Source organism: Stenotrophomonas geniculata (assembly GCF_034508895.1).
GTDB classification, from domain to species: Bacteria; Pseudomonadota; Gammaproteobacteria; order Xanthomonadales; family Xanthomonadaceae; genus Stenotrophomonas; species Stenotrophomonas geniculata.
In genome coordinates this window covers 1413987-1527256 of the sequence record NZ_CP140571.1, presented here as the reverse complement: position 1 = coordinate 1527256, position 113270 = coordinate 1413987, and the positions used below count along the sequence as shown (strand labels likewise).

Sequence of the window (113270 nt, the reverse complement as noted above, 5' to 3'; positions counted from 1 at the left end):
TGGCGGCCTCGTACTGGTTGACCGAGTCCTTGCGCTGCTTGACCATCTTGTCGAGCACGGCGATCACGGCGGTGTCATCCAGTTCAATGCGCTCGTCCACTTCGCGCTGCTTGATGGCGGCATTGATCAGGCGGATCACGCCCAGCTTGTGCTTCTCGCCCGCCTTCATGGCGGCCTTCATGTCTTCGGTGAGCTGCTGCTTCATGCTCATGAGGAACCTCGTGGTGGTAAGTGGGGCGGGGCGGATGCCCGAACCCGGAAACGCAAAAAGCCGGCGACGCTCGCGCGTGCCGGCTTCGGCTCCATCGCGACAGGCAAGCCCGCCGCAATGAAGATGCGTCCGATCAGTACAGGCGCTGACGCTTGGTGACGTCGCGCGACGAGCGGCGCAGCTGACGCTTCACAGCAGCGGCAGCCTTGCGCTTGCGCTCCTGGGTCGGCTTTTCGTAGAACTCGCGCTTGCGGGTTTCGGCCAGCACACCGGCCTTTTCGCAAGTGCGCTTGAAGCGGCGAAGAGCAAACTCGAAGGGCTCGTTCTCGCGGACTTTGACGCTGGGCATGGAATCTCCGGGACACAGTAGAACCGGGTCACGCCCGGCGAGCCGCACATTATAGCGGCGAATAGACAAACTGCAAGCGGCCAACCCTGAATACGGGCCGGAAGTTCGAAAGCAGTGAGATCTGCACATCCCCCGAGGGGGCGGCAGGGGCGTCATAATAGCAGGCATGCGAGTCCTTGGCATCGAATCTTCCTGTGATGAGACCGGCGTGGCGGTGTATGACACCGACCTGGCCGGCAGCGCGGCCCTGCGCGCCCACGCGGTCTACAGCCAGATCGCCCTGCATGCCGAGTACGGCGGTGTAGTGCCCGAGCTGGCCAGCCGCGACCACGTCCGCAAGCTGCTGCCGCTGGTGCGCCAGACCCTGGCCGACGCCGGTCTGGGCGTAGACGACATCGACGGGGTGGCCTATACGGCGGGTCCGGGCCTGGTCGGCGCGCTGCTGGTGGGCGCCGGCGTGGCCCGCTCGCTGGCCTGGGCGCTGGAGGTGCCGGCGGTAGGCGTACACCATATGGAAGGCCACCTGCTGGCCCCGCTGATGGAAGACGATCCGCCGGAAGCGCCGTTCGTGGCGCTGCTGGTGTCCGGCGGCCATACCCAGCTGGTGGCGGTGGACGCCATCGGCCAGTACCGCCTGCTGGGCGAGACCCTGGACGATGCGGCCGGCGAGGCCTTCGACAAGACCGCCAAGCTGATGGGCCTGCCGTACCCGGGTGGCCCGCAGCTGGCCAGGCTGGCCGAGCAGGGCACGCCGGGTGCGTACCGCTTCGCGCGGCCGATGACCGACCGCCCCGGGCTGGATTTCAGTTTCTCCGGCCTGAAGACCCAGGTGCTGATGGCCTGGCGCGACAGCGACCAGAGCGAACAGACCCGCGCCGACATCGCCCGTGGCTTTGAAGACGCGGTGGTCGAGACCCTGTCGATCAAGTGCGAGCGCGCGCTGGAAGCGGCCGGGACCAACGTGATCGTGGTGGCTGGCGGCGTGGGCGCCAACAAGCGCCTGCGCGCGCGCCTGCAGCAGATGGCCGAGCGCCTGGGCGGCCGCGCCTGTTTCCCGCGCCCCGCGCTGTGCACCGACAACGGCGCGATGATCGCCTTCGCTGGCGCGCTGCGCCTGCAGGCCGGCCAGCACAGCCCGCCGAAGGTGGACGTGACCCCGCGCTGGGACATGGCGACCCTGCCGGCGGTCTGATCCGGCAGCGCCGGGCCACGCCGGGCGGACGTATTACCGACGCCCTGCCAACGGCGACGCCGCCAGCACGGTCGTCGCCCGCTCATGGCGCTGCAGCCAGCCCAGGGTGTGCGGGCAGCGGGCGTGGATCAGCCGCCCGATCGCGGCCAGGTCGGCACCGAGGTCGCGTTCCAGGATGGGTTCGTGGTGCGCGATCCGGTTGCGCAGGTGGCGGATGCGTCCAATGTCTGCGTGGATGGCTTTCCTGATGACACTGGGATGTGCCGAAGGCGCATGACGTAGAGCCCCACCAAGTGCGGGTATCCACAGGGTGGAGTCGAAGCGACATGTAAAGAGCTGCTGCCAGAACACCATTGGCAGGTTGGCGACGATCTCAGGTGTATCGGTTACGCGGGTGGCAAGTTGTTCCAGTGCCGTGCGTGGAGAAGTACTGGATGAAGTTGGCAGTCTGCGTCGGAAGGCATCATTCCACGGCCAACGCGGGCCGTGCTGTCGGGTAAGCACAGCTGCAGCGGCGTTGCGAATGACCACCTCGCACAGATGGACCGGCATCATCAGCGCACCGCACATCCGCATGTTCCAGAGATACAGGGAATCGGCAGTGACGTCAGGGCTGCAGGTCGATGCGATTCTCTCGTAAGTCGACAGGCGCTCCGCTGACAACGCGCGCCGCAGTACATCGTATGGAGCCATCGTCATGTGCGGTGGTGAAGGAGGGCTCAATGTTCGCGAGAGTGGGCGGCGACCACCATCAGGGAACGTAGTTGTCCGCGCGGCTGATTTCCTGCGTTTCGCCTCGGGCGAATACCTGACCTGCCCTGTCGGAATTGGCCTTGACCGACGATCTGGTCCTTGCCTAATCTGCGTGCCTGCGCCACCGGGACTCGCGGCTGGATTCCAGCTCCCCCTGGGGACAAACGGTAGTACCAAAGGGCCCTGCTAGCGGGGCCCTTTGTCTTTTCCGGGCCCGCCCCGTGCCGGCCACCCATCGCCCGTTCCGGGCAGCGTCACCGCCGTGCCGTTACCATGGCCCCCTGTATTCGGGCGGGTAAGCGCAATGGACAAGGTTTTCATCGAGGGGCTGACGATCGACGCCCTGATCGGTATCTACGATTGGGAGCGACGGATCCGCCAGGACCTGGTGTTCGACCTGGAAATGGGCTTCGACAACCGTCGCCCTGCGGCTACCGATGACATTGCCCACACCCTGAACTACAAGGCGGTGAGCAAGCGCCTGGAGCAGTTCGTGCGCGAATCGGAATTCGGTCTGGTCGAGACCCTGGCCGAGCGTTGCGCGCAGATCGTACTGGAGGAATTCGACGTGAAGTGGCTGCGCCTGAAGCTGAGCAAGCCCGGTGCGGTGCGCGGCGCGCGCGCGGTGGGCGTGATCATCGAGCGCACGCGGGACTGACCCGGTAGTGCCGGCCGCTGGCCGGCAACCTCAACATCAATGAAGGAAGAAGGAGACAACTGATGGTGGACGCGGTGGTGGCGGTACAGTGGCTGGAAAAGCTGCAGAACACACTGGAACCCTATCCCGGCGCCTACCTGGCGTTGATGATCTCGGCGCTGCTGATCGCCGCCGGCCTGGCCAACTGGGTGACCAAGCGCATCCTGGTGCGTGGCCTGCGGCGCCTGCTGCAGCGCCTGCCGGGTGCCGAGTCCGGGCGTGGCAGCCATTTGATGCGGGTCATTTCGCGCCTGTCCAACGTGGTGCCCAGCCAGGTGATCGCCTCGGGCATCACTCTGATCCCCGATCTGCCGCCCGGCCTGGTCAACGTCATCATCAAGCTGTGCATCGTGTGGGCGGTACTGACCGTGTCGATGGCGTTCTCGCATGCGCTGGACGCGGCCAACAGCCTGTACGAGCGCAAGCCCGACGCGCGGAACAAGCCGATCAAGGGCTACCTGCAGGTAGTCAAGATCGTGGTGTTCGTGGCCGCCGGCCTGTCCATCATCGCCACCCTGCTGGGGGTGAAGCTGGGGCCGCTGGTCACCGGCCTGGGCGCGGCCACGGCGGTGCTGATGCTGATCTTCCAGGACACCATCCTGTCGCTGGTGGCCAGCGTGCAGATCAGCGGCGATGGCCGCGTGCGCATCGGCGACTGGATCGAGATGCCCAGCCAGAACGCCGATGGTGATGTGATCGACATCGCCCTGCACACCATCACCGTGCAGAACTTCGACAAGACCATCACCACCATCCCGACCAAGAAGCTGGTGACCGAGTCGTTCAAGAACTGGCGCGGCATGCAGGAGGCCGGTGGCCGCCGCATCAAGCGCGCGCTGTACCTGGACCAGCACAGCGTCGGATTCCTGGACGAGGGCGACCTGGCCTTCCTCGGCCAGTTCGCGCTGCTGCGCGACTACCTGCAGGACAAGGAACAGGAGCTGGGGCAGTGGAACGGGCGCCTGCGCGAGCAGGGCGTGGCCGAGGTCAACAGCCGCCGGGTGACCAACCTGGGCACCTTCCGTGCCTATGTGGAGCGCTACCTGCGCAGCCATCCGGGCATCCACACCGACATGACCCTGCTGGTGCGGCAGCTGCAGCCGACCACCGAAGGCCTGCCGCTGGAGCTGTACTGCTTCACCCGCAGCACCGCCTGGGGCGAGTACGAGGCGGTGCAGTCGGACATCTTCGACCACCTGCTGGCGATCCTGCCGGCCTTCGGCCTGCGCGTGTTCCAAGCCTCCAGCGACGCCATGTTGATGGCCGGGCAGCGCCAGTTGGCCGGCTCGGAGTAAGCTGCGGTGCCCCCGGCGGGTCCATACGGTCCCCGCTGGTGGCTGAAACTGAATGAAGAAACCTCTCGCCAAACGGCTCGGGATCGCTAGAATGCCGGGCTTGTAAACGTTTTCATCAAGGACTGCCGGTGGCCTCCGATCGCATCGAATCCCTCATTGCCCAGATGACCGTCGAGGAAAAGGTCGGCCAGCTGGGTGTCTTCGCAGACATGGTCCGCCCGTTCGCCCCGGACGTGAACCCGGAAGCCAACGTGCGCAATGCCGACCAGGTGCTGCAGCAGGTGCGCGAGGGCAAGGTCGGGTCCCTGTTCAATGGTGTCGGCGCCGAACTGGGCCGCCGCATCCAGCAGGTCGCCACCGAGGAGAGCCGCCTGGGCATCCCGGTGATCCTGGCTGCCGACGTCATCCACGGCATGCGCACCGTGTTCCCGATCCCGCTGGGCGAGGCCGCCAGCTTCGAACCGGAGCTGGCCGAGCGCACCGCGCGCGCCACCGCCATCGAAGCCACCGCTGCCGGCCTGCACTGGACCTATGCCCCGGCCGTGGACATCGCCCGCGACCAGCGCTGGGGCCGTGGCGCCGAAGGTGCCGGTGAGGACGTGGTGCTGGGCTGTGCGTTCGCCGCCGCCCGCGTGCGCGGCTTCCAGGGTAGCGACCTGCGCGCCGCCGATTCGCTGCTGGCCACGCCGAAGCACTTCGCCGCCTACGGCGCGGTGATGGCCGGCATGGAATACAACATGGTGGACATCTCGCCGCAGACCCTGCGCGATGTGCACCTGCCGCCGTTCAAGGCCGCCTTCGACGCCGGCGCGATCACCGTGATGTCCTCGTTCAACGACATCAACGGCGTGCCGGCCAGCGCCAATGCCGAACTGCTGACCGACATCCTGCGCGGCGAATGGAAGTTCCCGGGCGTGGTGATCTCTGATTACACCGCCGACATGGAACTGGTCGCGCACGGCTATGCCGCCGATGATCGCGATGCCACCGCCAAGGCATTCACCGCCGGCCTGGACCTGAGCATGCAGAGCGGCTTCTACGCCGAGCACCTGCCGGGCCTGGTCGAGAGCGGCGAGGTGCCAATGGCGGTGCTGGATGAGGGCGTGCGCCGCATCCTGTGGCTGAAGGAAACCATCGGCCTGTTCGACGACCCGTACCGTTCGCTGGACCCGGCGCGCGAAGCGGATACCTCGCACCTCGCCGCACATGACGAACTGTCGCGCGACGCCGCGCGCCGTTCGATCGTGCTGCTGAACAACCGCGACAACGTGCTGCCGTTGCAGAAGACCGGGCAGAAGATCGCGCTTATCGGCCCGTTCGTGCAGGACCGCGAGAACATTGAAGGCTGCTGGACGCTGTTCGGTGACAAGCAGCGCTACGTGGATCTGGAAACCGGCGTCCGTGCCGCCATCGGTGACGAAGCGCTGCTGGAAATCGTGCCGGGCTGCGAACTGGAAACTGCCATTCCGGGCGGCACCGAAGCAGCCGTGGCTGCCGCTCTGCGCGCCGACGTGGTGGTGCTGGCGCTGGGCGAACCGCAGCGCTACAGCGGTGAAGCGCAGTCGCGCGTGGAGATCACCCTGCCGCCGGCCCAGCAGGCGCTGGCCGAGGCCGTGGCGATGACCGGCAAGCCGCTGGTGGTGCTGCTGCGCAATGGCCGCGCGCTGGCGCTGCAGGGCGCGGTGCGCAATGCACAGGCGGTGGCGGTGACCTGGTACCTGGGTACGCAGACCGGCCATGCCGTGGCCGATGTGCTGTTCGGCGACTACAGTCCGTCCGGCCGCCTGCCGGTCAGCTTCCCGCAGGTATCCGGCCAGCAGCCGTACTTCTACAACCACCCGCGCACCGGTCGCCCGGAACTGCCGACCATGTCGGAGTTCAAGGCCCGTTGGCGCGAGATTCCGAACGAACCGCTGTACCCGTTCGGCCATGGCATCGGCTACACCAGCTTCGCCTACGGCGTGCCGCAGCTCAGCGCGGCGCAGTTGGGCTGGGACGACACCCTGACCATCACCACCACGCTGACCAACAGCGGTGATGTGGCCGGCGAGGAAGTGGTGCAGTTGTACATCCATGACCGCGTGGCCAGCCGCGTGCGTCCTGTGCGTGAGTTGAAGGACTTCCGCAAGGTGGCACTGCAGCCGGGCGAGTCGACCGAGGTGGTGTTCACCCTCACCCGCGAGCAGCTGTCGTTCACCGGCCGCGACGGCGTGCTGCGCGCCGAGCCGGGCGTGTTCGACGTGTGGGTATGCGCCTCGTCGGCGGCCGGTGAAGCGGTGCAGTTCGAGCTGCTGAAGGGCTGATTGCGCCCTCATCCACGCATGGCGTGGATCTACGGCAAGCGGTAGCGCCGGGCCACGCCCGGTGTTGCTGTGCTCACATTGCACGAACACGCCGGGCGTGGCCCGGCGCTACCATCGGGTTCCCTGTTTCGATGGAGCGCGCGCATGCGCCGGATGGCCTGTCTGATTCCCGCCCTGATGCTGGCCGCCTGTTCGCAGCCGGCGCCGCCGGCCGAGCCTGCGGCGGATGCTCCGCCGCCGATGGAGGCCAGTGCTGCAGCGACGCCTGCGGCACCCCCCGCTGAGCCCACCGCCGCCGCACCGGCCGCGTCCGAAGCGGAAGCGCCCGCCGAAGACGCACGCGCGCGCATCGAGTCGCTGCTTGGCGATGCGGCGCAGTACGAAAAGGTGTTCAACGCGTTCAAGACCGCGGTGGTCGGCGGTGATCGTGCTGCCGTGGTCGAGGAAGTGCACTTCCCGTTGAACATCAGCGGCGGAAAGAAGATCACCGGCCCCGGTGAGTTCCAGCGCAACTACGAAAAGATCATCACCCCGGCGGTGGTCAAGGCGGTGTCCGAACAGGACTTCGGCAAGGTCTTCGTCAACCAGCAGGGCGTGATGATTGGCGATGGACAGGTGTGGTTGAACGGGCAGTGCCTGGACCAGGCCTGCACGAAGACCGAGGTGAAGGTCATCACCATCCAGTAAACGGAAACGGCCCCGCATGCGGGGCCGTTCCGGGAAAAGGTGCCGATCAGGCCTTCGGCGTCAGCTTCAACAGGCGCGCCTTGCTGCCATCTTCCAGCAGCCACAGCGCGCCATCCGGACCCTGTTCCACTTCGCGGATGCGCTCGCCCATGTTGAAGCGTTCGGCCTCGCGCGCGCTGTCGCCGTCGAACGCCACACGCACCAGCGAGGTCGACGACAGCCCACCGATGAAGCCGCTGCCCTTCCACTGCGGGAACAGGCTGCCGCTGTAGATCACGAAGCCGGCCGGCGAGATCACCGGCGTCCAGGTCACCTTCGGGGCGGCGAATTCCGGACGCGTGTCGTGGTCAGGAATCGGTCGGCCGTCGTAATGGTCGCCGTTGGAGACGATCGGGTAACCGTAGTTGGCGCCGCGCACGATCAGGTTCAGTTCGTCGCCGCCGGCCGGGCCCATCTCGTGTGCCCACAGCTTGCCGTTGGCGTCGAAGGCCATGCCGAGGATGTTGCGGTGGCCCAGCGACCACACCTGCGCAGCCACGCCGCCCTGCGAGGCGAACGGGTTGTCGGCCGGCAGGCTGCCGTCATCGTTGAGGCGGATGATCTTGCCGAGGTTGCCGCCCATGTCCTGCGCCGGATCGAACTTCTGCCGCTCGCTGGAGCTGATCCACAGCTTGCCGTCCGGGCCGAAAGCGAGGCGGTGGCCGTAGTGGCCCTCACCGCTGACCTTGGGGCTCTGCCGCCAGATCACCTTCAGGTCCTTGAGCTGGCCGGCGCCGTTGGCGTCCAGCGCCAGCGTGGCACGGGCCACGGCAGCACCGCGGGTGTCCAGCGTGCCTTCCTCGGCGTAGCTGAGGTACACAACGTGATTACGGGCGAAATCGGGATGCAGGATGATGTCGCCGAAACCGCCCTGGCCACCGTAGGCGACCTTCGGAACGCCGGTGATCTCGTGCTTCTGGCCGCTGGCCAGATCCAGGTGCTGCAGCTTGCCGCGCTTCTCGGTGACCAGCAGGCTGCCATCGGGCAGGAAGGTCATCGCCCACGGCTGGTCAAAACGGCTGACTTCGGTGGCGGTGAACGGGCGCTGGTCGGCGGCGGCGGATGCCGTGGCCGTGGCCTGGGCGCCGTTGGCGGCCGGGTCGGCGGCATTGCAGGCGGAGGTGGCGAGGATCGGCACCAGGCCGAGGGCGAGCAGCAGGGGCATGCGGGTCATGGGTATCTCCAGGGCGGGGATGCGGATGGCCGGGCTGTCCCTTGTATACCACTGGAGGCGTGATCGTCGTGGCCCGAAGGTCCTGCGCCCCCCCCTGTGCGACGGCGGCGGGATCGTCTAGGGTGGGCACGCCCGGGCAACGCGTGCCCGACTGCCTGCCAAGGATCTGCAATGAACACTGCCATGCCCCACAAGCCGTCCACCGCCTTCATCGCCGCCTCGTGGGTGGCCCTGTTGCTGGGCGCGGCGGCCTACCTGATCGGCCTGTTCAACGCCGCCACGATGGCGCTCAACGAGAAGGGCTACTACCTGACCCTGCTGCTGTTCGGCCTGTTCGCGGCGGTGTCGCTGCAGAAGAGTGTGCGTGACCGCGTCGAGGGTATTCCGGTGAGTGGTTTGTACTACGCGTTGTGCTGGTTCGCGCTGCTGTCGGCGCTGATGCTGCTGCTGGTTGGGCTGTGGAATGCCACCCTGGCATCGAGCGAGAAGGGCTTCTATGGCATGGCCTACGCGCTGTCGCTGTTCGGTGCGGTGGCGGTGCAGAAGAACACCCGCGACCTGATCGCCGCCGGTGGCGGTGAGAGCAAGCGCAGCGCAGGCGTGCCGCCGCTGCCGGAACAGGAGTGATCGATCCGGTGTAGAGCCGAGCCATGTTCGGCTCAGTCGAGCATGGCTCGACTCTACAGACGTGGTGCGAGAGCCGAGCGTGGGCTCGGCTCTACAAAAGCATGGCGTTATCGCTTCAACCGCGGATCCGCCAGCTGTGCATCCTCCCAGCCACGACGCACCGCACCGCGCGCCTGCGCCCATTCCAGCCGGCTGCGGCCACGCTCGCTGGCCCAGCGTGATTCCAGTTCGCGCTCCACTTCCTCGTAGGCGCGGATCATGTCCTGTGCGCGAGCCGCATGTCCGATACGGTAGGCAGGCTCGTAGTCCTCGAAGAACAACTGGTCGTCGTAGTACGGCTCGGCCGTGTAGCGTTCGCGCCAGTAGTTGCTGACCGCATCGCGCGGGGTGCTGTCGTCCGGTACGCGGCCGGGGATCTGGTACTCGGTCATGGAAGGCTCCGTTGTGGACGAAGCCTGAACGTGCCTGCGTGGCGGTTAACGGCCCGGTCCGGCAGCGTGATAACCAGATCAATCCGCCGGGCATGCCGCGGCGTTACCGATCACCCGGCGTCGGCATCCTTGCGCGGCAGCTTGTAGATCACCGCGCCGATGGCAAACGCCACCAGTGCTGCGGCGATGTTCTGCCAGCTGGCACTGGCGAACAGCGCCAGGCACAGCAGCAGCGCCAGCACCGGAATAAGCGGGCCACCCGGCAGCTTCAGCGCACCTGGCCGGTCGGCGTAGCGCTTGGCCAGCACCAGTACTGCCGCGGCAGTGCCGATGTAGGCGAACAAGCGCGTGGTCATCGACAGCAGGGCCAGCTGCACGAACGAACCGGACAGGGCAAGGCCGAGCGCGATCAGGCCCTGGCAGAGGATCGAGGCGGCCGGGGTGTGGAAGCGTGGGTGCACCTGCGCCAGGGTCTTCGGCCCATAGCCATCGCGGGCCAGCGCGAACAGGAAGCGCGGGCCCATCATCATCGTGTTGCTGTTGGTGCCGAGGATGGAGATGGTGGCGCCGACCGTCAGGATCAGCGCAAGCGCTTCGCCACCGAAGCCGGCAGCGGCATCGGCCAGCGGCGTGGCCGAGCTGGACAGGCCGGCCAGCGTGCCCTGCGCCACCACCTGCACCGCGCCGTAGATGACGGTGACGGTGATGATCATGGTGATCAGCGCGAACGGAATGTCGCGGCGCGGATTGCGGTACTCGCCGGCCGCGGCCGGGATGTTCTCGAAGCCCGCGTAGGCATACAGCAACAGGAGCGCGGCTTCGCCCATGCGCTGCAGGTCATGCGGGTCCGGGCGCTGGCCGGAGAACGCCAGCTGTGGGTCGATATAGAACGCGCCGATGGCCACGAACAGCAGCAGCGGCAGCATTTTGCCGATCACCAGCACCACGCCGGTACGCGCGGCCGAGCGCACGCCGATGATGTTGACGCCGGTGAGGAAGCCCAGCGACACCACGATCACCGCGATGCGGCCCATGCCGGCGCCGGCCCACGGCCAGAAGCGCGCGACCGCATCGGCCAGTGCATTACTCAGTGCGGCCGCCGAACTGATGCGGGTCAACCAGATCATCCAGCCGATCTCGAACCCGGCGAATCGCCCGAACGCCTCGCGTGCATACAGGTAGCTGCCACCGGGTTCATCGAAGTAGCTGGCGGCCTGCGCGTAGCACAGCACCAGCAGCGCGACCACGATGCCGGCGGCGACCACGCCCCACAGGCTGAAGGGACCGAGCAGGGCGACGGTGGCGGCCGGCAGCAGGTAGATGCCGCTGCCGATCACATCGTTGATCGACAGGCCTACGATCTGCCAGCGGCTAACCGCGCGCTGCAGCTGCGGTTCGTCCTGCGCGCTCAACGGGCGTCTCCACTCAGTGCGGGCAGTTGCCACTGGGCCTGCAGGCGCGTGTACTCGGCACGCGGCAGCAGGACGAAGCGCGGCGCATCCTGCGGCCGTAGCCAGTTCAGCAGGGTCTGCATGCGCACCTGCGGCATGGCGGTGCAGCCGGCTGTGGCCTCGCCGGGCTGGCGCCACAGGTGGGCGAAGATGCAGCTGCCTTTGCCGGGCTGGTTGTCCGGGTTGTGGGCGATCACGAAGCCTTCCTGGTAACGCACGTCGCCCTTGTTGTGCAGGTCCAGCCGCATGGGCTCGGTGGAGCCCTTGACCGCTGCACTGCCGACCTTCTTCTCATCGACGATGCGGTTGTAGAACGGTGAACCGGGTACGTCCATGCAGTAGCTGCTGTCCAGCATCGGCTGGTAGGGCATTGCGGTACCCGGGCGGGTGACGGCATAGCCGAACGCACTGCCGAGCGCGAACACGCCCGCAGGGCTGCGGCCATCGCCTTCCTGTTTCTGCGGGCCGTCGGCCTGCGCCGGGTGCAGGCCCAGGCCCCAGGCACTGCCAGTGCGGCCGAGCGCCACCGGGAACGCCTGTCCATGCGCGTGCCAGCCCTTGCCATCGCGCACATAGGCCTGCAGCTGGCCCTGGGTGCTGTCCCAGCCATCGCTGGTGACCACGATCAGCTGGCGCGCACCATCCAGCGGCGCGGCGTGGACGGACACCGCCGCAGCAAGCAGCAGCGCAGCGGTAGCGAGGCGAACCAGCGATTTCATCAACAGGTGCTCCGGTCAGGAATCCAGCAGGTGGTCGATCCGCTCCAGGTTCACCGCCAGCTGCTGCTGGCGATCCGGATTGGTGTGGCAGAGCAGCACGAACAGGAAATCGAGCAGGGCGTGCATGGCGCTACGGTACAGCAGCTGCGCGACCTGCGGCGTGCGATCGTGCGCACACACCACCAGCGCAGCATCAGCATGCGCGCGCAGCGGGTTGGCGGTGTGGCGGGTGATGGAAATCACCTTGCCACCCATGTCCTGGAACTGCCGTGACAGCTGCGAAAGCTGGGGCAGGTTGCCGAACTCGGAGAACATCAGCAGCGCATCGCCCGGGCGTGCGGCCGACAGATTGGCCAGCATCAGGATCGGGTCGGTATGCGGCACTACCAGCAGGCCGAGCAGTGACAGCCGCATGGCGAACTCGCGGGCGAACAGGCCATCGTCACCCAGGCCATGGACGAACAGCTTCGGTGCGCCGTCGAGCAGCTGCACGATGCGCTCGATTTCCTCGCGTGGGTTGGCCTGGCGGGTTTCCTCTTCGGCCTGCGCCTTGCTGCGGCGCAGGGCGTCGCCCAGACGCAGGTAGTCATCGCCGCTGTCGGGTTCGCTGGGGGCCTGTTGTGGATTGGCACCGGCGCGAGCCACGTCCTGGCCGATCGAGTACTTCAGGTCCGGGTAGCCCTTGAAGCCGAGCTTCTGGCTGAACTTCACGACGCTGGACTGGCTGATGCCGAGCGCACTGGCCAGTTGCTGGGACGAGTAGTCGCGCAGCAGGTGGGCGTTGTCGAGGATGAAGTCGGCGATGCGTCGCTCGATGGCCGACATCTGCCCGCGCTCGGAACGGATCTTCAGCAGGGGCGGCATGCGGGGTGTCCGGGCATGTGTAGGCGCGTTGCGGTTGGCAGCGTAGAGCGTGCCATGGAATGGGTCGGGCGGGTTCCAGCCGCGAAGAGGTTACGGAGTGCAGTTGTTGCCTTTGACGTTGAGTCCGCCTTCAAGCGAGCCGAGCACCGCAGGTCCGGCGAGGGCGAAGAGGCGCGAGTGTCTGAGCGTAGCGAGTTCCCGCGCCGTCCCTCGACGGGCCGAGGAGCGCAGGGAACCGGTGCATAGCACCGGCTCGCAGCCGGCGGAGCGTTTCTTCTGGTTACTTTTCTTTTCGCGGAAAGAAAAGTAACGCCCGACCCAACGTCAGTGGCACGCCAGGCAAGCCGCAAGGCAGAAATCACCCCAGCATCTCCAGCCCACGCACTTCGGTGATGCCCAACCCCGGCACGTCGCTGATGCTGATCTCCGATTCGTTGAAATGCACGCCGCCGCTGACCGGGTCGAACTGGCCCAGCGAGGGGCCGTCGAGGTCGACCTTGGTGATCACATCGCTCTTGGCCACCGCCAGGTGCACGGCGGCGGCGACGCTGATGCTGGATTCAATCATGCAGCCGATCATGCACGGCACGCCGTAGATGCCGGCGATGTCGGCGATGCGGATCGCGTTGGACAGGCCGCCGGTCTTCATCAGCTTGATGTTGATGATGTCGGCCGCGCGCTGCTGGATCAGGTCCATCACCTGGCTGGGGCTGAACACGCTTTCGTCGGCCATCACCGGCGTGTTGACGCGGTCGGTGACGTACTTCAGGCCACTGATGTCCGCTGCCTTCACCGGCTGCTCCAGCAGCTCCAGTACCACGCCGGCCTCTTCCAGCGTGCGCATCGCATGCACCGCCTGCTTGGCGGTCCAGCCCTGGTTGGCGTCCAGGCGCAGCAGGGCGCGGCCTTCCACCGCCGCATGGATCGCCTTGACCCGTTCGATGTCCAGGCCGATGTCCTTGCCGACTTTGATTTTCAGCGACTCGAAGCCGCGCTCGATCGCCGACAGCGAATCGGCCACCATCTTGTCGATGTAGTCCACGCTGATGGTGATGTCGGTAGTAATCACCGGGTCGCCGCCACCGAGCATCTGGTACAGCGGCGCACCGTGCAGCTGCGCCCACAGGTCGTACAGCGCGATTTCCACCGCGGCCTTGGCGCTGGTGTTGCGCTCCATCGCGGTCTGCACCAGCGTGCACAGATGGTTGAGGTTGACCACGTCCTGGCCGATCAGGCGCGGGGCGATGAAGTGGCGGATCGCTTCGATGATCGAGCCGTGCGTATCGCCGGTGATCACCGCAGTGGCCGGGGCTTCACCGTAACCGGTGTGGCCGGTGTCGGTGCGGATCAGAACCACCACGTCTTCCACGGTTTCCACCGTGCGCAGGGCAGTCTTGAACGGCGTCTTCAGCGGCACGCGCAGCATGCCCAGTTCGATGGCAGTGATCTTCATTCAGGAGTCTTGGCCCGCAGGCGCTGGATGTTGGTGATGCGGTCGATGTAGCGGACGGTATCGCTGGCCATCATCGGCTCCAGCGGCGTGACCGAAACACCATTGAGGTGGGCCTGTACGCGCGTGCCGTCGGTACCGAACCAGCTGCCGCCCGCCGTATCGTGGATCACCCAGGTGCGGCCGTCGACATGGCCGATGGCCATCATCACGTGCCCGGGAATGTAGACGAGGTCGCCCACCTGCAGGTCGGTGACGGCGCGGTCGCGTACCGCTTTGCCGTCCTTGCCGGTGAGCGGCAGGCGATCCAGCGCGGGGCTGACCGCCTGTGCACTGGTATTGCGCGGCAGCAGCACGCCGAAGCTGCGGTAGATCTCGGAAACGAACCCGCTGCAGTCGCGGGTGTCGTAGTCGTGGCCCCATCCGTAGCGTTCGCCCAGGAACTTGAAGGCCTGCTGCAGCAGCAGGCGCGGGGTCAGCGGCAGGTAGTCGGCGGCGGTGTCCTGCGAGCGCGGCAGCAGCGCCGGCACCAGTTTCAGGCGGCCATTGGATTCGCGCACCGGCAGCTGCACCACCCACGAGGCATGCGCCTGCTGGCCGTTCACCGGTTCGGCGGCGGGCCAGTCGGCCAGCACCGGCAGGCGTACGCCCATGTCCAGCTGCAGGCGCGAGACGCGCGGTTCCTCCGGGGTGTAGGCGGTCTGCGCGGTGGCGCCGGTGACGATGCGGTACGGGCCCTTCGTGCCATAGCCGAGCACCGTGGCCTTGTCGCCGCTGGCGATGGCATCGGCCTCGATCCATGCGCTGTAGCGCTCGCTGTGCACGAACAGCCAACGGCCATCGGTACTGCGATGGACCACCGCGACCTTGTCGCCGGGGAACAGTGCCGATTCCTGGAAGCGGTCGATGTCGGTGTCACCGGCAGTGCTGAAGACCCGCTCGCGGGTGGGGAAGGTACGCAGTGCCGCGCGCTTCACCACCAGCCCGTAGGCCGGTGTCACCTTCGCGGGAATCGCATCGAGGCCGAGGTTGGCTTCGAGCGCGCTGCGCAGTGCGGTCGCGATCGCCTGGCCCTTGTCGTTGTAGAGGGCGCGGGTGGGCCAGCTCGACAGCGCGGTGATGCTGGCACGCACCGTCGCTGCATCAAGCTGGGCGGGCAGTGCGGCGATGTCTTGGATGTGGCTGTCCTGTGCCCGCATCCGCGCGTTCTGTGCCTCGATCTGCGCGCGGTCCAGAATCGGCGCATCGGCGTTGCCCAGGCGCGCGGCCCAGTATTGCGGGGTGAGGTAGGCCTCGTGCAGGCCGATCACATAGGGCAGCGGTGCGCCGGGATCGGGTGCCACGGCAGGCTGTGCAAAGGCCGGGGCGGCCAGCAGGCACAGGGCCAGGGTCAACCGGCGCGGCCAACGCCGGCGCGGTTCGCGGGAATCCAGGCTCATGCGGTGCACACCCTCCTCGAATGCCTGTTGGAATATTTATTCCTTTCGGCTTCGAAATCAAGAATAAATTATTGACCGGTATCCCGGCCCGTGTTACACAGCCGTTACCACCCGCGCTGGGGAAGTGTCGCTGTGGAGTCTGCCGTTCGCAAACCGTGTCTGCCTGCCGCCGCCGGTCTCTGTGCCGCGCTGCTGCTGTGGGCGTGGTCGGCGGGAGCGGAGCCGCCGCCCTCAGCCATCCAGTTTGCGCGCGTCGTGCAGATGATCGACGCGGGACGGTTCTTTGAAGCTCACAGCGAACTGAACACCTGGTCGGCCGCCGACGCGGCGGAGCCTGGCGTCAGTTTCGACGACATCGCGTTCCAGGAAGAACGCATGCGCCGCATCCGCCTGGATTTTTCCCTCGACGAAACCGCCGCGAAGGCCGCCGTGCGCCGCTGGATTCCCGGCCTCACCGACGAGGAATTCGCGCGCTGGGACCAGCTCGGCCTGATTGAACACCTCGATATCGACGGCACGCGCTGGTACTTCAAGCGCGCACCGTCGAACCTGTTCCTGCTCAGCGATGAGGCACGCGCACGCCGCCGCGCGGATGCACCGGTGCCGGCGCCGGGCCCGAACGAGGTGCTCAATGCACATCACGCGCACGTGCTTGCCGCGGCCCAGCAGAGTGGGCAGGCGTCGGTACTGCCGCAGCGCATTGAATTCACCCAGTCGCTCACGGTGAAGGCCGACGCCGTACCGGCCGGCGAAACCGTGCGCGCCTGGATTCCGTACCCGCGCGAGATTCCGGGCCAGCAGGAGCAGGTGCAGTGGCTGGGCAGCGCGCCCGGTAAGGCACGCGTGGCGCCAGCCAGCACCCTGCAGCGCACCGCTTATCTGGAAGCCAAAGCGGTGGCCGGGCAGCCGACCCGCTTCGAGATCCGCTACGCGGTGACGATCTTCGCGCGGCATACCGCGATCGATCCCGCCAAGGTGCAGGCCACACCGAACGATCCCGCATTGAAGCCCTACCTGGCCGAACAGCTGCCGCATGTGCGCTTCACCCCCGCGCTGAAGCTGTTCTCCGACCAGGTGCTGCAGGGCGAGGCGCGCCCGTATGAAGTAGTGCGCAGGCTGTTCGCGGCGGTCGATCGCATTCCATGGGCGGGCGCGCGCGAATACTCCACGCTCAGCAACATCAGCGATTACGCCCTGCGCGCTGGCCATGCCGACTGCGGCCAGCAGACCCTGCTGCTGATCGCATTGCTACGCATGAACGGCATTCCCGCGCGCTGGCAGTCGGGGATGGTGTTCTCCGACGATGGCAGTGGCTACAACAACCTGCATGATTGGGGGCAGGTCTACCTGGCGCCCTACGGCTGGCTGCCGATGGACGTGACCACCGGCGCGCTCGCCAGCGATGTGCCTGCACTGCGCAATTTCTATCTGGGTGGCCTCGACGGCTACCGCATCGCCTTCAACGACGATTTCGGCCAGCCCTTCGTGCCGGCCAAGCAGCATTACCGCTCGGAAACGGTCGACTCGCAGCGCGGCGAGGCCGAGTGGGCAGGCGGCAACCTGTACTTCGACCAATGGAGCTACGACTTCCAGTGGCGGGTACTGCCAGCCGGGCAACGCTAGCGCGACACATCGCAACTCACACCATTCAATTCTTGCAGGAGAGAGCAGGGGATGAAGGCTTACAGCATCAAGCGGGCGGCGTTGTGCGTCGCCCTCGGGGCGTGTCTGGGCGTAGTGCTGCCCGGCATCGCGATGGCACAGAACGTGAGCGGCGCAGTTGCCGGCCGTGCAACCGCTGGTGACCAGGTGACCGTGGTCAGCAACAGTACGGGTCTGACTCGTACCGTTACCGTCGGCGCCGACGGCAGCTACCGCCTCGGCCAGCTGCCGGTAGGTGACTACCAGCTGCAGCTCAGCCGCGATGGCCAGAAACTGGGCGATCAGGTTGCTGTCAGTGTGGCGGTAGGTGGTACCACCACGGTCAACCTGGCCAGTGGCGGCGGCGTCACCAATCTTGATGCCCTGCAGGTGGTCGGCACCCGAGTGGTCAACCGCGTGGACGTCTACTCCACCGAGACATCCTTCAACATCAACCGTCAGGAAATCTCGCGGTTGCCGGTGGCGCAGGACCTGTCTGCGGTCGCGCTGATGGCGCCGGGCGTGGTCGGCGGCAACTCGTCATTCGGTGGCCTGTCGTTCGCCGGTTCATCGGTGGCCGAGAATGCGGTCTTCATCAACGGCCTGAATGTCACCGACATGTACACCCGTCGTGGCTTCAGCACTGCGCCATTTGCGTTCTTCAAGGAATTCCAGGTCAAGACCGGTGGCTACTCGGTCGAGTTCGGGCGCTCCACCGGCGGCGTGATCAATGCGGTAACCCGTTCGGGCAGCAACGAATTCGAAGGCGGCGTGGAAATCACCGCTGAACCCAGTGCATGGCGCTCCAGCGGCGGCGATCACTTCCATCGTGATGGAACCCCGCATTCTTATGGCAGCCGCGACAACAACTCCTTCCTGAAGACCAACGTGTGGGGCTCCGGCCCGATCATCAAAGACAAGCTGTTCCTGTTCGCGATGTACGAAGACCGCAGCGACAAGGGACACAACACCTCGTCCGATGGCAGCACCTGGTTCAAGAATGATTCCGGCAACGGCTTCTGGGGCACCAAGCTGGACTGGAACATCAACGACAACCACAGCCTGGCGCTACTGGCGTTCTCGGATGAGGGCGATGTCACCAATGCGTCGTACGGCTACAACTGGAACGCCGACCAGCTCGGCGCCTGGGGCGGCGATTCGGTCACCGAGACCGGCGGCCGCAACTGGTCGGCCACCTACACCGGCCACTTCGGCCAGAACTTCACCGCCCGTGCCATGGTCGGCCAGAACAACCAGCGTGCGTTCACCAATTCGTCGTTGGACCAGGCCTGCAGCCCGGTGTTCACCGACAGTACGTATGGCCCGCGACTGGGCAAGCTGCAGGGTCTTCGTGCCGGCTGCCATCCTACCGGTACGGCGGTGGCCGAGCGTGACGATACCCGTGACGTGGCGCGACTGGACTTCGAATGGCAGCTGGGTGATCACCTGCTGCGCTTCGGTGTCGACCGCGAGTTGATGACCACCAAGCAATCCACACGCTACCCCGGTCCGACCGAACTGAGCTATACCGCCTACGTGGCGCGACCGGGCGATGAAGTCTGGGATGGCGCCAACGCCTACGTGCCGGCGGGCGTTACCGAAATGCTGCGTGCGCGAAACCGCAAATCGGGCGGCACGTTCGAGACTGAAGCCAATGCCTTATACGTGGAGGACATCTGGAACATCACGCCGAACCTGATGCTCAACCTCGGCGTGCGCTGGGACCGTTTCGAAAACCGCACCGCCGCCGGCAAGGCGTTCATCAAGATGGACGACCTGATCGCGCCACGTGTCGGCTTCTCGTGGGACATGCGCGGTGACGGCAGCACCAAGCTGTTCGGCAACGCTGGCCGCTACTACCTGCCGGTCACCAACAACATCAACGTGAACTTCGCCGGTGGCCTCACTGACGAATACAGCTACTACGTGCTCAACGGCTGGGAGCGGAAAACCTCGCCGACAGGCTCACCGTACATGGCACCGATCGTCGGCCAGCAGATCGGCCCGACCGACACCCGCATGAACACCGGCGGTGCCGACCTGCGCCAGAGTGTGGATCGCGACCTCAAGGCGGTCTACCAGGACGAGTACATCCTGGGCTTCCAGAACATGATCAACCGGGCCTGGTCGTGGGGCGTCAATGCCACCTACCGGCGCATGACCCGCGCGCTGGATGACATCCGCATCAACTACACCCCGTGCGGCCCGACCCCCAGCACGCTGTGGCCGATCGCCAACCCGGGCGAGAGCCTGACGATCTGGGGCGACAAGAGCATCGGTTGCGCCAACGAAGGCTGGATCACCATCGACACCGCCAACAGCGGCTATCGAAAGGGCGGCAGTGGCGAGGTGATCGGTTACTCCAAGCCCAAGCGCACCTACAAGGCGCTGGAGTTCCAGATCGACCGCGCCTGGGACGAGAAGTGGATGTTCAACGCGTCCTACCTGTGGTCCAAGAGCGAGGGCAACTTCGAAGGCCCGGTAAACTCCGATACCAACTACGGCGACACCGGCATGGTGCAGTTCTGGGACCACCCGGCCACCAATGAACGCTATGGTGTTCTGTTCAACGATTTCCGCCATCAGTTCAAGCTGCGTGCCGCGTATGCGCTGAACAAACAGTGGTTGTTCGGCACCACGCTGCAGGTGCAGTCCGGTGGCCCGATCACCGCCTACGGCGTGATGTGGCCGAACGACTCCATCGCCGGTGGCAGCACGTCCAGTGAAGGCAGTGGTGGTGGCACCGGTTGGCTGTGCGTGGCCAACTGTTCGGGCCCGTACAACCAGCGCCAGTTCGAGTACAGCCCGCGCGGCGCGTTTGGTCGCCTGCCGTGGACCTGGACCATGGGCGCCAACGTAACTTGGCGCCTGCCGGTGGAGGGTATCGACCTCAGCGCCCGGTTGTCGGTGTACAACCTGTTCAACAACCAGAAGACCATCAACGTGCACCAGCGCTACGAGGCGCAGCCCGGCCAGTACCGCGAGGCGACGTTCGCTACCGGTACGCGCTGGCAGGCACCGCGCTACACCCAGCTGGTGGTGACCTGGAACTTCTGAGGCCACGATCCGCGCCGTCCACCGTGACGGCGCGGGCAATGGAAGGGCTGCGCGCATGTACCACCTGCTGATCGTCGCGGCGGCACTGGCCGCACCGTCCGCTTCGGCGACCGACATCGCCTCCCTCGATGCCGACGTCGCCGCCGTGGTCCAGCACGAGCACCTGCCTGGGCTGGCCATGGCGGTGGTCGAGCAGGGGCGTGTGGTGTACCAGCATGCCGGGGGCGCGCGCGGCGACGGCGGCCGCATCGACCAGGACACGCTGTTCAAGATCGCCTCCAACAGCAAGGCGATGACCGCCGCGCTGCTGGCGCGGCTGGTGCAGCAGGGCAAGCTGCGCTGGGAGGATCCGGTGCGGCGGCATCTGCCGGGCTTCCGCATGCACGATGCGTGGGTGGGCCAGCAGATGCAGGTGCGTGACCTGCTGATCCACAACAGCGGCCTGGGCCTGGGGGCCGGCGACCTGATGCTGTGGCCGGAGCCGAACGCATTCACCCGTGCCGACATCATCGCCGGGCTGGCACACCTGAAGCCGGTCAGTAGTTTTCGCAGCCACTACGCCTACGACAACCTGATGTATGTGGTGGCAGGTGAAGTGGCGGCGGCGGCGGGTGGCAAGCCGTATGACCAGCTGATGCGCGAGCAGGTGTTCGAGCCACTGGGCATGACGCGCTGCCAGGTGGGGGCGTGGTCGGTGAAGCGCGTGGGCAACGTGGCGCAGCCGCATGCCCGGCGCGGTGATCGCAATAATGAAGTGGTGAACGCCGATGGAGCGATCAGCCCGGATCTGCCCTCGATGGCGGCCGGGGGCATCCGCTGTTCGTTGCGCGACATGACGCGTTGGATGCAGGTGCTGCTCGATCCCGCCCTGGTACCTGACTGGCTGGACAGCACGCAACGCCGCACGCTGTGGACCCTGCACATGCCGATGCCACTGGGCGAGCGCCAGCGGCGCTGGGACAACGCGCATTTCTACGGTTATGGGTATGGCTGGCGGGTATCGGACATGGACGGGCAGTGGAAGGTAGCGCATACCGGCACGCTGTCAGGCATGTATTCGTCGCTGGCGTTGCTGCCCGACCGCAGGGTGGGCGTGGTGATGCTGATCAACGGCGAGGGCGAGGATGCACGCACGGCGCTGATGCAGGCCATGCTGAAGCGCTTCACCGCACCCGACGATGCACGCCCGGCGATGGAGTACCTGGCCGAACTGAAGGCGGACCAGGCCGCTCGTGCGGCAACCGGGCATCAGCGACCTGTGACTTCATCTGCGCAGCGACTCGCGGCTTCCGATCTGCAGCGCTGGCAGGGCCGCTACGCCGATCCCTGGCTGGGCCCGGCCTCGCTGTGCCCGGGCAAGGACGGCCTGCGCTTCAGCGTCGACAAGTCGCCAGCGCTGCAGGCGGCCGTGCTGAAGTTGCAGGGGCGCTGGCTGCTGCGCTGGGATACGCTGGGTGACGAGGCGCAAGCGTGGCTGCAGCCGGGCGAGGGCCCGGCACCGACACTGGACCTGCGCGCCATCGATCCGGACATCGACTTCAGCTATGACTTCCAGGACCTGCATTTCACTCGTACTGGCGACTGCACTGGCGGCGACCACCAGCGCCGCTGAGCCACCGCGTGTTTCACCGGCCACCGACGCGGCCAGCGCTGGTTTGGTGGAGATCCGCACGTTGTCGCCAGGCATCGACATGGACATCCGCTACGCCGGCGCCAACAACTTCACCGGCGCGCGCGTGCCCGGCTACGAGGCGTCGTCCTGCTACCTGCTGGCGTCGGTGGCGAAAGCGCTGGCGCAGGTGGAACAGGATCTGCGCGCTCAGGGCTTCGGCCTGCGCCTCTACGACTGCTACCGGCCGGTGCGTTCGGTGCAGGCCTTCATGGCCTGGGTGAACGACCCGCGCGAGCTCTCGCGCAAGGCGCAGCAGTATCCGGACCTGGACAAGCCGCGCCTGCTGGCCGATGGCTACATCGCCGAACGCTCCGGCCACAGCCGCGGTGCCACGGTGGATCTGGGCCTGCTGGATTGCCGCAGCGGTGATTGCATGCCGTTGGACATGGGCACCGACTTCGATTTCTTTGGGTCACGCGCGCATACGCAGACGAGCGGGCTGAGTGAGACGCAGCAGGCGAACCGGCGGCAACTGGTGCAGGCAATGGCACGGCGTGGTTTCGTGAACTATCCGCAGGAGTGGTGGCACTACACGTTCCAGCCCGAACCGGATCTCGGTACCGCGTACGACGTCCCAGTGCGGTAGGGGTATCGGCAGGGCTGCGCCCTGCACCCGCTACAAGCCAGAGCAACAGCAACAGCAACAGCGTGCATTCCGTGGGTTGGCGGGGCGGTGCCGGAGTGCGGGGACGCAGTAAATCCTTCCATGGAGGCTTGGCAGCCGCATCCATGCGGCTGACACCCCGCACTCCGGCATCGCCCCGCCTCTGACAGTTTCCCGCGCGGTCCGTTGTAGAGCCGAGCCCGTGCTCGGCTGCTCTTTGTTCAATCGTCGAGATATTCGATTTCGAGAGATTCATCCACGCATGGCGTGGATCTACCGTGGCTGCCGGATTGGGTCCGGGGCAGATCCCTTACACTGGCCGCCATCCCACCGCTGCCCACCCGATGAACCTTCCCCTGCACTTCGGCCTGCTCGGTACCCTGGAAGCGGGCGCCATCGCCCTGCTGGTCGGGCTGCTGGTGTACTTCCTGTGGTCGCAGCTGTGCCGGCTCCTGCACTGGACAGTCGGCCACGCGATCGGCTGGTCCTGCGTCATCGCCGTGATCATCTCCGCCGGCATCGATGCATGGAAGCTGTTCTACATGGGCATCGTGCGGCTGGAATCCCCGCTGTACGCGCGCCTGTTCCTCGCCACCATCCATGATCCGAACGAACTCGGCAGCCGCGTGGTGCTGGAAATCGCCGGCGCGCTCGCCGGTGTTGCCCTCGGCTGGGTGTTGTTCAGTTCGCGGTCATCGGCACAGAACGTCGACTGACGCAGGTTTTTCGTTGGTTGCCGGTTAAATCCGGCAGCGCTGAATGCGCATCTTATGAGCTGCTCACTTGCTGCTAACCACTGCGCTAAAGCATGCGCGGAGGCGAGTGGTTAATCGTGCGTGTTGACGCTGGTCGCGGGGCAAAATCGATTCAGAAACGCGGTGGCAGGGTAGGTGCCGTGCGGAGACAACACGCCGCGCAACACCACCCAATCGGTAGGAGACACCCCTGATGACTATTCGCAACCGCAAGCCCCTGATCGCCCTGATCGTCGCCGCCGGCAGCGTGCTGGCCATTCCGGCGATGGCCCAGTCGGCCAAGCAGCAGGCCGCGCAGGCACAGAATGAAGCCGCGCAGGCGCAGCAGTCGGCGGCACAGGCAGGGCAGGCGGCTGACCAGGCGACCAATGCGGCCGCCGCGGCATCGGCGCAGGCCAATGGCGGTGGCCAGACCTGGGCCAGCATCGATACCGATGGCAACGGCACCATCAGCAAGACCGAGGCACAGGTGAACGCGGGCCTGGCCCAGGTGTTCGACCAGGCCGATACCAACAAGGACGGCGAACTGAGCGCCGATGAGTACAAGGCCTACGTGGCCGCGCAGCAGGCCGGTGCGGGTGCCGGCGCGGCCCAGGGCCGCTGATCCACACCTGATTCGGGAAGACCGGTGCATGGGGACCCGGGCGGCTGCGGCCGCCCGGGTTTTTCTCGTCATCGCCACCCCTGTATCCTTGGCCGATGAACACCTCCACGCCTGCGCCGTCGCGCGCCATCGGCCTGGTCGGTTTTGACGGTGACGATACGCTGTGGAAGAGCGAGGACTACTACCGTAAGGCCGAGCAGGATTACCTTGACCTGCTGTCGCGCTACGTCGACGTGCATGACACCCAGACCGCGCGCCACCTGCTGGAAGTGCAGCAGCGCCACCTGGGCACCTTCGGCTACGGCGTGAAGAGCATGACCCTGTCGATGATCGAAGCGGCCATCGACATCACCGCTCAGCGCATCGAGGCCAAGGACATCCAGCGCATTCTGGACATCGGCCACGACACCCTGCGCCACCCGGTCGAGCTGATCGACGGTGTGCGCGAAGCCGTGGCGGCCATCGCCGAGCACTACCCGGTAGTGCTGATCACCAAGGGCGATCTGTTCCACCAGGAAGCCAAGATCAAGGTCGCCAACCTGGGCGAGCTGTTCCCGCGCATCGAGATCGTCTCGGAGAAGGACCCGGAAACCTACGCCCGCGTGCTGGCCGAATTCGATCTGCCGATGCAGCGCTTCGTGATGGTCGGCAACTCGCTGCGTTCGGACATCGAGCCGGTGGTCACCCTCGGTGGCTGGGGCGTGCATACCCCGTATGCAGTGACCTGGGCACACGAGACCCAGCACGGCGTGGCCGACGATGAACCGCGCATGGTCACCGCCGATACCGCCCACGACTGGCCGGCCGCACTGGCGGCGATCGAAGCCAAGGCCGCTGCGGCCGCCTGACAGGGCCCGGCGGCTGCGGCAGAATCGGGGCATGAATTACCGACTGCGCGGTTTGCTGTTGTCCCTGCTGCTGGTGCCGGCCACCGTGCTGGCCCAGCAGACCGCCGAGCGTTCGGCAGCCTACGAGGTGGCAACCGGCGACAGCTGGGTTGATGCCCAGCTGCAGGACATCAACCATTACGCCGAACGCTACCCGGATGCCTTTCTCGATGAGGTCTCGCGCTATGCCGGCGTGCCGCGCGGCTATATCAGCGCGCTGTTCACCACCCATGGCTGGCAGGCCGGGGACATCTACTTCGCCTGTTTCTGGGCCAAGGCCAGTGGCCAGACCTGCCGCGACAGCGTGCGCGCCTTCAGCCAGGACCCGGGGGGCGGCTGGGAGGCGGTGGTGAAGCGCATGCCCACCACGCCGGACAACCTGCATTACCGCGCCGTGCGCCATGCCATCGTGGCCAGCTACCAGCACTGGGACCGGCCGATCACCCTGGATGCCACCCTCAGGCGCCAGTTGAAGCGGTAGCGCCGGGCCAAGCCCGGCGAGCGTGCAGCGCGGCCTTGGGATCCGCCGGGCATGGCCCGGCGCTACCGATGTTTCATGTTGCTCTGCATATCGCCGCCGCCGCGCGCTCCGGCGACAATACGGGTTCGAGCTGTTCCCCGTTCCCGTAATCGAGTGACTGATGAGCGCCTCTTTCGTTTCGCCTGATGTGATCCGCCGCCTGTTCGCACAGGCCATGTCCCGCATGTACCGCACCGAAGTGCCGTTGTACGGCACGCTGGTGGAACTGGTGGAGCGGATCAACGCGCAGGTGCTGGAGCAGGACCCGGCGCTGGCCGCGCAGCTGCAGCGCAACGACGAGCGCGCACGCCTGGATGAAGAGCGCCATGGCGCGATCCGCGTCGGCACCGTGCAGGAACTGGCGACGCTGCGCCGCCTGTTCGCGGTGATGGGCATGTACCCGGTCGGCTACTACGACCTGTCGGTCGCGGGCGTGCCGGTGCATTCCACCGCGTTCCGCCCGCTTACCGGCGCCGCGCTGGCGCAGAACCCGTTCCGCGTGTTCACCTCGCTGCTGCGCCTGGAGCTGATCGAAGACGAAGCGCTGCGTGCCGAATCGGCGAAGATCCTTGCGCGCCGCCGCATCTTCACCGAGGGCGCGCTGGCACTGATCGACCAGGCCGAGCGTGACGGTGGCCTGGCGCAGGCCGATGCCGAGCGCTTCGTCGAGCAAGCACTGGAAACCTTCCGTTGGCACGGCGATGCCACGGTCGACCTGCCGACCTACCATGCGCTGCACAACGCGCATCGGCTGGTGGCCGACGTCGTCAGTTTCCGCGGCCCGCACATCAATCACCTGACCCCGCGCACGCTGGATATCGACGCTGCGCAGGCGGCGATGATCGAACACGGCATGGCGGCCAAGGCGGTGATTGAAGGCCCGCCGCGCCGCGCCTGCCCGATCCTGCTGCGCCAGACCAGCTTCAAGGCGCTGGAAGAGGCAGTGCATTTCCCGGACGCGGAAGGTGGCGATGCCGGCACGCATACCGCGCGCTTCGGCGAGATCGAACAGCGCGGCCTTGCGCTGACCCCGAAGGGCCGCGCGCTGTACGACCAGCTGCTGTCGCAGGCCCGCGATGCCGGTGGCGAAGGCAGCACCGGCGGCGACTACGGCCAGCGCCTGCAGGCGGTGTTCGCCAGCTTCCCGGATGACCATGACACGTTGCGCCAGGAAGGGCTGGGCTATTACCGCTACCAGCTGACCGACGCCGGCCGTGCCGCGCCCGAGCGCGTGGCGGATCTGCCGGCTGAAGTGCTGGTGGCCGCGGGCCTGGCGACGGCCGATCCGATTGTCTATGAGGATTTCCTGCCGGTCAGCGCCGCAGGCATCTTCCAGTCGAACCTGGGCGGTGAAGAACAGCGCGCCTATGCCGCACACGCCAACCGCGAGGCCTTCGAGCAGGCGCTGGGCGTGGCGGTGAATGACGAGTTCGAGATCTACGAGCGGCTGCAGGCGGAATCGCTGGCGGCGCTGCGCGCCTGATCGGCACCGCTTTGGTGCGCGTGGTGGGTGCGGACCAAGGTCCGCACCCACTGGAAGCTGGTAGCGCCGGGCCATGCCCGGCGAACCGAGAATAATCAGCCCTTCATCGTGCCGGTATCCAGCCAGCGCTGGTGCCACGACAGCGCTTCCGGCAGCAGGTGCGGGGTGTGCTTGCCGTAGCTTTCGCGGCTGGCACGGTCGAAGTAATCCTGCAGCTGCGGGCGGAAATCCGGGTGCGCGCAGTTGTCGATCAGCACCTGCGCGCGCTTGCGCGGGGTCAGGCCACGCAGGTCGGCCAGGCCCTGTTCGGTGACGATCACCGACACGTCGTGCTCGGTGTGGTCGACATGGCTGGCCATCGGCACGATCGCCGAGATGGTGCCGTTCTTTGCAGTGGACGGGCTCAGGAACGCCGACAGGAAACCGTTGCGGGCAAAGTCGCCGGAACCGCCGATGCCGTTCATGATCCGCGTGCCCATCACGTGCGTCGAATTGACGTTGCCATAGATGTCCACTTCGATCATGCCGTTCATGCCGATGCAGCCAAGGCGGCGCACCAGTTCCGGATGGTTGGAGATTTCCTGCGTGCGCATGATGATGCGCTCGCGGTAGAAATCGATGTTGTCCTTGAACGTCTCGTTGGCCTGCGGGCTCAGCGCGAAGCCGGTGCACGAGGCATAGCTCAGCACGCCGTCGCGCAGCAGGTCGAGCATGCCGTCCTGGATCACTTCAGTGAACGCGGCCAGGTCGCGGAAACCGCTCTTGGCCAGGCCGGCCAGCACCGCGTTGGGGATGTTGCCCACGCCCGACTGCAGCGGCAGCAGGTTCGGCGGCAGGCGGCCCTTCTTCACCTCGTGCTTGAGGAACTCGATCAGGTGCGAGGCGATCTGTTCGCTGGTTGCATCGATCGGGCTGAACGGGCTGTTGCGGTCCGGGCCGTTGGTGCGCACCACCGCCACGATCTTGTCCGGGTCGCAGCGCAGCGCGGTGTCGCCGATCCGGTCGTTGGCGTTCACCAGCGGAATCGGCTTGCGGTGCGGCGGCAGCGCGGTGCCGTAGTAGATGTCATGCATGCCGTCGACGCCGGCTGGCTGCCATTCGTTGACCTCGACGATCACCTTCTTCGCCAGGTCCAACCAGGTCTTGTTGTTGCCGACCGAGGTGGAGGGCACCAGCGAGCCATCTTCGCGGATGGCCGAGACTTCGATCACCGCAGTATCGATCTCGCCGTAGAAGCCGAACCACACGTGCTGGGCAACGTGGCTGAGGTGGATGTCGATGTAATCCAGCTTGCCCTCGTTGATGCGGTTGCGCGCATCCGGGTCGCTCTGGAACGGCATGCGCATGGCGATGCCATCAGCCTTGGCCAGCGCGCCATCGAGTTCCGGCGCGGTGGAGGCGCCGGTCATCAGGCTGATCTGGAAGGGCTGGCCCTGGGCATGCACCGATTCGATGCGGCGGGCCAGTTCCACGGGAACGGCCTTGGGATACCCGGAGCCGGTAAAGCCGCTCATGGCCACGGTTTCACCGGGCTGGATCAGCGCGGCTGCGGCCTCTGCGGAGACCACGCGGTCACGGAGACGCGCGTTGGCGATGCGATCAACAGACATGACGACACGTGTTGCTGGGGGGAATTCCGATTATCGGCCATCCTCATCCGTACGGGGGGTTCTACCTTCGTGGAATGGCTTTTCACCGGAGGGCTCACCCATACCCGCCGGTTTTGTTTTGCAGTGCAGCGTGCAAAGTGCTTTCGCAGCCCGCACGATGGCCCTGCATCCCGACGTGGGGGAGGGAGCAGAGCCCGCTGGCAGTTCGCTGCAAGCGGGCTTTTTTATTGCCTGCCGCCCAGTATGAATACGCGGCACGCCTTCAGGGTCGGATCCTTTTGCCAAGGGCAAAAGGCTCTGACCCCACCCGCGGCATCAAGCGGCGGCATCTCGGGGGCAGAGCCCTTCGCCGTTGGCAAAGGGATCCGACCCCGCGAGAATCAGGGCATGACCCTCGCCCCCGCCGAACTGTCCGCCGCCCTCCAGCCCGTTGTCGACCGCGCCCTGGCGCGCCTGGCCCAGGTCCTGCCCGAGCCCGTTCCTGCCGAGCTGCTGCCGCTGCTGACCCGGCTGGCGGTGACCAGTGACTTCGCGCTGGACACCCTCGTGCGGCAACCGGCGCTGCTGGCGCAGCTGGCCGCGCCCGGTTGCCCGCCGATCCCGGCGCCGGTGCTCGATCCGCTACAGCCCAGCGACTGGCCGGCGCAGATACGGCGCTGGCGCACCGCCATGTCCACGCGGCTGATCTGGCGCGACCTGGCCGGCCTCGACGACGTGCCGCAGACCCTCGCCGGCGCCACCGCTTTGGCCGAAGACTGCCTGCGGCTGGCACTGGACGCCCTGCAGCAGGAATTCGCCCAACGCCACGGCGTGGTCCGCGATGGCGAAGGCACCCCACAGCAGCTGGTGGTGTTCGGCCTCGGCAAGCTCGGCGGTGGCGAGCTCAACTTCAGTTCCGATGTGGACCTGGTCTACGCCTACCCGCACGGCGGCGAATCCGACGGCGCGCGCGCGCTGGCCGCCGAAGAGTATTTCGCACGCCTCGGCCAGCGCCTGGCCAAGCTGCTGGACGAAACCACGGTCGATGGCTTCAGCCACCGCGTCGACCTGCGCCTGCGCCCGTTCGGCAGCGCCGGCCGCGTCGCGCTGTCGTTCGCAGCGATGGACCAGTATTTCCAGCGCGAAGGCCGCGACTGGGAACGTTATGCCTGGCTGAAGGCGCGCGCGGTGGCCGGCGATATCGAGGCCGGTGAAGCGTGGCTGCAGACCCTGCGCCCGTTCGTGTACCGCCGCTATCTGGATTTCACCGCGCTCGACGGCCTGCGGGAGATGAAGGCAGCAATCACCGCCGAGGTCGCGCGCCGCGAGCTGCACGAGGACATCAAGCGTGGCGCCGGTGGCATCCGCGAAATCGAGTTCCTGTGCCAGGCGCTGCAGCTGATCCGCGGTGGTCGCGAACCGGCACTGCGCGAACGCCGCCTGCTGGTGGCGCTGGACGCGCTGGTCGCCGCCGGGCAGATCGCCCCCGAAGATGGCAGCGCGCTGCGCGAGGCCTACCTGTTCCTGCGCCGGCTGGAAAACCGCCTGCAGATGCTGCGCGATGCGCAGACCCACGTGCTGCCCAGCGATGCGCTGGACCGCGAGCGCATCGCCGTCGGCCTCGGCTATCCGGACTGGGACGTGCTGTGCGCGGCGCTGGCCGTGCAGCAGGCACGGGTCAGTACCGAGTTCGCCGCGCTGCTGGCGCCGTGCAAGGGCCAGGCCGCGCCCGATGCACTGGCCAACTACTGGCGCAGCTTGCCCGACGGCAGCAACGCACCGCTGCTGGCCGAAGCCGGCTTCCTCGATGCCAACGGCGCCGACCAGTCATTGCGTGATTTCGCCCAGGGCACCGGCGTGAAGTCACTGTCCGACGCAGCGCGCGCACGCCTGGACCGTGTGCTGCCGGCGCTGCTGCATGCCGCCACGCGTTCACCGCAGCCGGATGCCGCGCTCAAGCGCGTGCTTGGCCTGCTGCAGGCGGTGCTGCGCCGGACCAGTTATCTCGCGCTGCTGGACGAACAACCGAGTGCATTGGCGCGCCTGGTCGATGTGCTGGCGCGCAGTGCGCTGCTGGCCGAACGCCTGGCGGCGTATCCGCTGCTGTTGGACGAACTGCTGGACGTGCGCGTGTCCGGGCCGATGCCCGATGCCGCCGGCATGCTGGCCGAGTGCCAGCAGGTGCTGGCGGTGGAGGATCCCGAATCCGCGCTGCGCTGGCTCAACGAGACGCGGCTGGCGCTGAGCTTCCGCATGGCGATGGCCACGCTGGACGGGCGCCAGGGGGCGGTGGACAGCACCCGGCAACTGGCCGAGCTGGCGCAGGCGGTGGTGGTCACCGTGCTGGCAATGGCCGAGGCGGACATGCGCGCCGCACACGGAGAGATTCCCGGTGGCCGCTTCGCGATCATCGGCTACGGCAGCCTGGGTGGCCTGGAACTGGGCTTCGGCTCCGATCTGGACCTGGTGTTCCTGCACGACAATCCGGCCGGCGTGGACGCCAGCGACGGCGCGCGTCCGCTGGAGCCGGGGCGCTGGTATGCGCGCCTGGCGCAGAAGGTGATGGCGCTGCTCGGTGCGGTCACTGCTGCGGGCCGCCTGTACGACATCGACGTGCGCCTGCGCCCGGACGGTGGCAAGGGTTCGCTGGTGTCTTCGTTGGCCAGCTACACCGAATACCAGCGCGAACGCGCATGGACCTGGGAACACCAGGCCTTGGTGCGCGCACGCGGCGTGGCCGGTGATGCCAGCCTGCTGGCCGACTTCGAACAGGTGCGTGCGCAGACGCTGGGACGTGAGCGCGATCCGGCCACGCTGTATGCCGATGTGCTGAAGATGCGTGGACGCATGCGCACCGAGCTGGACCGCAGCGATGCCGCGCGGCTGGACCTGAAGCAGGGTGCCGGTGGCGTAGTGGACCTGGAGTTCCTGCTGCAGACCGGCGTGCTGGCGCGCAGTGCGCAGCATGCGGCGCTGCTGCAACCACGCGATACGCCGTCGTTGATCGATGCGCTGGCGGTTGCTGGTTTCCTGCCGGAAGACACCGCAGAGGCGCTGCATGGCGCACATGCCACGTTGCTGGACGTAGGCCTGGCCTGCACGCTGGATCGACGTCCGCGACTGGCACCGACCACGCCCGCGATTGAAGAGGCGTGTGCAGTGATCAGCGCCGCGTGCATTGCAGCGGCGCTGCCGTTCGGGTGATGCGTGGCCGTGCGGGAATGCGCACTTGGTAGGTGCCAACCTTGGTTGGCACAATCCGTCAGCGGTCATGACCCCGGCAACAGCGTGCCAACCAAGGTTGGCACCCACCAAAGCGATGACCCGCTGTTGGCACCGACCGGCGCCATGACCCGGCGATGATCCGCTGTTGGTAGGTGCCGACCGTTGGTCGGCACAATCTGTCAGCGGTGATGAACTCTGATGGAGCGTGCCAACCAAGGTTGGCACCTACCAAGGCATGTGGGGGTCAGCTGGTGGCGCGCAGCGGCGCCATCTTCCACAACAGCGCGCGGAACGGGGCCAGCAGGCAGACGCCGATGGCCAGCTTCACGGCCAGGTCGCCGGCGGCCCAGCTCACCCACGGCAGGGCGGAGCCGGCAAACGCGATCGACCAGAAAATGGTGGTATCCACCGTCGCACTGCAGGTGGTGGCCACCATCGGCGCGCGCCACCAGCTGCCACGGCGCAGGCGGTCGAACACGGTGATGTCCAGCAGCTGCGCCACGATGAACGCCGAGCACGAGGCAATCGCAATGCGCGGCGTGGCCACCCAGATCGACAGCAGTACCGCCACCGCGAAACCGATCCACGCCACGCGGCGCGCCGGGCCCGGGCCGAAGCGGCGGTTGATCAGGTTGCTGACCAGGAACGCGACCGGATAGCTGAAGGCACCCCAGGTCAGCCAATCGTTGATCGGGTACTGCACCAGTACGTTGGACAGCAGCACCACTGCGCCCATCGCCAGCACCGCCAGCACCAGGGCGCGCGGGGTCAGCGGGGCAAATACAGGGGCAGGACGCACGGACATGGCGAGCCAGGGGGACAAAGGGGATCGCCCATTATCCGCCCGGCCCGCGGCAAAGCCAAAACCGGTCGTTCAGCTTTACAGCACCTCGCTCATCACGTCGCCGGCGGCGTAGGCGGTCGGCACATAGGCCAGCGCCTGGCCCTGCGCGCTCTTCACGGTCCAGCCGGCACCGGCTTCGGTGGGGTCGAAATGCACCTGCTGGCCAACGACGAAGCCGGCGACCGGGTCATCGCCTGCAGCCGCCGGCCATTGCAGCGTTGCGGTCTGGTCGGCCTTGCCGGGTACCTGCAGGTGCACCTGGCGATCACCGGCTGGCGTGGTGGCGACCTGCTTCACCTCCATCGGCGGCAGCGGAACCGCCGGTGTGCGTGCGGCGACCTTGCCGTTGCGCTCGCTGGCCTTGAACGGGGCCTTGGACAGTTCGGCCAATCCCATCGACGTGGCCAACGGAATCGACAGCACGATCAGCGACGTGACCAGCACGCTGGTCTGGCCGCTGTTCAACTGTGGCGCGGCGCCGGCATGGACGGTGGGCACCACCAGCGCCGAAAGCAGCAGGGCAGTGGCGGGAACGCGCAGGCAACGGAACATGGAGACCTCCTGGTCAGGGTGGGGACGGCGGCTCAGCGCCGGGTATCGAAGATGTCGCGCGGGCCGGTGGCCTCGGGCAGGTATTCCAGCGGGCGGCCCTGGTTGTCCTTCAGCTGCCAGCCCTGGTCGTTGCCAGTGGGCTCGAAGTTCACGGTCTGGCCCACGGTGAACTGCACGGCCGGATCACCGATGCCGCGCGGGTACTGCATCGACGCGGTGTTCTGCGGCTCGTTGGCATCACGCAGCAGCACTTCGCGGCGGCCGTCGACGGTGGTGGCGATGGCGCTCACCTGCATCTGCGGCAGCTTGATCTGCTGCGGGCGCGCCAGCGGCTGGCCAGCATCGGCGGCATCCTGGGCTTCCTTCGCCGCCGCCGCACGGGCCGAGTTCACCATCTGCGAGGACATCTCCAGGCTCGGCCCCTGCGGACCCGGGTCATGGATGATCACGATGCGGCGCTCTGCATGAGCGGCTGTGGACCAGGCCAGGCTCGCGACGATCAGCATCGGCATCAGGAAGGCAGGCAGGGTGCGCATCTCGTTCTCCTTGCTGGATTCAGGGCGTGGCGGCGGCAGCACCGGCCACCGGCACATGGGGGATCACCAGTTCCTGCTGCAGTTGGCTGTGCTGGTGCAGGAAGTCGAATACCGATTCCACCGTCACCACCGAATAGTTGCCGGAGATGCGTTCGCCGGCCGGATGGTCGGTGGTGGTGGCGTTGGCCACGAACAGGCGCGCACCCACGCGCTTGCCCAGGCCGATATGCAGCACGCTGGGCTGGTACTTCTGCTGGCGCAGCCACTGCTGGGCCTGTTCGCGCTTGACGATGGCCGGCGCGCCTTCGGCCTGCGCCATTGCCGCGGCCAGCACCTCCAGCACCCACTGGTTGGAGTTCTGGTAGTCGGTGGCGAACGGGTAGGCGACCACGTTGTACCTGGTCTCGTGCAGCGCCTTGGGCTGGATCGAGGGCGACACCAGCATCGCCTTCAACGCGGCACGCAGCGGCGCCGCCGGCACGCCGATGCGCAGGTCGGTATGGCCGCCGCTCTCGCCGACGAAGTTGCCCAGCCCTTCGTGGTACAGCTGCGAGCTGTCGGTCTTGCAGCGGTTGAGCAGGTGCATCGCGCGCCAGCGGCCATCGTCCTCGCGCAGCAGGAAGGCCAGGTGGCTGTGTCGCAGGCCGTAGCGGCTCAGATCCTGGCCACCGCGTGCGGCGACCACCACGTCCACATCGGGCAGCGCATCCAGGCGCTCGGCGGTGGTCCAGGCCACGTCCAGCATCGCCGCCTGCGAGGCGACGCTGGGGTAGCGTTCGCGGCACTCGGTGCTGTTGGCCCATGCCGGTGCGGTCGCCAGCAGGCTGGCGATCAGCAGGGCGGCGCGGGGCAGGCGGGAGAAACGATCCATGTCGATACCTTCAACGGCGGGCAGGCCCGCGCGCCGATCATACGCCGCTCAGCGCAGCGGGCGGTCCACGCCCTTGCGCTTGAGTTCCCTGTCGCAGGCATCGCTGATCGGCGCGATCGGCAGCGGCGGGCGCTCGCCAGTCTTCGGATCGCGCAAGGCCGGTTGTTCGCGATACGCGTCCAGCTGCTGCTGGCACTGGTAGGAAATCGGGTCCAGTTCGGTGGGCGCGGTGGAGCAGGCAGCGAGCAGGGTCAGGGGCAGCAGGAGCAGGGTGCGCATGAAGACGTTCAGCGTGATGGGGGAAGCTGGACTCTAACGGTGCGGGCGGATCGAAATGTTCAGAAATCGCTGCGCACCCGGCACCACCGTGATGCCGGGCGCCCAGGATTGCCGGCCAGCGGCCGGCACTACCCCAATGCCAGGCGCTGCTTCACTTCTGCCGCTACCCGAGCGGTCTCGCGCAGCGGCTCGATGCGGTCGTACTGCCAGTCCAGCCAGTGCGCCTGCAACCGCCCGCGCTCGCGCAGCTGCTGCTGGAAGCGCGCCAGCCGACCCTGCGCGGTATCGGCCAGCGCCACCATCACCGGCATGCGCGTGGCGCAGGCTTCAGACAGCAGGTTCACCGAATCGGGCGACACCACCACGCGGTTGGCCCAGCCGAGCAGGCCGCCATAGGGATTGGTGCCGTCGCCGCCGTCGCCCCAGATCACGTGCGGCAGGTCCGCGAAGGTCGCGCGCAGGATCTCGGCCAAGGCGGGCGGCGTGCGTCGCGAGGTGGTGGCCAGCAGGCTGCCGCCCTCGCTGTGGATCTGGTCGGCCAGCGCGCGGAACACACCGACCATCGACGTTTCATCCCACGGCGCCAGCGGCGTCGGTCCACCCACCAGCAGCGCGGTGCGCGGGCCGGGCAGGGTGCTGAAGCCGGCGAACGCGGCGCGGCCCCAGGCCAGCCAGTCATCGTCCACCGGGTTGAGGCTGCCGAGCAGAGTCAGCACGTTGCTGCCGCGCAGGGCGTCGTGTTCGGGCACCACCACCACATCCCAATGGCGAGCGTTGATGCGCGGGTCGAGGATCTGCACCACCTGGCTGCCACGGGCACGCAGCACGCGCAGGGCACCCGCAGCCTGGCGGCCACAACCGATCGCCAGCGCCGGGGCATCGGCAGCCAGCGTCGCGAAGGCCTCGCCGTAGCCATTCACATCGCCGGGTAGGCGACGCGGCGACAGCCAGCGCCAGGGCGCGCGGGGCTGCAGGACCAGCGGCCGATGGGTGCCCTGGCGCAGCGCCGAGGCCAGCGCAACCGCCTGGCGGACATTGCCTGCGCGGCCGTCCGTGACCGTCCAGGGCGCGCTCGATCGTTTCACCATTGGCATTAATTCGTTTCAGCCCTGCTGGGTGTTGCAACAGTCGCGACACTCTACACTGCGGCTCGTCGATTCGCCCCGCGCCGCCCGCGGGCACTGACTTCCCTTCGCCGCCCTGGAGATCCACCGATGTCCCACGCGCTCGACGCTGCTGCCCTCGATCAGCTGTTCCGTACTGCCCGTACCCAGAACGCCTTCCTCGACAAGCCGGTTCCTGAGAGCCTGTTGAAGGAACTGTACGACCTGGTGAAGTGGGGCCCGACCGCCGCCAACACCACGCCGGCCCGCTTCGTCTTCGTCACCTCGAAGGACGCCAAGGACAAGCTGGCCCCGGCCCTGTCCGAAGGCAACCTGGCCAAGACCATGGCCGCCCCGGTCACCGTCATCATCGGCTTCGACCTGGACTTCCACGAGAAGCTGCCTTACCTGTTCCCGCACACCGATGCCAAGGCCTGGTTCGACGGCCCGCAGGAAGGCCGCCACGAAGCCGCCATCCGCAACGGCAGCCTGCAGGGCGCCTACCTGATCCTGGCCGCACGCGCGCTGGGCCTGGATGCCGGCCCGATGTCGGGCTTCGACCCGGCCAAGGTGGACGAAGCCTTCTTCGCCGGCACCTCCATCAAGTCGAATTTCCTGGTCAACCTGGGTTACGGTGACTCGGCGGGCCTGTTCCCGCGTCTGCCGCGCCTGTCGTTCGACGAAGCGGCGCGCATCGCGTAAGTCGTTGTATCGGTTTCGGGCCCGCCGTCCCGCGGCGGGCTCTTGCTGCACCGTGTACCCACCCTACGATCCGGAGAGTTCCTGAGATGAGCGCCACCCGTAAACTGCTGCTGCCGCTGGCCCTGACCCTGGCCATCGCCGCCTGCTCCAAGCCGGCCGACACCGCTGCCCCGGCCGCCGATGCCGCCGCCCCGGCCACCACCGAGCAGGCCGCCACCCCGGCTGCCGATGCCGCCGCCGCTGCGCCGGCCGCCGAAGCGATCAAGATCGCCTCGGGCACCTACAAGCTGGACCCGACCCACACCGACGTGCTGGCCCAGTGGAGCCACTTCGGCTTCTCCAACCCGAGCGCGCACTTCGGCAACGTCGAAGGCACCCTGGTGTACAACGCCGAAGACGTGACCAAGTCCACCGTGGAAGTGAAGCTGCCGCTGAGCGGCCTGAACAGCTTCACCGCCAAGTTCGACGAGCACCTGAAGAGCGCCGACTTCTTCGACGCCGCCAAGTTCGCCGATGCCACCTTCAAGAGCACCAAGGTGGAAGCGGCCGGCACCAACAAGCTGACCGTCACCGGCGACCTGACCATCAAGGGCATCACCAAGCCGGTCACCCTGGACGTCACCGTCAACGGCGGCGGCGAGCACCCGATGGCCAAGGTTCCGGCGGCCGGCTTCGATGCCACCACCACCCTGAAGCGCAGCGATTTCGGCGTCGGCGCCTACGCCCCGAACGTCAGCGATGAAGTGAAGATCCGCATCACCACCGAAGCCACCGGCGAAAAGCCGGCGGCTTGATGCATCCAACTCACTCGTCGTGAGAAGGCAGAAGGCCCGCTGAAAAGCGGGCCTTCTTTTTGGGGGCTGGGGAACACGCGTTGGTAGATGCCAACCTTGGTTGGCGCACGAACACTCCGCAGGCCAACCAAGGTTGAGCACTACCGGGTATGCGCGCTCAGCGCAGCGCGCCCAACCATGCCACGCACGTTTCGCTCGGGCTCTGCTTGGCCTTCACCGTCATCCCGCTCACGCGCACGAAGGTCTGCGCTGCCTGCGCCACTACCTGGCGTGCGATCAACGCCGCCTGCTTGGTCGCGGCCTGCTGCTTGCGCAGCTGCACGATGTGCACCGACGGCCGGCCCACCGGCGCGTACTTCTGGTCGCGGCGCAGTACATCGGCCACCTGCGCCACTTCGAACTCGGCCTGCAGGTAGCGGTGCTGTGCTTCCACCAGTTCGCGCAGCGGCGTGCGCAGGGCAACGGTGTCGGCGAAGGCGGCCAGCGCCGCATCGCAGGCGGCGTCATCGGTGAAGCGGGTACGCAGCGCATCCACGCTGGCCAGGGTCAGTTTGGCCATGTGGGCCTCGTTGCTGCAGGAAAGGAGCGCGATTGTCGCATTGCTTGGCGGCTGATGCGTTGAACCGGGCGGCGGAATACCTGTAGAGCCGAGCCCACGCTCGGCTCATCGCGCGTAGCGCGAGGGTGGATCGAAAAGCAGCCGAGCGTGGGCTCAGCTCTACATGGTCAAGGGCGTGCGGACCAACGGTCCGCACCCACCAAGCAGGGTCCGCACCCACCGGTTGCCCGGTCAATCGCCGTCGGTTTCGTCCGGGTGCGCCTTCCAGTAGCCGGTCGAGCGGATCCAGTCGCGCGGTACGCCCAGGTGGCCTTCGATGAACTTGCGCATCATCCGCGCGCGACGCGATTCGGTGGCGATCCAGTAGAAGACATCACCTTCCGGCGCCTCGAAGTCGGTCAGCATGTCTTCCAGCAGGGTGCTGGTCGCCGCCGGGAAGCCGTTGCGCTCCAGCCAGTGGATGCGCACGTTCTCGTACTGCGGCAGGTCCTGGCGTTCGGCCTCATCGCTCACTTCGATGAAGGCCTGCACCTCGGCACCGTCCGGCAGCACGTCCAGCCAGCGGGCGATGGCCGGCAGCGCAGTTTCATCGCCGATCAGTACATAGGCGTCGTAGCTGTCGGCCACCACGAACGAGCCGCGTGGGCCGCCGATCACCAGCACGTCGCCGGCCTGCGCCTGCTCGGCCCACGGCCCGGCCACGCCCTGGTCGTGCAGCACGAAGTCGATGGCCAGCTCGCCGGCTTCGTGGTCCCACCAGCGTGGGGTGTAGTCGCGCGACGGCGAAGGCTCCTTGCCGGCCGGGTAGCTGCGGCCTTCGGCGGTCAGCACCGGCAGCACCATCTCGCCCGCAGCGTTGGGGAAGAACAGCTTGATGTGGTCGTCGGCGCCGGGCGAATCGAAGCCGGCCAGCGCGTCGCCACCCAGCACGATGCGGCGCATGTGCGGGGTGACCTCTTCAGTGCGCAGCACGGTCAATTCACGGAAGCGCACATCCAGGCGCAGGCGCGTGTTGTTATGTTCGGTCATGGGGTTACCTGTAAAGGTGTCGCGCGGGGGCGCGCGGCGTAGGGGAGACCTGGCTGGATTCAGTCTGGCTGGGTCGTTGAAAGCGGTGATGCCTCGCTACCGGCGGTACCGTTGAGCAGGGCAGACGCCCGCGTCAGCAGCGCCGCCACTTCGTCCGCCTCGCCCTCGGCCCAGCGGCCGTGGTGGTGCACCAGCGCCCGCTTGAACTCGCGCAGGGCGCAGGCCAGCGGCGGCGGCAGCGAGGCCTTGGTGATCTCGCGGGCACGGTCGAAGGCACGCCGCTGCGCCAGGCGCACCTGGGTGCGCTGCACCTTCAGCTCGAACTCGCCGGCGGCGGTGATGCGGAAGATCCGCTTGCCGTCCACTTCCTCGGCCTCGATCCAGCCGGCCTGCTCGAAGCTGGTCAGCAGCGGGTACATGGTGCCGGCGCTGGGCGTATAGGCCTGCATGAACTGGTTGCTGATCAGCTGCATCAGCTCGTAGCCATGGCGCGGCTGCTCGCCGATCAGGGCCAGCACCAGCAGGCGCAGGTCGCCGCGGCTCAGCACGCGTGGCTGGCCGTTGCGGCGGGGCACCGCCGAATCGATGGAGCGGGCTCTGGGAGAGGGGCTTCGGCTCATTTCGATATATCGGTAAACGAGTATGCAAACGATATATCGATATGTCGAAAGCGACAACACCCGATCCGGCCACAAGCAGGTGCAATTTGGGCCACGGCCAGCCCCACCCACAGCAAAAGGGGCGCCCCTTGCGAGGCGCCCCGGCGATGCTGTGGAAGGGAGCAGGGCCACCGGGCCCATCACTCACGGGCCACCTTGGGCCCACGGCCAGCGGCAATCCAGAGGCAGGTGCGACACGTTGTCGCCGGTTCAGTGGCGAAGCCCGGACGGCGCCCACCGTGGCCCCGGCGCTGCCCTGCAACCGTCATCGGCAGCGGTAACACTGCGTCCTGCACATGGGCGCAGCGGCCCGCAAGCGACAGCCCGCGCAGCTGCCAAGGCCCGCCGCAGGGCCGTCAAGGGCGCTTGCAAGCCCCTTGCGGACACTGGCCGGTTGCATCCATACGCCTGCGTAGCCAAGTGACGAAAGCCCTTGGTGCGCTACACTTTGCGGTCTAGAAATCTATACAACAGTCGCGCGCGTGCGTGCGGTTATGGGAGCGCTAATGAACTGGTTGAACGAGGTGCTGAACAACGACCCGAATCCTGTGGAAACCCAGGAGTGGATCGAGTCGTTGAAGGCCGTTATTGATGTCGAGGGCTCCGAGCGCGCGCATCAGCTGCTGGAAGGCATGGTGGAACTGACCCGTCGTTCGGGCGCCTACCTGCCGTTCTCTCCCACCACCGAGTACGTCAACACCATCGAACCGCAGTTCGAGGCCAAGAGCCCGGGCAACGCCGAGCTGGAATGGCGCATCCGTTCGATCATCCGCTGGAACGCGATGGCCACCGTGGTGCGCGCCAACCGCAAGCCGGGTGACCTGGGCGGCCACATCGCCTCGTTCGCCTCCGGCGCCACCCTGTACGACGTGGGCTTCAACCACTTCTGGCGCGCCCCGAGCGAGAACCACCCGGGCGACCTGCTGTTCATCCAGGGCCACAGCGCCCCGGGCATCTACGCGCGTTCCTTCCTGGAAGGCCGCATCAGCGAAGAGCAGCTGGACAAGTTCCGCATGGAAGTGGACGGCGGTGGCCTGTCCTCGTACCCGCACCCGTGGCTGATGCCGGAATACTGGCAGACCCCGACCGTGTCGATGGGCCTGGGCCCGCTGGCCGCCATCTACCAGGCGCAGTTCATGCGCTACCTGGAAAACCGTGGCCTGATCGAGAAGTCCGACCGCAAGGTGTGGTGCTTCATCGGCGACGGCGAGAGCGACGAGCCGGAAACCCTGGGTGCCATCGCCCTGGCCGGCCGTGAAGGCCTGGACAACCTGATCTTCGTGGTGAACTGCAACCTGCAGCGCCTGGACGGCCCGGTGCGCGGCAACGGCAAGATCATCCAGGAACTGGAAGGCGTGTTCCGTGGCGGCGGCTGGAACGTGATCAAGCTGCTGTGGGGCGGTTACTGGGATGCCCTGCTGGCCAAGGACACCAACGGCGTCCTGAAGAAGCTGATGATGGAAACCGTCGACGGCGAATACCAGAACTGCAAGGCCTTCGGCGGCGCGTATACCCGCGAGCATTTCTTCGGCAAGTACCCGGAAACCGCTGCGATGGTGGCCGGCCTGAGCGACGACGACATCTGGCGCCTGAACCGTGGTGGCCACGACCCGCACAAGGTGTACGCCGCCTACCACCAGGCCGTGAACACCAAGGGCATGCCGACCGTCATCCTGGCCAAGACCGTGAAGGGTTACGGCATGGGCAGCGCCGGTGAGGCACTGAACCCGACCCACCAGACCAAGAAGCTGGACGACGAAGCGGTGCGCCACTTCCGCGACCGCTTCAACATTCCGGTGACCGACGCGCAGCTGGCCGACGGCCAGGTGCCGTTCTACCACCCGGGCCCGGATTCGCCGGAAGTGCAGTACCTGCAGGAACGCCGTGCCGCACTGGGCGGTTACCTGCCGCAGCGCCGCCGCAAGGCCGACAAGACCTTTGTGGCGCCGAAGCTGGAAGCGTACGAACGCCTGCTGAAGAGCAGCGGCGAGCGCAGCTACTCCACCACCATGGCCTTCGTGCAGAGCCTGAACATCACCCTGCGTGACAAGGAACTGGGCCCGCACATCGTGCCGATCGTGGCCGACGAAGCCCGCACCTTCGGTATGGAAGGCCTGTTCCGCCAGATCGGCATCTACGCGCCGTTCGGCCAGAAGTACAAGCCGGTCGACGCCGACCAGCTGATGTTCTACCGCGAAGACCAGAGCGGCCAGGTGCTGCAGCAGGGCATCAGCGAGCCGGGTGCGATCAGCTCGTGGATGGCCGCCGGTACCAGCTACTCGGTCAGCAACGTGCCGATGCTGCCGTTCTACATCTACTACTCGATGTTCGGCTTCCAGCGCGTGGGCGACATCGCCTGGCAGGCCGCCGACATGCGTACCCGCGGCTTCCTGCTGGGTGGTACCGCCGGCCGCACCACGCTGAACGGTGAAGGCCTGCAGCACGAAGATGGCTTCAGCCATCTGGTGGCCGGTGGCATCCCGAACGTGCGCAGCTACGACCCGACCTTCGGCTTTGAAGTGACGGTGATCCTGCAGCACGGCACCAAGCGCATGATGGAAGACCAGGTGGACGAGTACTACTACGTCACCCTGATGAACGAGAACTACACCCACCCGGAAATGCCGGAAGGCGCGGCCGAAGGCATCGTCAAGGGCATGTACCTGCTGACCGACGCCGGCAAGCCGAAGAAGGGCGAGCTGCGCGTGCAGCTGCTGGGCTCGGGCACCATCCTGCGCGAAGCCATTGCTGCCGCCGAGCTGCTGGACAAGGACTTCGGCGTGACCGCCGATATCTGGAGCTGCCCGAGCTTCAACGAACTGCGTCGCGATGGTTTCGACGTGGAACGTGCCAACCGCCTGCATCCGGAAGGTGAGCAGCGCAAGGCCTACGTGACCGAGCTGCTGGAAGGCCGCCAGGGCCCGGCGATTGCCGCCACCGACTATGTGCGTGCGTATGCGGACCAGATCCGTGCGTTCGTGCCGATGTCGTACACGGTGCTGGGTACGGATGGGTTTGGCCGTTCGGATACGCGTGCGAACCTGCGCCGGTTCTTCGAGGTTGACCGGTACTACATCGCGCATGCCGCGATTGCGGCGCTGGCGAAGGAAGGGAAGATGACCGCGAAGGATGTGGCCCGGGCGATCAAGCAGTACAAGATTGATCCGGAGAAGGCTAATCCTGTTGGGGTTTGATTTCGATCAGTACGCGTGATGAATAGGGCGGCCTAAGTGCCGCCCTATTCCATTTGAGAGAACTTATATATGCTGAGAAAACTGACAGCTACGCGTCTAGCTACCTCTGCCTCAGCGCAACCGAGAGATGTGGGATGGCTCGAAATGCCTATCAAATCGCCGCCTGTTTACGAGATGATGAAACAATCAGATCTGAGCAACCAGTTGAAATTGCTGAGAGTCTCGGTGATGTAGTCAGTATTTTCTGTGGCGCTGGTGGACTCGATTTGGGCTTCGAGCAGAGCGGTTTCACCGTGCCGTGCGCTTACGATATTCGAACGGCAAGCATTGACTCATACAACGCTAATCGAACGGGTGTACATAGAGGACACGTAGCGGATGTGCGAGGTCTGACGGTCGAGAGGGTTCGCGCAGACTCGGCGAAGGCCAGTTTTGCTCCGATCGGTTTGATTGGTGGCCCGCCATGTCAAAGCTTTAGTGGTGCGAACACGGCTGATAAGGTTGACGATCCACGTCACTCGCTCCCGGAGCAGTACGCGAGATTAGTGCAGGAGCTAAATGCGGATTCGCCGCTACATTTCTTCGCATTCGAGAACGTAGTCGGCCTAGTTGGGCCAAAGCACGCCCACGTGTTCGAGAAGCTAAAGAAAGATCTTGAGGTTGACTTCAATCTGAGCGAAGCGATTTTAGATGCCCACGATTTTGGACTCCCACAGCGTCGGAGGCGAGTCATTGTCGTCGGATTTAATAAGTCGATTTATGGAGAGCTGCGGTGGATACCACCCCAGGCAACGGGTGGTAGAGCCACTGTGAGAGACGCCATTGGTGAGCTACCCGAGCCAGTTCACTTTGAGCGAGGCCTGTCAGAGAATGCAATTCCATTTCACCCCAACCATTGGTGCATGAAGCCGAAGTCGGCAAAGTTCAGTAATGGGCTGATGAGTGTAGGGAGCAAGAACAGACGGTGTTTCAAGGTTCTAAGTTGGCATGAGCCGAGCCCGACGGTTGCTTATGGCAATAGAGAGGTCCATGTACACCCTGATCAACATCGAAGACTCAGTGTTCTCGAAGCTATGAGGCTGCAGGGGTTTCCTGATCGATTCGTGTTAAAGGGAACTCTGTCCGCTCAGATCACTCAAGTCAGTGAAGCGGTACCCCCTCCGTTGGCCGAGGTTATCGCAAGCTCAATTAAGGAGCAGCTCAAGCTTAGCTAGGTCAATTGAGTGTCACTATCTCCGAATTAACTCGCAATGTGGTTAGAATTAAACATGGTCGTTGGCGTTCAGTGAAATGCCGCGCGTCTCGGGTGAAAGTCCGCCAATGGAGTGGGATATGACGAACGACGTAAAGAATCGGATGGATGAGGTCGAATACATCGAAGAGCAAGGTGCTCTTGCTTCATATTTGTCCGATCCAAGTGTTGCTGGAAGACCGGTTAGAACGCATCTCCAGGCAAGTGATCGGGTAATTGCAAGGGTCACGGATGGCATCTATCGAGAGCCCGCTTCGGCTCTTCGAGAGTTGATATCTAATGCTTGGGATGCAGACGCTACGCAGGTGACCATTCTCACCGACGCTCCTCGATTCGGCCGAGTATATGTTCGAGATGACGGAAACGGCATGTCGTTCGAAACCTTATCTCATCTGATTAAAAATATTGGCGGTAGTGCAAAGAGAAGCGCCAAGGGCGAAGGGCTTGGCGTAACTGGTGGCGATGTTGATAAGTCCCCGGGTGGCCGCCAACTGATTGGAAAGATCGGTATTGGACTGTTCTCAATTAGCCAGCTCGCGCGTCGCTTTCGAATTGTTACGAAGGTTAAGGGCCAGGACTATCGCCTGATTGCTGAGATCTCGCTTAGAACCTACACGGAAGACGGGACAGAGCTGGATCATGCTTCTGCGGAAGGTGACGATAACTACATCAGTGGCGTTGTGGAGGTGGTCAGCCAGCCCGCGGAAGACGTAGATTCTCACGGAACCGACCTCATACTCGAGGACGTCAAGCCGCGTGTTCGGGACTTGCTAAGGGATTCTGATCGATGGGCCAAGGTGTTCGAGCGTGAGCGTGCCATAAGCGTTGGCGATAAAGAGACTGCCAATGCGATTCGAGTTCAGCGCCCAGTATTTCATTCGGGTTGGATCGGTGCTTCTCCCCCTGGTGAAGCATCAACTGTAGAAATTGGACCAAACTTCCCGTGGACTGAAGACACTGATCCTAGCGATAGAATGGCTGCGCTGATGGATGCTGTCGAAAAGCAGGGGGACAAAAAGGATCGGCCTGATCTTGCTGCGACGCTTGACGCTTACCTTAATATGCTCTGGACGTTGGGGCTATCTGCGCCCGTTCGATATGTTGATAAGCACCCATTTGATCTGAAGGCATCAGAGAACTTTGATCTTTTCTGGATATCAAACGAGGCAAAGGGCCAGGCTACCGAAGTAAAAATGATGCCCGGTGAGACAGTGCGGCAAGCCGTCAAGGAGCGCGCTCCAGGCAACAAAGAGCTAGTTGATGGGCTGGCGCAGGCCGGCGGCGGCTTTAGGGTGTTCATTGATTCGGTTGAGATTAAGCACCCCGTTCGGTTTAAGTATCTCCCCGCTGGTGAGAAAAATCTCTCCAAGTCTCTCTTGTTCGTTGGGAGCTATAACCCGGATCTCAGTAAGATATCGGTAGATAGGCGTGGAGGGGGGTTGTCATTGGAGGGGTACGCATTCTGGACGGGAAGGATTGTACCGAAGGAGAATAATGGCGTTTTGGTGCGAATACGGGGGGCGAGTGGTGCCGCATTTGATCCAACTTTCTTTAATTATCAGGTTTCAGAGCTGACTCGCCTTCGTCAGATTACGTCAGAGATATTTATTCGCCGAGGGCTGGACGCGGCGCTGAATATTGATAGGGAGTCCTTTAACTTCTCCCATCCGCATGTTCAGCTCGTGGCTGGCTGGGTTCAGCGCTCCATCCGCCAGCTTACTAATAAGCACAAAGACTTGGCTTCCAAGTTGAGAAAAGAGCGGCTCGGGACCAAGGCCGCTGCAGAAATTAGCGCTCTCGATAAGTTTGTGAGAACGGTTTGGAGCGGGCGGCAGTCGGATGATGTTCCGCCTGAGGTTACGATTTCCGACGAAGTGGGTGTGCAAAGCGCCAGAAGTATGGGTAATGTTGCGCTGCATAGGGCCACGTTGACTTCAGTAAAAGCGCTTCAACAAATGCCTGCGGGCCAAGGCGAAAGCAAGGTGGCTGCGCTGGTCCAAGTCCTTCTCGCCTACGACGTTCTGCAGGGGCTTGAATACGCAGAGCAGGAGAATCTGATTGCAGCAATCTTGCAGGTATTCTATGGAGTGGAATCGAAATGATGCAGGCTGACCCAAACGGCCAAGGTCTGGATCCTCTGGACGAGATTGACCAAGAGACTGTTTATGGCGAGGCGGCGGAGGTCGACGTTGCCGAAGAGATTGTCTCTGCCAGGAAAAGATCCGACTTCAAACCATGGCACCATCCCGTAAAGCAATTTGTTCGGGAAAAACAATGGTTGTTGCAGGTAGAGCGATTGGGGAAGGCGCAAGGTAGGGATCTCGGCTATCTTTCGCTTCCTGGAGAAGACATGTTTGATGTCAGGGTAATCGGCGAATCGGTGAAGCGAAGGGGCGGAAAAGTTAGGCTTCTCGGATTTAACTCTAGAAAGCCCGGGATGGGGGATGCTGGAAGTCAGATAAATGCTGAATCTGTCCTGCGGCAGGAAAAAATAATCACTGATGACTCCAGGACGCTACCCGATAGACTGCAAGATATTGCGGAAAAACGATCTCATGTTTACCGGATCATGGAGTCCTATGGGAAGTTCGATGTAATTAATATTGATCTCTGTGATCATCTCGGGGCAGACACCGCCGGCCCCGGGATCTTTGATGTCATCGAGAAAATAGTACTGCATCAAAGGGGGTACGCAACTCCATGGCTATTCATGATGACTACGAGGGTGCATCCTGATTTCCTTGGCAAGGCGGAAGGGAAGTTCTCCCCTCCATTGCGGAAGAATATAGAGCTTGGTCCGGAGTTCTCCGAGAAGCTCGCGGAACTCATTGGGGTTGACATCTGTATTGCCAAGGATGTGGAGCGGTACTGGAAGGTCGCCGGGGATCCGCTGATAAAAATATTTGCGGTTGGGTTGGGTAAATATCTCTTGCATTTGCTTCACAATCAAATTCAAGATCCCGCGTCGGTGGAGTTGGCAAGCTGTTGCGCCTATAGAGTCGAATCGAAGAGTCTAGATATGCTCTCTGTTGTATTCAGAGTTACGCCCAGGGAGAAAATTATGATTTCTGCGGAGCAGCAAAATAATATCGAAATACCTGCGATTGAGATGGCAAGTGCTATTCAGATTGTACGCAAGGCAGGTGCGACTGTGGATGTTGATGCTGTTGTCAATGATCGAGCTGTTCTTGTGAATCTCGTCGAGCAAACAGAAGCTCTTTTGGCGGCTGGGAATTACGATGTTTCAAAATACCGTGAATGGCTAGGTGCACATGGATTTAGGCCTCATGTCGTGTAGGCGGAAGTTGGATTAAATAACTACACCGCATGGTTGCTGCTTGGCAGGCCTAGTTTCAAGTCGCCGGCCGATGTGCGATTAACAGTCGCACATCATCTGTGAATGGCGACGGATCGCCCGCCGAAATAGCCCTCTTAGACTTATTTTTCAAGCGCAGACCCTGAAAATCCGTTCGCCTTATAACTCATTACTGAGAATTTTGGCACTGGTGAGCTCGCGTCCGCTCACGCGAAACATCTCATTCCCGGGGTGAGGCTGAGCTATCAGATAAATGAAAATCAATGCTCGCGAATTCTCTTTCTACCAGGGGCATTGCGAGCGATGCCAAGCAAGCGACTCTAGGCAGGCTGCCAGTTCACCTGGCATGGGGGCAGCCAGCCGACGGCCCTCCAACTCTAAGTAAGCAGAGTTCTGCAGAGTGGGCGCCACGGCGATCCGCAGGGAATCGGGGTTGATGGTTACTAGATATAGATCGAACAGAGTGTGCACATCGGCACGGAGCAAAAGACCGTTCCTGGCATCGTTGCTCTTTAGGCCTGAGTAGGGCTGGATGTGAGCCGCCTCAAGCGCATCGACCACATTGCATCCCGTCATCGCACAGCAGCCGCCGTATGCGTCCAGCAGTGCCTTACGGAAGGCAGGCTGCCCGCGGCGCCGAACGATAGCTGCCAGCACACGCTGCCTCTCGTCCACCCCGTCTGTTGGGGAGAAACTGCCAGATGCCTCCGCCGCTTTGGCCTCCTGCTCCAACAGACCCCTTGTAGGACCAGAGACCGACGTGAGCGTCTCATCCGAAAGCCCGAGGAGCTTGGCAAGTTTCGGCTCAACCTTTGCACCCACGTTCGATGCTGGAAGAAGTCCGGGTAGCCAAGGCCTGCCTGCCTGATCCAGAACATGGGAAATGTTCTGCATGCGGTACTCCCACGCCTTGGGCGTGCGTCCGTAGTGGGCTGCCAGCTCCCGATAGACCCTGGCCTTCTCAAGGCTCAATCCACCGGTGAGGCGCGCCTCCATTTGGCGATACGCCTCGACTGCAGCAGCCAATTCGTCTTCAGTCCACCTACTCACAGCCTCCCCCTTTCCGCGACCTCACGCGGCGACCTTGGGGAAGTATGCCGTAAACGACGCAATGAGCCGCTAATGGCTTGGAACGGTAGAGCGTCGCGTGTCAGCGCAAACCGCAGTCTGATCAGGCCCGTCGGTAGGCTTCGTATTTGGAGTTAAGTTGCAAAGCCCTAGTCGGCCGGAAGTAGTCGGCTACTCCAGCGCTGGAGTAGAGGTTGAATGCAAGGCGTCTCACCGGCTCGGCCTGTGAAGCCTAGGATGAGCAACTGTGATGAGGAATTTTCCACCAGCAGAGCGGGCTCACCTCGGCAAGTGAGTTCGAAGTACCTCGCTTCAAAGCGCCCGGCACCGAGGGCTGCTTCTTCAGCCGCTAGGCTTAGGGCCTCCTTGCGCATGACAGCAAACTCTGTGGCCGAGACCTTGGGGTAGGTCTTCAGCTCCAAATGGCCTTTTGGCAGGTGGAAGTGGGCGAGCGCTGAACCAATCAGCGCTGCCAAACACAGTAATGCGTACGTCAGAGACTTCATGGGAAGTCCTGCAGATCAGGGGCGGACGGAGAATGGGGCCGCAACGACAGCTCGCAGCCTATCGTTTGAGGTTCAAACCTTGGGCACTACTCCCGCACGTGCAGCCGCTCAGTCACCTGCGCAGTCAACGCCACACACGCCATCTTCAACCCCTCCATCACCCGGTCCCCCAGATACTCCTCGGGCGCACCGTTCTGCCGAGTCCGCTCCGCAGCCAACATCAGCTCCGCCACCACACGCAGCCCGGCCAACGCGCAATCTGCATCCGCTAGCTGAAGACACCGCCCAGGCAGTTGATGCCGCTCCGGCCAAGGTTGGCCGTCCGCGGCCGCACCGGTGCCGATGCGGTGCAGCGTGGCGACGAAGGCGTTGGGATCGACGGACGGTTCGCGCTCGGTCTCGGCGTTGTCCGGATCGTACTGCGCGTGCAGGGAACGGAAGTCCGATGTGTTCATGGCAATGCTCCGTACAGGACAGATAGCAGCGCCACCTAATAAAGGCGGCGGACGATGCGTGGTTCGAAAGCCGGACAGTAACCAAGCCGGTGGGTCCGAAGACCCCCACGCACCGCCCGCCATGGAACGCGAACGGATTGCCAGCCGGCGCCACACAAAAGGTGACGCCGGCTGACAAGCGCAAAACACAAGGTTACTGAACGGGCTTTCGAACCCCGCGCCACCCTTTTCCGGTGGCACGCCAAGAGATACCCGTGCAGTAACCAAATGCCAAGAAAACTGCAGAACCGACGATTGCCAGTCCTGACGCTTTCGGCATTGTCGCACACGGTGTTAAGCCAGCAAACGATTGCGCTGCAACGGTCTTGGAGGGCTTGGCGTTATTGGCCCCAAGCGCAGAAATGCCTGCAGTCAGGGCCACGGCGTAGGGCCAATCGCGACAGATTGGACCAGCGGCTCAGCCGGGCGGCACCTCGGCCGAGGGTACGAAGCTCAAACGCACCCGAACCCGCGCATGCCGCGCGACGCCCTCAACCACGACCGGTTCGAAACGCCACTGGTCCACTGCGGTAAAGGCCGCACGATCGAGCTCCCGCAGCCCGCTGGACCGCACCACCATCACGTTGGAAACGTGACCCAGCTCATCCAGCTGAGCAACCAACAACACCGCCATGGGAACCTGCAGCAAGGTATCGGGCGGCGTGGCAGGGGCCGTTGAATACACAACGGCAGGCGCCTGCCGCAGCTCGAAGGTGGGGTTGTCGCCGCGCTCTACGAACACTTCAGTGGAGACCTGCGGGTCTGCCGCCATGGCCATGGCAGGTGTAGCACCCAGCAGCATCAGAGCGAGGTTCAGTGCCAGGGCGGTGTTGAAGCGGGGCATACGTGGTTTCCATTCCGGTGCGCTGCCAGCATAGCGGCCATCCCCTGGCATCGCTTGCCTTGAATGCCGGCGTGCGGGATTTCTGCGCGGATCACATATGCGCGCCAGGCCGTGGCCACAGCGCATCGTCGCGCTCCAGGTCGTAGTCGCTGCCGAACGCCAGTGCTGCTCCGCGCGGTGGGAGGTCTGCGTAGCAGCCCAGCAGGTACTCATCCATGCCGGCATCGCTGTGGTCGATGGCGAACAGGTGGAGGAGCTCTTTGTCGAAGGCTTCCAGCCATGTGGGGTCGATTCTGGTCATGGGCATCCTCCGGTGGAGAGGGGAGAATGGCCCGGAGCGGTCTCAAGGCATGGGACCCGTCGCGCATGCGCTCTGGCGGACAGCTCCCTCCGCTGGATATGCTCCACCCGCCGATACCAGGAGTCATCGTCATGGAAGACCTGCTCAATCGATCCGCGCTGCTTCGCCAGGCGATCCTCTCTACGGTCGATCATCCGCTGGCGGAGGACTCGTCCAGATTGTTGGCGTCAGTGGACGCAGCTTTGCTGAGCCTTGAACACGCAGACGCCCTTCGCACGCTGCTGCAGGCCGGTATGGCGGCCTCTGCGATGGCATTGATGCGCTGCCAGTACGAGGCTTTCACGCGGTCCGTCTGGATCCTGCATTGCGCAGCCGACGAGCAGGTTGAGCTGCTGTGCCTGCCACCGGAAGCTGGAACGAGCGAGCAGATGTTGCCGATGCTTTCGAAGATGCTGGAAGCATTCGCGAAAGTAGCGGAACTGGACAATCTGCTCCCGCACCTCATCGAGCTGAAGGTCCACGCCTGGGCTCCGCTGAACTCATTCGTACACGCAGGGGTACACGCAATGAGGCGGAGTCGCGATGGCGTCCCCATGCCTTTGGCGATCAACGTCATCCGGATGAGCAACAACCTTTCGATGATGGCGGGGCAGCACCTCGCCATTCTTACCGGCGTCCCGGAATTGCAGAAGAAGGTGCTATGGCTCAACGAGACATATGCCGAGTGTCTGCTCTTCGACGAAGACAGACGCCGCGCCGTCCGGGCGGATGCATCGTCTGAGAGATCCAGCTAGCCGATGGCCTGCATCAACGGCGCGGAGACCGCTCCTTGGCAGCCTCCCTTGTTGCCATCTTGGAAGCGAGATGACGGGCACGGGCCAACTGGTAGCCCCGCCGGCACTCGAACCTGACCTTCACCCCATGCTTGCCGCGCGCACTTGGATATCCTGCTGCGCTCGCTCATCCTGCAACAGCTGTTCCTGCTGATTGGCCAGTGCGCGCTGCTGCGCCTCCCTGCTGACCGAATCAAACTGCAGCAGTGATTCCTCCACCGGCGTCTGCGCAGCCTCTGCGGTGGGCATGGAAGCGCGCAGATGGGCAGGATCGTTCGTCTCGCCCTGCACCACGAAGAGGGTATGGCCGGCAGGATGCGTTGCAGTGGCGTTGCTTACGAGCACGTGATCAACGTGGGACAGATCATTGTCCTTGGCCAGAACCAGCAGGCTGGCCGTCATTCTCTCGCTCGTCGCATCGAAGCTTCGGCCGTGCATGGCGTCCAGGTCTGCTACGCCCTCACGGATTTGCTGATAGAGCGCGTGATCGGGATGACCGGGCTGCATTGGATTGCTTTCCGCCAGAACGGCCGGCTGCGGCGCTACATGCTCAGGGAGGTCGCGCTCCTCATCTGAAGGGGAAGTGGGAAGCGCCGCCTGATGGGTAGCTTCCCCGCCAATGTCAGCCGTTCTGGGGCCTGCAGGTTCCAGCCCTGGATTGTCCCGGGCCGGTGGTGGCGGGACCGGGAGATCCAACGGGACCTCCTGCGCGGTCCTTGGGGCCTGCTCGTTCTCAGAAGGTTGCGGCAGTGGCTTCTCTGCTTTGTCCTGAGTTGTAGCGACGGCGGGCTGCGCCTGCAGCACATTCGCAAGCTTCTGCGGCTCAGCGCTACCCTCACGCACGGGATCCTCAGCCTTGTGCGCCTGCATGTGAACTGGCTGGGTTGAGCCTGCACCGGCCGCAGTACCTACGACCGAGGCATTCCGAGCTTCACGGGCCTCCTCCACAGTCGGTTCATGCTGCGAGGCACTTTGAGGGCCCACTCCTGGTGCAGTCGGTGCCGGCTCCTCCTTCCGAGCGTTCTGCCGGGCGGCATCCTCCGCACGCTGCGCCGAATCGGCTTGTCGTCCAAGGCGACTCTCTGCTGGCTGCTCACTCTCACGCGAGGGACGCGTACGCTCTGGCTCAACAATCGACGCCGAGGGCGCCGCGATGACAGGAGCGGGCGCCGGAGCGGGCTGGCGAGCGGGCTCAACGGCAGCGCTGGTTGCCGCACCTCGTTGCAGGTCACTGTCGCCCTTCAGTGCCTCAACCGGGTCGATCTGCACCCCTCGCGCCTCCAGCACGGCCGCAGACGCTGCCTGCTGCGCATCCACCGCCGCACTGCCTTGACGATTGGCCTCCTGCAGCGCTTGCCGGTGTGCGTCCTGCTCCTTTGCAGTCAACGCAGCAATGCGTAGCTCGGGCACGTCGGGTGTCGTCGCCTGATCTGCAGGCGCAGCGCCTTGGGCAGCCAATGAAGCCTCAGGCCGAAGCTGCGACTGCGCCCGCGTAATGTCCTCAATGGTGGTGGTGCCGGTGAGCACCATCCGGTTTCCGCCGGCGTCACCGAACGTGGCGATGGCACTTTCTGCGCTGGGCGCGTGGGTGCGGGGGTCTGGCATCAGTTCCAGAACCACGTCGCCTGTTCTGCCCTGCAGATTCAGCGTCTGCTCCACCGCGACGGCTGTAGCTGCAAGCTGCTGCTCGGTGCGCTCGATGCCATGGCGCGCGTAGAGCGCATCCACCTGGCCGCGAATACCTTCGTGTGCAACCTGTGCGGTGTCCTTGAGCTGCTTGGCGATGTCGTGCAACCCGGCGATACCGTCATTCTGGCTTTGCCAGGTGATCTCCAGCTCGTCGCTCAGGTTCCGGTTGGCGGCGCTGTCAAAGATCACGCCCTTGCTGACCCATTGGCCATCCGCCTGCCGTGTATAGGCATTGCCATCACTCGCCTTCAACGTGTCGGCGCTGGCCTGCGCGTCCTGAACGGCACGGGGAATGGATGGATTGTTCGCGTCGCCGAAGTCGCTCCAACGCCCTTGCTCGTGAGCAACCATATAGCGCGCAGCCATCGCGGCTTTGGTGTTGGATGCGTTCTGGGCGATGACCGTGCGCGACTGTTCATCCAGCGCCTGTGCCTGCTCCGCCGAGACTGGCAGGTGGCGGCTGTTGGGCACTCGCCCATCCACCATTTCCTTGATTTCCAGTTCCCATTGTCCCGAGCTGGCATCGCGTACAAAGGCGCGATCGGTCTCGAAGGCGCCTCGTGCCGGCTCGGCCAAGCCATTGGCGTTCAGCCGGTAGGGGTTCTGTGGGGGTGGCGGATTCGACAAGCCCAACTCATACGAGGCCCGGGCCGCCTGCCAGTTCAACTGGCGCTCCAATGTGCCGGTGGCAACATAGCTGGTGCGGAAGGTGACGTCGTCACCCTGTGCCGTCTGCACCGGGCGGACTTCGACGCCGGTGCCCAGGTCGGTGCTCTGGACCTGCTGCTGTTCGCCGGCTCGCAGCCAGCGCCCATTGGGGTCAGCGGGGTCGCGCGTCCAAGTGCGACCCATCGGGTCAACTTGGGAGTAGACGCGTTCAATGTCTTTCTGCTCGGCCCAGCGTTCGCCGAGATACGCACCGAGGACGCCGCCACCGATACCCGTTGCAATGGCGCCGGGCCCCGTCCACGAGCCCGAAGCGAGGCCGACACCAGCGCCACCAAGAAAGCCACCCACTGCGCCACCGACGTTGCGGCCCACGAAGTGTGCAGCGGTGGAATCAGCGCCTGCGGCATTGCCCTTCGAGTTCAGCTCAATCCACTTGTGCCCGGAGGTGGCGAAGTCGTGCGCAAGCAGTGCGACGCCTGCAACGCCGGCAACCTTGATGGCGGGATTGATTCCGGCATGTACGCCATGCGGTGCAACGTCGGCGACTGCTTCGGCAACGGCTGCCGCATAGGGAGGGCCGCGTGGAGCTCCTGGCTGCAGGGGCGCGTGCGACGGTGGTTCGGGCAAGTCAGCGAACAGGCGCGGTCCTGTGCCCAGGTTGGCATGCGCGGCGACCCAGTTCGCGCGCGTGGTCGACATCTCGCTCAGGTTCAACGCGCTGTAGTCGTGCAGCGGTCGTTCGAAGAGCGTCTTGCTGACAGCGTCATAGCCGTCGATGGGCTTGAGATGCAGGCGTACCTGCGCGACGTCGACGGGATGCGCGCTGTTGGTGGTGGCATGCTGCGCGAGGCTGCGCTCAAGCGCCTGGTACTCGGCGGCGGACTGGCTTGCGAAGGCCAGCGGCTCAGGCCCGAAGGCACTTATGGGGTAGCCGTTGATGCGGACGGAGGGGTGGTCGAGGGCTGTGGCTAGCTCAAATTTGTCAAAACCACGCCCGGGTTGGGCATTCTCGACAAATGCCACCAAGGGCTTGCCTGTGGCGATGGCGTTCTCGAAGAACCTGGGACTGCCTGCGTTCCACATCATGTCTTGGAGTGCGCTGATGGGCTCGCCCCTGGGAGCGAATCCGCGAGCACTCATGAAGTCTCGGAACTTGTCCTTGACGGCATAGAAGTCCTGATGGTTTTCAGGATGCTTGTTCAACGAATCAATGTAATGCCCCCACGGTGTATCGCCGATGATCGCCGCTCTGCCCTCAAGGTTCCTTCGATACTCGGTTGCGTTATCGAAATTCGGGATCTTTCTCCCATCGACTCCTGAGAATGCAATGTACTCGACACCTGTCGGAAGGCGAGGTGGATGGATGCGCATCTTCTCCCTGACGAAGTCCTCGTAGCTGGTCGATCCATCTGGGCCCGAGCCGGGAGAGGTCAGATACTCAACAACGAGAGCCTTCTGATGATCGGAAAGTCGACTGCCATCAGCAACGTTCGTTGCCGGTTTCAATGTGGCTAGTGCAAATTCCTCGAATGCGAACTGCCCCATGCTATCTGTCCTCAGAACACGTGAGCGGGGACAGATAGCTCGGCCAGAATGATCAGGCCATTCGCTGCGAGCTCGATACCTTCAGGGACCTCGATGCCAACTTCTCTCATTGCGTCCGCTCGCGTGAGAACGACATAACGGACATCCGTCGAGTTGTCAGTCTGATTGACGAAGACAGCCAGCAAGCCCTTCGCAATAGCGCATAGAAAAGCGATTGGGTTATCGGTATTACCGAGGTCGGATTTGAGCCTGGCTATCAACTGCAACGTGTGAGTGGAACTCAGGTCCAGTGTGTACTTCCAACCCCAGTGATCACCCTCCGCGTTTCGTTCCTCGGTTCCAAGTACAGACATGGCTGCAAGGATCTGCTCCCCCCGTCGGAAGGTGTACTGATATTCCGTGATTTCGTTTCCATCTGGCAGGTCTGAGGCGACAATTCTTGGGAACGAGATTGTTACGCCGCTGAACGCGTCGAAAGCGGTTCTTGCTTGGGGACTGAACTCAATGGGCATGATCTTGTCCTGCTTCCGATGATGAAGGCGCCGGGGCTTGCCAGTGAATGATGGCGCAATATTCTCCGCATGATGAAGAGAACCTTTCAATACCCGCCATTTGTCTGGCCTGGCGGGGCTCAACCAACCCGCCATTCCTCATGATGTCACCCTTCGGTGAGCATTGGCGAGCACATGGGCTTCGGCAAGCACAATATGGTCATCGGAAGCGACTAGAACCTGATCCGGGATGAGTACGCCGGCAATCGCCAGTGCACTCGCGGTGGTGATTGCGACATATCTGAGGTCCTCGACGTTATCGGTCCGGCCGGTGTATGCCATTACCAGCCCTTGAGCAAAGTCTCGTAGGAACGAGAAGTCATTGTCGACGTTGCCAACCATCGTCTTGAACTCGAGCATGGAGGTGATCAGTCGATCGTGGCCGAGGTCAAAGGTGAATACTCGCTCTCTTTTCCCATTGATCTCTGCCAACTGCGTCGTTCCATGGAAACCCAGGCCGCCAATGCGCCTTTCACCAAGATAGAACGCGTACTGGTACTCCGTTACGACAGTTCCATCCGCCAATTCGCCCGGGAGAATTCGTGGTCTGGGGATCGTGATTTCGCTGACGGGATCAAAGGACGAGTAGATCCTGGGTTCGAAGCAGAGGGGCATGGTTGATCCTTGGACATTCGGTGAGCTCTTTGACGGCAGATCAGCCGGCGGCATTTCACGGACGGGCATTAGGAATATGGAGCAAGCCTCGCCGACTCATAGCTACGCGTCCATCATGTCGAACTTCCGCACAGCGAGCCGACTCGAGCAGTGCAAGACGAGATAGCGCGCATCGCGCGTCACCGCTTGGAGAGGCAGGTGCAAATCGCACCAGTTCGTGCCGGCCGTGTCGACGGGACGATGCGATTGGGGCCGCAAAGTGAGCGGGGGGCCAAACCAGCCCAGGATTCATCGGCAATTCCATTGCTCAGTGACCTCCGACTATACGTTCCCGGCGCTCACTTCCCCAGAGGCATGCGTCCTGAAGGCCCAGTACTGTTTCCTGGTTCACATATTCAGGAAGCGGAGCTCGCTGCCTGGCCACCTCCACCTGCCCCCTATCCCACCTATGCCATCATCCGACCAGGACCGCAGCACCCATCAAGGCTGAACAGGCATGGAGCAGGCAACACGCTACACCGCAACCCTTTATCTGGCCGCCCCCGGCACCCCACTGAAGAGCGGGGGCATCTCGCCGCGCGGCCACATGTACCTGCAGGTAGCAGCAGGCGACGAGGCCCACAGCTACGGCTTCGCACCGCCGCGTCAGTCACCAGGCGAAGCCCGCACTGGCGTGCAGTACGCGCAGGTGCGCCACGATGATGCCGACGAGCATCTGGACCCGTACTACAGCCGCACACTGGAAATCACCGAAGAGCATTACGGCTGCCTGCGCGACTTCGCCGAGGAACCGGCCGAGTTCGAATTCGATGTGGATCGCCCGGTCACCATCAACCGCTGCAGCGATTTCGTCTGGGCCGCGCTGCACTACGCCGGCCTGCATCCGCTGCCGGCGCCGCTGGATGGCGGCAGCAACCTGGGCGAGTTCGCGGTGCTGTTCAACCTGCCGGAAATCCAGTGCATTGCCGCGCCGTTCCCGGGCAGCGATCTGAATGCCGAAACCCATCACGCGATGCCCGAGCGCGAGGCTGAACATCATCGCCAGGGCGACCGCGCCAGCGATGAGCCGCCGCCGACGCCGATTGAAGTGGCCGGTACGTTGCTGGATCCCTCGCATCCAGACCATCGTCTGTTCTCGCAGCTGATCCAGAAAGTGGCCGAACTGGATGCGGCGCATGGCCGCCCGTTCGATGCCGCCAGCCAGCGCATCAGCGCCAGCCTGCTGGTGCTGGCCAAGCAGAACAATCTCTCGCGCGTGGACCACGTGCTGCTCAGCCAGCCAACGAAGAGCAGCCATGCGGCAGAGAGCATCTTCATCGTGCAGGGCGATCGTAATGACCCGGGGCACCGCCGCGCCAGCATCGCCACCGAAGTGGCGGCCAAGACCGATGTGGCCGATTCGCTGCGGTTGAAGGAGCAGTAACCCGCGCGCCTGCCATACGTGTGCAGGCGCACGCCACGCCCCCCACCTGCTACCATTCCCCCGCAACCCCAGCCAGCCCACCCCGCGCAGACAGATGCGGGGCGGGCCGTCGCAGTACGGCCCAGCGAGCCAGGACACCTTCCCGTGCCCATTCAAGGACGCTCGCATGTTCCGTAATCCTCTCTTCCGCTCGGCCGCGCTGGCCGTTGCCGTTTCGCTCAGCCTCGGCGTGCCCTCCGCATTCGCCGACAACGCACCCGCCGCCAGTGCCACCGCCGCCGTACAGCGCCAGGCCGTGGCCAAGGGCCTGTACGAGCTGGCCTACAGCCCGAAGCAGAATGCCGTGTTCGTGGCCTCCTCCGGCGGCTTCGGCGATGACGCCGGCCCGGCCCAGGTGCTGCGCCTGAATCCGGCCACGCTGGCCGTGGAAACCCGCATCCCGCTGGAGCGCAAGGCGTTCGGCGTGGTGCTGGATGACGCCCACAACCGCCTGTACGTGGGCAACACCGTGGACCTGTCGGTGACGGTGGTCGACACCGCGCAGAACAAGGCCGTCGGCACCATCCAGTTGATGGAGAAGAAGACCGGCAAGGACGGCAAGGCCGCCTACACCCACGACCTGCGCGAGCTGGTGGTCGACAGCGCGGCCAACCGCCTGTACGTGACCGGCCACAGCAGCCAGCCGGACGTGAGCAGCGTGCTGTTCGTGATCGATACCACCACGCTGAAGGTGATCAACACCATCGACGGCCTTGGCAATGCGAAGGCGCCGGGCCTGGCGCTGGATGCGGCCAACAAGCGCGTCTACACCAGCAACCTGCTGGCCGACCTGGTGGTGGTGGGAACCGATTCGAACACGGTGGTGGCACAGCACAAGATCGCCGCCGAGCAGCCGATGAACATCGCGCTGGACCCGGCCGGCAAGCGCCTGTTCGTGACCGACCAGGGCTCGGAATTCCTGCGTGGCTACCAGGCCAAGAGCAGCGGCCTGGTCAGCAAGCATCCGGGTCAGCGCGTGCTGGTGCTGGACCGCAGTACCGGCAAGGAACTGGCCAGCATCCCGACCGATGCCGGCCCGCTGGGCATCCTGCTGGATGCACCGCGCAAGCGCCTGTACGTGACCAACCGCGAAGCCGGTACGGTGACCGCGTACAACAGTGACAGCTACCAGAAGGTGGCGACCTACAAGGTGCCGACCCACCCGAACAGCTTGGCGCTGGATGCGAAGAACAACGTGTTGTTCGTGAGCATCAAGAACGGCGAGAATGATGACAAGGGCGCTGATGAGAGCGTGGCACGGATTCAGCTGTAATGGGGTGACGCCGGGGCACGCCCGGCGGCGAGCCGCGTGAAGAAGGCAGGGTGAAGACCCTGCCTTTTTCATTGGCCGGTTGCGGCGCCAGCAGCCGGCGGCTAGGGTTGAACCTCATGGCAGGGAGCCAAAGGATCTGAATCATGCTGGGTATCCACCGCTGGCTGCGCGCCGGCCTGGTCTTCACGCTGGCGGGCGCACTCGGCGCCTGCAGCAGCCGCGTACCGGATGCGCCGGAGCCACTGGATCTGGTCAAGCCAATTATCGTTGCCGAGCCTGGCCAGGCGGCGCGGTTCGAGTTCGAGACGAATGCCCGCAACTTCAAGCCGGGTCGCACGTATGCGCTGGAGCTGGAGTTGCAGCGCCAAGGGACACGAAGGCCGGACGAGCCTGACGTGGGCACATCAAGGGTCCCGTTCGAGGTGACCCTGCAGCAATGGGGCACTGATGCCTGGAAGGATGTTCCCACCTACGACAGCTATCAGGCCGGGGTGCTCAATGCAGGTGAACAGCTTCCGGAATGGCATGCATCCAGCGAATGGCGGTATACGTCGCCGCACATGGGCAGTGACGGCCAATACACGCTGAGCCTGGTTGCTCTGCCACTGGAGCTTGATACCCGCTATCGCGTACAGGTTCGCACTGCGCAGGCTTCGCCGGAACTGCAGCATTACTCGGCTCAGTTGCGGGTACACGCAGCCCGGCCGCCAGGCAAGTAATCACTTACCATTGGAAGGAACGAAAGAATCACCTTATGGACAAGCCGCGCTATACCGTAGAGATCGTTATTGCTGCACCTGGCACACCGCTGATCGACCCCAGGACGCACAAGCAGGCCGTCGACGCTGAGGGTGTTCCGCAGACGTCCGCCCCAGGACATATGTTCTACGTCCTGCATGCACCCGGCGTGCCTGCGAAGAGCTATGGATTTGCTCCCAAGGAGCACGGAAGCATGAATGGTCCTGGCGCCATCATGGAGGATGACGCAACGGTCTATAGAGACCCGCGCTACACCCGTACCCTCGAGATCAGCGAAGATCAGTACAGGAAGCTCCAGCAGTTCGGCTCGGACCCGGAGAAATTTGGTTTCAGCAAGCACTATCAGGATGTTCGCCACAACTGCGTGGACTTCACTTGGGAAGCGCTGAATCACGCGGGCATCCAGCGGAAAAGCAGCATCGACGTGAACGCGTTGGGTGGTCCCGCCGGCCAGCTTCTTCCGGATGTTCGCATTCCTCTTGACATCAAGGGGGCAGGCAAGGATGCATTCCGACCGCTGCGCAACATCCACGGTGTGGATAGCATTGATCCGCCGTTTCCGGACAGCGAGCTCAACCAGAGGAAAACCAATCCCCTGCCGGAGCGCAGTCTCAAGCAACACATGCTGAGTGATGCCGAGGGCATGGGCGAACGAAGCGGTGATCTTCTGGCTCGGCACAGCAACGACCCGCTGCTCTCGCAGATCCACCAGGGCGTGGCCCGGCTCGATGCAGAGCGGGGCCGTGCCTTCGATGCCACCAGCGAGAACATCAGTGCCAGCCTGTACGCGCTGGCCAAGGCCAATGGCCTGACCCAGGTTGACCATGTGCTGTTGAGCGATCGCACCGCGCAGGCCGATGTGGCGCAGAGCATCTTCATCGTCCAGGGAGAGCGCAACGACCCGGCACAGTTGCGGGCCAGCATGCCAACGGCGGTGGCCGCGCAGACACCGGCAGAAACCTCCTTCGAGCGCGCTGAGCAGCTGTCGCAGTCTGGGCAGGCGCGTACGCAGGATGAGCTGCAGCAGCGCCAGGTGCAGGAGCAGTCCGGGCCGCGTATGGCCTAGGGCGGCAAGCGTACGGCGAGCCGACGTTCTCGCGGTGGGCCGCCGGTAACGCTGGAGGCGGCTCAGCCCAGGCGGTGTGCTGGGTTCTGCTGTTGTTCCTGCTCACGGGCCTGCTGTTCGGGCAGCTGCCCCATGGCCGGCTGCTGCGGGGCAATGCCGAGCTTCTGCATCGACTGCTCCACCGGCGTCTGCGCGGCCACTGCGGTCGGCATCATCGCCCGCAGGTGCGCCGGATTGGCCGGGTCGCCCTGTACCACGAAGATGTTGTGTCCCGCCGGCTGGTTGGCCGTGGCGTTGCTGACCAGCACGTGGTCGACCTGCTGCAGGCCCTGCTCGCGGGCCAGCACGGTCAGGCTGGCGGTCAGACGCTCGCTGGTCTGGTCGAACGGACGGCCATGCTGCGCGTCCAGGGCAGCCACGCCCTGACGGATCTGCTGGTTGAGGCCGTACTCGGGATGGTTGGGGGTGATCTCTGCCATGGGGCGATCTGCAGCGGTAGTCGTGACGGACCTGGGCAGTATAGAACCGGTCCGTGAACCACCGCATCGCGGCGATCAGTCCGCCGGCCGATGGTCGTAGCTGATCACCCGCTCGGCCAGCCAGCGCCCGTCCACGCGGCGCCAGACCTGGATGAAACGGGCCTGGCCGGTCCAGTGCTCGATGCCGTTTGCATCGCGCTCGTGGAAGCGGTGGTCGCCGATCTCCAGGGCGCGGTCATCGTGCAGCGGAAACACCTGCAGCGAGCTTTCCACCAGCTCGCGGCGCAGGTGGGTGTGGTTGACGCGCGTGCTCTCGCATAGGGCGGCCACGCTGCGGCGGAAGTCGTCGCGCTTGCTGGCGGACTTGCCCGCCTTGTCATGGAAGAACTCCATGTCTTCAGTGGTCATGGCTGCCGCCTTGTCAGCGTCGCAGTCGTCGAACGCAGCGGCGAACAGCTGCGCGTCGGCCTGGTGGATCTGCTCGCGCAGGTCATCGGAGGGCGCGGGTGCGGCGGCGAGGCCGGCGGCCAGCAGGGGCAGGGTGAGCAGCAGCATGGCGAGGCTCCAGGGCGGGATTCATGCAGGCTCGCACGGTGCTCCGAGGGCCGCAGCCGCGCTGCGACGAAACGGGATTTCCAGGGAGTGAATGCCCGCATCTATGGATTGGCCAGGGGGCGTCCCTTGTGCAGGCGGTGTCATGGCGGCCGGCGATTCCATCACGGTCGCGATAGGGGCCGGCCCATAGCCTGAAAGCCTCCCCTTCCACAGGAGCTCCCATGCCTGCTTCCCGCGTCCGCCTGCACGTTGAAGACACCGGTGGCGATGGCCGCCCGGTCATTCTGATTCACGGTTGGCCGCTGTCCGCCGATGCCTGGAAGACGCAGGTGTCGATCCTGCGCGACGCGCAGCACCGGGTGATCAGCTACGACCGGCGTGGCTTCGGCCGTTCTGACAAGCCGGCAGAAGGTTACGACTACGACACGCTGGCGGCGGATCTGGCCGGGGTGATCGAGGAACGTGACCTGCGCGACGTCACCTTGGTCGGCTTCTCGATGGGCGGTGGCGAGGTAGCGCGTTACGTGGCCAACCATGGCCAGGAACGCCTGCACAGTGTGGTGTTTGCAGCAGCGGTGCCGCCGTTCCTGCTACGCAGCGACGACAACCCGGAAGGCCCGCTGACCCAGGACAAGGCTGACGAAATGCGCAGTGGTCTGGAGAAAGATCGCGAGGCGTTCTTCGATGGCTTCACCCGCGATTTCTTCAGCGCCAATGGCCAGCTGATGGTGACCGAAGAGACGCGTCAGGCGGCCATCGCGCTGTGCCATCAATCCGATCAGACGGCGGCGCTGGGTTGCATGCACGCGTTCGCGACCACCGACTTTCGCGACGATCTGAAGAAGATCACCGTGCCAACACTGATTCTGCATGGTGACAGCGACGCGATCGTGCCGTTTGAAGGTTCTGGCCAGCGCACGCACCGGGCGATCGCAGGTAGCGAAGTGGTGATCCTGGAAGGCGCACCACATGGGTGCAATACCAGCCATGCGGACCACTTCAATCTTGCGCTGCTGAACTTCCTGAAGCGGTAAGCTGCGGCCATGCGCCAGACCAAGACGCCCCCGTGGAAGAAGCCCAACCCCAAGGGCCAGACCTCGCAGCCGCTGTCACCTGCGCAGAAAGAGGCGGCGCGGCAGCGTGCCGAAGAGAATGGGCGACGTTATCCGAATCTGGTGGACAACATGTGGGCCGCGAAGCTGCCGCGCGGATCGTGATCTGTAGAGTTGAGCCATGCTCGACTCCGCTCTGCATCCATCCACGCATGGCGTGGATCTACTGCAAAAGCAGCCGAGCGTGGGCTCGGCTCTACAGGTTGGCCAGCGGCTTCCAGCCGGATTCCAGCCAGGGCGCGATCTTGTTCTGGCGGACGGTGATGGCCTCAACCGGCAGCCCCGCCAAGCGCGCAAGCTCTGCACGCAGCACATTGGTATCCACCGGCAAGGCCGCAGCCACCTGCAGCCGATCACCCTGATGCCTCACCTGCACCGGAAGCGTGGCGTGCGCGTCGTGCTCGCCGCCGGTGCGCCCGATCGGGTAGCGCATCGCTACCGGCCGCGACAGCTGCGCCAGTGCGGGCTGCCACGCCTGCAGCACGAGAGGCTGCCCGGCAGCGGGAACCTGTACTTCTGCAATCGTGGCCGGGTAGCCAGTGAGGCTCTCGACCATCACCTGGAAGCGCGCGCCATCCGGCATGACCAGCACGGTGGCGATCAATGCGGAGAACGAGACGAACACGGCCGCGAGGTTCCAGCTGCGCGGCGCGGTGGCCGGGCGCGTTGCGGTGCGCAGGCCCGGTCTGCGCCGCAGTTTGCGCGCGTAGATGCGCCGGTCCTTCCGGCGCGGGCTGGTGCTGTGCTCGGGCAGGTTCAAGGGAACCCGTGGAAGGCGCGCTACGCGGGCCTTGATCAGGCGCGACAGCAGCATCCACGCGATCACGAATGCCAGCAGCGGAAGCAGCGTTCTCACCCACAGATACAGCGTGACCATCCACAACACCTCTACGTACGACCATCCATGCTCATCCACATCCTACCGGGACCACGCGACGGTTGTCGTATCCGCCAGCCGACAAGCACAGGGCGCTTGGTTAGGATGGTCCTTTGTTGTCACGGATGAACCGATGGTCTCTGCCGCTACCCGCTTCTGTCGTATCTGTGGTCCTGGCCCGATCCTGCTGGCACTGCAGGTGGTGGCGCTGCTGGCGGTAGCGCTTGCAGCCGGCTTCTTCCACTACCGCGTGGGACTGCTGCTGGAGCCGGTGGATGACGCATGCGGTGGACCTGACCCGGTCGCGCGCATGCAGGTGGCCGAACAGCTGCTGGCGCGGTCCACTGCGCTTGCACCATGGCAACCGTTGCAGTGGATTCCGATGGCAGGCGTGGCACTGGCGTTGCTGGGCGCGATGTCGATCAGCGTCTACCGCCTGGGTCGCCTGTCGGAACGACTGCGACGCGCCAACTGGGGGTTGATGGCGCTGCACGCCGCGATCCTGGCGCTGGCCGTCAGGGCATTGCATCTGTACGACATGGCGTGGATCAGCGTAGCCAAACTGTCCCCAGCGGCGTGCCTGGTGGAACTGGGCGAGCAGGGCCGGCTGCCGCTGGCACAGGCGCAACAGGTGGTGTTCGGCATCCTCACCCGCGAGCACGCACCGCTGCTGCGCAATCCCGATGACCTTGCCCTGGTGCTGGTCGCGTTGATGCTGATGGTGATGGCCGCGGGATTCATGCTGTGGCGGGCGATCGTGCGCGAGCGCCAGGCGCAGTCGCCCAGCCCATAGTGGGCGTTTGACCGGCCACGCGCCTGCAATCGCGCTAAAGTCAGCACTTCGCTCCTGCAAGGATGTGCTGATGCGTTGGTTGCTGCGTGCTGTGCCATTGCTGCTGTGTTCGTTGGCGGTGCACGCCGCTGAAGTGGATCGCCGGATTGCGGTGACCATCGACGACCTGCCCTGGGCGCGGTTGGACGAGATCGTTCCGCTGGACCTGCAGTCGCGGCATGAAGCGCTGATGGCGCAGCTGCATCAGGCAGACGTGCCGGCGGTCGGCTTCGTCAACGGGAACAAGCTTGAGATCGACGGGCAGGTGCAGCCGGCGCGGGTGCAGATGCTGCGCGACTGGCTGGACGCCGGTTATGCGCTGGGCAACCACACCTACTCGCACATGGATCTGAACGCCAAGGGCGTACCTGCGTTCCAGCAGGATTTCCTGCACGGTGAGACGGTGCTGCGGCCGCTGCTGGCCGAGCACGGACTGAAGCCGCAGTGGATGCGTCACCCCTATCTGCGTGCAGGGCGCACGCCGGGAGAACGCGCGGAGATGGACGTGTTCTTCAAGCAGCATGGCTACCGCGTGGCACCGGTGACGGTCGACAACGGCGAGTGGGTGTGGGCGTTCGCCTATGCCAACGTAATGAACGAGCAGCCGGATTCCCCGGCGCGTGAGGCCACGCTGGCGCAGCTGCGCAAGGGCTATGTGCCGTACATGCTGAACAAGCTGGACTACTACGAGAAGCAGTCGCAGGCACTGCTGGGCTACGCGCTGCCACAGGTCTGGCTGATGCACGCCAACGAACTCAATGCAGCCACATTCGCCGAACTGGTGGCGGCGACGAAGCGCCGCGGTTATCGCTTCATCTCACTGGATGAGGCGATGCGTGACCCGGCCTATGCACGTGGTGCCGAAGGCTACAGCGGCCGCTACGGCCCGAGCTGGCTGCACCGCTGGGCGATGGCGGAGAAGAAACCGAAGGAGTTCTACGCCGGTGAACCCGAGGTGCCGGCGTGGGTGATGAAGCTGGCGAAAGTGGACTCGGAATGAAGCTCAGCGCTTGACGGCCAGCACGCCGTCAAGCGCCAGCTCGGCCTTGAAGCCAGCCTTTTCCAGGCGCTTGGCCACTTCGCGCGGCACATCGCGACCGCTGGTCAGCTTGTTCGGCGCGCCGGTGTAATGGAACAGCCGGCCGCCCTTGCGGATGACGCGGGCGAGGTGGTCGTAGAACACCTGCGAGTACAACTCGCCGGCGATGCCAAAGCGCGGCGGGTCGTGCAGGATCGCGTCGACACTGTTGCTGGCCACCTGTTCGATCTGCTGCGAGACATCGCCGTGGCTGAACTGCAGGCGGCCGCCGGCGGCGACCGAGTCCGGATCCGGCGACCACGGGTTGAGCGTGCGCAGCCACATCACGTCGGCATTCTTCTCGAACGAACGGATCTGGCCGACACCGGCCTCCAGCGCGCAGGCGGCGAAGTAGCCCAGGCCGCCGCAGGTGTCGAGGATGACCTTGCCGGCCGGGGCGACCAGCTCGACCTTGCGCCGTGCATCCTCGAACGGTGACAGCTTGGAGGTCGGCAGCATCTTGATGCCGTCGATCTCGAAGGTCGGTGCGCCCCATTCGGTCGGCACCAGCTTGATCAGCGAGCCGCTGTAGCGCGAGATCGGCGCGAAGTCCTCGCCATCCCAGTAGTACAGCGTGCGGTCCTTCAGCTTGCCCGGCCACGGGTAGGGCTGGCCACGGAAGCGGAAGCCGTCGGCATCCAGCGCCACGCTGTCCTCGCTGCGGCCGAGGTCGAGCGAGCCCTGCCATTCGGCAGCGCCCTTGTCATGGGCACGGTGCAGGGTGTCGGCGCTGTCGCGGGTCAGCAGGGGGCCGGTGTAATGGGGCACGGCGGGTACCGGGGCGGTTCGGGGGAGGGCATGGTACCGCAGCTGTTGCCGGGGCCACGCGTGGCTGCTGCAGTAGATCCACGCCATGCGTGGATGCAGACGGAAGAAGCCGAGCGTGGGCTCGGCGCTACCGCTGGCGGGTGCAGCTGAAGCCGTGCGTGGCTCCTTCTCCTGAAATCATGTTGACGCCACGTGATGGCTGCATGCCCTGCAGCGCGCACGACCGACGATGGACGTCCTGGGTTTCCGGTGGCTGCCGATCAAAGTCGTAGCGCAGGCGGCCGTCTTCCTGCAGCAGCCAGTGAACGGTAACGCGCTCGTGGCGGCCATCACCGAGATCCCAGTCCAGGGTGCGCATGATCAGGGTCTGGCCATCGGGCAGCTGCCGGACTTCGTCATAGGCACCCTGGGTCTTCGGCGCGCTTACCGCAAGCAGCAGAAACAGCAGCATTGGCATCGCTCCTCAAAGAAGACAGGATGCGCCCATAGTGCCCTGAGTCGCCATCAGAATCATTGCGTCTTACGGGCACTTCACCGCATACACCGGCCCAGCACCGATCAGCATCAGCGCCATGTAGTCACTATCACTGGCCTTGCCCTTCAATGTCGCGTCCTTGTTGAAGTGGAAGATGCCGAAGCCGCCGGCCATGCGGATCAGCGCGCTGTCGATCTGCTCGGCGTCATCGCGGAAGTAGCGGCTGATCTCGCTGCGGGTGGCCTTGTGCAGGGCATTCGGCTCGCGCTGCCACTGGTCGCCGCGGCTGAAGGAGACGAAGTACTGGCCGCCTTCCCGTTCGATGCGGAAATCGGCCTGCTTGCGCGCGCTGGTGGCGAAACAGCCCTGCAGCGGATCAGCGGAGAACGGAAGCCCGGCGTCGCCACCGCAGGCGGTGAGCAGCAGGAGGGCACCGGGCAGCAGCAGGCGGAGCGTGCGCATGGGATGTCCCGACGGGGCAGGTGCGGCTAGTGTAGGCAGCACTCGGGCGTCGCCCGTACAGAAATTCGGCAAGAACACAGGGGTTTTCGGATGGCGCAGGGCAAGGCACCGTGGTGCGGCATGGCCAGTTGGCTGGGGATCGCTGTGGGTTGGGGCGCGGGCACGTTGGCTGCGCAGGCGGCGGTGGCCGCAGGCGGCAATGGCATGGCCGCCGGGCTGGGCGTGGGCGTGCTGGGTGCGGCACTGGTGGGCGGCGGTCTGGCGGTGGCTTCGCGCGTGCGCGGTGAGCGTTGGCCGTGGATCGGCATCGGTGGTGCGGTGCTGAGTGCGCTACCGCTGCTGATGTACCTGCTGCGGATGATGCTGAAGCTCTGACTGTAGAGCCGAGCCCGTGCTCGGCTGATGTCCTGCGACAGCCGAGCATGACTCGGCGCTGCAAAGGCAACGGCAAGCCGAGCATGGGTTCGGCTCTACAGATTCGACCGCGGTCGCGCAGGATCAGCCACGGTGGATCTCCACCGTTACATGCACCAGCTCCTCATGGATCGCCAGCGCGTTGCGCACGGTATCGGCATCCAGACCTGCGTCGCTGGTGACCACGCTGGCACTGACCGCGTACTTGCCGCGGCCGACCTGCCAGACGTGCAGGTCGGCCAGGCGCGCCGGCCAGGGGCCCTGTTCGATCACTTCGCGAACTTCGGCCACCACCGGTGCGTCCATCTGCGCGTCGAGCAGGATGCGGCCGCTGTCGCGTAGCAGGCCTACAGCCCACACCGTGACCAGCGCGGCGCCGACCAGCCCCATCACCGGGTCCAGCCAGGTCAGGCCCAGCAGCTTGCCGCCGAGCAGGGCGACGATGGCCAGCACCGAGGTGGCGGCGTCGGCCAGCACGTGCACGTAGGCCGAGCGCAGATTGAGGTCGTGACCGTGCGCATGGCCGTGATCGTGGTGTTCGTGGTCATGCCCGTGATGATGGCCATGGTCATGCCCGTGGTGGTGATGCGCGTGGCCCGGGCTGTCGTGCAGCCACCATGCGCAGAGCAGGTTCACGCCCAGGCCTACCGCAGCGATGGCGATGGCTTCGTTGTAGTGGATCGGCGCCGGTACCCACAGCCGCTGCAGTGACTGCACGGCCATCAGCGCGGCGACGCCGAGCAGGGCGATGGCGCTGGTGTAGCCGGCCAGGATCTCGATCTTCCAGGTGCCGAAGGCGAAGCGCGGGTCGTGCGCGTAGCGGCGCGCGCAGCGGTAGGCGAACACCGCCAGGCCCAGCGCCAGCGCGTGCGAACTCATGTGCCAGCCATCGGCGAGCACGGCCATGGAGTTGAACCACCAGCCGCCGATGATCTCCACCAGCATCATGCCAACGGTGAGCCACAGGGCGCGGCGGGTATTGCGTTCGGCCAGCGGATTGCCGTCGTCGAAGCGGTGTTCGTGGCGGCGGGCGGCGGCGAGGGCGTCCAGGTGCATGGGGGGACCAAGGGGGGTGGAGTGGATACCCCCATAGGGTATATGATCCAGTCATGGCCCATGTACACAAGAATCGAAAGCAGCTGCTGACCCGGGTGCGCCGTATCGCGGGTCAGGTGGCGGCGTTGGAGCAGGCGCTGGACAAGCCCGAGGGCGAGGCGGGCGACTGCGCGGACGTGCTGGTGCAGGTCGCCGCCGTGCGCGGTGCAGCCCACAGCCTGTTGATGGAGCTGCTACACGAGCACCTGCAGGAACATGTGGTGGCTGCCGACGACCCGCAGCAGCGGGCGGACGAGGCCGCGGTGCTGGTCGAGCTGCTGCGCCGCTACGGCAAATAGGCCGAGGGGCGGTAGAGTCGACTGTTAGTCGACTGCTCTTCGCCCAGGCGGCATGAGATCCCGCGCTTCGCGCGCGAGTCGACTAACAGTCGACTCTACCCCGCGTGCCGGTGCCGTGCGTTCCAGATGTGCGTGGCGGCCAGCAGCAGGCTGCCGGTGACGGTCATCGGCGTTTCCCAGTCATGCGAGGGCAGCGCCAGCGCGCCGGCCAGCAACAGGCCCAGACCGGCGCCGGCGGTGGCCCAGGCCAGCACCGGCAGCGGGTGACGGCGCTCGGCCCGCCACAGCGCGTAGCCGGTCAGCGGCAGGGCGATGGCCACGAACAGCAGATGCACCCATTCCGCTTCGGCCCAGGTGCCGAACAGGGGGAGCGCGGCGGCCAGCAGGGGCAGCGCCAGGCAGTGCAGCAGGCACAGGCTGGACAGGGCGACCGCGCCGGCATCGAGCAGGGCGGCAGAAGGCGACTTCATCGGGGGAGGTTCCTTGCGCAACAATTGTTATACAGTAACATTTCCGTTCCGCAGCCAACCCGCTCCGACATGAACACTGTTTCCCGCGCCGACCGTCGCCTTCCGGTCACCGTGCTGTCCGGCTTCCTGGGGGCCGGCAAGACCACCCTGCTCAACCAGATCCTGCGCAACCGCGAGGGCCTGCGCGTGGCGGTCATCGTCAACGACATGAGCGAGGTCAACATCGACGCGCAGCTGGTGCGCGAAGGCGGTGCCGAACTGCGCCGCACCGAAGAGACGCTGGTGGAGTTCAGCAACGGCTGCATCTGCTGCACGCTGCGCGATGACCTGCTGCAGGAAGTGCGGCGCCTGGCCGATGCGGGCCGCTATGACTATCTGCTGATCGAATCGACGGGCATCGGCGAGCCGATGCCGGTGGCGGCCACTTTCGCGGTGCGCGACGAGCACGGCTTCAGCCTGAGTGACATCGCGCGGCTGGACACGATGGTGACAGTGGTCGACGGCAGCGCGTTCCTTGCCGACTTCGGCTCGACGTCGCGACTGGCCGAGCGCGGCCAGCAGGCCGGCCCGGAGGACGATCGCGGCGTGGTTGACCTGCTGTGCGAGCAGGTGGAGTTTGCCGACGTGATCGTGGTCAGCAAGGTGGACCAGGTGGATGACGAAGTGCTGCAGGACACGCTGGCCGTGCTGCGTGGCCTGAACCGCGACGCGAAGCTGCTGCTGTCCAGCTTCGGCAATGTGCCGCTGGCCGAGCTGCTGGATACCGGGCGCTTCGACATGGAGCGTGCGCAACGTGCGCCGGGCTGGGTGAAGGAACTGCGGGGCGAGCACACACCGGAAACCGAGGAGTACGGCATCGGTAGCTTCGTCTACCGCTCGCGGCGTCCGTTCCATCCCGCGCGATTCGCCCGCGCGCTGCAGTCGGGCATGCCTGGCGTGATCCGCAGCAAGGGCTGGTTCTGGCTGGCCAACCGCATGGACTGGGTGGGCGAGCTGAACACCGTGGGTGCCGCGACGCGGACGCAGGCGGCGGGCTTCTGGTACGCCGCGCGCGATCGCGTGCGTGCGGGCATCGAGGACACCACACCGCTGTTGCCGCCGACACCGCTGCCGTACAGCGACCTCGGATGGGCGCGCCAGCAGGCCGACTGCTGGAGCGCGCCGTTGCCGGGACCGGAGGAGTTTCCGGACGCGGCCGCGCATTCGGCAATGCAGCGCCTGTGGCACCCGTTGTGGGGCGATCGGCGCCAGGAACTGGTGGTGATTGGCGTGCACATGGACGAGCGCGCCGTGCGCGCAGAGCTGGATGCCTGCCTGCTCAACGAACAGGAGCTGCGTGCGGGACCGCTGCTGTGGCAGCAGATGCCGCAGGCATTCCCGGTGTGGAAGCGCTGAGCTAACGGCTCCTGTAGATCCACGCCATGCGTGGATGGCGGTTCAACCGGCCTTTGCCCGCCTTGTAGAGCCGAGCCCACGCTCGGCTGGCGGATCATTCCATCCGCGCATGGCGTGGATCTACTGCAATTGCAGCCGAGCGTGGGCTCGGCTCTACAGAATCGAATCCACGCATGGCGTGGATCTACAAGGCGTCACGCCACTGCCAACCCCCAGTGCTCACCTGCAGCACGTGCGTCGGTCGCAATGCCTGCAGCAGGTGCCGGTCGTGGCTGACCATCACCAGCGCGCCCGGCCACGCCGCAAGCAGTTCCTCCAGCGCCTGCAATGCGCTCAGATCCAGCGCATTACCGGGTTCGTCCAGCAGCAACAGTTGGGGCGCGGGATCGGCATACAGCACGCTGGCCAGCGCACCCTTCACCCGCTCGCCATCACTGAGGCTGTGGGCCGCCCGCTGGATGCGCTGTGCATCCAGCCCGAGCAGGGCCAGCCGCGTGCGCAGCTCGCCTGGGTCCGCGCGCGGGTTGGCGGCCTGCACGGTGTCAAGGATGCTGCGCGCGCCGGACAGCCCCAGCAACTGCTGGTCGAGCAGGGCCAGTGGTGCATGCCGTTGCACGGTGCCACTGTATGCAGGCAGCTGGCCGGCCAACACACGCAGCAGGGTCGATTTGCCGCTGCCGTTGTCACCGACCACGGCGATGCGCTGCCCCCGGCGGATCTCCAGCTGCAGCGGGGCGCTGCAGCCATGTGGCAGCACCAGCGCCTCGGCCTCCAGCAGACGCGCGCTGCCACGCTCGCCCGCACCGGCAAACAGCGCCAGTTCCGGCGCCGCATGCACCGCGGATGCAGCTGCGCGCAGCTGCTCTGCGCTGGCCTGCAGGCGCTCGGCCTGCACCTGCTGTGCGCGGCCGTGGCTGGCCTCGGCGCGCTGCTTCTGCCGGCCGAGCAGGATCGGGGCCTGGTTGGCCTGCTTCGCATCACGGTTGCCACGTGCCTGGCGCTGCTGCTGGCGTTCGTGTTGTTCGCGCGCGCTGCGTTGCTGCTGCCGGTGCTGTGCACGTGCATGGTCAAGCTGGGCGGCGGCGGCTTCACGTTCGGCGGCGCGCGCGTCGGCGTAGTGCTGCCACGGTCCGCCATAGCGATGCAGCCCGCGCGCATCGAGCTCGACGATCTGCTGCATGTGCGCCAGCAGTTCGCGATCATGGCTGATCGCCAGCAGGCCGCCGCGCCACTGCTGCAACTGTTCATACAACTGTTGGCGATGGCGTGCGTCGAGGTGGTTGCTGGGTTCGTCCAGGATCAGCCAGTCGGCACCGCTGGCCCAGGCACCGGACAGCGCCACCTGCATGGCCTGGCCACCACTGAGGCGCGCGGCCGGCTGGGCCGGATCGAGGTCGTCGGGTAGCTGCAGCGTACGCCATTGCTGCTGCAGGCGTTCGCGCAGATCCCAGCGGTCGCCGACGCGGGCGAAGTCGGCCTCGTCCACGCTGCCGGCTTCGATGCGTTGCAGTGCGGCCAGTTCCGCGCCGACACCGGCCAGTTCACCGACCGTGCCGGCGGGTGGATAGCCGGGCGTCGGCAACAGGAACACGCGGGCACTGCCGCGAACCTGGCCATTGTCGGGCAGCAGCCGGCCGGCCAGCAGGCGTGCGAGCACGCTCTTGCCGGCGCCATTGGCACCGACGAGGCCGGTGGCGACCGGTTCGAAGGAAAACGTCAGATCGGAAAACAGCGAGCGGCCGTCGGCCAATCGATACGACACGCGATCGAGCGTGAGGGAATGCGGGGTCATGCGACCTCCATGGATGCCGGGTTCTCCCCTGCGCGCAGGGGCGGGAAGAGTCAGGCCGTCTAGTGGGAAGACGGCGGCATCAATGGCGCATTGGTCGCGAGCCTCTTGGAGGAATGAGCGGCCAGTATAGCGGCAGTGGCTGAATGGTCGGGTGCGCGGCCGCCGGGCATGGCCCGGCGCTACCGATGATCGGGCGGTTCTGTAGAGCCGAGCCGATGCTCGGCTTCCTTTTGCCGCGAGACGCATCCACGCATGGCGTGGATCTACGGTACGGTACCCAGGCGGGCGCCGACGAAGTCGATGAACACCCGCAGCTTCGGCAGTACGTGTCGGCCCGACGGCCACAGCAGATGGAAGGTGCCGCAGGAATGCACGTGTTCGTCCAGCACCGTGACCAGGCGGCCGTCGGCCAGGGCATCGCGCACCGAGTGCACCGGCACGAAGGCCAGGCCGATATCGCGCAGTGCGAGCGCTACCCGCGCTTCGATGGTGTTGGCCACCATGTGCACCGGAAGCTCCTGCGGCGTTTCATCGTCGGGCCAGTGGATCGGCCACGGTTCCAGCTTGCCGGTGGTGGGGAAGCGATAGTGCAGCAGCGTGTGCTGCATCAAGCCTGCCGGCGTGCGCGGAACGCCGCAGCGCTGCAGGTAGCCCGGCGAGGCAACGACACGCCGCGGGAATACCCCCAGCCGGCGTGCGTTCATCCGCGAGTCGCTGGGTTCGCCGACGCGCAGCACCGCATCGAAGCCCTCTTCGATGACATCAACCAGGCGGTCACTGAAGTCCAGGTCCAGGCGGATATCCGGATACGCGGCCATGAATTCGGCCATCAACGGCAGGGTGAGGTCGCCCACCAGCGGCAGGCTGATGCGCAGGGTGCCACGGGGCGAGGCGTGCGGCTGTGCCAGTTCGGTGCGGGCGGCATCGCGCTCGTCGAGGATGCGCCGGCAACGCGCCAGGAACAGCTGACCCTCGGCGGTGAGCGTGATGCTGCGCGTGCTGCGGTGGAACAGGCGCACGCCCAGTGCGTGCTCCAGCCGCGCCACGCACTTGCCCGCTGCCGAGGCGGATATGCCCTGCAGGCGCCCGGTCTCGACAAAGCTGCGGGTGTCGGCGGCATGCACGAAGGTCTGCAGGTTGGCGAGGTTGTCCAGGACTGACATGGGCGTGCGGGCAATGAAAGCGGCAGGGTAGGCCGGCGCGGCTGTAGCGGGCGGCTCCGCCATCGCAACACTGTGGTGCGGGGTGGCGTGGAGACCGTTGCGGCCTTGCGGTTCCGGCCATCATGCCGATTGCGGACTACACGGTCCATGATGCCCGGAGCGGCAACCGGCTTTTTGCGCGGACGCCCGCTGCCTAACGTGGCGGCCTCTCCCCCACGGATCACCGCGATGAATGCCGCTCCTTCCTTCGAACCTGCGCCGACACTGCCTTCGGTGCAGCGGCTGCTGCAGCAGGTCCACCCGCAGCGCCTGGTCGGTGCGGTGGTGCTGGTGCGCGAGCACGGCGCGCTGCGCCATGCCAGCGCCACGGGCCTGGCGGATCGCGAGTCGGCCACGCCGATGCAGCGCGACCAGCTGTTCCGGCTGGCCTCGGTGAGCAAGCCGCTGCTGAGCACGGTGATCCTGGGCCTGGTGGCCGAGGGCGTGCTCGACCTGGATGCACCGGTGCAGCGCTGGCTGCGGGACTTCCGCCCGGCGCTGGCTGATGGCAGCACGCCAGCGATCAGCCTGCGCCAGCTGCTCAGCCACAGCAGCGGGCTGGGCTATCGCTTTCTCGAAGCCGATGCGAAGGGTCCCTACGCACGCGCTGGCGTCAGCGATGGCATGGACGCGAACCCGCTCTCTCTGGCCGACAACGTGCGCCGCATCGCGCAGGCACCCCTGCTGTTCGCGCCGGGCAGCCAGTGGCTGTACTCGCTGGGCGTGGACGTTGCCGGTGCCGTGGCTGAAGCAGCGACCGGTGAATCCCTGCAGGCACTGTTCGAGCGCTTGCTGGCCGCACCCCTGGGCCTGCGGGACACCGCCTTCGCTGCGCGCAACGCGGCACGGCTGGCCACGCCCTATGTGAGCGACACACCGCAGCCGCACCGCCTGCGCGAAGGCGAGGTGGTCGCTCCGTTCGAGGGTACCGTCGGTATCGAGTACAGCCTCGCGCGCGCCACCGATGCCAGCCGTTTCCCCTCGGCCGGGGCAGGCCTGGTCGGTAGCGCCGATGAAGTGATGGCGGTGCTGGAGGCCTTGCGTGATGTGCAGCGTTCAGGCCTGTTGCCGCCCGCACTGGCAGCGGAGATGGCCAGCCCGCAGGTGGGCGAACAGGGGCCGCCGGAACCGGCCGGCTGGGGCTTTGGCCTTGGCTTTGCGGTGCTGCGCGATGCGGCCGCCAGCGGTACGCCGCAGAGCGCAGGCACCTGGCGTTGGGGCGGTGCCTACGGGCACAGCTGGTTTGTCGATCCTGCGCGTGGGCTCAGCGTGGTGGCGCTGACCAACACCCTGTACGAAGGCATGGACGGTGCCTTCGTCGATGAGCTGCGCGATGCGGTCTATGCCGATCTGGAGACCGCGCGATGAGCGGCCATGCCATCGATGCGGCTGGCCCGGCCGGTGAAGCCACGCGCCTGCCGTGGGCGGGACTGCTGGCGCTGGCCGGTGGCGGCTTCATCACTCTGCTGACCGAGACCCTGCCGGCCGGCGTCCTGCGGCCGATGGGCGAAAGCCTCGGTGTGAGCGACGCGGCGGTTGGCCAGCTGGTCAGCGTGTACGCGCTCGGCTCGGTGATGGCCGCACTGCCGATGACCGCACTGACCCAGCGCCTGCCGCGACGTCCCTTGCTGCTCGCCGCGATTGCCGGCTTCGTGGTGGTCAATACGCTGACCGCATTGAGCAGCAGCTACCCGCTGATCCTGGCCGCGCGCTTCCTGGCCGGCGTGTGTGGTGGCCTGCTGTGGTCGCTGGTGGCCGGCTACGCCGCGCGCATGGTGGTGCCCTCGCTGCAGGGCCGGGCAATCGCGGTGGCGATGGTCGGATCGCCGCTGGCACTGTCGCTGGGCGTACCGGCGGGCACCTTGCTGGGCCAGCAGATCGGCTGGCGCTGGGCATTCGCGCTGATGAGTGTGCTGGCAGTCGTGCTGCTGGCCTACGCGCGCTGGGCATTGCCCGGGTTGCCGGCGGCGGCGGCCGGTCAGCGTACGTCGTTGGCTACGGTGTGGCGCATGCCGGGCGTGCGCAGTGCGTTGGCGGTGATGGTGCTGTACGTGCTGGCGCACAACGTGCTCTACACCTACATCGAACCGCTGGCGGTGGAGGCCGGTGCCGGCCCGTGGCTGGACCGCCTGCTGCTGGCATTCGGCCTGGCCGCCATCGCCGGCATCGTCATTGCCGGCTGGGGTGTGGACCGTCATCTGCGCACGCTGGTGTGGGCCGCGGTGATCGGCTTCATCGTGCCGGTGCTGACCCTGCTGTTGTGGCCGGGCGACGCGATCGCGCTGCTGCTGGCGACGATCCTGTGGGGCGTTGCCTTCGGCGCGGTACCTACGTTGTTCCAGACCGCATTGGCGCGGCGTGCCGGTGCCGCCGCGGATCTGGCGCAGTCGATGCTGGTGACCGGCTGGAACCTGGCCATTGCTGCCGGTGGCGTTGCTGGGGGTGTGCTGCTCCAGGCGGGCGGCCCGAACCAGTTGGGATGGCTGCCGTTGCTGCTGCTGTCGGTGAGCGTGGCGTGGTTGCTGGCACGGCCGAAGGCCTGGGCGTAGGCGGCGATCAGTGATGGCGCGGTGCCGGCCAGCGGCCGGCACTACCGTGGTCCACGCCATCCACGCATGGCGTGGATCCACCGAGCACAGCGACCCGCGTTTGCCTTTGCTTTTGCTTTCTTCTGTTGATTCCGTGGTGGGACGCCGCCGGAACCTGTCAGAGGCCGGGGCGGTCGGGTTCGCGGGGGTGTCCGCGGCATGGATGCCGCGGCCAAGCCCCCATGGACGGGTTTACGGCGTCCCCCGCGAACCCGACCGTCCCGGCCACCCCGGGGATAGCAGTACGCGACCCACCACGAGGGGCTCCGCCGTTCGCCGTCCTACTCCACTCCCTCACGCTCGATCGGCACGCTGCGCGGATTCTGCATGTGCTCCCGCGCCGCGCCATAGCGCTGCTGCCGCTTGTGATGGAACACCACGAACTCATCCCGTGGCAGCGGCCGCGAGAACAGCCAGCCCTGCGCGAACTCGACCTTGCGGGTATGCAGATACGCCAGCTGTGCCTCGGTTTCAACGCCCTCGGCCACCACCCACAGGCCCAGCTCCTTGGCCATGTCGATGATGTGCGGCGTCACCGGGCTGGTTGCACTCTCGGTGCCGATCGCATCGATGAACGACTTGTCGATCTTCAGCGCGTCCAGCGGCAGCTGTTCCAGGTACTGCAGGCTGGAGAAGCCGACGCCGAAATCGTCAATGGCCACGCTGTGCCCGGCCCGACGTGCCTGTGCCAGCATCGTGCGGGCGCGGTCCAGGTCGAGGAAGCCGCGCTCGGTGGCCTCCATCCAGATCTGCTGCGGCAGGATGCCGCTGCCGGCCATGTGCTTGGAGATCATCTTCAGCGCGCGGCCGCTGCTGATGTCTTCGGCGGCCAGGTTGATCGCGATGTGCGCGCTGCGGTCGGCCACCAGCAGCTCGCGCATGTCGCGCACCACGTTCTCGATCACCAGATCGGTGACCGCGCCGATCATGCCGGCCTCTTCGGCCAGCGGAATGAACAGGTCCGGCCGCACCTGGGTGCCATCCGGGCGCTGCCAGCGCACCAGCGCTTCGGCGCCGACGCAGATGCCGGTATCCAGTTCGATGATGGGCTGGTAGTGCAGGTACAGCTCGCGGCGGCGGATCGCCGTGGCCAGCTCGCCGCGCAGCGACAGGCGGCGACGCGACAGCCAGATCACCAGGCCGGCACCGACAGCGGCCAGCAGAACGCCGATCGGCACGAACAGCCACGCCTGCTGGCGGAAGGTCGCGGCGAGCGCGGTACGCGGTGTGGTCGCGATCGCCAGCCACTCTTCGTTGCGGGCGGTGGCGTACAGGGTGTTGTGGTCCAGGCCTTCACCAGGCGTGCGCAGCAGGGTCTCCAGCAATGCCGGATCCATGCCGTCCTGCCTGGCCAGGAGGCGGCCGTCCGGGCTGGCCAGGGCAAGGCGCACGTTCGGGTCGGCGATGACATCGACGAAGCGGCGCGGATCGACCAGCACGTCGTAGTTGCCATACAGGATCGACAGGACCTGGCGCCGTCCGCTTGCCTCGGGGCGCACATCCACGGCGATGCCGGCGCCATCACTGGTGACGTGGTCGGACTTGGGCTGGTTGACGTCGGACAGGAACGGCCCCCACGACGTACAGCGTAGCTTGCCACCCTCGAAGTAGCCCATCTGGTCGACCGACGGCGAGGTCATCACCAGCGTCTGCATGCGCCGGATATGGTCGGGCCCGCAGGCGTTGTGGGCGCCGACCTCGGCCGACTGCAGTGCCGCCAGTGCTTCCTGGTAGGACTGGTCGGCGCGGCGCAGGGCACGGCCGGCAATGTCGCGCAGGCGTTGCTGCTCGACGCTGACCGCACGGTCCCAGGTGGCATAGGCCATCACCGCGATCGGCACGGCCGCGGCCAGCAGCGCCAGTGCGGTGCCACCAATGATGACGCGCAGCCGGCTCATGGCCGGGGCTCCAGCGGGGCGGGCAGGGCAGGGCGCATGGTCGGGCCGATCCTTGGGCAGGTGCGGCTATCTGAGCATGGCGCCGGGCCGGGCGGAATGGGATGAATCCGGTATTTGGTCACATTGTGATGAAAGCGGCCAAGTTTGACGGGATTGGCTCATCCGGCGCTGGCGCTCCTGCCTGAGGAGGACTACCGTCGAACGCTTCGCCCGCCCTTTTGCCCGCGCCCATGACCGAGCCCGCAACGCCCCCCGAGCACCTGCGCCGCAGCCTGTCCAACCGCCACCTGCAGTTGATCGCCATTGGCGGTGCCATCGGCACCGGCCTGTTCATGGGGTCGGGCAAGACCATCAGCCTGGCCGGCCCGTCCATCGTCTTCGTCTACCTGATCATCGGCGCGATGCTGTTCTTCGTGATGCGCGCGATGGGCGAGCTGCTGCTGTCCAACCTGCAGTACAAATCCTTCATCGATTTTTCCACTGATCTGCTCGGCCCCTGGGCCGGCTTCTTCTGTGGATGGACGTACTGGTTCTGCTGGATTGTCACCGCCATCGCCGATGTGATCGCCATTGCCGCCTACGCGCAGTTCTGGTTCCCCGGGCTTGAAGCCTGGAAACCGGCGCTGGCGTGCGTGATGCTGCTGCTGTCGTTGAACCTGGTGACGGTGAAGCTGTTCGGCGAGATGGAGTTCTGGTTCGCGCTGATCAAGATCGTGGCGATCTGCGCGCTGATCATCACCGGTGCCGGATTGGTGGCATGGGGCTTCACCTCGCCCAGTGGTCATACCGCGGCGCTGTCGAACCTGTGGAATGACGGCGGCATGTTCCCGATGGGCCTGGTCGGCTTCTTCGCCGGCTTCCAGATTGCAGTGTTCGCCTTCGTCGGCATCGAGCTGGTCGGCACCACGGCCGCCGAAACCGCCGACCCCGAGCGCAACCTGCCCAAGGCGATCAATTCGATTCCGGTGCGCATCATCATCTTCTACGTACTGGCGCTGATCGCGATCATGGCCGTCACCCCGTGGCGCCAGGTGGTGCCGGACAAGAGCCCGTTCGTGCAGCTGTTCGTGCTGGCCGGTATTCCGGCCGCGGCCAGCCTGATCAACTTCGTGGTGCTGACCTCTGCCACGTCCTCGGCCAACAGCGGCATCTTCTCCACCAGCCGCATGCTGTACGGCCTGGCTGAGGAAGGCCACGCACCGCGGGGGCTGTCGAAGTTGTCGCGCGCTGCAGTGCCGGCCCGCGGCCTGCTGCTCTCGTGCCTGTGCCTGCTCGGCGGCACGCTGCTGATCTACCTGATTCCGAACCTGGTGACCGCCTTCACCCTGGTCACGACGCTGGCCACGGTGCTGTTCATCTTCGTGTGGTCGCTGATCCTGGTGGCCTACATGGCCTATCGCCGCCGCTACCCGGAGCGCCACGCTGCCTCGATCTTCAAGATGCCCGGGGGCGTTGCCATGTGCTGGGCCTGCCTGGTGTTCTTCGCGGCCGTGCTGGTGCTGCTGAGCCTGCAGCCCGACACCCGCCAGGCATTGATCGCCAGCCCGGTGTGGTTCGTGCTGCTTGGCGTGGGGTATTGGGTGCGTCGGAAGACCGCGAAGTGATCCAACGTCTTCGTTCCATCCATTGACCCATCGTCTCCAGAGAGCTTCATCCACGCATGGCGTGGATCTACTGTCAGCCGCAGGAAACTGTCGAGGGCGGGTGGGTGTGGCCCGGCAGGACCGTTGGCGCCATGGATGGCGCCATCGAGCCCCCATGGATGGGTTTACGGCGTGTCCTGCCGGGCCACACCCACCCGACCAGCCCTCAACTGCCCAGCGCTGCTCTGGCTGTTGACGTTGCCTCTGCAGGTGCAGGGCGCAGCCCTGCCGGCCCCCATTCACCCGACATTAGCGGGCACGGCCGGATCATCCGGCCGCCATGTCCCCTCGCCCTCTCCTGCTAGCGCTGTTGCTGCTGCCCAGCCTGTGGCCCGGGCTGGCTGCCGCGCGCACCGTCTACCGCTGCGTGCAGGGCAACACCGTCAGCCTGGCCACCGCGCCGGAACCCGGTTCACGCTGCACCCCGAAGGAAATCGACGACAACGCCATCCAGACCCCGAACCTGTGGGGCAACATGGGCGTGTTCAGCGGCGTGCTGTACGAGCGCGAGCAGGATGGCGCGCTGGTCTACTCCACCCGCAACCTGCCCGGCTCGCGGGTGTTCCTGAAGTTCACCATGGCCACGCCGCCGGGCGAGCCGGCCCACGAAGGCCTGGGCAAGGTCGGCAAGCCGCAGCTGGCGCAGCACGCCAAACAGTTCAAGGCTGCGGCCAAGGCTACGGGCGTCGATGACGCGTGGCTGCGCGCGATTGCCCATGCTGAAAGCAACTTCGATGCGCTGGCGGTGTCCAGCAAGGGCGCACAGGGCGTGATGCAGTTGATGCCGGACACCGCGCAGGAGTACGGCGTGAATGATCCGTTCTCGCCCCAGCAGTCGATCGATGGCGGCGCCCGCTACATGCGCGCGCTGCTGCGTCGCTACAACGGTGATCGGCCGTTGGCGGCGGCTGCGTACAACGCCGGCATCGGCGCGGTCACCCGCTACAAGGGCGTGCCACCCTATGCCGAAACCCTGGCCTATGTGGACAAGGTGATGGCGCTGTACGCGCGCTACCGCGAGGCGATGGGCATCCGTACCGAGGTGCCGGCGCGCTAGGCCGGTGGCGCTGTACGCGCGGTGTAGCGCCGAGCCCATGCTCGGCTGCGCCAATTGCAGCCGAGCATGGGCTCGGCTCTACACAAAAGCTCCTCAGCGCGAGGTGGAGGTGCTGACCAGTTCGTAGCGTTCGATGCGGCCCAGGCGGGCAACCTCGGCCTGCACGTCGGCGCGTTGCTTCAGCGCACGCCAGGCCGCATCGATCTTCACGTCACCGGGCAACGACGGATAGGTGCGCATGTCCTGCAGGGAGGCCAGTGTCTCGCCGCGCTCGACGGGTGAGCGCAGCTGTTCGATCAGCACGGCAGCGGCGCCGTCGAGATTGCCCTCGTCCAGCAGCATCTCGCGCTGGAACAGGCGCGCGTCATCGCCCTGGGCCAGGATCGCTGCACGCGCGGCCTGTTCGGCCTTGGCATCGCCACGTTCACGGGCGGCAACGAACTGCAGCAGTGCCTGGGCCGCCTTGCCGTATCCGGCCAGGCCCGGCATGTCATTCACCGCGGTGGCGGCATCCTGCATGCGGCCCAGCGAACTGAACACGAAGCCGACGTTGAACTGGTGCTCGGCACCATCCGGGCCCAGTGCGCCGATGCGTGCGGCCAGTTTGGCTGCCGCCAGCGCATCATCGGTACGGCCCAGCCGGCGCAGCGCCGTAAGCCGGCTGTTGAGCAGCCACGCCACCCATTCGGCTTCCGCCGCCGGGGGCGACTCGCCCTCGGCCGCCGCACTGGCCATGCCATCGGTCAGTGCCAGCACTTCCTCGTTGCGGTCCAGCATCAGCAGCGTGCTGCTGAACTCGGCCATGCGTGCATCCAGCGCCCGGTCGAGCAGGCCGGAAACCCGCAGTTCGTCGAGGTGCTTCTGTGCAGCCTGCACCGGATCGAAGCGGGCATCGGCGCGGTCGACATAGCGGTCAAACCGTTTGTCACTGCGCAGGCGGATGATTTCGGCGGGACCGGTGATGCGCGCCAGCGTGGCGGGAATATCGTCGCCACGGCCGTTGTCGGCCTGCAGCGTGGCCAGTGCCAGCCACATTCCGGTGGGTTCCAGGCCGCCGCTCTTCCAGCCGTTGTCGAACAGCGCCTGCAGCAGTTCCATGCGCTGCTGCGGCTGGTCCCGCAGGCGGAACTGCAGGTAGTTGATCGCGTGGCGGTCCACCGGCAACGGCGCGTCGGCATGCTTCAGTGCCTGCACCAGGTGCTTCGTGGCGGGCGCTGGTTGGTTCTCGGACAGTTCCACCGAGACCAGGGTCAGCAGGATCTGCGCATCGTCCGGCAGTGCTTCCTGAGCGCGCTGCAGGTAGCGGCGGGCCTGATCCGGCTTCTTCTGCACCATCGCGGTCCAGCCGGCCACCTGCGCGGCGCGGCCGCGATGTTCGGCATCGAAGTCATCCAGCATCGGATCTTCCATCAGCCGTTCCATCGCGATCAGCGCGCCCAGCGTGTTGCCACTGCGCGACTGCTGGATGGCCTCATCCCATCGCGTGGCATAGGCCTGATGCATTGCATCGGCGGCGACGGACGGCTTCTGTGGCACCACCGTGATCGAAGCGGTGGCGGATGAACTGGCCAATGCGGCAATCAGCAGGGCGGCGAGGGGGACGATGCGGGGCATGGAGGATCTCCATCCGTGGGAACCGCATTGAACCCGCTGCAGCCAGCGAGAACAAGCGCGATGGATGGAACTCTGGCGTTTGGCCGTACGATTGGCCATGGCGGATCGTGCGTTCAGCGTCTATTGTCGGTGCCTCTTCAGGCAGCAGGCAGGCAGCGCAGCACGATGGCACGGTGGCAATGGATGGCGGCAGGCGTAGCGTTGGCGACGGTAGTGGCATTGGCTGCGACCTGGTGGGAGACACCGCTGCATACGCTGTCTGAACCGGTGGGTCCGGTTCCAACGCCGCTGGCGTGGACCGCGCAGATCGAACCGCTGGCCGGCGATGGCCACCCGGGTAACCGCGACGGCGCCGCCGCGCAGGCACGTTTCGCCGATCCGTACGCGTTGCTGCGCAGTGCCGATGGCAGCGTCTATTTCACCGATGCCGGCGACAACAACCGGATCCGTCGCCGCCTTTCCGATGGCCGCGTTGAAACGGTGGCCGGGCAGGGCGAGGGGCGCGTCGATGGCCCGGCACTGCAGGCCAGTTTCAATACGCCCTCGGGCATTGCCGCCGACGCGCAGGGCAACCTGTATGTGGCCGACACCGGCAACCATGCGATCCGCCGGATCGGCACCGATGGGCAGGTGACCACGCTGGCGGGTGGTGAACAGGGCTATGCCGATGGGCCGGCCGCGCAGGCGCGCTTTGATGCGCCGATGGGCATCGCGGTGGACGCGCAGGGCCAGGTCTACGTGGCCGATACCTACAACGACCGCATCCGGGTGATCGGTACTGATGGCAACGTGCGCACCCTTGCCGGCGGTGAGCGCCCGGGAATGGCCGATGGCGTGGGCGCTGCGGCGCGCTTCGATACGCCGGTGGCACTGGCCTTCGATGCGCAGGGCGCGCTGCTGGTGGCCGATCTGTTCAACAACGCGGTACGCCGCATGGGCGCTGATGGCACGGTCAGCACCGTGGTCGCCGCCGGTGGCGTGATCAATGGGCCGCTGTCGCTGGCCACCACTCACGACGGCGTGCTGTACGTGGGTGATCTTGATGGCCGCATCGTGCAGGTGACGCCGCAGGGCCACCAGATCGCGCTGGTCGGCAACGGTCGTCTGCCGCGCCTGGCCCGCCCCAGCGGATTGGCGATGGATGCCGATGGCAGCGTGCTGGTGGCCGACGCCGCCAGCTACCGTCTGCATCGCCTGCGCCCACTGCCGGTAGGCGACCTGCCCGCGCCGGCACTGGTCGGCCCGGCCGCCGATGCCGCCCTGCCCGATACCGGCGGGCGCTGGCCGTTGGCGCCGCAGGATGGCTGGCACGAAGTAGTCGGCACACTGGGTGAAGTGCGCGGCAACTTCAAGGGCGAGAGTCGCCATCACCTGCACGGTGGCTTCGACGTGCGCGGTGATGTGGGCCAGACCGTGCTGGCGATCGCCGATGGCAAGATCAGCAGCCCGATGGCGGCCTGGAGCCTGGGCGAGCAGGCCGAGGGCCTGGCCGTGGATCGCCTCAAGTACATCCACATGCGGGTGGGCCGCACCCCACGCAATGAACCGTTCGATGCGCGCTGGCAGGCACTGTACGACGAGCAGGGCAAGCTGGAGCGGATGCGCGTGCGGCGCGGCATGCGCATCCACGTCGGCGATCGCCTGGGCAGCATCAACAACCAGGCGCATGTGCACCTGGCCGTGGGTACTGGTGGCTTCGAGACCAATGCCGTGGCGCTGGGCTTCCACAACTACGCCGACCACTTCGCACCGCGCATCACCGATGTGGCGCTGCTGGACGACACCGACCAGCCCATGGCCGCCGGCAGCGACGGCGTGGTGATGGTGGCGCGGCAGGGGCGTGGCGTGCAGATCGTGATCGAGGCCTGGGACCAGGTTGACAACAACCTGCCGCGTCGACGCCTGGGCATGTACCAGGTGGGCTACCAGATCCTCGATGCGGCTGGGCAGCCGCTGCAGGGTTACGAGCAGCCGCGCTGGAACATCGTGTTCAACCGCATGCCGCCGCAGAAGGAAGCGGTGCGCGTGGCCTACGCCCCCGACAGTGGGATCACCGTGCATGGCAGCGCGGTGACCCGTTTCCGTTATCTGGCCACCAACACCGTGCGTGACGGCCTGATGGAAACCGGGCGTTGGCAGCCGTCGGCGCTGCCGCCGGGTGAGTACATCGTACGCGCCAGCGTGCGCGACTACAGCGGCAACGACGGCATCGGCCTGCGCGAGATCAGGGTACGGCTGCTGCCATAGCCGCGGCCGGGGCGCCGCAGCGTTCGCGCTCGGCGTCCATGTCTTCCAGCGGCCGCACTTCGATGCTGCCGAAGCGTGCCCAAGGGAAGTCGCGGGCGATGCGCATGGCTTCGTCGCGGTCGCGGGCGACGATCAGGTTGAAGCCGGCCAGCAGTTCGCGGGTTTCGGCGAACGGGCCATCCAGTACGCGGCTGTGGCCGTCACGCACGCGCAGCGTCTGCGCGGTGTCGACCGGCTGCAGCTTCTGTGCGGCCAGCAGCGTGCCTTCGGCCTGCAGCTTGTCGGCATGGGCCAGGCAGTCGCGCATCAGCGCGTTGAATTCTTCGATGGGCAGGGCCTGCAGCAGGGCAGGCTCGATGTAGATCAGAAGCAGGTACTGCTGCATGGCACGGTCCTGGCGGGGGCGGGGTGCCCATGATGGCGCAGGTTTGCCTGCCGGCATGCTGCAGCGCGAAAAGCCGCCTGCGGCGGGCGATCGGCGAACGGCGGAGCCCCTCCGTGGTGGGGTGGGTTGGTCGCTGAAAGCGGGTTTCCTGAGGGTGGGCCGGGCGGGTGGGATTGGCGGGGACGCCGTGAACCCGTCCATGGGGGCTTAGCCGCGCCATCCATGGCGCGGATACCCCGCCAACCCCACCCGCCCGGCCCCAGACAGATTCCGGCGGCCGATCCACCACGGGAAATCAACAACAAGAGCAAAAGCGGGTCGCTTCGCTCGCAAAGCAGAGGCCGCCAGCCAACCGCCGTTGCTTTTGCTGTTGCTGTTGCTGTTGCTTTTGCCTTTTCTCTTGATCTTCCCGTGGTGGGTACCGGAGGCAAGAAACTGTCCAAGGCCGGGTGGGTAGGCGGGGCGGGGGTGTCCGCGGCATGGATGCCGCGGCCAAGCCCCCATGGATGGGTTTACGGCGTCCCCCGACCCGCCTACCCACCCGGCCAAACCCATGAACCCGAGCTTTCAGCGACCAACCCAAACCCGCCACGGAGGGGCTCCGCCGTTCGCCGCCTCCCGCCGAAGGCGTGCTTTCCACGCAGAAAAAAAATTTCCGGAAACGTGTCGATTCCGATGACCCTGGTTCGTTGTACCCAGTGAAGGGCACGCACCACGCGTCCCCACGGGAGACTGCAATGAAAGTGATGGTGATCGTGAAGGCCAACGCCGACTCCGAAGCCGGCCGCATGCCCAGCGAACAGGAACTGTCCGAAATGGGCGCCTTCAACGAACAACTGGTGGCCGCCGGCATCATGCTGGCCGGTGAAGGCCTGCACGCCACCCAGCGCGGTCGCCGCATTCACTTCGGCAGTGGCGCACCCAGTGTCGAGGCCGGTCCGTTCGGTCCCGCCAGCGAACAGATCGCCGGCTTCTGGCTGTGGGACGTGCGGTCGCTGGAGGAAGCTGTCGAGTGGGCCAGCCGCGCGCCGTTCGGCAGTGGCGGCACGCTGGAACTGCGCCCGCTGATCACTGCCGAAGACTTCGGTGAAGCCTTCACCCCCGACTTACAGCAGCAGGAACAGCGTCTGCGTGCACAGCTGGAAGGTTGATCCGATCCATTTCCCCGCCGGGCATGGCCCGGCGATGCCGCCCTGAAACCCTCAACGGAGTAGTGCCATGAAACTGATTCCCTTCCTCGGCTTCAGCGGCCAGGCCCACGATGCGATGGCGTTCTACGCCAAGGCACTCGGTGGCCAGGTCACGTCGGAAATGAAATACCGCGACATGCCGCCCTCCGATGGCTCGCCGGGCTGCAACGAGATGCCGCCGGAAACCCTCGACCACGTCGCGCACAGCCAGCTGGAGATCGGCAACGCCATCCTGATGGCCGCCGATGGCCCCGGCGGTGGCGAGGGTGGCTCGACCACCATCAATGTCGATGTTGACAGCATCGAAGAAGCCGAGCGCGTGTTCGCGGCGCTGGCCGAAGGTGGCCAGGTGCAGATGCCGATCGCCGAAACGTTCTGGGCGCACCGCTGGGGCATGCTGATTGATCGCTACGGCAAGCCGTGGATGGTCAATTGCATGAAGCAGCCCTGATCCCTCCCTCTTTCCTCTTCATCCACAAGGAGCGTTACCAATGAGTGCACCACAACCGCAGATGATCTTCGTCAACCTGCCCGTGCAGGATCTGGAGAAGTCCAAGGCGTTCTTCACCGCGCTGGGCTACAGCTTCAATCCAACCTATACCAATGACGATGCGGCTGGCATGGTCATCAGCGAAAGCATCTACGTGATGCTGCTGACCCAACCTTTTTTCCAGCAGTTCACCAACAAGCCGATTGCCGATGCGCACACCCACACGGAAGTGATCAATGCGCTCTCGGCGCCCAGTCGCGAGGCCGTTGATGTGCTGGTGGACAAGGCACTGGCCGCCGGCGCCAGCGAGCCGCAGCCGGCGCGCGACCTGGGCTTCATGTACCAGCGTGGCTTCCAGGACCTGGATGGCCATCTCTGGGAAATCGCACACATGGACGGCGAACCGGGCTGACGGCCGCCGCAAGGGAGAACCCTCATGGCTTACGTGGATGCTTACGTGCTGCCGTGCCCGCAGGACAAGGTGGCGGCCTACCGCCGCCTTGCCCGCAAGGCCGGCGCGGTGTGGAAGGACCATGGCGCGCTGCAGTACATGGAGTGCGTGGCCGACGACGTGGAGCCGGGCAAAAGCACGTCATTCCCGCGCGCGGTGAAAGCCAGGCCCGGTGAAACGGTGATCGTCGCCTTCGTGGTGTTCCGCTCGCGTGCGGCACGCGACCGCATCAACGCCAGGGTGATGGCCGACCCGCGGCTGGCGTCGCTGGGCCCGAAGGACATGCCGTTCGATACCAAGCGCATGTTCTGGGGCGGCTTCAAGCCCATCGTCGAAGCGTGAGCCATGGCGCTTGTGCGGGCCGGGCGTGCGTGCTGTGATCGGCGCATGCTCGATCCCGCACTGACGCAGCGTCTGGAAACCCTCTGGCGGATGGAGTCGCCGGTGTTGATCGCGCGCCTGGCGCGGCTGCTCGGGGGCGATGTCGGCCGCGCCGAGGAGCTGGCCCAGGACACCTGGCTGGCCGCGCTGGAGCGCTGGCCGGAGCAGGGCATCCCGGACAATCCCGGAGCCTGGCTGATGACCACCGCGCGCAACCGTGCCATCGATGTGCTGCGCCAGCACCAGCGCGTGGCGCAGCAGCATGCGCAATGGGGTGAGGAACTGCATCCGGCACCCCTGCCAGCGCCGGATGACAGCCAGGCGCTGGAAGATGACCTGGGGGACGACCTGCTGCGCCTGATGTTCGTGGCCTGCCATCCGGTGTTGCCGGCCGATGCGCGGGTGGCACTGACCCTGCGCCTGCTCGGTGGCCTGACCACGACCGAGATCGCCCGCGCCTTCCTGCAGCCCGAGCCGACCATCGCCCAACGCATCGTGCGCGCCAAACGCACCCTGGCGCAGAAGCAGGTGCCCTATGAAGTGCCGCGCGCGGAGGCGATGCCCGAGCGGCTGGCTTCAGTGCTGGAGGCGATCTACCTGGTCTTCAACGAAGGCTATGCGGCCAGTGCCGGTGACGACTGGATGCGTCCGGCGCTGTGCGACGAGGCACTGCGACTCGCGCGCATTCTGGCGCACCGGCTGCCGGTGCCGCCGGTGCTGGGCCTGCTGGCGCTGATGGAGCTGCAGGCCTCGCGTGCCGCAGCACGGACCGATGCGCAGGGCGTGCCGGTGCTGCTGGACCAACAGAACCGCGCGCGCTGGGACTGGCTGCAGATTGAACGCGGGCAGCAGGTGCTGGCGCGCGCGCTGGCCGCCGGTGGCGGCGACGATCCCTATGTGCTGCAGGCGCGCATCGCAGCGTGCCATGCGGCGGCGCGGCGTCCCGAAGATACCGACTGGCCGCGCATCGCAACGCTCTATACGCAGCTGTTGCAGGTGCAGTCCTCGCCAGTTGTCGCATTGAACCGCGTGGTGGCGATACTGCGCAGCGACGGTGCCTTCGCAGCCTGGGCGCAGCTGCAGCCGTTGCTGGTGGACGCGCGACTGCGCGAGTACGCGCCGCTGCAAGTGGTGCACGGGGAACTACTACAGGCGTTGGGACGCGACTTGGACGCACGTCACGCTTTTGCGGAAGCCGCCAGACTCAGCCAGAACCAGGCAGAGCGCGGCCTGCTGCGGCAACGGGCTGGTCTGCCTCCCGCGGAGTGACCCCGACGAAGGCAGCACTTGTCGGCAGCCCCGTGAGCCGTTATGTTTCGCGCCCAGCGGACGCGTCAGCGTCCACTTTCCATGCGTATTGACCGAGGAGCGGTTGGATGTATTCAAGGACGAAGAGCGCATCGCGCGCTTTTGCGCGCCTGCTTGCCTGTGCCCTGTGCCTGGCCGTATGGCCGATGGCCGTGCAGGCGGCAGACAAATCACAGCAGGCCTATTGGGCCGGTTTTGCCTACACCGCTGATGCCGCCGCCGTGCAGGCGACAACGCCGCATGCGCATGCGGTGCTGGAACAGCGCGGCCTGATTCCGTTGAACCAGGCGCTGGCACAGTCGCTCAAGCGCCGCGCCCCGGCCCACCTGCAGCTGATTGACCAGCCGGTGGCGATGCTCGACGGCACGACCAGCGCGACCGTGCTGGCCGCGGCACTGGACCGCGAACTGGTCTCGGTCGAGCCGATCGGTGACCAGTACAAGGTGCTGGTGGAAGTGGCGCTGCAGGCGCTGTTCTTCGACTTCCGCGAGCGCCAGGTGATCGCGTCCTATCCGCTGACCCTGCAGCGCATCGACGTGCAGGATTACCGGCCGGACAACGACGATATCGACGCGATCGTTGCCGATCTCCTGTACGGCAGTGCCGATACCAGCCTGTCGCAGGTGCTGGCCGCCAGCCTCGCCCAGGCCAAGCTGCCCGATGCCGCCGTGCGTCGCCTGCAGGTCGGTGGCGTAACCCTGTCCGACGCGGTCCGCGCCAAGCTGCCCGACCCGAAGTGGGACGCCCCGCTGCGCGCCACGCTGGCCCACGAACTGTCCAAGACGCTGTCGTCCAATACCGGCGTCGGCCTGCTGCCGCCGGCCTCAGGCCAGGCGATCGGTGGTGCGATGGCGGCGCGCTTTGCCGACGGCAAGGTCTACCAGCTGAAGATTCCCGAGCCGGACTACGTCATCAACCTGCAGGTCGATGCGTTGAAGAACGGCGTGATCGAAGAAACCCCGGCGATGAAGACGATGCTGTTCGGCGCGTTCTTCACCGCCAAGGTGACCGAGCCGTTCTCCGGCAAGGTCTATTTCGAACAGCCGCTGCGCAAGGGGGCCACCAAGGTGGTGCCGGTCACGCAGTGGCAGGTCGACCAGTGGTCGGCCAGCTACGAAACCCTGCTGGCGGGCCTCGATGCCTTCGCCGGCGCCGCCGCCAAGCGCGCCGATTCGCGCGGCTGGCTGGACGAACAGAAGCCGGGCGGCCGCCCGTTGCAGCAGCAGACCCAAGCCCTCCAGGAGTTGATCAAGTCATGTCGTTGATGCGTACCATCCTGCTCATCCTCATCGCCCTGGTGGTGGCCTCGCCGGTCGCTGCGCAGACCGCCAGTTCGCGCGGTACTGGTTCGGCCAGCTACGGCCTGCGCCTGAGTGCCGACACCCGTGCCCAGGCCCTGAACAAGGCCAAGGTCAATGCACTGGAGGCGTACATTGCCGAAACCGGTGCGGCCAAGCTGCGCCTGTTCGAAGCGCGCCGCGCCGAGTTCATCGGCGAGATCGACCGCTACGTGCTCAGTGCCGTGCAGCTGTCGGACACCGAAGACAAGAAGGCCAAGACCTACACCGTCACCGTCCGCGCCGAGATCAACACCACCCTGCTGCAGACCAAGCTGGATGCAGGTTCGGCCGTGGCCGGTGCCACCGCCGCCCAGCGTTCGCTGCTGACCTTCCTGTTCATGGCGCGCTCGCAGGACACCGTGCAGTCGTTCCAGGACAAGGAATACCGCCGCGTCGACGCCAGCAGCAGCTACAGCGAGAACACCCGTGAAGGCGACAGCTTCCGCGGCAACTCGGTCAGCACCAACGGCAGCATCAACCAGAACGGTTCGATGTCGGTCACCAGCGGTGGCAGCACCACCCAGCGCAGCGACAACATCAGCTGGAAGGTGGCCAACGCGGCCGAAGTGAACACCGCGATGACCGGTGCCTTCAGCGCCGCCGGCTACGAAGTGGTCGAAGCCGAATACGTGGAAGGCGAGTCGCGCGGCCTGCTCAGCATCGAGCGCATCCGCAAGGACTTCAGCACCGGCAATGACCTGGCTCCGGCCACCCTGCGTGATACCGCCAACGGCATTCGTGCGGCCAACATTCCGTACATCGCCGTCGGCACCCTCGACGTCGGCATGCGCGACCGCGATCCGGCCAGCGGCAACACCCGCGTGTTCGTCACCGTTACCGGCAAGGTGCTGGACGTGACCGGTCGTTTCCCGCGCACCGTGTCGTCGGTGGGCCCGGTGCAGTTCTCCGGTACCGGTCCGAACGAAACCGTCGCCCGTACCAACGCGCTGCAGCTGGCGGCCGAAAAGGCCGCGCAGCAGATGATCAACGAACTGAACGTCAAGGCGGTCCGCTGACGTTACCGCTGCGCTCGCCGGGCATGGCCCGGCGCTACCGGCTCTGGTGGGTGCCGAGCTTGCTCGGCACTGACTCGCTGCCATCCCCGATCTCGCGTGCCGCGCTGCGGCCGTCTTTCTCATAAAGGAAATCCCATGATCCGCACTACCGCTCTTGTCGTGGCCATCGCTGCCGCCACCCTGTCGATGCCGGCCCACGCTGGCCTGGGCAAGCTGAAGGACCTGGCCGGTGCCGCCACCGGCACCTCCAGCAGCAGCGCCTCCAGCGCCGCCGCTCCGGACGAAGCCGCGCAGGAAGCGCTGGTGCGTCGTTTCGTTACCTCGCAGTCGCACTCGCTGCAGGCCCAGACCTCGTTCGCCCGCGCCTTCGGCCTGGCCGAGCAGGTGCAGCTGCTGGAAGCCGAGCGCCAGGCGCTGTCGTCGGGTTCGGTCAGCGTCGATGCGATGAAGAAGTCGGTGTCGGTCAGCGAAGCGGCGCAGGCGGCGATCAACGAGCGCCAGGCCGCACAGCCGGAACTGAACGCTGAATCCAAGCAGCACTACGCCGAAGGCCTGGTCTCGCTGCTGTCCTCGGCGGCCGAAGCACAGAAGCTGGGCGGCGAAGCCAGCAACTTCACCGCCGGCATGAAGAACCTGGGCGCGACCCAGCTGGCCACCGTCGGCCGCAAGCTGGCGGCAGGTGCATGGGTGGCCAAGGAGTCGCCGGGCTTCATCCAGGGCCTGTACGGCTCGACCAAGTCGGCCGTGACCTTCGCCAAGAAGAGCAAGGTGAAGGTGCCGTCCAACGCCGATTCGATGCTCGACAAGCTCTGATCCGAGGCGAATCTCCATGCGTATGACCTACCGTTTGATCGGCCTGGGCCTGGCTGCCACGCTGCTTGCAGCCTGTGGCAAGCAGGACACCCCGGCCGCCGCGCCCGCCAAGGACAAGGCAACCAGTGCACTGGCCAGCAATGCGCCCGTGGAAGCAGCGCCCCTGCGTGGCACGCCGGATTTCGGCGGCACCACCCAGGTCGCGCGCGAAGCCGACGGCATCGGCAGCACCCCGGAACTGGCGGTGCTGGCGGCATTGCAGTCGGCGGTGGCGCAGGTCAACGGCGTACGCGTGGCCAGCCAGATGCAGAGCCTGCGTGCAGGCCTGCATGTGGATGTGGATGACGAACACGTCGGCGATATCCGCGCCGACGCGTTCACCCAGCAGATGATCGCCGGCTCGCAGGGCGCGGTGCTGGGCTATGAAATCCTGTCGCAGGAAGAAGTGCGGCAGCTGGACGAGGAAACCATCGCCCGCGTGCGCGCCAGCGACGAAGGCTGGAGCTTCAAGGGCTCGGCGTCGGCCAGTGCGTCCGGCGAAGCCTCGGCCAAGGGCGGTTCGGCCTCGGCCAGTGTCAAGCAAAGCTACGACGAGAAGGTGAGTGTTGATGCCACGCGTGGCGCCAGCTCCTACGATTCCGATGTGACCCATCGCAGCATGCGCAGCTACTGGAAGGTGCGCGTGCGCGCACAGATCGCCCAGTACCGTGCACCGGACGAGCAGGGCAAGCCGAAGATCGTGGTTGCACTGCCGCGCACCAAGGCCGGCAGCTACGCCGTGGGCGACGGCCGCGTGGACGCGGACGAAGTGGCCGACGCGATCCGCGCACGCCTGTCCGACACGCTGACCCAGACCCAGCGCTTCATCGTGCTGGACCGCGAGTTTGGTGACGAGCTGCAGGCCGAGATCGACCACATCAACAGCGGCAACGTGCGACTGCAGGACACCGCACGCGTGGGCCAGCAGCTGGCGACCGACCTGATCCTGATCCCGACCATCGAACGTTTCGAGTACCCGCGCAGCGTGCGCAACCTGCGCATGTCCGACCGCCAGGTGACCTCGTACTCCGGTGGCGGGCGCATCACCCTGCGCCTGATCAACGCCACCACCGGCCAGGTGGTGATGTCCGACAGCTTCGACCACCAGCTGGCCTCGACCGGCCCCAGCACCCTGCCGCGCGTGGTCAACGGTCGCAACATGGCCGCGGCGATGATGGAATCGCTGTCCGGCCAGATCGGCACCACCATCGTCACCACCCTGTTCCCGGTGTCGGTGGTCTCGGTGGACGGCGACCAGGTGGTACTGAGCCAGGGCGGCGAAACGCTGCAGGCTGGCCAGCGCTGGCAGGCCGTGCGCCTTGGCGAAGAACTGAAGGACCCGCAGACCGGCCGCTCGCTGGGCCGCAGCGAACACCCGTGCTGCACCATCCGCATCGATCGCGTGGCTGCGCAGACGTCCTACGGCACCATCGAAGACGGCGTAGACGCGATGCGCGGCGGCTTCCGCCCGGGCCAGATCGAACTGCGCCAGAAGCTGGGCAGCAAGCCGGCAACGGCCGCCGCAGGCGCGACCGCCTCGGCCGCTCCCGCCGCCGCACGCCCGGCGGCCAAGCCGAAGCCCAAGGCCGCGGCGGCCCCCGCCGAAGACCCGAACTGGTAACAGGCTGAAGCAACACACAGATGGGATCAGAGCCCTTTCCCGCAGGGAAAGGACTCTGACCCCTTCTTGTTTCCGTCCGTGTCGACCAAGGTCGACACCTACCAACAGCGGCGTGTCGACCAAGGTTGACGCCCACCAACAGCAGCAGAAATGTGTCGAAGGCGGGGTGGGTCCGGTTGCGGGGGTGTCCGCGGCATGGATGCCGCGGCCAAGCCCCCAAGGGTGAGGGCGCTTTGCTTGCGAAGCATTGCTTCGCAAGCGCCCGAACGCACAGCCGCCAGCGGCTGGGCCGGTCTGGGGGTTTACGGCGTCCCCCGCAACCGGACCCACCCCGCCATCCCACCGAATGCCTGCTTCTGCTGTTGCTGTTGCTCCAGCTGTTGCTGCTGCCCTGGCTTCGGCAGGTGCAGGGCGCAGCCCTGCCGAATCCCATTACACTCCAGAGAGATTTCCCTGCTGGAGAGAGCAATGAAGCGAGTAGCACTGGGCCTGCTGGCCCTGTCAGTGTCGAGCGCACTGATGGCCGCCACCCCGAAATTCGACGGCGCGCGGATCTCCGCCGACGTCAAGGAACTGGCCTCCGACGCCTACGAAGGCCGCTCCCCGGCCACCGCCGGCGAAGAGAAGACCATCGCCTTCCTCAGCAAGCAGTTCGCCGATGCCGGCCTGCAGCCGGGCGGTGACCTCAAGGATGGCAAGCGCCTGTGGACCCAGGCCGTGCCGCTGCGCAAGGGCGACATCGTCGGCGCACCGCAGCTGGCGCTGCACCAGGGCGGCAAGACCGTTGCGCTGGAGCAGGGCAAGCAGATCGCCGTGCGCGCCGCCATGAACGGCGCCAGCAACGTCGATATCAGCAAGGCGCCGCTGGTGTTCCTCGGCTACGGCGTGAAGGCCCCGGAGCGCAACTGGGACGACTTCAAGGGCGTGGACCTCAAGGGCAAGATCGCCGTCGTGCTGATCAACGACCCGGACTTCGAGACCGGCCAGGGCGACTTCGACGGCAAGGGCATGACCTACTACGGCCGTTGGACCTACAAGTACGAAGAAGGTGCCCGCCAGGGCGCGCTGGGCGTGCTGATCGTGCACGAGACCGCACCGGCGTCGTACGGCTGGGCCACCGTGGCCGGCTCCAACACCAACACCATGTTCGACGTGGTGCGTGACAACCCGGCCGACAGCCACCCGCTGCTGGAAGGCTGGATCCAGCGCGACCTGGCCGTGGAGCTGTTCCGCTCTGCCGGGCAGGACTTCGAAGCGCTGAAGAAGAAGGCGCAGCAGCGCGACTTCACCCCGGTGCCGCTGACCGGCGCCAGCCTGGACGCGAAGTACGCGGTGAAGACCGAAGTGATCACCTCGCACAACGTGGCCGCACGCCTGGAAGGCAGCCGCCACCCGGACGAGACCATCGTCTACAGCGCGCACTGGGACCACATCGGCGTGGGCGAGCCGGACGCGCGTGGCGACCGGATCTTCAATGGCGCACTGGACAACGCCAGTGGCACCGCATCGCTGATCGAACTGGCGCGCGGCTTCGCCAAGGCCAAGCGCCCCGAGCGCTCGGTGCTGTTCCTGGCGGTCACCGCCGAGGAAAAGGGCCTGCTGGGTTCGGAGTACTACGCCACCCATCCGCTGTACCCGCTGGAAAAGACCGTGGCGGTGATCAACATGGATGGCATGGCACCGTTCGGGCCGTCGCGTGATTTCGGCATCTACGGCGCCGCGCGCTTCGAGCTGCTGGACCAGCTGAAGGACGTGGCCAAGGGCTGGGACATCCGCTACACGCCGGACCCGAAGCCGGAAGCCGGCCTGTTCTTCCGCTCCGATCACTTCCCGTTCGCCAAGCGTGGCGTGCCGGCGCTGTCCTGGTCGGCCGGCCAGGACTGGGTGGATGGCGGCGTGGCCGCGGGCAAGAAGGCCTCCGAGGACTACACCGCCAAGCGTTACCACCAGCAGGGCGACGAATGGCAACCGGACTGGGTGTTCGCCGGTGCCGCCCGCGACCTGGAAGTGCTGTACACGCTGGGCAACCAGCTGGCCAATTCGCGCAGCTGGCCGAACTGGAGCAGGGACGAGTCGTTCCGCGCCGTGCGTGACGCCAGCGCCGACCAGCGCAAATAACGGCGTTCGGTAGTGCCGGCCGCTGGCCGGCATTGCCCTCGCCCGGAAACGCCGGGCCATGCCCGGCGTTTCCGTAACGGCTTCCATCCCCGCTTTCGGGCCCTTCGTCGCAGCCCGCTTGTTTGCCCGGCGGGCCGCCCTATGCTCGGCTCACCCCCTTCCTCCAAGGCGCCGCCGTGTTTGCCAGCCTCTCTCTCCTGCTTCGTCACCTGCTGGCCTGGGCTGCGGCGCTGTTTGTCGCCGGCATGGTCTGGAGCGGCATCTTCAGCGGCATGAACGATGGCCCGGGCTGGATCTTCGGCCTGCTGGCGATGTTCCTGATGATTTCCGCGCTGGGCAGCGCGATTACCCATGTACGCCGCGTCTGGCTGGTCGCCGGCCGGCTGGATTCGACCACGCTCTCCGGCCGCCAGCGCCGCCAGGTGGAACTGCCGATGGATGCCGGCCAGGCATTCTCGGTGGTGGAAGCGGCCATCGCCGAACTGCCGCGCGTTGAAGACGTGGAAAGTTCGGCCGGCAGCCTGCAGGTACGGGCCTACGTGCGCCGCGTGGATGCCTGGAACGGCCGCCAGCCGTCGCGCTGGAATCTGCCGGCTCGGCTGGCGATCAAGCGCAACAGCGTGCTGGCGACGGTCACGCCGGGGCAGGGCACCAGTACCGTCACTCTGCTGTTTGAACCGGATGCCGGCTGGTGGGCCGACCTGCTGGCGCTGGATGAGGGCAGCAACTTCGAGAACGCCGAAGCGGTCACCCGCGCGATCAGCCGCCGCGTGGCCGACCAGCGTCGCGACGAGCAGGCCGCGGCCGAGCAGACCCAGGTGGAAAAGGAACTGTCGGTAGCCCGGTTGAATCTGCTGCATGCGCAGGTGGAACCGCACTTCCTCTACAACACGCTGGCCAACGCGCAGGTGCTGACCCGCACCGACCCGGCACGTGCCGACCAGATGCTGGGCCACCTGATCCAGTACCTGCGCAGCTCGTTGCCACAGGTGGACGAATCGCTGTCCACGCTGGGCGTGGAGCTGGAGCGCACCCGTGCCTACCTGGAGATCCTGCGTATCCGCATGGGCGCACGGCTGGGGGTGGAGGTGCAGGTGCCGAACGAGCTGCACGGCGTGCAGCTGCCGGCGATGGCGCTGCAGACGCTGGTGGAGAACGCGATCAAGCATGGCCTGGAACCCAAGCCCGGCGGTGGCACGATCTGGATCCTGGCGCGTGGCTTCGATGACCATGTGACGGTGACGGTGGCCGATGATGGCCTCGGCTTCGGCCAGGGCACCAGCGGTACCGGCATCGGCCTGAAGAACCTGCGCGAGCGCCTGCGCCTGACCTGCGGTGAGCAGGCCGGCGTGGCGATCGTCGCCAACTTCCCCAGCGGCGTGGCCGCAACCATGACCCTGCCGCAGTCGAACAAGGAGCGCAGCCATGCCGCTTGAGGCGCTCATTGCCGAAGACGAGGAACTGCTGCGGCAGTCGCTGGTCGAGCAGCTGGGGCGGTTGTGGCCGGACCTGAAGCTGGTGGCCGAGTGCGAGGATGGCGCCAGTGCACTGGAGCAGCTGGCCGAGAAGCAGCCGGACATCGCCTTCCTCGACATTCGCATGCCCGGCATCAGTGGCATTGAAGTAGCCCGTTCGCTGTCCGAGCTGAGCCCGCGCACCCAGGTGGTGTTCGTGACCGCCTACGACCAGTACGCCATCGACGCGTTCGAGCAGGGCGCGATGGATTACCTGCTGAAGCCGGTCAGCGACGAGCGCCTGCTGGCCACCCGCGAACGCATCCTGTCGCGGCTGCCATCAACGCGCCAGGACGATGCCGTACTCGAGCGCCTGCTGCGGCGCCTGGGGCCACCGCAGGGTGCGGCAGAGCGCCCGCCATTGGCCTGGATCACCGCCAGCAACGGCCGCGAGACGCAGCTGATCATGCTGGAAGACGTGGCCTACTTCCGTGCCGACAACAAGTACACCACCGTGGTGACCGCTGCCGGCGAGAGCCTGTTGCGCACGCCGCTGCGCGAACTGCTGGAAGTGCTCGACCCGCAGCATTTCCGCCAGATCCATCGCTCGACCATCGTCAACATGAAGGCGGTGGCGGCGGTCAGCCGCGACGATACCGGGCGCGGCGTGCTGCGCCTGCGTGGGCGCACGGAGACGCTGGTGGTCAGCCAACCTTTCATGAGCCTGTTCCGCGGCATGTAGCCGCATCCTGGAGGCACCATGCGCCTGTTCCTGTTTGCCTGCATCGCTGCGTTGTCGTTGGCCGGCTGTGAGAAATCCAGCAATACCTCGATCACCCGCACCCGTGCCAACGGCGTGGACACGCTTTACAGCAAGGGCAGCGTGGTCGACGGCGAGGCACGGTTCCAGTGCATCGCCAGCAGTAGTGGCCAATGCCACTACCTGGTGCTGGACCCAGCGTGCAGTACCGACGCCGCGTGTGCGACGCCACCATTGCGCCGGTTTGCCGTGGCGGTGGGGAAGACCGAGGCGATGCGTGACCTGCCCAGCGGCTTCCACCAGTGCGTCAGCCAGGACCCGATAGAACACTGCCACCGTGAGTGATCACGGTGGCAGTGTGGGTCCCCCCGCTTCCCTGAAGGGTCAGTAGGCAGGCTGCAGTGTCAGGTCGTGGTGGTGCTCGTTCTCGCCCACATGGTTCAGGCGGCCGACCAGTTCGGAGTGCTGCTTCATGCGCCCGATCTCGGTCATGATGCGGATGTCCTCGTGGCGCAGCTCGCGCTTGGCGGTGACCGCCTGCTTGTAGTCCAGCACTTCCGGATAGTGCTCGGCCAGGTCAAGCGCCTCGGCCACGTGCTCGACGCTGTCGGCTTTGGAGCTGATGCGGGCGCGGCTGTTGAACGCCTTCATCCAGCGCTCGAAGCCGGCCTGCTGATCGAACATGTTGGCCATGAACCAGATCACGAACAGGATCGACACCCACGAGCCGAACACGATCACCACGCGGGTGAAGGTGATATGGAAGTCGTCGCGCCACAGGTAGTTGGCGATCAGGCCCAGGATCAGCAGCGAGGCCGCCTGCCAGCCGACGATCGAGGCGATCAGCCACTGGCACTTGGCCTGGGCCAGCACAGCCACTTCATCGCGGATCTGCTGCTCGCTGAGGTTGCGCCAGTGCGCCACCTGTTTGTCGAACGGGCTGCTGTAGAGCTCGTTGTCGCGAAGCAGAATTCCCAAACCCTTGAACAAGGCAATCATGGCTGGCTCCTTGTGGAACGTGCGTCGATCAGCATTGGACGGTGTGGCGGATCCAGTTCTAGCACTTCCAGCGAGCCGTGCAATGGGGGCAATGCCAAGCGGCGCAAGGGTTTGACCGGTGGGAGTGAAAATTGATGCGATGCAGCATCGCAGTCACGGCCTGCGACAGGATGTCGCAGGGTGAAACGTGCTGCGACCGCACATGAAACCGTCGCTGAGCGGGGAGGCTCGCCGCCGGAGGCGTGATCGCCGAGAATCGGAGCCAACCGCGCAAGACGCGACTGTTCTTCCGCCTCTCCTGGACCTGTGATGCCGGCTTTGCTGCAGCGACTCTCCCGCCCCGTCACGGCGCCGATCCGACGCTGGGTACTGGACGCCTTCCCGCGCGGCCAGAGTGGTATCGACTACGACCATCCGCAGGGCGATCCGGGCTGGTTCGGCCCGGACAGCGTCACCTGGCGGCTACACGCCGAATTTCCCTCGATGCTCGCCGGTGGCCTGTGCGCGCTGATGCTGCAGACCCTGCACCCACGCGCGCTGGCCGGGGTCTATGACCACTCCAATTTCCGCCAGGACCTGGTGGGTCGGCTGCGCCGCACCACGGCCTTCGTTGCCGGCACCAGCTATGCGCCCAGCGGCGAGGTGGAGGCGCTGGTGGCCAGGGTGCGCCGCATCCATGCGCAGATCCGCGGCCAGACCGCGCAGGGCGAGCCCTACGCCGCCGACGATCCGCAGTTGCTGACCTGGGTGCACGTGACCGAAGCCTTCGGTTTCCTGCAGGGGTTCCGACGCTACGGGCGCGAGGTGCCGGCGCACATCGCCGACCGCTACTACGAGGAGTACCGCTGCGTGGCCGAGGCACTGGGCGCGGTGGATGTACCGCGCAGTGAGGCAGAAGTGGCGGCGTACTTCTGCGCGCGGCAACCGGAACTGCGCGTGGATGAGCGCTCGCGCGAAGTGCTGGAGGTCTTGTCCGGCGTGCGCCTGCCGGTACCGGTGCCGGGGCTGTCGCGCGAAGTGTTCCTAGGTGCAGGCGCGGCGCTGCTGCCGGACTGGGCCGAGGGCATGCTGGAACGCAATGGTCGCCAGCGTGCGCAGGCAGCAGCTTCAGCGAAGTTGATGCAGGGCATGGCGCCGCTGTTCCGCCGCGCGCTGCCCGACGGCCTCGCCAGCCGCGCCTGCACGCGCATGGGCGTGCCGGTGGACGTCCTGCGTGAGTGGTCCACCGTTACCTGGTAGGTGCCAACCTTGGTTGGCACGCATTTCGCGCGGTGCCGCAGAAGCGCCAACCAAGGTTGGCATCTACCCGAGCGGATTCCGCGGTAGATCCACGCCGTGCGTGGATGCGCTTCACCCGGCCGACTTCAATCCACGCAACAGCATCTCCAGCGCCGCCGTCGCCTGCCGCAGGCGCGTGTCGCCATCTTCGCCGTCGGCGATCCAGAACGCGGCCTCGGCCAGGCTGCCGTAGATCAGCGACGCCAGCGCCTGCGCATCCACCGGCGCCACCACGCCCTGCGCAACCAGAAGTTCGATCAGGTGCTGCATCGAGTGCACGCAGTGGCGCTGCGATTCCGGTGAGGCGCCACCCAGCACCGCGCGCGCATCGCGCAGCACGATGCGCTGGATCTCCGGCTCCAGTGCCATCTCAAGATAGGCACGACACCGCTGCACGAAACCCTCCCAGGCATCTTCGGCGGTATCACTGATCGCCTGCAGGCGCTGGTCGGTCTCGGCATCCAGCTGCGCGACCACCGCTGCCAGCAGGCCCTTCTTGTCACCGAAGTGGTGGTACAGCGCGCCACGGGTCAGCCCGGCCTGGGCGGTCAGGTCGTCCATCGAGGTGGCGGCATAGCCATGCGTGCTGAACACCCGGCGGGCGGTGGTCAGCAGGGTGGCGCGGGTTTCTTCCATCTCGGCGCGGGTGCGACGAACCATCCGGAGCTCCTTACATACACAGTGCATGATTATTTACATACGGCGCGTATGAATGTAGCCTCTTATTCATACGCTCTGTATGTATTGTCGTGGCGCGCCGTGCGCCAGGCAAGTCGCTGCCCTGGAGATCCTGATGGCCACCCCCTATCGCGACCTGTTCGCGGCCCCCGGCACCGCCGGCCTCGCCCTGGCCGGGTTGCTGGCACGCCTGCCGCTGCCGATGACCGGTATCGGCATCATCACCCTGCTGTCCCAGCTGCGCGGCAGCTATGCACTGGCTGGTGCGGTGTCGGCCACGTTCGTGCTGACCTACGCGCTGCTGTCACCGCAGGTGTCGCGCTGGGTTGACCACCGGGGCCAGGGCAGGGTGCTGCCGTGGGCCACGGCGGCCAGTGCGGCGGGGCTGCTGTTGCTGCTCGCGTGCACGCTGCTGGCCGCGCCGGACTGGACGCTGTTCATTGCGGCGATGCTGGCCGGCTGCATGCCCAGCGTGTCGGCGATGGTGCGCGCGCGCTGGACCGCGATCCATCGCGGCCGCCCGCAGCTGCAGACCGCGTATTCGCTGGAGACCGTGTTCGACGAGGTGACCTTCATCGCCGGGCCACCGCTGTCGGTGGGATTGTCGGTTGCGGTGTGGCCGCAGGCGGGCGTGCTGGCGGCAGCATTGCTGCTGGTGATTGGAGTGGCCGCACTGGTAATGCAGCGTGGCACCGAGCCGCCGCTGCAGCACCGCAAAGGTGACGTACCCTCGCGTTCGTTGCTACGGCAGCCGGAGATCCGCTTGCTGGCGTTGCTGATGCTGGCGATGGGCGTGATTGTCGGCACCGTTGACATCACCAGCGTGGCGTTCGCCGAAGAGCGGGGCAAGCCGCTTGCCGCCAGCGCGGTGCTGTCGGCCTATGCGCTGGGCAGCTGCACAGCGGGCCTGCTGTTCGGTGCACTGAAGCTGCAGGCACCGTTGCCGCGCCTGTTGCTGGCCGGCGCAGCGGCCACCGCACTGACCACGTTGCCGTTGCTGTGGGTGGGCAACCTGCCTGCACTGGCCGTTGCCGTGCTGCTGGCCGGGGTGTTCTTCGCGCCGACGATGATCGTGGCGATGTCGCTGGTCGAACAGCACGTGCCCGAATCGCGCCTGACCGAGGGCATGACCTGGTTGCTGGCCGGATTGAACATCGGCGTGGCGCTGGGCGCGGCGCTGTCCGGACAGAGCGTTGATGCAGGGGGCGTGCGCAGCGGCTTTGTCGTTGCGCTGCTCGCAGGCGTTGCCGTGCTGCTGTTCGCCATGCTCGCGCAACGTGCACTGCGCCCGTCCGCCGCGTCCACATCCCCTGAAGGAATCATCCCGTGAGCGCTTCCTCGCCTGCGCACGCCGCGCCTGTGCCCCGCCATCCGTGGTGGGCAGTTTCCGCCGTCGGCCTCGCCACCTTCTCGGTGGTCACCACCGAAATGCTGCCGGTGGGCCTGCTGACCCCTATCGCCGAAGATCTCGGCGCGTCTACTGGTACCGCCGGTCTGATGATCTCGCTGCCGGCCCTGCTGGCGGCCCTGTTCGCACCGCTGGTGGTGATCGCAGCCGGTGGCATCGATCGCCGTCGCATCCTGTGCGCGCTGCTCGCGCTTCTGCTGGTCGCCAACCTTGCGTCGGCACTGGCACCGGGCATCGGCTGGCTGTTGGCCGCGCGCGTGCTGGTGGGGTTCTGCATGGGCGGCATCTGGGCCATCGCCGGTGGGCTGGCCGCGCGACTGGTGCCGGCTCACCGCACCGGCATGGCCACCTCGATCATCTTCGGTGGCGTGGCCGCCGCTTCGGTGCTGGGCGTGCCGCTGGGCGCGCTGATCGGGGATGCATTGGGCTGGCGCAGCGCGTTCGTGGCGATGGCGTTGTTCAGTGCGGCGGTGATGCTGCTGCATCTGCGGGTGGTGCCTGTATTGCCTGTCAGTACATCGGTGCGGCTGCGGCAGTTCGTGCAGCAGCTTGGCGAGCGCGACCTGCGGCGTGGCCTGTGGCTGACCGTGCTGCTGGTGTCCGGGCACTTCATCGCCTTCACCTATGTGCGGCCGCTGCTGACGTCCGTCTCCAGCGTGGATGCGTCGTGGATCGGTGCACTGCTGTTTGCCTACGGCCTGGCCGGCATCGCCGGCAACTTCATCGCTGGGCCACTGGCAGCACGCCATCCACGTGGCACGGTGCTGGCGATCGCATCGGGCCTGCTGCTGACGCCGCTGTTGTTCCTGTGGGTGGGAAACACACCGTCCGCTGGCATCGCGGTGCTGCTGCTGTGGGGCCTGGCCTATGGCGGTGTATCGGTGGGCCTGATGAGCTGGATGTTGAAAGCGGCGCCGCAGGCCGTGGAGATCGCCACCGCGCTGTATGTGGGGGTGTTCAACACCGGCATCGCGCTCGGGGCGTGGGGCGGTGGACGGCTGCTGGATGGCATCGGGCTGCACGCCACGCTGTGGGCTGCGGCGATGTTGGCGGGGAGTGCGCTGCTGATGGTTGCCACCACACGCAGGTAGATCCGCGCCGTGCCGACCAAGGTCGGCACCCACCAGAGCGGGGCATGTGCCAACCAAGGTTGGCACCCACCAGAGCCGCGGCATGTGCCGACCCAGGTTGGCCGCTACCGGGAAATGAAACGGGCGCCTTGTGGCGCCCGTTCCGGTCACATCACCACACCTTGACCCGCTTGTCCGGGGCCAGGTACAGCTTCTGGCCTTCCTTCACTTCAAACGCCGGGTACCAGGCGTCGATGTTGCGCACGGTGAGAGCGCGGAACTGGCCCGGTGCATGCACATCGGTCAGCAGCGAGTTGCGCAGCGCCTGTTCGCGGCTCTTGCTGCGCCACGCCTGGGCGAAGCCGAGGAAGAAGCGCTGGTCCGGGGTAAAGCCTTCCAGGGTCTGGCCCGGCTTGCCCTGCAGCGACAGCTGGTAGGCATCGTAGGCGGTGCCCAGGCCGGCCACGTCGGCGATGTTCTCGCCCAGGGTCAGCTTGCCGTTCACATGCACGCCCGGGAACGGCTCGTAGCTGCTGAACTGCGCGGCCAGCGCATCACCGGCGGCGTTGAACTGCTTCAGGTCCTCGGCGGTCCACCAGTTGTGCAGCTTGCCGGTTTCGTCGAACAGCGCGCCGGCGTTGTCGAAGCCGTGGCTGATCTCGTGGCCGATCACTGCGCCGATCGCACCGTAGTTCACCGCGTCGTCGGCGGCACCGTCGAAGAACGGCGGCTGCAGGATCGCGGCCGGGAACACCAGGCGGTTCTCCAGCGGCACGTTCATCGCGTTGATGGTCTGCGGCAGCATCGCCCACTCGCTGTGGTCGACTGCCTTGCCCAGCTTGGCGATGTTGCGCTGGTACTCGAACAGTTCGGCGCGCTGCGCATTGCCCAGCGCGTCATCACGGCGGATCTCCAGGCCAGTGTAATCACGCCACTTTTCCGGATAGCCCATGCCCACGCTCAGGCCGGCCACCTTGGCCTTGGCGCTGGCCTTGGTCTGCGGCGACATCCACGCGAGCGCATCGATGCGCTTGGCGAAGGCGGCGATGATGTTCTTCGCCATCTCGTCCGCGCGTTCCTTGGTCCTGGCGTCGAAGTGCTTCTCGACGTAACGCTTGCCGATCGCTTCGCCGACGGCATGGTTGGCGTCGTCCACCGCACGCTTCCAGCGGTCGCTCTGCTGCGGCGTGCCGCTCAGCGCGGTGCCGTGGAAGGCGAAGCGGGCATCGGCGAACTTCTTCGGCAGGTAGGCAGCGGCGCGGTCCAGCGCGTGGAAGGCCAGGTAGTCCTTCCAGGCATCCAGCGGCTCGGTGGCGACCAGCTTGGACAGGCCGGCCACGGCCTTGGGCTGCCAGACGATGAAGTCCTGCTGCTTGCCCAGTGCGGCCGCGTCGAGGAAGGTGCTCCAGTCCATGCCCGGCGCCTTCGCATTGAAGTCGGCCTGGGTCCACGGATTGGCACCCTTGGTCACGTCATTGGTTTCTTCCTGGGTGGCGTGCGCCTGCGCGATCTTCGTTTCCAGCGCGAGAATGCGCTGTGCCTTGCCCGCCGGATCGGCGACGCCGGCCAGCTGCAGCATCTGTGCGATGTAGGCCTGGTACTGCTTGCGCAGCTCGGCCATGCGGCCACCGCCCAGGTAGAAGTCGCGGTCGGGCATGCCCAGGCCGCCCTGCACCAGGTACGGCGCGTTGCGGTCTGGCTGCAGCAGGTCCACCGACACCCACAGGCCGAACAGGCGGTCGGTGTAGAAGTTGGTCGCATTGAGCAGGTCGACGTCGGCACGCACGTCGCCGCCCAGGGCACGGGCCAGGCCGGCCTTGTCGGCGATCGCGTCGATCGCCTTCAGCTGCGGCTGTACCGGCGCAATGCCGTGCTGCTCGATGCCGGCCTCGTCCATGTAAGCAGCGTAGTAGTCGCCGATCAGCTTGTCGTCACCGCTGGCCTGGGTGTTGCCGGCGGCGCCCTCAAGAATGGCGCGGGTGTCGGCCAGGGTCTTCTCGGCAATGACGTTGAAGCTGCCGAAGCGCGAGCGGTCGGCCGGGATCTCGGTGTTCTTCACCCAGGTGCCGTTGGCGAAGCCGAAGAAGTCATCACCGGCGGCAATGCTGCGGTCCATGCCGCTGGCATCGAAGCCGAAGCTGCCCAGCATCGGCTTGGCCGCAGCGGGCGCAGCTTCGGCGGGCTTGGCGTTGCCAGCGGCCGGATCGGCCGGGCGGTCGCAGGCGGCCAGGGTCAGGCTGGCAACAATGGCCAGTGCCAGGGTGGGACGGCGCAGCTTGGACATGGACTTCTCTTGCAGCGGAAAACCCCAAGTCTAATCCGCTCCGCCCCCGGCTGGCCCTCCCGTTGTGGCACCTGCCCTGTGCGGGATCTGGCTGAACGCGCGGAAGCGATCTTCACGCCGTCACCGGGGTGGTGCATGCTGGGCCCGGGAACCCTGCGCGGGCACGGGGAGGTGGCCATGCGGGGTGGGGTCAGGCGTCAAGAATGGCGTCCGCCGGCCGTTGAGGTCGGGGACGTGGAGGATTCGTTCGCGCATGAAGCCAGCCGACTGCACAAGGAAGACCAACCGATGCCCGCGCTGAAACGGGCGTTGGCCCGGCCGCTGCGCGCCATTACCTGGGGCGGGGTGTTGCTGGGCATTCTGTTGGTGGCCGGGTTGGCCACCATGCTGGCCAACGACCATCACCGCCGGCTGGAGGCCGCACAGCGCCAGAGCCGTGCGCTGGCGGTGGGCAGCGAGCGCCTGCTGGCGCTGGAGCTGCGCAACCTGGAGCGGGCGATGTCCGGCATCGCCGCCGATGCCGTTGAAGTGTTCCGCAGTGTGCCCGCGCAGGCGCCGGCGCTGCTGGATGCCTCCATCGGCGGCGTGCTGCGCCGGCATGCCGAGCTGCACAGCATCGTGGTGCTGGACAGCTATGGCCGCGCCCTCACGGCCGGCAACGGGGACCTGAACCTGCCGCTATGGACCGATCCGCAGCGCCGCGGCCTGGGCAGTTCGCTGTACATCGGACCGCCGCAGCGGGCCAGCGACGGTGGCTGGGTGGTGCCGCTGGCGCTGCCGATGGCCAGCGAACGCTGGCTGCTGGCACGGCTGCGCTGTGGCGAACTGCAGCGCATCGTCGGCGGCCTCGATGTCGGCCCGAACGGACTGGTCTCGATCAGCGATGCCGAGGGCTACATGCTGGCCCGCGTACCCGATCCGCATGGCACGGTGGGCCGTCGCTACGATCTCCCGCGCCGCGACCTGCTCGGCAAGCAGGCGGTGGTCGAACTGGGCAGCATGCCGGGCGTCGTCGACGGCGTGCCGCGCATCATCACCATCAGCACGCTGGAACGCAGCCCGCTGGCGGTGCAGGTCGGCCTGGCCGACGAGGACGTGCTGGCGCCCTGGTGGCCCTACCTGCAGGCGTCGGTGGCGATCGTACTGGCCTACATCGCGGTGTTGCTGGTGCTGCTGTATGCCGTGCGCCGCAGCACCCGCAGCCAGCAGGCAATGGCCGAGGAGCTGAAGACGGGCCACGCCGAGCTGCGTCTGGCCCATCAGGTCGGGCGCGTCTGCACCTGGTACGTGGACGAGGACGCTGCGCTGCTGCGCTGGTCGCCGCTGGCGCGCGAGATCTTCGGCGTGCAGACCGACGCGCTGCCGGTGGCCGATTTCTTCGCGCGCGTGCATCGTGATGACGCGGCGCGCCTGCAGCAGGCCTTCGACCAGGCCTTCGCCGGTGGCGCGGTGCTCGACCAGGTGTTCCGCCTGGTACTGCCCGGGGGCGCAGTGCGCTGGGTGGGCGCACGTGGGCAGCGGGTGGAGGTGGCCGACAGCGAGCGGCGCATGATCGGCGCGCTGACCGACCTCAGCGAGCGCTACCAGGCCCGCGAGCAGATGAGCGAGGTGGAACGCCGCTTCCGCCTGTTGTTCGACCGCAATCCGGCGCCGTTCTGGGTGTTCGATCCGGACACGCTGCGCTTCATCGAGGTCAACGATGCCGCCGTGCGCCAGTACGGCTACAGTCGCGAGGAGTTCCTGGCGATGAGCATCCTCGACATCCGCCCGCGCGAAGGCTGGGACGAAGTGCGTGGTGCCATCCAGCGCGCACAGGTGGGCGATCCTCCGGACGCGACCGTGCGCCTGCACCGGCGCAAGGATGGCAGCGTGTTCGAAGTGCGCGCGCACCTGTCCAAGCTCGATTTCGATGGCCAGCCGGCCTGCCTGGTGCTGGCCGAGGATGTGAGCGAACGGCTGGCCTACGAGCGCGACCTGGCCTACCAGGCGCGGCACAACCCGGCCACCGGCCTGCTCAACGTGCGTGCGTTGACCGAACAGCTGGATGAGCAGGAACAGGGTTACACCATCGCCTTCGTGCAGCTGCGCGGCCTGCAGCTGGTGGCCGATACGCTGGGCCGCGAGATCGGCGATGCGGTGCTGCAGTCGATGGCGACCCGGCTCGGCGGCCTGGGCGCGCGCTGTGGCACGCTGGCCTTCCAGCCAGCCGAGGACTTCGTGCTGGCCATCGGTGCCGAGCACGATACCCAGCGCGTGCTGGACGACCTGCTGCAGATCGTGTCGGCGCCGATGCGCGGCAAGGATTCGCTGCACCAGTTCGAGCCGCGTATCGGCGTGGCCGTGCACACCGCCGGTGACGGCCACAGCGCCGAGCAGGTGATCGGCATGGCCGCGCAGGCCGCGCACGCGGCACGCGCCGAGGGCAACGTGGTGGTCTGGTTCGATGCGGCGGTGACCACACGGCTGGCCGACCGGCTGCGCCTGGCCGGGCGCATCCATGCCGCCATCGACAACGAATTCCAGCTCTATTTCCAGCCGATCCGGCATGCCAGCGATGGCACCCCGGCCGCCTTGGAGGCGCTGCTGCGCTGGCCGCAGGCCGACGGCAGCTTCATCCCGCCCAACGAGTTCATCCAGCTGTGCGAGGAGACCGGGCTGATCCTCGCGCTGGGCCGCTGGGTGATCCGCGCGGCGGCGAAAGCGCAGCGCCGGCTGGTCGAGGCCGGTTGGGGCGAGCTGCCGATCGCGGTCAATGTATCGGCGGTGCAGTTCTTCAACAGCGACCTGGTGGCCGAATTCACCCGTGCCCAGCAGGACTTCGGCCTGGCCCGCGGTGCCCTGCACGTGGAGCTGACCGAGAGCAGCCTGATGCGCAAGCCGGCGCAGGCGATGCAGACCATGCAGCGCCTGCACGAGCAGGGCATCAGTGTGTCGCTGGATGATTTCGGCACCGGCTATTCCAGCATGTCCTACCTGCAGCACCTGCCGCTGGACATCCTGAAGATCGACCGCAGCTTCGTCGCCGACGTGGAAACCAATCCGCGCAATGCCTCGATCTGCCGCGCGCTGTTGTCGCTGGGCCACAGCATGGGCCTGACCATCATCGCCGAGGGTGTGGAAACGCCGGGGCAGCTGGACTGGCTGGCCGCGCACGGCTGCGACCAGGTGCAGGGTTACCTGCTGGGGCGGCCGGCACCGCTGGAACGGATCATCGATGCGCTGGACGAAGTCGCTGCCTGAGCGGATCTCGGATTTGCCGGTCGCTGGCCGGCAAACACCAGACTCGTCTACACCCCGCTTTCCACCAGATGATCGATGAAACTGCGCACCTTCGGTGCCAGGTGGCTGCGGCTGGTGTAGACCGCGAAGATGCCGATCGGCGAGGCTTCCCACTCCGGCAGGATGCGCACCAGGCGACCATTGGCCAGCGCGTCTTCCAGCAGGAAATCCGGCTGCAGGATCACGCCCATGCCAGCAATCGCGGCTTCGCGCAGCACGTCGCCGTTGTTGGCGTGCAGCAGGCTGTTCACCGCCACCTTCACCTCACCGCCGGGCCCCTGCAGCGGCCAGTTGTTGCCGGCGGCCCAGTAGCTGTAGCCCAGGCACGCGTGTGCCTGCAGGTCCTGCGGGGTCTGCGGGGTGCCGCGTGCGGCCAGGTAGGCCGGCGCGGCGCACAGGCTCACCCGCGATTCGCCCAGGCGGCGTGCGATCAGCGTGGGGCTGGGCTCGCGGGTGATGCGGATGGCCACGTCGTAGCCTTCCTCGACCATGTCCACCAGGCGATCGGACAGGGCCAGGTCCAGTTCCACCTGCGGGAAGCGTTCGCGGTAGCTGGCCAGCAGCGGGCCGAGTCGGGCGATGCCCCAGCTGACCGGTGCGTTGATGCGCAGCGTGCCCGAGGGCTCCAGCGCCTGCGCACCGATGCTGGCCTCCAGCGCGTCGAACTCGGCCAACAGGCGCACACATTGGGCGTAGTAGGCGGCGCCGGCACTGGTCGGGCTGACCCGGCGCGTGGTGCGGTGGAGCAGGCGGGTGGACAGGCGCTTTTCCAGCGCGGCGACCTGGCGGGTGACGCCGGCGGTGGACATGTCCAGAGCCTGGGCGGCGGCGCTGAAGCCATTGCGCTCGACCACCGCCACGAACACGCGCATCGCCTCGAGGGCATCCATTGTTGCGCCTTTTGAAATAAATACGGTCAATCGATCGTATTTATCAGTCCGTGAAGGCGCAATAACCTGTGCCCACTCCCTTCAAGGTGCTTTGCCATGCACACCACGACCGCTCCTGTTTCGCCGCTGGCGCCGTATGGCGCCACCCTGCTGCGCCTGGCCCTGGGCGTGCTGTTCCTGGCCCATGCGCTGACCAAGCTGCTGGTATTCACCCCGGCCGGCACGGCGGCGTACTTCGAGTCGCTGGGCCTGCCCGGCGTGCTCGGCTACCTCACCATCGGCGTCGAGCTGGTGATCACTGTCGCGCTGTTGCTGGGCGTCTATGCGCGCTGGGTGGGCCTGGTCGGCGTACCGCTGCTGCTGGGCACCATCGTCACCGTGCACGGCGCCAACGGTTTCGGTTTCGCCAATGCCGGCGGCGGCTGGGAATACCCGGCGTTCTGGGCGCTGGCGCTGGTGGTGCTGTTCCTGGTCGGCGATGGCAAGTGGACCCTGCGTTCGCGCTGATCGCCGCCTGATCCTGCAACTGGAGCATTCCATGTCCCGCCTGCCTTCGTTGTACATCTCCCATGGTTCGCCGATGACTGCCCTGCATCCGGGCCAGGTCGGTGTGCGCCTGGCCGAGCTGGCGCGCGACCTGCCGACGCCGCGTGCCATCGTGATGGCCTCGGCGCACTGGCTGGGCCGGCAGCCGCTGGTCGGCGCGCATCCGCAGCCGCCCACCATCCACGACTTCGGTGGCTTCCCGCGCGCGCTGTTCGAACTGCAGTACCCGGCGCCGGGTGATCCGGCGCTGGCCGAAGAGGTGGCCGGCCGCATCGCCGCTGCCGGCCTGCCGGTGGCACTCGACCCGCAGCGTGGCCTGGACCACGGTGCGTGGGTGCCGCTGCGGCTGCTGCGCCCGCAGGCCGACATCCCGGTGGTACCGCTGTCAATCCAGCCGCTGCTGGGTCCCGAGCACCAGTTCGCGCTGGGCCGCGCGCTGGCGCCGCTGCGCGAGCAGGGCGTGCTGCTGGTCGGCTCGGGCAGCATCACCCACAACCTGCACGACTGGGGCGACTACCAGGACGGCAAGGAAGCGCCGTACGTGCGCCCCTTCATCGAGTGGGTGGAGCAGCGCCTGGCCGCTGATGACCGCCAGGCGCTGTTCGACTATCGCCGGCAGGCGCCGTTCGCCGAGCGCGCGCACCCGACCGACGAGCACCTGCTGCCGCTGTTCTTTGCGATGGGCGCGGCCGGCGAGGGTGGTTTCGGCGCACGCCGCATCGACGCCGGCATCGACGCCGGTTTCCTGGCCATGGACCTGTACCGCTTCGATGGGGCGGCATGAGCCGGGGCTGACGCGCGGCGGCCCCGGCCATCGCGGTCGTGGCCGCATGTGGTAGTTTTTTCCGGGTTTCCGGCGCTGGCCTTCGAGCCTCCCCGCGCGCCGCTTCCTGGAAGAAGCATGCATACCATTGAAGTCGTCCTGGCGATGCTGGTGGCCGTTGTCGCCAGCGGCTACCTGGTTCGCGTCCTCCCGTTCTCGTTGCCGCTGCCGCTGGTGCAGATCGGCCTGGGCGCGGTGATCGCCGGGGTGTTCAACCGCGGCCACGCGCTGGAGCCGGAAGTGTTCTTCCTGCTGTTCCTGCCGCCGCTGCTGTTCCTGGATGGCTGGCGCATTCCCAAGCAGGGCCTGTTCCGCGACAAGGGCGCGATCCTCGAGCTGGCGTTCGGCCTGGTGGTGTTCACCGTCATCGGCGCCGGCTTCCTGATCCACTGGCTGATTCCGGTGATGCCGCTGGCGGTGTGCTTCGCGCTGGCGGCGATCGTGTCGCCGACCGATCCTGTGGCAGTGGGTGCGATCGCCTCCAAGGCGCCGATTCCCAAGCGCCTGATGCACATCCTGGAAGGCGAGTCGCTGCTCAACGATGCATCGGGCCTGGTCTGCTTCCGGTTCGCGGTGGCTGCGGTGATGACCGGCACGTTCTCGCTGGCCACGGCCTCGCTGACCTTCGTGTGGGTGGCCGTGGCCGGCCTTGCGGTGGGCGTGGCGGTCACCCTTGGTGTGTCGACCTTCCAGCGCTGGCTGTGGCGCCGCTTCGGCGAAGAGCCGGGCGCGGCGATGCTGGTCAACCTGCTCATTCCGTTCGCGGCCTACCTGCTGGCCGAAGAGATCCACGCCTCCGGCATCCTCGCCGCGGTCGCCGCAGGTATCGCGATGAGCTATGTCGAGCTGACCGGCCGCGTCTCCGGCAGCATGCGCGTGCAGCGTGCCGGGGTCTGGAACATGCTGCAGTTCAGCTTCAACGGCATCATGTTCGTGCTGCTGGGCGAGCAGCTGCCAGGCATCGTCGAACGCGCCACCACCACCATGAACGAGACCGGCCACCAGAGTGCGTGGTGGCTGCTGGTGTATGTGGTGGTGATCAATCTGGCGCTGGTCGTGCTGCGCCTGTTGTGGGTGTGGCTGTCGCTGCGCTGGAACCTGCTGCGCGCGCGCCGTCGCGGCCTGGAGCGGGGCGAGGCACCGAACTGGCGCATCGTGGTGGCGACCTCGGTGGCCGGTGTGCGCGGTGCGATCACCCTGGCCGGCGTGTTGAC

The 113270-nt window shown here is 66.1% G+C and carries 103 protein-coding genes (2 of these 103 cut by a window edge); 59 read left to right on the top strand and 44 right to left on the bottom strand.

Annotated features, from left to right (window positions below):
- Together RI032_RS07190 and rpsU are read right to left on the bottom strand one after the other, a co-directional pair.
- On the bottom strand, nt 1-211 hold the 5' end (the start) of the coding sequence (locus tag RI032_RS07190) for a GatB/YqeY domain-containing protein (RefSeq protein WP_043400028.1). The gene continues 233 nt to the left of window position 1, outside the view; only the first 211 of its 444 coding nucleotides appear in the window; the start codon lies at nt 209-211; the stop codon falls past the left edge of the window.
- 133 nt (nt 212-344) lie between these two features.
- Nucleotides 345-560: a 30S ribosomal protein S21 gene (gene rpsU / locus RI032_RS07185; protein WP_002808376.1), complete on the bottom strand. Its 216-nt coding sequence runs from the start codon at nt 558-560 to the stop codon at nt 345-347.
- A 166-nt stretch (nt 561-726) separates the two neighbouring features.
- Here rpsU and tsaD point away from each other — a divergent pair, with 166 nt between their 5' ends.
- On the top strand, nt 727-1752 hold the full coding sequence (gene tsaD / locus RI032_RS07180; protein ID WP_010484223.1) for a tRNA (adenosine(37)-N6)-threonylcarbamoyltransferase complex transferase subunit TsaD: 1026 nt from the start codon (nt 727-729) through the stop codon (nt 1750-1752).
- Between the two features lie 33 nt (nt 1753-1785).
- Here tsaD and RI032_RS07175 read toward each other — a convergent pair whose 3' ends face one another.
- Entirely contained in the window at nt 1786-2451 is a 666-nt protein-coding gene (locus RI032_RS07175) for a hypothetical protein (protein WP_134958736.1), read from the bottom strand.
- A 358-nt stretch (nt 2452-2809) separates the two neighbouring features.
- Here RI032_RS07175 and folB point away from each other — a divergent pair, with 358 nt between their 5' ends.
- From folB to RI032_RS07155, 4 genes are all read left to right on the top strand, one after another.
- Nucleotides 2810-3163, top strand: a complete 354-nt coding sequence (gene folB / locus RI032_RS07170; RefSeq protein WP_010484221.1) for a dihydroneopterin aldolase — start codon at nt 2810-2812, stop codon at nt 3161-3163.
- A gap of 62 nt (nt 3164-3225) precedes the next feature.
- Nucleotides 3226-4497, top strand: a complete 1272-nt coding sequence (locus RI032_RS07165; protein ID WP_049454520.1) for a mechanosensitive ion channel family protein — start codon at nt 3226-3228, stop codon at nt 4495-4497.
- Between the two features lie 128 nt (nt 4498-4625).
- Entirely contained in the window at nt 4626-6800 is a 2175-nt protein-coding gene (locus tag RI032_RS07160; RefSeq protein WP_010484219.1) for a glycoside hydrolase family 3 N-terminal domain-containing protein, read from the top strand.
- A 144-nt stretch (nt 6801-6944) separates the two neighbouring features.
- A complete protein-coding gene (locus tag RI032_RS07155) occupies nt 6945-7487 on the top strand; it encodes a hypothetical protein (protein WP_054170793.1) in 543 nt (180 codons plus the stop codon).
- Between the two features lie 46 nt (nt 7488-7533).
- On the opposite strand, the gene RI032_RS07150 is transcribed toward RI032_RS07155, so the two are convergent.
- The gene (locus RI032_RS07150) at nt 7534-8700 is read right to left on the bottom strand and encodes a PQQ-dependent sugar dehydrogenase (RefSeq protein ID WP_049412291.1); all 1167 of its coding nucleotides are present in this window, start codon (nt 8698-8700) and stop codon (nt 7534-7536) included.
- A gap of 171 nt (nt 8701-8871) precedes the next feature.
- Here RI032_RS07150 and yiaA point away from each other — a divergent pair, with 171 nt between their 5' ends.
- Nucleotides 8872-9327: an inner membrane protein YiaA gene (gene yiaA, locus RI032_RS07145; RefSeq protein ID WP_010484216.1), complete on the top strand. Its 456-nt coding sequence runs from the start codon at nt 8872-8874 to the stop codon at nt 9325-9327.
- Between the two features lie 107 nt (nt 9328-9434).
- Here yiaA and RI032_RS07140 read toward each other — a convergent pair whose 3' ends face one another.
- The 6 genes from RI032_RS07140 to RI032_RS07115 form a co-directional block, all read right to left on the bottom strand.
- Nucleotides 9435-9758 carry a hypothetical protein gene (locus RI032_RS07140; RefSeq protein ID WP_019336755.1) on the bottom strand — a complete coding sequence of 108 codons (324 nt, stop codon included), beginning with the start codon at nt 9756-9758 and terminating at the stop codon, nt 9435-9437.
- Between the two features lie 110 nt (nt 9759-9868).
- Nucleotides 9869-11170: an APC family permease gene (locus RI032_RS07135; RefSeq protein ID WP_322548062.1), complete on the bottom strand. Its 1302-nt coding sequence runs from the start codon at nt 11168-11170 to the stop codon at nt 9869-9871.
- A complete protein-coding gene (locus tag RI032_RS07130) occupies nt 11167-11928 on the bottom strand; it encodes a L,D-transpeptidase family protein (protein ID WP_322548061.1) in 762 nt (253 codons plus the stop codon). The genes RI032_RS07135 and RI032_RS07130 overlap by 4 nt, the downstream gene beginning before the upstream one ends.
- Before the next feature lie 15 nt (nt 11929-11943).
- Complete coding sequence (locus RI032_RS07125; protein ID WP_010484212.1) at nt 11944-12792, bottom strand: MurR/RpiR family transcriptional regulator; 849 nt, start codon at nt 12790-12792, stop codon at nt 11944-11946.
- A gap of 358 nt (nt 12793-13150) precedes the next feature.
- Complete coding sequence (locus RI032_RS07120; RefSeq protein WP_012478950.1) at nt 13151-14245, bottom strand: dipeptide epimerase; 1095 nt, start codon at nt 14243-14245, stop codon at nt 13151-13153.
- On the bottom strand, nt 14242-15681 hold the full coding sequence (locus RI032_RS07115; RefSeq protein ID WP_322548060.1) for an SH3 domain-containing protein: 1440 nt from the start codon (nt 15679-15681) through the stop codon (nt 14242-14244). The genes RI032_RS07120 and RI032_RS07115 overlap by 4 nt, the downstream gene beginning before the upstream one ends.
- 132 nt (nt 15682-15813) lie before the next feature.
- Between RI032_RS07115 and RI032_RS07110 the strand changes: the two genes are divergently transcribed.
- The 9 genes from RI032_RS07110 (at nt 15814) to hglS (ending at nt 26904) form a co-directional block, all read left to right on the top strand.
- Nucleotides 15814-17304 (top strand): transglutaminase-like domain-containing protein, encoded by a 1491-nt coding sequence (locus RI032_RS07110; RefSeq protein WP_322548059.1) that lies wholly within the window; start codon nt 15814-15816, stop codon nt 17302-17304.
- Nucleotides 17305-17355: 51 nt separating this feature from the next.
- On the top strand, nt 17356-20379 hold the full coding sequence (locus RI032_RS07105; RefSeq protein ID WP_322548058.1) for a TonB-dependent receptor: 3024 nt from the start codon (nt 17356-17358) through the stop codon (nt 20377-20379).
- Nucleotides 20380-20434: 55 nt separating this feature from the next.
- Entirely contained in the window at nt 20435-21991 is a 1557-nt protein-coding gene (locus RI032_RS07100) for a serine hydrolase domain-containing protein (protein ID WP_322548057.1), read from the top strand.
- Nucleotides 21924-22637, top strand: coding sequence for a M15 family metallopeptidase (locus RI032_RS07095; protein ID WP_322548056.1), 714 nt, complete (start codon nt 21924-21926; stop codon nt 22635-22637). Before RI032_RS07100 ends, RI032_RS07095 begins: the two co-directional genes overlap by 68 nt.
- Nucleotides 22638-22999: 362 nt before the next feature.
- Nucleotides 23000-23371: a hypothetical protein gene (locus tag RI032_RS07090; RefSeq protein ID WP_010484205.1), complete on the top strand. Its 372-nt coding sequence runs from the start codon at nt 23000-23002 to the stop codon at nt 23369-23371.
- Between the two features lie 232 nt (nt 23372-23603).
- Nucleotides 23604-24014 (top strand): EF-hand domain-containing protein, encoded by a 411-nt coding sequence (locus RI032_RS07085; RefSeq protein ID WP_004139214.1) that lies wholly within the window; start codon nt 23604-23606, stop codon nt 24012-24014.
- 95 nt (nt 24015-24109) lie between these two features.
- Nucleotides 24110-24862: an HAD family hydrolase gene (locus RI032_RS07080; RefSeq protein WP_109814295.1), complete on the top strand. Its 753-nt coding sequence runs from the start codon at nt 24110-24112 to the stop codon at nt 24860-24862.
- 31 nt (nt 24863-24893) lie between these two features.
- Nucleotides 24894-25382: a hypothetical protein gene (locus RI032_RS07075; RefSeq protein WP_322548055.1), complete on the top strand. Its 489-nt coding sequence runs from the start codon at nt 24894-24896 to the stop codon at nt 25380-25382.
- A 160-nt stretch (nt 25383-25542) separates the two neighbouring features.
- Nucleotides 25543-26904, top strand: a complete 1362-nt coding sequence (gene hglS, locus RI032_RS07070; protein ID WP_010484201.1) for a 2-oxoadipate dioxygenase/decarboxylase HglS — start codon at nt 25543-25545, stop codon at nt 26902-26904.
- A gap of 95 nt (nt 26905-26999) precedes the next feature.
- On the opposite strand, the gene scpC is transcribed toward hglS, so the two are convergent.
- Nucleotides 27000-28514 carry a succinyl-CoA:acetate CoA-transferase ScpC gene (gene scpC, locus RI032_RS07065; protein WP_057503897.1) on the bottom strand — a complete coding sequence of 505 codons (1515 nt, stop codon included), beginning with the start codon at nt 28512-28514 and terminating at the stop codon, nt 27000-27002.
- Between the two features lie 387 nt (nt 28515-28901).
- Here scpC and glnE point away from each other — a divergent pair, with 387 nt between their 5' ends.
- Complete coding sequence (gene glnE / locus RI032_RS07060; RefSeq protein WP_322548054.1) at nt 28902-31697, top strand: bifunctional [glutamate--ammonia ligase]-adenylyl-L-tyrosine phosphorylase/[glutamate--ammonia-ligase] adenylyltransferase; 2796 nt, start codon at nt 28902-28904, stop codon at nt 31695-31697.
- A 265-nt stretch (nt 31698-31962) separates the two neighbouring features.
- Here the strand turns inward: glnE and RI032_RS07055 are convergent, their stop codons facing one another.
- From RI032_RS07055 to RI032_RS07030, 6 genes are all read right to left on the bottom strand, one after another.
- On the bottom strand, nt 31963-32523 hold the full coding sequence (locus RI032_RS07055) for a queuosine precursor transporter (protein ID WP_010484198.1): 561 nt from the start codon (nt 32521-32523) through the stop codon (nt 31963-31965).
- Between the two features lie 75 nt (nt 32524-32598).
- Nucleotides 32599-33114, bottom strand: a complete 516-nt coding sequence (locus RI032_RS07050) for a hypothetical protein (protein WP_053442433.1) — start codon at nt 33112-33114, stop codon at nt 32599-32601.
- A gap of 32 nt (nt 33115-33146) precedes the next feature.
- Nucleotides 33147-33650: a hypothetical protein gene (locus RI032_RS07045; RefSeq protein WP_313208595.1), complete on the bottom strand. Its 504-nt coding sequence runs from the start codon at nt 33648-33650 to the stop codon at nt 33147-33149.
- A 19-nt stretch (nt 33651-33669) separates the two neighbouring features.
- Nucleotides 33670-34521: a DUF2145 domain-containing protein gene (locus RI032_RS07040; RefSeq protein WP_010484195.1), complete on the bottom strand. Its 852-nt coding sequence runs from the start codon at nt 34519-34521 to the stop codon at nt 33670-33672.
- Between the two features lie 48 nt (nt 34522-34569).
- Nucleotides 34570-34800, bottom strand: coding sequence for a hypothetical protein (locus tag RI032_RS07035; RefSeq protein ID WP_010484194.1), 231 nt, complete (start codon nt 34798-34800; stop codon nt 34570-34572).
- Nucleotides 34801-34928: 128 nt separating this feature from the next.
- The gene (locus RI032_RS07030) at nt 34929-35888 is read right to left on the bottom strand and encodes a mitochondrial fission ELM1 family protein (RefSeq protein ID WP_010484193.1); all 960 of its coding nucleotides are present in this window, start codon (nt 35886-35888) and stop codon (nt 34929-34931) included.
- A 126-nt stretch (nt 35889-36014) separates the two neighbouring features.
- On the opposite strand from RI032_RS07030, the gene RI032_RS07025 reads away from it, so the two are divergent.
- Together RI032_RS07025 and RI032_RS07020 are read left to right on the top strand one after the other, a co-directional pair.
- Nucleotides 36015-36605, top strand: a complete 591-nt coding sequence (locus RI032_RS07025) for a malonic semialdehyde reductase (protein WP_049412235.1) — start codon at nt 36015-36017, stop codon at nt 36603-36605.
- Nucleotides 36606-36691: 86 nt separating this feature from the next.
- Nucleotides 36692-37399: a YceI family protein gene (locus RI032_RS07020; protein ID WP_005407837.1), complete on the top strand. Its 708-nt coding sequence runs from the start codon at nt 36692-36694 to the stop codon at nt 37397-37399.
- 157 nt (nt 37400-37556) lie between these two features.
- Here the strand turns inward: RI032_RS07020 and RI032_RS07015 are convergent, their stop codons facing one another.
- The 3 genes from RI032_RS07015 to RI032_RS07005 form a co-directional block, all read right to left on the bottom strand.
- Nucleotides 37557-37958 (bottom strand): hypothetical protein, encoded by a 402-nt coding sequence (locus RI032_RS07015; protein ID WP_053442437.1) that lies wholly within the window; start codon nt 37956-37958, stop codon nt 37557-37559.
- A gap of 231 nt (nt 37959-38189) precedes the next feature.
- On the bottom strand, nt 38190-38987 hold the full coding sequence (locus RI032_RS07010; protein ID WP_322548053.1) for a siderophore-interacting protein: 798 nt from the start codon (nt 38985-38987) through the stop codon (nt 38190-38192).
- A 59-nt stretch (nt 38988-39046) separates the two neighbouring features.
- Nucleotides 39047-39607: a PadR family transcriptional regulator gene (locus RI032_RS07005; protein ID WP_257471906.1), complete on the bottom strand. Its 561-nt coding sequence runs from the start codon at nt 39605-39607 to the stop codon at nt 39047-39049.
- Between the two features lie 545 nt (nt 39608-40152).
- On the opposite strand from RI032_RS07005, the gene aceE reads away from it, so the two are divergent.
- The 4 genes from aceE (at nt 40153) to RI032_RS06990 (ending at nt 47390) form a co-directional block, all read left to right on the top strand.
- Nucleotides 40153-42840, top strand: a complete 2688-nt coding sequence (gene aceE, locus RI032_RS07000) for a pyruvate dehydrogenase (acetyl-transferring), homodimeric type (protein WP_111173219.1) — start codon at nt 40153-40155, stop codon at nt 42838-42840.
- Between the two features lie 134 nt (nt 42841-42974).
- Entirely contained in the window at nt 42975-44054 is a 1080-nt protein-coding gene (locus RI032_RS20650; RefSeq protein WP_425603839.1) for a DNA cytosine methyltransferase, read from the top strand.
- A gap of 118 nt (nt 44055-44172) precedes the next feature.
- Complete coding sequence (locus tag RI032_RS06995) at nt 44173-46194, top strand: ATP-binding protein (protein ID WP_322548052.1); 2022 nt, start codon at nt 44173-44175, stop codon at nt 46192-46194.
- Nucleotides 46191-47390 carry a PP_RS20740 family protein gene (locus RI032_RS06990; protein ID WP_322548051.1) on the top strand — a complete coding sequence of 400 codons (1200 nt, stop codon included), beginning with the start codon at nt 46191-46193 and terminating at the stop codon, nt 47388-47390. Before RI032_RS06995 ends, RI032_RS06990 begins: the two co-directional genes overlap by 4 nt.
- A 300-nt stretch (nt 47391-47690) precedes the next feature.
- Here the strand turns inward: RI032_RS06990 and RI032_RS06985 are convergent, their stop codons facing one another.
- The 4 genes from RI032_RS06985 to RI032_RS06970 form a co-directional block, all read right to left on the bottom strand.
- Nucleotides 47691-48434: an HNH endonuclease gene (locus tag RI032_RS06985; protein WP_322548050.1), complete on the bottom strand. Its 744-nt coding sequence runs from the start codon at nt 48432-48434 to the stop codon at nt 47691-47693.
- 634 nt (nt 48435-49068) lie between these two features.
- The gene (locus RI032_RS06980; protein WP_322548049.1) at nt 49069-49437 is read right to left on the bottom strand and encodes a hypothetical protein; all 369 of its coding nucleotides are present in this window, start codon (nt 49435-49437) and stop codon (nt 49069-49071) included.
- A gap of 457 nt (nt 49438-49894) precedes the next feature.
- A complete protein-coding gene (locus tag RI032_RS06975) occupies nt 49895-50320 on the bottom strand; it encodes an energy transducer TonB (RefSeq protein WP_322548048.1) in 426 nt (141 codons plus the stop codon).
- Between the two features lie 91 nt (nt 50321-50411).
- Nucleotides 50412-50621: a hypothetical protein gene (locus RI032_RS06970; RefSeq protein ID WP_322548047.1), complete on the bottom strand. Its 210-nt coding sequence runs from the start codon at nt 50619-50621 to the stop codon at nt 50412-50414.
- Between the two features lie 131 nt (nt 50622-50752).
- Here RI032_RS06970 and RI032_RS06965 point away from each other — a divergent pair, with 131 nt between their 5' ends.
- Nucleotides 50753-51415: a DUF6988 family protein gene (locus tag RI032_RS06965; protein WP_322548046.1), complete on the top strand. Its 663-nt coding sequence runs from the start codon at nt 50753-50755 to the stop codon at nt 51413-51415.
- Between the two features lie 120 nt (nt 51416-51535).
- Here RI032_RS06965 and RI032_RS06960 read toward each other — a convergent pair whose 3' ends face one another.
- The 3 genes from RI032_RS06960 to RI032_RS06950 form a co-directional block, all read right to left on the bottom strand.
- The gene (locus RI032_RS06960) at nt 51536-55357 is read right to left on the bottom strand and encodes an XVIPCD domain-containing protein (RefSeq protein ID WP_322548045.1); all 3822 of its coding nucleotides are present in this window, start codon (nt 55355-55357) and stop codon (nt 51536-51538) included.
- Nucleotides 55358-55368: 11 nt separating this feature from the next.
- Entirely contained in the window at nt 55369-55869 is a 501-nt protein-coding gene (locus tag RI032_RS06955) for a hypothetical protein (protein ID WP_322548044.1), read from the bottom strand.
- 138 nt (nt 55870-56007) lie between these two features.
- Nucleotides 56008-56523 (bottom strand): hypothetical protein, encoded by a 516-nt coding sequence (locus RI032_RS06950; protein ID WP_322548043.1) that lies wholly within the window; start codon nt 56521-56523, stop codon nt 56008-56010.
- A gap of 496 nt (nt 56524-57019) precedes the next feature.
- Here RI032_RS06950 and RI032_RS06945 point away from each other — a divergent pair, with 496 nt between their 5' ends.
- From RI032_RS06945 to RI032_RS06930, 4 genes are all read left to right on the top strand, one after another.
- Nucleotides 57020-57946: an XVIPCD domain-containing protein gene (locus RI032_RS06945; protein ID WP_322548042.1), complete on the top strand. Its 927-nt coding sequence runs from the start codon at nt 57020-57022 to the stop codon at nt 57944-57946.
- A 166-nt stretch (nt 57947-58112) separates the two neighbouring features.
- Nucleotides 58113-59258 carry a YncE family protein gene (locus RI032_RS06940; RefSeq protein ID WP_322548041.1) on the top strand — a complete coding sequence of 382 codons (1146 nt, stop codon included), beginning with the start codon at nt 58113-58115 and terminating at the stop codon, nt 59256-59258.
- Nucleotides 59259-59401: 143 nt separating this feature from the next.
- Nucleotides 59402-59977 carry a hypothetical protein gene (locus RI032_RS06935; RefSeq protein ID WP_260363970.1) on the top strand — a complete coding sequence of 192 codons (576 nt, stop codon included), beginning with the start codon at nt 59402-59404 and terminating at the stop codon, nt 59975-59977.
- A 35-nt stretch (nt 59978-60012) separates the two neighbouring features.
- Nucleotides 60013-61083: an XVIPCD domain-containing protein gene (locus RI032_RS06930; protein WP_322548040.1), complete on the top strand. Its 1071-nt coding sequence runs from the start codon at nt 60013-60015 to the stop codon at nt 61081-61083.
- A 62-nt stretch (nt 61084-61145) separates the two neighbouring features.
- Here the strand turns inward: RI032_RS06930 and RI032_RS06925 are convergent, their stop codons facing one another.
- Both RI032_RS06925 and RI032_RS06920 read right to left on the bottom strand, forming a co-directional pair.
- The gene (locus RI032_RS06925) at nt 61146-61562 is read right to left on the bottom strand and encodes an XVIPCD domain-containing protein (protein ID WP_010484171.1); all 417 of its coding nucleotides are present in this window, start codon (nt 61560-61562) and stop codon (nt 61146-61148) included.
- 75 nt (nt 61563-61637) lie between these two features.
- Nucleotides 61638-62117: a DUF4440 domain-containing protein gene (locus RI032_RS06920; RefSeq protein WP_010484170.1), complete on the bottom strand. Its 480-nt coding sequence runs from the start codon at nt 62115-62117 to the stop codon at nt 61638-61640.
- 221 nt (nt 62118-62338) lie between these two features.
- Here RI032_RS06920 and RI032_RS06915 point away from each other — a divergent pair, with 221 nt between their 5' ends.
- Both RI032_RS06915 and RI032_RS06910 read left to right on the top strand, forming a co-directional pair.
- Nucleotides 62339-63151, top strand: coding sequence for an alpha/beta fold hydrolase (locus tag RI032_RS06915; protein ID WP_099560723.1), 813 nt, complete (start codon nt 62339-62341; stop codon nt 63149-63151).
- A gap of 9 nt (nt 63152-63160) precedes the next feature.
- A complete protein-coding gene (locus tag RI032_RS06910; RefSeq protein WP_005412082.1) occupies nt 63161-63334 on the top strand; it encodes a hypothetical protein in 174 nt (57 codons plus the stop codon).
- Between the two features lie 91 nt (nt 63335-63425).
- On the opposite strand, the gene RI032_RS06905 is transcribed toward RI032_RS06910, so the two are convergent.
- Nucleotides 63426-64106 carry a hypothetical protein gene (locus RI032_RS06905; protein WP_197656777.1) on the bottom strand — a complete coding sequence of 227 codons (681 nt, stop codon included), beginning with the start codon at nt 64104-64106 and terminating at the stop codon, nt 63426-63428.
- A gap of 133 nt (nt 64107-64239) precedes the next feature.
- Between RI032_RS06905 and RI032_RS06900 the strand changes: the two genes are divergently transcribed.
- On the top strand, nt 64240-64899 hold the full coding sequence (locus RI032_RS06900) for a hypothetical protein (RefSeq protein ID WP_322548039.1): 660 nt from the start codon (nt 64240-64242) through the stop codon (nt 64897-64899).
- A gap of 70 nt (nt 64900-64969) precedes the next feature.
- A complete protein-coding gene (locus RI032_RS06895; protein ID WP_322548038.1) occupies nt 64970-65938 on the top strand; it encodes a polysaccharide deacetylase family protein in 969 nt (322 codons plus the stop codon).
- Between the two features lie 3 nt (nt 65939-65941).
- On the opposite strand, the gene RI032_RS06890 is transcribed toward RI032_RS06895, so the two are convergent.
- The 3 genes from RI032_RS06890 to RI032_RS06880 all read right to left on the bottom strand — a co-directional run bounded on the left by RI032_RS06890 (nt 65942) and on the right by RI032_RS06880 (nt 67721).
- Nucleotides 65942-66784, bottom strand: a complete 843-nt coding sequence (locus RI032_RS06890; protein WP_260363976.1) for a class I SAM-dependent methyltransferase — start codon at nt 66782-66784, stop codon at nt 65942-65944.
- Between the two features lie 127 nt (nt 66785-66911).
- Nucleotides 66912-67235: a hypothetical protein gene (locus RI032_RS06885; RefSeq protein ID WP_111173667.1), complete on the bottom strand. Its 324-nt coding sequence runs from the start codon at nt 67233-67235 to the stop codon at nt 66912-66914.
- Nucleotides 67236-67304: 69 nt separating this feature from the next.
- Nucleotides 67305-67721, bottom strand: a complete 417-nt coding sequence (locus RI032_RS06880; RefSeq protein WP_197656781.1) for a hypothetical protein — start codon at nt 67719-67721, stop codon at nt 67305-67307.
- 90 nt (nt 67722-67811) lie between these two features.
- On the opposite strand from RI032_RS06880, the gene RI032_RS06875 reads away from it, so the two are divergent.
- Entirely contained in the window at nt 67812-68096 is a 285-nt protein-coding gene (locus RI032_RS06875) for a hypothetical protein (protein WP_019660881.1), read from the top strand.
- Between the two features lie 123 nt (nt 68097-68219).
- Here RI032_RS06875 and dmeF read toward each other — a convergent pair whose 3' ends face one another.
- Nucleotides 68220-69191 (bottom strand): CDF family Co(II)/Ni(II) efflux transporter DmeF, encoded by a 972-nt coding sequence (gene dmeF / locus RI032_RS06870; RefSeq protein ID WP_322548037.1) that lies wholly within the window; start codon nt 69189-69191, stop codon nt 68220-68222.
- Between the two features lie 53 nt (nt 69192-69244).
- Here dmeF and RI032_RS06865 point away from each other — a divergent pair, with 53 nt between their 5' ends.
- A complete protein-coding gene (locus RI032_RS06865) occupies nt 69245-69529 on the top strand; it encodes a metal-sensing transcriptional repressor (RefSeq protein WP_010484160.1) in 285 nt (94 codons plus the stop codon).
- 95 nt (nt 69530-69624) lie between these two features.
- Here RI032_RS06865 and RI032_RS06860 read toward each other — a convergent pair whose 3' ends face one another.
- Nucleotides 69625-69999: a MerC domain-containing protein gene (locus tag RI032_RS06860; protein WP_010484159.1), complete on the bottom strand. Its 375-nt coding sequence runs from the start codon at nt 69997-69999 to the stop codon at nt 69625-69627.
- A gap of 69 nt (nt 70000-70068) precedes the next feature.
- Here RI032_RS06860 and RI032_RS06855 point away from each other — a divergent pair, with 69 nt between their 5' ends.
- Nucleotides 70069-71394: a GTP-binding protein gene (locus RI032_RS06855; RefSeq protein ID WP_019337975.1), complete on the top strand. Its 1326-nt coding sequence runs from the start codon at nt 70069-70071 to the stop codon at nt 71392-71394.
- A 184-nt stretch (nt 71395-71578) separates the two neighbouring features.
- Here the strand turns inward: RI032_RS06855 and RI032_RS06850 are convergent, their stop codons facing one another.
- Nucleotides 71579-73186 (bottom strand): ATP-binding cassette domain-containing protein, encoded by a 1608-nt coding sequence (locus tag RI032_RS06850; RefSeq protein WP_322548036.1) that lies wholly within the window; start codon nt 73184-73186, stop codon nt 71579-71581.
- A gap of 263 nt (nt 73187-73449) precedes the next feature.
- Complete coding sequence (locus RI032_RS06845) at nt 73450-74349, bottom strand: LysR family transcriptional regulator (protein WP_010484156.1); 900 nt, start codon at nt 74347-74349, stop codon at nt 73450-73452.
- A gap of 228 nt (nt 74350-74577) precedes the next feature.
- Here RI032_RS06845 and RI032_RS06840 point away from each other — a divergent pair, with 228 nt between their 5' ends.
- Nucleotides 74578-75756 (top strand): serine hydrolase domain-containing protein, encoded by a 1179-nt coding sequence (locus RI032_RS06840; RefSeq protein ID WP_224328922.1) that lies wholly within the window; start codon nt 74578-74580, stop codon nt 75754-75756.
- A complete protein-coding gene (locus RI032_RS06835; RefSeq protein ID WP_322548035.1) occupies nt 75753-76937 on the top strand; it encodes an MFS transporter in 1185 nt (394 codons plus the stop codon). Before RI032_RS06840 ends, RI032_RS06835 begins: the two co-directional genes overlap by 4 nt.
- Before the next feature lie 320 nt (nt 76938-77257).
- Here the strand turns inward: RI032_RS06835 and RI032_RS06830 are convergent, their stop codons facing one another.
- Nucleotides 77258-78874 (bottom strand): EAL domain-containing protein, encoded by a 1617-nt coding sequence (locus RI032_RS06830; RefSeq protein WP_109815298.1) that lies wholly within the window; start codon nt 78872-78874, stop codon nt 77258-77260.
- A 230-nt stretch (nt 78875-79104) separates the two neighbouring features.
- Between RI032_RS06830 and cycA the strand changes: the two genes are divergently transcribed.
- The gene (gene cycA / locus RI032_RS06825) at nt 79105-80478 is read left to right on the top strand and encodes a D-serine/D-alanine/glycine transporter (protein WP_322548034.1); all 1374 of its coding nucleotides are present in this window, start codon (nt 79105-79107) and stop codon (nt 80476-80478) included.
- 319 nt (nt 80479-80797) lie between these two features.
- Nucleotides 80798-81574, top strand: coding sequence for a lytic transglycosylase domain-containing protein (locus RI032_RS06820; RefSeq protein ID WP_317215289.1), 777 nt, complete (start codon nt 80798-80800; stop codon nt 81572-81574).
- 93 nt (nt 81575-81667) lie between these two features.
- Here the strand turns inward: RI032_RS06820 and RI032_RS06815 are convergent, their stop codons facing one another.
- Entirely contained in the window at nt 81668-83188 is a 1521-nt protein-coding gene (locus tag RI032_RS06815; RefSeq protein ID WP_134958839.1) for a tetratricopeptide repeat protein, read from the bottom strand.
- Nucleotides 83189-83353: 165 nt separating this feature from the next.
- Between RI032_RS06815 and RI032_RS06810 the strand changes: the two genes are divergently transcribed.
- Nucleotides 83354-85435: an NHL repeat-containing protein gene (locus tag RI032_RS06810; RefSeq protein ID WP_322548033.1), complete on the top strand. Its 2082-nt coding sequence runs from the start codon at nt 83354-83356 to the stop codon at nt 85433-85435.
- Here RI032_RS06810 and RI032_RS06805 read toward each other — a convergent pair.
- Complete coding sequence (locus RI032_RS06805) at nt 85413-85820, bottom strand: YciI family protein (protein WP_010484148.1); 408 nt, start codon at nt 85818-85820, stop codon at nt 85413-85415. The genes RI032_RS06810 and RI032_RS06805 overlap by 23 nt on opposite strands.
- Nucleotides 85821-86557: 737 nt before the next feature.
- Between RI032_RS06805 and RI032_RS06800 the strand changes: the two genes are divergently transcribed.
- The 13 genes from RI032_RS06800 to RI032_RS06740 all read left to right on the top strand — a co-directional run bounded on the left by RI032_RS06800 (nt 86558) and on the right by RI032_RS06740 (nt 99146).
- Nucleotides 86558-86971 carry a YciI family protein gene (locus RI032_RS06800; protein ID WP_260363986.1) on the top strand — a complete coding sequence of 138 codons (414 nt, stop codon included), beginning with the start codon at nt 86558-86560 and terminating at the stop codon, nt 86969-86971.
- Nucleotides 86972-87038: 67 nt separating this feature from the next.
- Nucleotides 87039-87461, top strand: coding sequence for a VOC family protein (locus RI032_RS06795; RefSeq protein ID WP_106551248.1), 423 nt, complete (start codon nt 87039-87041; stop codon nt 87459-87461).
- Nucleotides 87462-87501: 40 nt separating this feature from the next.
- A complete protein-coding gene (locus tag RI032_RS06790) occupies nt 87502-87912 on the top strand; it encodes a VOC family protein (protein ID WP_049480831.1) in 411 nt (136 codons plus the stop codon).
- A 24-nt stretch (nt 87913-87936) separates the two neighbouring features.
- On the top strand, nt 87937-88293 hold the full coding sequence (locus RI032_RS06785) for a DUF1428 domain-containing protein (RefSeq protein WP_019660895.1): 357 nt from the start codon (nt 87937-87939) through the stop codon (nt 88291-88293).
- A gap of 45 nt (nt 88294-88338) precedes the next feature.
- The gene (locus tag RI032_RS06780) at nt 88339-89601 is read left to right on the top strand and encodes an RNA polymerase sigma factor (protein ID WP_322548032.1); all 1263 of its coding nucleotides are present in this window, start codon (nt 88339-88341) and stop codon (nt 89599-89601) included.
- A gap of 107 nt (nt 89602-89708) precedes the next feature.
- Nucleotides 89709-90905 carry a hypothetical protein gene (locus RI032_RS06775; protein WP_019660897.1) on the top strand — a complete coding sequence of 399 codons (1197 nt, stop codon included), beginning with the start codon at nt 89709-89711 and terminating at the stop codon, nt 90903-90905.
- On the top strand, nt 90896-91996 hold the full coding sequence (locus RI032_RS06770; RefSeq protein WP_019337987.1) for a hypothetical protein: 1101 nt from the start codon (nt 90896-90898) through the stop codon (nt 91994-91996). Before RI032_RS06775 ends, RI032_RS06770 begins: the two co-directional genes overlap by 10 nt.
- Nucleotides 91997-92131: 135 nt before the next feature.
- Nucleotides 92132-92809, top strand: coding sequence for a hypothetical protein (locus tag RI032_RS06765; protein WP_019337988.1), 678 nt, complete (start codon nt 92132-92134; stop codon nt 92807-92809).
- 16 nt (nt 92810-92825) lie between these two features.
- The gene (locus RI032_RS06760) at nt 92826-94469 is read left to right on the top strand and encodes a CsgG/HfaB family protein (protein WP_322548031.1); all 1644 of its coding nucleotides are present in this window, start codon (nt 92826-92828) and stop codon (nt 94467-94469) included.
- 468 nt (nt 94470-94937) lie between these two features.
- A complete protein-coding gene (locus RI032_RS06755; protein WP_049435182.1) occupies nt 94938-96587 on the top strand; it encodes a M28 family metallopeptidase in 1650 nt (549 codons plus the stop codon).
- A 176-nt stretch (nt 96588-96763) separates the two neighbouring features.
- A complete protein-coding gene (locus RI032_RS06750; protein WP_043398922.1) occupies nt 96764-98023 on the top strand; it encodes a sensor histidine kinase in 1260 nt (419 codons plus the stop codon).
- A complete protein-coding gene (locus RI032_RS06745) occupies nt 98013-98783 on the top strand; it encodes a LytR/AlgR family response regulator transcription factor (RefSeq protein WP_322548030.1) in 771 nt (256 codons plus the stop codon). The genes RI032_RS06750 and RI032_RS06745 overlap by 11 nt, the downstream gene beginning before the upstream one ends.
- Nucleotides 98784-98801: 18 nt before the next feature.
- Nucleotides 98802-99146: a hypothetical protein gene (locus tag RI032_RS06740; protein WP_043398917.1), complete on the top strand. Its 345-nt coding sequence runs from the start codon at nt 98802-98804 to the stop codon at nt 99144-99146.
- A 39-nt stretch (nt 99147-99185) separates the two neighbouring features.
- Here RI032_RS06740 and RI032_RS06735 read toward each other — a convergent pair whose 3' ends face one another.
- Nucleotides 99186-99800 carry a hypothetical protein gene (locus RI032_RS06735; RefSeq protein WP_010484135.1) on the bottom strand — a complete coding sequence of 205 codons (615 nt, stop codon included), beginning with the start codon at nt 99798-99800 and terminating at the stop codon, nt 99186-99188.
- A 309-nt stretch (nt 99801-100109) separates the two neighbouring features.
- Here RI032_RS06735 and RI032_RS06730 point away from each other — a divergent pair, with 309 nt between their 5' ends.
- Nucleotides 100110-101039, top strand: coding sequence for an oxygenase MpaB family protein (locus tag RI032_RS06730; RefSeq protein ID WP_322548029.1), 930 nt, complete (start codon nt 100110-100112; stop codon nt 101037-101039).
- Between the two features lie 111 nt (nt 101040-101150).
- Here the strand turns inward: RI032_RS06730 and RI032_RS06725 are convergent, their stop codons facing one another.
- A complete protein-coding gene (locus tag RI032_RS06725) occupies nt 101151-101738 on the bottom strand; it encodes a TetR/AcrR family transcriptional regulator (protein WP_322548028.1) in 588 nt (195 codons plus the stop codon).
- A gap of 133 nt (nt 101739-101871) precedes the next feature.
- Here RI032_RS06725 and RI032_RS06720 point away from each other — a divergent pair, with 133 nt between their 5' ends.
- Both RI032_RS06720 and RI032_RS06715 read left to right on the top strand, forming a co-directional pair.
- Entirely contained in the window at nt 101872-103086 is a 1215-nt protein-coding gene (locus RI032_RS06720; RefSeq protein ID WP_322548027.1) for an MFS transporter, read from the top strand.
- Nucleotides 103083-104255: an MFS transporter gene (locus tag RI032_RS06715; protein WP_322548026.1), complete on the top strand. Its 1173-nt coding sequence runs from the start codon at nt 103083-103085 to the stop codon at nt 104253-104255. The genes RI032_RS06720 and RI032_RS06715 overlap by 4 nt, the downstream gene beginning before the upstream one ends.
- Nucleotides 104256-104406: 151 nt before the next feature.
- Here the strand turns inward: RI032_RS06715 and RI032_RS06710 are convergent, their stop codons facing one another.
- Nucleotides 104407-106518, bottom strand: coding sequence for a M13 family metallopeptidase (locus RI032_RS06710; protein WP_322548025.1), 2112 nt, complete (start codon nt 106516-106518; stop codon nt 104407-104409).
- A gap of 177 nt (nt 106519-106695) precedes the next feature.
- Here RI032_RS06710 and RI032_RS06705 point away from each other — a divergent pair, with 177 nt between their 5' ends.
- Nucleotides 106696-109758, top strand: a complete 3063-nt coding sequence (locus RI032_RS06705) for a bifunctional diguanylate cyclase/phosphodiesterase (RefSeq protein WP_322548024.1) — start codon at nt 106696-106698, stop codon at nt 109756-109758.
- Between the two features lie 47 nt (nt 109759-109805).
- On the opposite strand, the gene RI032_RS06700 is transcribed toward RI032_RS06705, so the two are convergent.
- Complete coding sequence (locus RI032_RS06700; protein ID WP_322548023.1) at nt 109806-110687, bottom strand: LysR family transcriptional regulator; 882 nt, start codon at nt 110685-110687, stop codon at nt 109806-109808.
- 96 nt (nt 110688-110783) lie between these two features.
- Here RI032_RS06700 and RI032_RS06695 point away from each other — a divergent pair, with 96 nt between their 5' ends.
- The 3 genes from RI032_RS06695 to RI032_RS06685 all read left to right on the top strand — a co-directional run.
- The gene (locus RI032_RS06695) at nt 110784-111194 is read left to right on the top strand and encodes a DoxX family protein (RefSeq protein ID WP_010484130.1); all 411 of its coding nucleotides are present in this window, start codon (nt 110784-110786) and stop codon (nt 111192-111194) included.
- A 31-nt stretch (nt 111195-111225) separates the two neighbouring features.
- Entirely contained in the window at nt 111226-112017 is a 792-nt protein-coding gene (locus tag RI032_RS06690; RefSeq protein ID WP_197654603.1) for a dioxygenase, read from the top strand.
- Nucleotides 112018-112134: 117 nt separating this feature from the next.
- Nucleotides 112135-113270 carry the 5' portion of a Na+/H+ antiporter gene (locus RI032_RS06685; protein ID WP_197579334.1) on the top strand. 514 nt of this gene lie beyond the right edge of the window, so 1136 of the gene's 1650 nt are visible here — the first part of the coding sequence; the start codon lies at nt 112135-112137; the stop codon falls past the right edge of the window.

Excerpts from the sequence above, each read along its gene's own strand:
- scpC (WP_057503897.1), bottom strand. The coding sequence starts at position 28,514 with ATGTCTGTTGATCGCATCGCCAACGCGCGTCTCCGTGACCGCGTGGTC.
- RI032_RS06905 (WP_197656777.1), bottom strand. The coding sequence starts at position 64,106 with ATGGTCACGCTGTATCTGTGGGTGAGAACGCTGCTTCCGCTGCTGGCA.
- RI032_RS06880 (WP_197656781.1), bottom strand. The coding sequence starts at position 67,721 with ATGCGCACGCTCCGCCTGCTGCTGCCCGGTGCCCTCCTGCTGCTCACC.
- RI032_RS06765 (WP_019337988.1), top strand. The coding sequence starts at position 92,132 with ATGATCCGCACTACCGCTCTTGTCGTGGCCATCGCTGCCGCCACCCTG.
- RI032_RS06740 (WP_043398917.1), top strand. The coding sequence starts at position 98,802 with ATGCGCCTGTTCCTGTTTGCCTGCATCGCTGCGTTGTCGTTGGCCGGC.
- RI032_RS06940 (WP_322548041.1), top strand. The coding sequence starts at position 58,113 with ATGTTCCGTAATCCTCTCTTCCGCTCGGCCGCGCTGGCCGTTGCCGTT.
- RI032_RS07045 (WP_313208595.1), bottom strand. The coding sequence starts at position 33,650 with ATGCGCACCCTGCCTGCCTTCCTGATGCCGATGCTGATCGTCGCGAGC.
- tsaD (WP_010484223.1), top strand. The coding sequence starts at position 727 with ATGCGAGTCCTTGGCATCGAATCTTCCTGTGATGAGACCGGCGTGGCG.
- RI032_RS07155 (WP_054170793.1), top strand. The coding sequence starts at position 6,945 with ATGCGCCGGATGGCCTGTCTGATTCCCGCCCTGATGCTGGCCGCCTGT.
- RI032_RS07100 (WP_322548057.1), top strand. The coding sequence starts at position 20,435 with ATGTACCACCTGCTGATCGTCGCGGCGGCACTGGCCGCACCGTCCGCT.
- RI032_RS07090 (WP_010484205.1), top strand. The coding sequence starts at position 23,000 with ATGAACCTTCCCCTGCACTTCGGCCTGCTCGGTACCCTGGAAGCGGGC.
- RI032_RS06710 (WP_322548025.1), bottom strand. The coding sequence starts at position 106,518 with ATGTCCAAGCTGCGCCGTCCCACCCTGGCACTGGCCATTGTTGCCAGC.
- RI032_RS07085 (WP_004139214.1), top strand. The coding sequence starts at position 23,604 with ATGACTATTCGCAACCGCAAGCCCCTGATCGCCCTGATCGTCGCCGCC.
- RI032_RS07115 (WP_322548060.1), bottom strand. The coding sequence starts at position 15,681 with ATGAGCCTGGATTCCCGCGAACCGCGCCGGCGTTGGCCGCGCCGGTTG.
- RI032_RS06850 (WP_322548036.1), bottom strand. The coding sequence starts at position 73,186 with ATGACCCCGCATTCCCTCACGCTCGATCGCGTGTCGTATCGATTGGCC.
- RI032_RS06745 (WP_322548030.1), top strand. The coding sequence starts at position 98,013 with ATGCCGCTTGAGGCGCTCATTGCCGAAGACGAGGAACTGCTGCGGCAG.
- RI032_RS06800 (WP_260363986.1), top strand. The coding sequence starts at position 86,558 with ATGAAAGTGATGGTGATCGTGAAGGCCAACGCCGACTCCGAAGCCGGC.
- dmeF (WP_322548037.1), bottom strand. The coding sequence starts at position 69,191 with ATGCACCTGGACGCCCTCGCCGCCGCCCGCCGCCACGAACACCGCTTC.
- RI032_RS06935 (WP_260363970.1), top strand. The coding sequence starts at position 59,402 with ATGCTGGGTATCCACCGCTGGCTGCGCGCCGGCCTGGTCTTCACGCTG.
- aceE (WP_111173219.1), top strand. The coding sequence starts at position 40,153 with ATGAACTGGTTGAACGAGGTGCTGAACAACGACCCGAATCCTGTGGAA.
- RI032_RS06955 (WP_322548044.1), bottom strand. The coding sequence starts at position 55,869 with ATGCCCATTGAGTTCAGTCCCCAAGCAAGAACCGCTTTCGACGCGTTC.
- RI032_RS06700 (WP_322548023.1), bottom strand. The coding sequence starts at position 110,687 with ATGGATGCCCTCGAGGCGATGCGCGTGTTCGTGGCGGTGGTCGAGCGC.
- RI032_RS06910 (WP_005412082.1), top strand. The coding sequence starts at position 63,161 with ATGCGCCAGACCAAGACGCCCCCGTGGAAGAAGCCCAACCCCAAGGGC.
- RI032_RS06875 (WP_019660881.1), top strand. The coding sequence starts at position 67,812 with ATGGCGCAGGGCAAGGCACCGTGGTGCGGCATGGCCAGTTGGCTGGGG.
- RI032_RS06995 (WP_322548052.1), top strand. The coding sequence starts at position 44,173 with ATGACGAACGACGTAAAGAATCGGATGGATGAGGTCGAATACATCGAA.
- RI032_RS06785 (WP_019660895.1), top strand. The coding sequence starts at position 87,937 with ATGGCTTACGTGGATGCTTACGTGCTGCCGTGCCCGCAGGACAAGGTG.
- RI032_RS07015 (WP_053442437.1), bottom strand. The coding sequence starts at position 37,958 with ATGGCCAAACTGACCCTGGCCAGCGTGGATGCGCTGCGTACCCGCTTC.
- RI032_RS06815 (WP_134958839.1), bottom strand. The coding sequence starts at position 83,188 with ATGCCCCGCATCGTCCCCCTCGCCGCCCTGCTGATTGCCGCATTGGCC.
- RI032_RS06970 (WP_322548047.1), bottom strand. The coding sequence starts at position 50,621 with ATGACCAGAATCGACCCCACATGGCTGGAAGCCTTCGACAAAGAGCTC.
- RI032_RS06810 (WP_322548033.1), top strand. The coding sequence starts at position 83,354 with ATGGCACGGTGGCAATGGATGGCGGCAGGCGTAGCGTTGGCGACGGTA.
- RI032_RS07150 (WP_049412291.1), bottom strand. The coding sequence starts at position 8,700 with ATGACCCGCATGCCCCTGCTGCTCGCCCTCGGCCTGGTGCCGATCCTC.
- RI032_RS06980 (WP_322548049.1), bottom strand. The coding sequence starts at position 49,437 with ATGAACACATCGGACTTCCGTTCCCTGCACGCGCAGTACGATCCGGAC.
- glnE (WP_322548054.1), top strand. The coding sequence starts at position 28,902 with ATGACCCTCGCCCCCGCCGAACTGTCCGCCGCCCTCCAGCCCGTTGTC.
- RI032_RS06950 (WP_322548043.1), bottom strand. The coding sequence starts at position 56,523 with ATGCCCCTCTGCTTCGAACCCAGGATCTACTCGTCCTTTGATCCCGTC.
- RI032_RS07040 (WP_010484195.1), bottom strand. The coding sequence starts at position 34,521 with ATGGATCGTTTCTCCCGCCTGCCCCGCGCCGCCCTGCTGATCGCCAGC.
- RI032_RS07125 (WP_010484212.1), bottom strand. The coding sequence starts at position 12,792 with ATGCCGCCCCTGCTGAAGATCCGTTCCGAGCGCGGGCAGATGTCGGCC.
- RI032_RS06760 (WP_322548031.1), top strand. The coding sequence starts at position 92,826 with ATGCGTATGACCTACCGTTTGATCGGCCTGGGCCTGGCTGCCACGCTG.
- RI032_RS07055 (WP_010484198.1), bottom strand. The coding sequence starts at position 32,523 with ATGTCCGTGCGTCCTGCCCCTGTATTTGCCCCGCTGACCCCGCGCGCC.
- RI032_RS07095 (WP_322548056.1), top strand. The coding sequence starts at position 21,924 with ATGACTTCCAGGACCTGCATTTCACTCGTACTGGCGACTGCACTGGCG.
- RI032_RS07005 (WP_257471906.1), bottom strand. The coding sequence starts at position 39,607 with ATGAGCCGAAGCCCCTCTCCCAGAGCCCGCTCCATCGATTCGGCGGTG.
- RI032_RS06725 (WP_322548028.1), bottom strand. The coding sequence starts at position 101,738 with ATGGTTCGTCGCACCCGCGCCGAGATGGAAGAAACCCGCGCCACCCTG.
- RI032_RS06755 (WP_049435182.1), top strand. The coding sequence starts at position 94,938 with ATGAAGCGAGTAGCACTGGGCCTGCTGGCCCTGTCAGTGTCGAGCGCA.
- hglS (WP_010484201.1), top strand. The coding sequence starts at position 25,543 with ATGAGCGCCTCTTTCGTTTCGCCTGATGTGATCCGCCGCCTGTTCGCA.
- RI032_RS07020 (WP_005407837.1), top strand. The coding sequence starts at position 36,692 with ATGAGCGCCACCCGTAAACTGCTGCTGCCGCTGGCCCTGACCCTGGCC.
- RI032_RS06805 (WP_010484148.1), bottom strand. The coding sequence starts at position 85,820 with ATGCAGCAGTACCTGCTTCTGATCTACATCGAGCCTGCCCTGCTGCAG.
- RI032_RS07080 (WP_109814295.1), top strand. The coding sequence starts at position 24,110 with ATGAACACCTCCACGCCTGCGCCGTCGCGCGCCATCGGCCTGGTCGGT.
- RI032_RS07025 (WP_049412235.1), top strand. The coding sequence starts at position 36,015 with ATGTCCCACGCGCTCGACGCTGCTGCCCTCGATCAGCTGTTCCGTACT.
- cycA (WP_322548034.1), top strand. The coding sequence starts at position 79,105 with ATGACCGAGCCCGCAACGCCCCCCGAGCACCTGCGCCGCAGCCTGTCC.
- RI032_RS06885 (WP_111173667.1), bottom strand. The coding sequence starts at position 67,235 with ATGCTGCTGTTTCTGCTGCTTGCGGTAAGCGCGCCGAAGACCCAGGGT.
- folB (WP_010484221.1), top strand. The coding sequence starts at position 2,810 with ATGGACAAGGTTTTCATCGAGGGGCTGACGATCGACGCCCTGATCGGT.
- RI032_RS06945 (WP_322548042.1), top strand. The coding sequence starts at position 57,020 with ATGGAGCAGGCAACACGCTACACCGCAACCCTTTATCTGGCCGCCCCC.
- RI032_RS06835 (WP_322548035.1), top strand. The coding sequence starts at position 75,753 with ATGAGCGGCCATGCCATCGATGCGGCTGGCCCGGCCGGTGAAGCCACG.
- RI032_RS06780 (WP_322548032.1), top strand. The coding sequence starts at position 88,339 with ATGCTCGATCCCGCACTGACGCAGCGTCTGGAAACCCTCTGGCGGATG.
- RI032_RS06975 (WP_322548048.1), bottom strand. The coding sequence starts at position 50,320 with ATGCCCCGCTTCAACACCGCCCTGGCACTGAACCTCGCTCTGATGCTG.
- RI032_RS06865 (WP_010484160.1), top strand. The coding sequence starts at position 69,245 with ATGGCCCATGTACACAAGAATCGAAAGCAGCTGCTGACCCGGGTGCGC.
- RI032_RS06900 (WP_322548039.1), top strand. The coding sequence starts at position 64,240 with ATGGTCTCTGCCGCTACCCGCTTCTGTCGTATCTGTGGTCCTGGCCCG.
- RI032_RS06695 (WP_010484130.1), top strand. The coding sequence starts at position 110,784 with ATGCACACCACGACCGCTCCTGTTTCGCCGCTGGCGCCGTATGGCGCC.
- RI032_RS07130 (WP_322548061.1), bottom strand. The coding sequence starts at position 11,928 with ATGAAATCGCTGGTTCGCCTCGCTACCGCTGCGCTGCTGCTTGCTGCG.
- RI032_RS07165 (WP_049454520.1), top strand. The coding sequence starts at position 3,226 with ATGGTGGACGCGGTGGTGGCGGTACAGTGGCTGGAAAAGCTGCAGAAC.
- RI032_RS07050 (WP_053442433.1), bottom strand. The coding sequence starts at position 33,114 with ATGTTCCGTTGCCTGCGCGTTCCCGCCACTGCCCTGCTGCTTTCGGCG.
- RI032_RS06845 (WP_010484156.1), bottom strand. The coding sequence starts at position 74,349 with ATGTCAGTCCTGGACAACCTCGCCAACCTGCAGACCTTCGTGCATGCC.
- RI032_RS07030 (WP_010484193.1), bottom strand. The coding sequence starts at position 35,888 with ATGGTGAAACGATCGAGCGCGCCCTGGACGGTCACGGACGGCCGCGCA.
- RI032_RS06720 (WP_322548027.1), top strand. The coding sequence starts at position 101,872 with ATGGCCACCCCCTATCGCGACCTGTTCGCGGCCCCCGGCACCGCCGGC.
- RI032_RS06735 (WP_010484135.1), bottom strand. The coding sequence starts at position 99,800 with ATGATTGCCTTGTTCAAGGGTTTGGGAATTCTGCTTCGCGACAACGAG.
- RI032_RS06840 (WP_224328922.1), top strand. The coding sequence starts at position 74,578 with ATGAATGCCGCTCCTTCCTTCGAACCTGCGCCGACACTGCCTTCGGTG.
- RI032_RS06705 (WP_322548024.1), top strand. The coding sequence starts at position 106,696 with ATGCGGGGTGGGGTCAGGCGTCAAGAATGGCGTCCGCCGGCCGTTGAG.
- RI032_RS06965 (WP_322548046.1), top strand. The coding sequence starts at position 50,753 with ATGGAAGACCTGCTCAATCGATCCGCGCTGCTTCGCCAGGCGATCCTC.
- rpsU (WP_002808376.1), bottom strand. The coding sequence starts at position 560 with ATGCCCAGCGTCAAAGTCCGCGAGAACGAGCCCTTCGAGTTTGCTCTT.
- RI032_RS06775 (WP_019660897.1), top strand. The coding sequence starts at position 89,709 with ATGTATTCAAGGACGAAGAGCGCATCGCGCGCTTTTGCGCGCCTGCTT.
- RI032_RS07120 (WP_012478950.1), bottom strand. The coding sequence starts at position 14,245 with ATGAAGATCACTGCCATCGAACTGGGCATGCTGCGCGTGCCGCTGAAG.
- yiaA (WP_010484216.1), top strand. The coding sequence starts at position 8,872 with ATGAACACTGCCATGCCCCACAAGCCGTCCACCGCCTTCATCGCCGCC.
- RI032_RS07035 (WP_010484194.1), bottom strand. The coding sequence starts at position 34,800 with ATGCGCACCCTGCTCCTGCTGCCCCTGACCCTGCTCGCTGCCTGCTCC.
- RI032_RS06915 (WP_099560723.1), top strand. The coding sequence starts at position 62,339 with ATGCCTGCTTCCCGCGTCCGCCTGCACGTTGAAGACACCGGTGGCGAT.
- RI032_RS06990 (WP_322548051.1), top strand. The coding sequence starts at position 46,191 with ATGATGCAGGCTGACCCAAACGGCCAAGGTCTGGATCCTCTGGACGAG.
- RI032_RS06855 (WP_019337975.1), top strand. The coding sequence starts at position 70,069 with ATGAACACTGTTTCCCGCGCCGACCGTCGCCTTCCGGTCACCGTGCTG.
- RI032_RS06830 (WP_109815298.1), bottom strand. The coding sequence starts at position 78,874 with ATGAGCCGGCTGCGCGTCATCATTGGTGGCACCGCACTGGCGCTGCTG.
- RI032_RS06690 (WP_197654603.1), top strand. The coding sequence starts at position 111,226 with ATGTCCCGCCTGCCTTCGTTGTACATCTCCCATGGTTCGCCGATGACT.
- RI032_RS07075 (WP_322548055.1), top strand. The coding sequence starts at position 24,894 with ATGAATTACCGACTGCGCGGTTTGCTGTTGTCCCTGCTGCTGGTGCCG.
- RI032_RS06790 (WP_049480831.1), top strand. The coding sequence starts at position 87,502 with ATGAGTGCACCACAACCGCAGATGATCTTCGTCAACCTGCCCGTGCAG.
- RI032_RS06930 (WP_322548040.1), top strand. The coding sequence starts at position 60,013 with ATGGACAAGCCGCGCTATACCGTAGAGATCGTTATTGCTGCACCTGGC.
- RI032_RS07105 (WP_322548058.1), top strand. The coding sequence starts at position 17,356 with ATGAAGGCTTACAGCATCAAGCGGGCGGCGTTGTGCGTCGCCCTCGGG.
- RI032_RS07175 (WP_134958736.1), bottom strand. The coding sequence starts at position 2,451 with ATGACGATGGCTCCATACGATGTACTGCGGCGCGCGTTGTCAGCGGAG.
- RI032_RS06895 (WP_322548038.1), top strand. The coding sequence starts at position 64,970 with ATGCGTTGGTTGCTGCGTGCTGTGCCATTGCTGCTGTGTTCGTTGGCG.
- RI032_RS06820 (WP_317215289.1), top strand. The coding sequence starts at position 80,798 with ATGTCCCCTCGCCCTCTCCTGCTAGCGCTGTTGCTGCTGCCCAGCCTG.
- RI032_RS06730 (WP_322548029.1), top strand. The coding sequence starts at position 100,110 with ATGCCGGCTTTGCTGCAGCGACTCTCCCGCCCCGTCACGGCGCCGATC.
- RI032_RS07010 (WP_322548053.1), bottom strand. The coding sequence starts at position 38,987 with ATGACCGAACATAACAACACGCGCCTGCGCCTGGATGTGCGCTTCCGT.
- RI032_RS06920 (WP_010484170.1), bottom strand. The coding sequence starts at position 62,117 with ATGCTGCTGCTCACCCTGCCCCTGCTGGCCGCCGGCCTCGCCGCCGCA.
- RI032_RS06960 (WP_322548045.1), bottom strand. The coding sequence starts at position 55,357 with ATGGGGCAGTTCGCATTCGAGGAATTTGCACTAGCCACATTGAAACCG.
- RI032_RS06860 (WP_010484159.1), bottom strand. The coding sequence starts at position 69,999 with ATGAAGTCGCCTTCTGCCGCCCTGCTCGATGCCGGCGCGGTCGCCCTG.
- RI032_RS06795 (WP_106551248.1), top strand. The coding sequence starts at position 87,039 with ATGAAACTGATTCCCTTCCTCGGCTTCAGCGGCCAGGCCCACGATGCG.
- RI032_RS06925 (WP_010484171.1), bottom strand. The coding sequence starts at position 61,562 with ATGGCAGAGATCACCCCCAACCATCCCGAGTACGGCCTCAACCAGCAG.
- RI032_RS07140 (WP_019336755.1), bottom strand. The coding sequence starts at position 9,758 with ATGACCGAGTACCAGATCCCCGGCCGCGTACCGGACGACAGCACCCCG.
- RI032_RS20650 (WP_425603839.1), top strand. The coding sequence starts at position 42,975 with ATGGCTCGAAATGCCTATCAAATCGCCGCCTGTTTACGAGATGATGAA.
- RI032_RS06770 (WP_019337987.1), top strand. The coding sequence starts at position 90,896 with ATGTCGTTGATGCGTACCATCCTGCTCATCCTCATCGCCCTGGTGGTG.